102 protein-coding genes and 1 pseudogene are annotated in these 114,196 nt (G+C 69.6%); 46 read left to right on the forward strand and 57 right to left on the reverse strand.

What is annotated here, in order from left to right; all coding sequences use genetic code 11:
- A partial coding sequence (locus tag MKK54_RS12600) for a BamA/TamA family outer membrane protein (RefSeq protein WP_244011309.1) occupies positions 1–1,333 on the forward strand: 1,333 nt, incomplete at its 5' end.
- Between the two features lie 46 nt (positions 1,334–1,379).
- Positions 1,380–2,438: a UDP-3-O-(3-hydroxymyristoyl)glucosamine N-acyltransferase gene (gene lpxD, locus MKK54_RS12605; protein ID WP_244011310.1), complete on the forward strand. Its 1,059-nt coding sequence runs from the start codon at positions 1,380–1,382 to the stop codon at positions 2,436–2,438.
- A gap of 114 nt (positions 2,439–2,552) precedes the next feature.
- Here the strand turns inward: lpxD and MKK54_RS12610 are convergent, their stop codons facing one another.
- Positions 2,553–3,971, reverse strand: coding sequence for a Crp/Fnr family transcriptional regulator (locus MKK54_RS12610; RefSeq protein ID WP_244011311.1), 1,419 nt, complete (start codon positions 3,969–3,971; stop codon positions 2,553–2,555).
- Between the two features lie 330 nt (positions 3,972–4,301).
- Here MKK54_RS12610 and fabZ point away from each other — a divergent pair, with 330 nt between their 5' ends.
- From fabZ to lpxB, 4 genes are read left to right on the forward strand one after another with little or no spacing between them, the layout of a single operon-like run.
- A complete protein-coding gene (gene fabZ, locus MKK54_RS12615) occupies positions 4,302–4,757 on the forward strand; it encodes a 3-hydroxyacyl-ACP dehydratase FabZ (RefSeq protein ID WP_409564180.1) in 456 nt (151 codons plus the stop codon).
- Positions 4,754–5,566, forward strand: coding sequence for an acyl-ACP--UDP-N-acetylglucosamine O-acyltransferase (gene lpxA / locus MKK54_RS12620; RefSeq protein ID WP_244011313.1), 813 nt, complete (start codon positions 4,754–4,756; stop codon positions 5,564–5,566). The genes fabZ and lpxA overlap by 4 nt, the downstream gene beginning before the upstream one ends.
- Positions 5,563–6,462 carry an LpxI family protein gene (locus MKK54_RS12625; RefSeq protein WP_244011314.1) on the forward strand — a complete coding sequence of 300 codons (900 nt, stop codon included), beginning with the start codon at positions 5,563–5,565 and terminating at the stop codon, positions 6,460–6,462. The genes lpxA and MKK54_RS12625 overlap by 4 nt, the downstream gene beginning before the upstream one ends.
- A complete protein-coding gene (gene lpxB, locus MKK54_RS12630; protein WP_244011315.1) occupies positions 6,459–7,631 on the forward strand; it encodes a lipid-A-disaccharide synthase in 1,173 nt (390 codons plus the stop codon). The genes MKK54_RS12625 and lpxB overlap by 4 nt, the downstream gene beginning before the upstream one ends.
- 10 nt (positions 7,632–7,641) lie before the next feature.
- Here the strand turns inward: lpxB and MKK54_RS12635 are convergent, their stop codons facing one another.
- The 3 genes from MKK54_RS12635 to MKK54_RS12645 form a co-directional block, all read right to left on the reverse strand.
- Positions 7,642–8,115: a DUF805 domain-containing protein gene (locus tag MKK54_RS12635; RefSeq protein ID WP_244011316.1), complete on the reverse strand. Its 474-nt coding sequence runs from the start codon at positions 8,113–8,115 to the stop codon at positions 7,642–7,644.
- Positions 8,112–10,604: an ATP-dependent helicase HrpB gene (hrpB, locus tag MKK54_RS12640; protein ID WP_244011317.1), complete on the reverse strand. Its 2,493-nt coding sequence runs from the start codon at positions 10,602–10,604 to the stop codon at positions 8,112–8,114. The genes MKK54_RS12635 and hrpB overlap by 4 nt, the downstream gene beginning before the upstream one ends.
- Before the next feature lie 256 nt (positions 10,605–10,860).
- A complete protein-coding gene (locus MKK54_RS12645; protein WP_279597337.1) occupies positions 10,861–12,531 on the reverse strand; it encodes a methyl-accepting chemotaxis protein in 1,671 nt (556 codons plus the stop codon).
- A 446-nt stretch (positions 12,532–12,977) separates the two neighbouring features.
- On the opposite strand from MKK54_RS12645, the gene MKK54_RS12650 reads away from it, so the two are divergent.
- Positions 12,978–13,271 (forward strand): hypothetical protein, encoded by a 294-nt coding sequence (locus tag MKK54_RS12650; RefSeq protein ID WP_244011319.1) that lies wholly within the window; start codon positions 12,978–12,980, stop codon positions 13,269–13,271.
- A gap of 150 nt (positions 13,272–13,421) precedes the next feature.
- Entirely contained in the window at positions 13,422–16,169 is a 2,748-nt protein-coding gene (gene mutS, locus MKK54_RS12655) for a DNA mismatch repair protein MutS (protein WP_409564173.1), read from the forward strand.
- Positions 16,170–16,243: 74 nt separating this feature from the next.
- Here the strand turns inward: mutS and MKK54_RS12660 are convergent, their stop codons facing one another.
- Together MKK54_RS12660 and MKK54_RS12665 are read right to left on the reverse strand one after the other, a co-directional pair.
- Positions 16,244–17,746: a phosphomannomutase/phosphoglucomutase gene (locus tag MKK54_RS12660; RefSeq protein ID WP_244011320.1), complete on the reverse strand. Its 1,503-nt coding sequence runs from the start codon at positions 17,744–17,746 to the stop codon at positions 16,244–16,246.
- Positions 17,747–17,819: 73 nt separating this feature from the next.
- Entirely contained in the window at positions 17,820–18,344 is a 525-nt protein-coding gene (locus tag MKK54_RS12665) for a TIGR02281 family clan AA aspartic protease (RefSeq protein WP_244011321.1), read from the reverse strand.
- A 327-nt stretch (positions 18,345–18,671) separates the two neighbouring features.
- Between MKK54_RS12665 and MKK54_RS12670 the strand changes: the two genes are divergently transcribed.
- From MKK54_RS12670 to MKK54_RS12690, 5 genes are all read left to right on the forward strand, one after another.
- The gene (locus MKK54_RS12670; protein ID WP_244011322.1) at positions 18,672–19,361 is read left to right on the forward strand and encodes a 50S ribosomal protein L25/general stress protein Ctc; all 690 of its coding nucleotides are present in this window, start codon (positions 18,672–18,674) and stop codon (positions 19,359–19,361) included.
- A gap of 126 nt (positions 19,362–19,487) precedes the next feature.
- On the forward strand, positions 19,488–20,096 hold the full coding sequence (gene pth, locus MKK54_RS12675; protein ID WP_244011323.1) for an aminoacyl-tRNA hydrolase: 609 nt from the start codon (positions 19,488–19,490) through the stop codon (positions 20,094–20,096).
- Between the two features lie 67 nt (positions 20,097–20,163).
- Entirely contained in the window at positions 20,164–21,261 is a 1,098-nt protein-coding gene (gene ychF, locus MKK54_RS12680; protein WP_244011324.1) for a redox-regulated ATPase YchF, read from the forward strand.
- A 92-nt stretch (positions 21,262–21,353) separates the two neighbouring features.
- On the forward strand, positions 21,354–22,343 hold the full coding sequence (locus MKK54_RS12685) for a MaoC family dehydratase (RefSeq protein WP_244011325.1): 990 nt from the start codon (positions 21,354–21,356) through the stop codon (positions 22,341–22,343).
- Positions 22,344–22,373: 30 nt separating this feature from the next.
- Positions 22,374–23,432, forward strand: coding sequence for a CBS domain-containing protein (locus MKK54_RS12690; protein ID WP_244011326.1), 1,059 nt, complete (start codon positions 22,374–22,376; stop codon positions 23,430–23,432).
- On the opposite strand, the gene mtnA is transcribed toward MKK54_RS12690, so the two are convergent.
- From mtnA to trmD, 4 genes are all read right to left on the reverse strand, one after another.
- A complete protein-coding gene (mtnA, locus tag MKK54_RS12695) occupies positions 23,419–24,531 on the reverse strand; it encodes an S-methyl-5-thioribose-1-phosphate isomerase (RefSeq protein ID WP_244011327.1) in 1,113 nt (370 codons plus the stop codon). The two genes, MKK54_RS12690 and mtnA, sit on opposite strands and share 14 nt — an antisense overlap.
- 61 nt (positions 24,532–24,592) lie before the next feature.
- The gene (locus tag MKK54_RS12700; RefSeq protein WP_244011328.1) at positions 24,593–24,790 is read right to left on the reverse strand and encodes a DUF1902 domain-containing protein; all 198 of its coding nucleotides are present in this window, start codon (positions 24,788–24,790) and stop codon (positions 24,593–24,595) included.
- Positions 24,791–24,881: 91 nt separating this feature from the next.
- Positions 24,882–26,060, reverse strand: coding sequence for a phosphoserine transaminase (locus MKK54_RS12705; RefSeq protein ID WP_409564174.1), 1,179 nt, complete (start codon positions 26,058–26,060; stop codon positions 24,882–24,884).
- A 122-nt stretch (positions 26,061–26,182) separates the two neighbouring features.
- Positions 26,183–26,893 (reverse strand): tRNA (guanosine(37)-N1)-methyltransferase TrmD, encoded by a 711-nt coding sequence (gene trmD, locus MKK54_RS12710; protein ID WP_244011330.1) that lies wholly within the window; start codon positions 26,891–26,893, stop codon positions 26,183–26,185.
- A 120-nt stretch (positions 26,894–27,013) separates the two neighbouring features.
- On the opposite strand from trmD, the gene MKK54_RS12715 reads away from it, so the two are divergent.
- Together MKK54_RS12715 and MKK54_RS12720 are read left to right on the forward strand one after the other, a co-directional pair.
- Entirely contained in the window at positions 27,014–27,760 is a 747-nt protein-coding gene (locus tag MKK54_RS12715) for a class I SAM-dependent methyltransferase (RefSeq protein WP_244011331.1), read from the forward strand.
- Between the two features lie 102 nt (positions 27,761–27,862).
- Positions 27,863–29,404 carry a sensor domain-containing diguanylate cyclase gene (locus MKK54_RS12720; RefSeq protein ID WP_244011332.1) on the forward strand — a complete coding sequence of 514 codons (1,542 nt, stop codon included), beginning with the start codon at positions 27,863–27,865 and terminating at the stop codon, positions 29,402–29,404.
- A gap of 40 nt (positions 29,405–29,444) precedes the next feature.
- Here the strand turns inward: MKK54_RS12720 and rimM are convergent, their stop codons facing one another.
- The 11 genes and pseudogenes from rimM to MKK54_RS12775 all read right to left on the reverse strand — a co-directional run bounded on the left by rimM (position 29,445) and on the right by MKK54_RS12775 (position 41,207).
- Complete coding sequence (rimM, locus tag MKK54_RS12725) at positions 29,445–30,131, reverse strand: ribosome maturation factor RimM (RefSeq protein WP_244011333.1); 687 nt, start codon at positions 30,129–30,131, stop codon at positions 29,445–29,447.
- Positions 30,132–30,141: 10 nt separating this feature from the next.
- On the reverse strand, positions 30,142–30,504 hold the full coding sequence (rpsP, locus tag MKK54_RS12730) for a 30S ribosomal protein S16 (RefSeq protein WP_056475437.1): 363 nt from the start codon (positions 30,502–30,504) through the stop codon (positions 30,142–30,144).
- A 110-nt stretch (positions 30,505–30,614) separates the two neighbouring features.
- Complete coding sequence (ffh, locus tag MKK54_RS12735; protein ID WP_244011334.1) at positions 30,615–32,168, reverse strand: signal recognition particle protein; 1,554 nt, start codon at positions 32,166–32,168, stop codon at positions 30,615–30,617.
- A gap of 38 nt (positions 32,169–32,206) precedes the next feature.
- On the reverse strand, positions 32,207–32,431 hold the full coding sequence (locus MKK54_RS12740; protein ID WP_244011335.1) for a glutathione S-transferase: 225 nt from the start codon (positions 32,429–32,431) through the stop codon (positions 32,207–32,209).
- 255 nt (positions 32,432–32,686) lie between these two features.
- Positions 32,687–33,769, reverse strand: coding sequence for a class I SAM-dependent methyltransferase (locus tag MKK54_RS12745; protein WP_244011336.1), 1,083 nt, complete (start codon positions 33,767–33,769; stop codon positions 32,687–32,689).
- Positions 33,766–34,659: a prolipoprotein diacylglyceryl transferase gene (gene lgt, locus MKK54_RS12750; RefSeq protein ID WP_244011337.1), complete on the reverse strand. Its 894-nt coding sequence runs from the start codon at positions 34,657–34,659 to the stop codon at positions 33,766–33,768. The genes MKK54_RS12745 and lgt overlap by 4 nt, the downstream gene beginning before the upstream one ends.
- Positions 34,660–34,764: 105 nt before the next feature.
- Complete coding sequence (locus MKK54_RS12755; RefSeq protein ID WP_244011338.1) at positions 34,765–36,915, reverse strand: methyl-accepting chemotaxis protein; 2,151 nt, start codon at positions 36,913–36,915, stop codon at positions 34,765–34,767.
- A gap of 193 nt (positions 36,916–37,108) precedes the next feature.
- Positions 37,109–38,725: pseudogene (ilvA, locus tag MKK54_RS12760) on the reverse strand (threonine ammonia-lyase, biosynthetic); the annotation flags it as partial.
- A gap of 61 nt (positions 38,726–38,786) precedes the next feature.
- The gene (locus MKK54_RS12765) at positions 38,787–39,134 is read right to left on the reverse strand and encodes a diacylglycerol kinase (protein WP_244011340.1); all 348 of its coding nucleotides are present in this window, start codon (positions 39,132–39,134) and stop codon (positions 38,787–38,789) included.
- A 1-nt stretch (position 39,135) separates the two neighbouring features.
- A complete protein-coding gene (locus MKK54_RS12770; protein WP_244011341.1) occupies positions 39,136–40,194 on the reverse strand; it encodes an AbrB family transcriptional regulator in 1,059 nt (352 codons plus the stop codon).
- A gap of 71 nt (positions 40,195–40,265) precedes the next feature.
- Complete coding sequence (locus MKK54_RS12775) at positions 40,266–41,207, reverse strand: LysR substrate-binding domain-containing protein (RefSeq protein ID WP_244011342.1); 942 nt, start codon at positions 41,205–41,207, stop codon at positions 40,266–40,268.
- A gap of 158 nt (positions 41,208–41,365) precedes the next feature.
- On the opposite strand from MKK54_RS12775, the gene MKK54_RS12780 reads away from it, so the two are divergent.
- Positions 41,366–42,955 (forward strand): catalase, encoded by a 1,590-nt coding sequence (locus tag MKK54_RS12780; protein WP_244011343.1) that lies wholly within the window; start codon positions 41,366–41,368, stop codon positions 42,953–42,955.
- A gap of 454 nt (positions 42,956–43,409) precedes the next feature.
- On the opposite strand, the gene rplS is transcribed toward MKK54_RS12780, so the two are convergent.
- Complete coding sequence (gene rplS / locus MKK54_RS12785) at positions 43,410–43,865, reverse strand: 50S ribosomal protein L19 (RefSeq protein ID WP_244011344.1); 456 nt, start codon at positions 43,863–43,865, stop codon at positions 43,410–43,412.
- 269 nt (positions 43,866–44,134) lie between these two features.
- On the opposite strand from rplS, the gene MKK54_RS12790 reads away from it, so the two are divergent.
- From MKK54_RS12790 to MKK54_RS12835, 10 genes are all read left to right on the forward strand, one after another.
- Positions 44,135–44,701, forward strand: a complete 567-nt coding sequence (locus MKK54_RS12790) for a NifU family protein (protein ID WP_244011345.1) — start codon at positions 44,135–44,137, stop codon at positions 44,699–44,701.
- A 210-nt stretch (positions 44,702–44,911) separates the two neighbouring features.
- Complete coding sequence (tsaB, locus tag MKK54_RS12795) at positions 44,912–45,589, forward strand: tRNA (adenosine(37)-N6)-threonylcarbamoyltransferase complex dimerization subunit type 1 TsaB (RefSeq protein ID WP_244011536.1); 678 nt, start codon at positions 44,912–44,914, stop codon at positions 45,587–45,589.
- Positions 45,586–46,107 carry a GNAT family N-acetyltransferase gene (locus tag MKK54_RS12800; RefSeq protein ID WP_244011346.1) on the forward strand — a complete coding sequence of 174 codons (522 nt, stop codon included), beginning with the start codon at positions 45,586–45,588 and terminating at the stop codon, positions 46,105–46,107. The genes tsaB and MKK54_RS12800 overlap by 4 nt, the downstream gene beginning before the upstream one ends.
- Positions 46,108–46,134: 27 nt before the next feature.
- Positions 46,135–47,019 carry a lysophospholipid acyltransferase family protein gene (locus MKK54_RS12805; RefSeq protein ID WP_244011347.1) on the forward strand — a complete coding sequence of 295 codons (885 nt, stop codon included), beginning with the start codon at positions 46,135–46,137 and terminating at the stop codon, positions 47,017–47,019.
- 69 nt (positions 47,020–47,088) lie between these two features.
- Positions 47,089–48,429: a tRNA (N6-isopentenyl adenosine(37)-C2)-methylthiotransferase MiaB gene (miaB, locus tag MKK54_RS12810; protein WP_244011348.1), complete on the forward strand. Its 1,341-nt coding sequence runs from the start codon at positions 47,089–47,091 to the stop codon at positions 48,427–48,429.
- 126 nt (positions 48,430–48,555) lie between these two features.
- A complete protein-coding gene (locus tag MKK54_RS12815; protein WP_409564175.1) occupies positions 48,556–49,680 on the forward strand; it encodes a PhoH family protein in 1,125 nt (374 codons plus the stop codon).
- The gene (gene ybeY, locus MKK54_RS12820) at positions 49,677–50,177 is read left to right on the forward strand and encodes an rRNA maturation RNase YbeY (protein WP_244011349.1); all 501 of its coding nucleotides are present in this window, start codon (positions 49,677–49,679) and stop codon (positions 50,175–50,177) included. Before MKK54_RS12815 ends, ybeY begins: the two co-directional genes overlap by 4 nt.
- Positions 50,178–50,222: 45 nt before the next feature.
- The gene (locus MKK54_RS12825; RefSeq protein WP_244011350.1) at positions 50,223–51,347 is read left to right on the forward strand and encodes a CBS domain-containing protein; all 1,125 of its coding nucleotides are present in this window, start codon (positions 50,223–50,225) and stop codon (positions 51,345–51,347) included.
- A 40-nt stretch (positions 51,348–51,387) separates the two neighbouring features.
- On the forward strand, positions 51,388–53,064 hold the full coding sequence (lnt, locus tag MKK54_RS12830) for an apolipoprotein N-acyltransferase (RefSeq protein ID WP_244011351.1): 1,677 nt from the start codon (positions 51,388–51,390) through the stop codon (positions 53,062–53,064).
- A complete protein-coding gene (locus MKK54_RS12835) occupies positions 53,061–54,236 on the forward strand; it encodes an MFS transporter (RefSeq protein WP_244011352.1) in 1,176 nt (391 codons plus the stop codon). The genes lnt and MKK54_RS12835 overlap by 4 nt, the downstream gene beginning before the upstream one ends.
- A gap of 46 nt (positions 54,237–54,282) precedes the next feature.
- On the opposite strand, the gene MKK54_RS12840 is transcribed toward MKK54_RS12835, so the two are convergent.
- Positions 54,283–56,349, reverse strand: a complete 2,067-nt coding sequence (locus MKK54_RS12840; RefSeq protein ID WP_244011353.1) for a protein meaA — start codon at positions 56,347–56,349, stop codon at positions 54,283–54,285.
- Between the two features lie 291 nt (positions 56,350–56,640).
- On the opposite strand from MKK54_RS12840, the gene MKK54_RS12845 reads away from it, so the two are divergent.
- Both MKK54_RS12845 and ccrA read left to right on the forward strand, forming a co-directional pair.
- A complete protein-coding gene (locus MKK54_RS12845; protein WP_244011354.1) occupies positions 56,641–58,113 on the forward strand; it encodes a catalase in 1,473 nt (490 codons plus the stop codon).
- 203 nt (positions 58,114–58,316) lie between these two features.
- Complete coding sequence (gene ccrA / locus MKK54_RS12850) at positions 58,317–59,594, forward strand: crotonyl-CoA carboxylase/reductase (protein ID WP_244011355.1); 1,278 nt, start codon at positions 58,317–58,319, stop codon at positions 59,592–59,594.
- A gap of 46 nt (positions 59,595–59,640) precedes the next feature.
- On the opposite strand, the gene MKK54_RS12855 is transcribed toward ccrA, so the two are convergent.
- Entirely contained in the window at positions 59,641–59,808 is a 168-nt protein-coding gene (locus MKK54_RS12855) for a hypothetical protein (protein ID WP_244011356.1), read from the reverse strand.
- Positions 59,809–60,005: 197 nt separating this feature from the next.
- Between MKK54_RS12855 and leuD the strand changes: the two genes are divergently transcribed.
- The 4 genes from leuD to MKK54_RS12875 all read left to right on the forward strand — a co-directional run bounded on the left by leuD (position 60,006) and on the right by MKK54_RS12875 (position 63,275).
- Complete coding sequence (leuD, locus tag MKK54_RS12860; protein WP_244011357.1) at positions 60,006–60,608, forward strand: 3-isopropylmalate dehydratase small subunit; 603 nt, start codon at positions 60,006–60,008, stop codon at positions 60,606–60,608.
- 139 nt (positions 60,609–60,747) lie between these two features.
- Complete coding sequence (locus MKK54_RS12865; RefSeq protein ID WP_244011358.1) at positions 60,748–61,953, forward strand: lytic murein transglycosylase; 1,206 nt, start codon at positions 60,748–60,750, stop codon at positions 61,951–61,953.
- Between the two features lie 2 nt (positions 61,954–61,955).
- A complete protein-coding gene (locus MKK54_RS12870) occupies positions 61,956–62,336 on the forward strand; it encodes a RidA family protein (protein WP_409564176.1) in 381 nt (126 codons plus the stop codon).
- Positions 62,337–62,351: 15 nt separating this feature from the next.
- Positions 62,352–63,275 (forward strand): NAD-dependent epimerase/dehydratase family protein, encoded by a 924-nt coding sequence (locus MKK54_RS12875; protein WP_244011360.1) that lies wholly within the window; start codon positions 62,352–62,354, stop codon positions 63,273–63,275.
- 64 nt (positions 63,276–63,339) lie between these two features.
- Here the strand turns inward: MKK54_RS12875 and MKK54_RS12880 are convergent, their stop codons facing one another.
- From MKK54_RS12880 to MKK54_RS12895, 4 genes are all read right to left on the reverse strand, one after another.
- The gene (locus MKK54_RS12880; protein WP_244011361.1) at positions 63,340–63,675 is read right to left on the reverse strand and encodes a PepSY domain-containing protein; all 336 of its coding nucleotides are present in this window, start codon (positions 63,673–63,675) and stop codon (positions 63,340–63,342) included.
- A gap of 112 nt (positions 63,676–63,787) precedes the next feature.
- Positions 63,788–64,630, reverse strand: a complete 843-nt coding sequence (locus MKK54_RS12885) for a DUF1206 domain-containing protein (RefSeq protein WP_244011362.1) — start codon at positions 64,628–64,630, stop codon at positions 63,788–63,790.
- Positions 64,631–64,654: 24 nt separating this feature from the next.
- Positions 64,655–64,999, reverse strand: a complete 345-nt coding sequence (locus MKK54_RS12890; protein WP_244011363.1) for a hypothetical protein — start codon at positions 64,997–64,999, stop codon at positions 64,655–64,657.
- A gap of 183 nt (positions 65,000–65,182) precedes the next feature.
- Positions 65,183–66,628, reverse strand: coding sequence for a homospermidine synthase (locus MKK54_RS12895; protein WP_244011364.1), 1,446 nt, complete (start codon positions 66,626–66,628; stop codon positions 65,183–65,185).
- A 314-nt stretch (positions 66,629–66,942) separates the two neighbouring features.
- Between MKK54_RS12895 and MKK54_RS12900 the strand changes: the two genes are divergently transcribed.
- Entirely contained in the window at positions 66,943–67,119 is a 177-nt protein-coding gene (locus tag MKK54_RS12900) for a hypothetical protein (protein ID WP_244011365.1), read from the forward strand.
- A gap of 24 nt (positions 67,120–67,143) precedes the next feature.
- Here the strand turns inward: MKK54_RS12900 and MKK54_RS12905 are convergent, their stop codons facing one another.
- The gene (locus MKK54_RS12905) at positions 67,144–67,716 is read right to left on the reverse strand and encodes a GNAT family N-acetyltransferase (RefSeq protein ID WP_244011366.1); all 573 of its coding nucleotides are present in this window, start codon (positions 67,714–67,716) and stop codon (positions 67,144–67,146) included.
- Between the two features lie 180 nt (positions 67,717–67,896).
- Positions 67,897–69,063, reverse strand: a complete 1,167-nt coding sequence (locus MKK54_RS12910) for a type III PLP-dependent enzyme (RefSeq protein ID WP_244011367.1) — start codon at positions 69,061–69,063, stop codon at positions 67,897–67,899.
- A 678-nt stretch (positions 69,064–69,741) separates the two neighbouring features.
- Between MKK54_RS12910 and MKK54_RS12915 the strand changes: the two genes are divergently transcribed.
- Positions 69,742–71,316, forward strand: coding sequence for a glucan biosynthesis protein (locus MKK54_RS12915; protein WP_244011368.1), 1,575 nt, complete (start codon positions 69,742–69,744; stop codon positions 71,314–71,316).
- Positions 71,313–71,807, forward strand: a complete 495-nt coding sequence (locus MKK54_RS12920; RefSeq protein WP_244011369.1) for a GNAT family N-acetyltransferase — start codon at positions 71,313–71,315, stop codon at positions 71,805–71,807. The genes MKK54_RS12915 and MKK54_RS12920 overlap by 4 nt, the downstream gene beginning before the upstream one ends.
- A 64-nt stretch (positions 71,808–71,871) precedes the next feature.
- Here MKK54_RS12920 and MKK54_RS12925 read toward each other — a convergent pair whose 3' ends face one another.
- The 3 genes from MKK54_RS12925 to MKK54_RS12935 all read right to left on the reverse strand — a co-directional run bounded on the left by MKK54_RS12925 (position 71,872) and on the right by MKK54_RS12935 (position 75,371).
- Positions 71,872–72,111 (reverse strand): hypothetical protein, encoded by a 240-nt coding sequence (locus tag MKK54_RS12925; RefSeq protein WP_244011370.1) that lies wholly within the window; start codon positions 72,109–72,111, stop codon positions 71,872–71,874.
- Positions 72,112–72,223: 112 nt separating this feature from the next.
- Positions 72,224–74,362, reverse strand: a complete 2,139-nt coding sequence (gene glyS, locus MKK54_RS12930) for a glycine--tRNA ligase subunit beta (RefSeq protein WP_244011371.1) — start codon at positions 74,360–74,362, stop codon at positions 72,224–72,226.
- A gap of 61 nt (positions 74,363–74,423) precedes the next feature.
- Complete coding sequence (locus MKK54_RS12935) at positions 74,424–75,371, reverse strand: glycine--tRNA ligase subunit alpha (RefSeq protein ID WP_244011372.1); 948 nt, start codon at positions 75,369–75,371, stop codon at positions 74,424–74,426.
- Between the two features lie 212 nt (positions 75,372–75,583).
- Between MKK54_RS12935 and MKK54_RS12940 the strand changes: the two genes are divergently transcribed.
- Positions 75,584–75,823: a hypothetical protein gene (locus MKK54_RS12940; protein ID WP_244011373.1), complete on the forward strand. Its 240-nt coding sequence runs from the start codon at positions 75,584–75,586 to the stop codon at positions 75,821–75,823.
- 4 nt (positions 75,824–75,827) lie between these two features.
- On the opposite strand, the gene MKK54_RS12945 is transcribed toward MKK54_RS12940, so the two are convergent.
- Positions 75,828–76,691, reverse strand: coding sequence for a S49 family peptidase (locus MKK54_RS12945; protein WP_244011374.1), 864 nt, complete (start codon positions 76,689–76,691; stop codon positions 75,828–75,830).
- Between the two features lie 193 nt (positions 76,692–76,884).
- Here MKK54_RS12945 and MKK54_RS12950 point away from each other — a divergent pair, with 193 nt between their 5' ends.
- The gene (locus MKK54_RS12950; RefSeq protein WP_244011375.1) at positions 76,885–77,226 is read left to right on the forward strand and encodes a hypothetical protein; all 342 of its coding nucleotides are present in this window, start codon (positions 76,885–76,887) and stop codon (positions 77,224–77,226) included.
- Between the two features lie 79 nt (positions 77,227–77,305).
- Here MKK54_RS12950 and MKK54_RS12955 read toward each other — a convergent pair whose 3' ends face one another.
- Together MKK54_RS12955 and MKK54_RS12960 are read right to left on the reverse strand one after the other, a co-directional pair.
- On the reverse strand, positions 77,306–78,067 hold the full coding sequence (locus MKK54_RS12955; RefSeq protein ID WP_244011540.1) for a tRNA1(Val) (adenine(37)-N6)-methyltransferase: 762 nt from the start codon (positions 78,065–78,067) through the stop codon (positions 77,306–77,308).
- A gap of 1 nt (position 78,068) precedes the next feature.
- Positions 78,069–78,293, reverse strand: coding sequence for a DUF2007 domain-containing protein (locus tag MKK54_RS12960; RefSeq protein WP_244011376.1), 225 nt, complete (start codon positions 78,291–78,293; stop codon positions 78,069–78,071).
- A 180-nt stretch (positions 78,294–78,473) separates the two neighbouring features.
- Between MKK54_RS12960 and MKK54_RS12965 the strand changes: the two genes are divergently transcribed.
- Entirely contained in the window at positions 78,474–79,493 is a 1,020-nt protein-coding gene (locus tag MKK54_RS12965) for a polyprenyl synthetase family protein (protein ID WP_244011377.1), read from the forward strand.
- Between the two features lie 22 nt (positions 79,494–79,515).
- Here the strand turns inward: MKK54_RS12965 and MKK54_RS12970 are convergent, their stop codons facing one another.
- From MKK54_RS12970 to MKK54_RS12985, 4 genes are all read right to left on the reverse strand, one after another.
- Positions 79,516–81,168: a putative bifunctional diguanylate cyclase/phosphodiesterase gene (locus tag MKK54_RS12970; RefSeq protein ID WP_244011378.1), complete on the reverse strand. Its 1,653-nt coding sequence runs from the start codon at positions 81,166–81,168 to the stop codon at positions 79,516–79,518.
- A 235-nt stretch (positions 81,169–81,403) separates the two neighbouring features.
- Positions 81,404–82,279 (reverse strand): 4-(cytidine 5'-diphospho)-2-C-methyl-D-erythritol kinase, encoded by an 876-nt coding sequence (locus MKK54_RS12975; protein WP_244011379.1) that lies wholly within the window; start codon positions 82,277–82,279, stop codon positions 81,404–81,406.
- 77 nt (positions 82,280–82,356) lie between these two features.
- Entirely contained in the window at positions 82,357–84,201 is a 1,845-nt protein-coding gene (locus tag MKK54_RS12980) for a tetratricopeptide repeat protein (protein ID WP_244011380.1), read from the reverse strand.
- Positions 84,202–84,420: 219 nt separating this feature from the next.
- Positions 84,421–86,082, reverse strand: coding sequence for an electron transfer flavoprotein-ubiquinone oxidoreductase (locus MKK54_RS12985; protein ID WP_244011381.1), 1,662 nt, complete (start codon positions 86,080–86,082; stop codon positions 84,421–84,423).
- A 203-nt stretch (positions 86,083–86,285) separates the two neighbouring features.
- Between MKK54_RS12985 and MKK54_RS12990 the strand changes: the two genes are divergently transcribed.
- From MKK54_RS12990 to moaB, 3 genes are all read left to right on the forward strand, one after another.
- Positions 86,286–87,152 carry a uracil-DNA glycosylase family protein gene (locus tag MKK54_RS12990; protein ID WP_244011542.1) on the forward strand — a complete coding sequence of 289 codons (867 nt, stop codon included), beginning with the start codon at positions 86,286–86,288 and terminating at the stop codon, positions 87,150–87,152.
- Positions 87,153–87,256: 104 nt separating this feature from the next.
- A complete protein-coding gene (locus MKK54_RS12995) occupies positions 87,257–88,168 on the forward strand; it encodes a neutral zinc metallopeptidase (protein ID WP_244011382.1) in 912 nt (303 codons plus the stop codon).
- A gap of 33 nt (positions 88,169–88,201) precedes the next feature.
- Positions 88,202–88,759, forward strand: coding sequence for a molybdenum cofactor biosynthesis protein B (gene moaB, locus MKK54_RS13000; RefSeq protein ID WP_244011383.1), 558 nt, complete (start codon positions 88,202–88,204; stop codon positions 88,757–88,759).
- A gap of 472 nt (positions 88,760–89,231) precedes the next feature.
- Here moaB and MKK54_RS13005 read toward each other — a convergent pair whose 3' ends face one another.
- Positions 89,232–90,224 carry a catalase family peroxidase gene (locus tag MKK54_RS13005; RefSeq protein ID WP_244011384.1) on the reverse strand — a complete coding sequence of 331 codons (993 nt, stop codon included), beginning with the start codon at positions 90,222–90,224 and terminating at the stop codon, positions 89,232–89,234.
- Positions 90,225–90,569: 345 nt separating this feature from the next.
- On the opposite strand from MKK54_RS13005, the gene MKK54_RS13010 reads away from it, so the two are divergent.
- On the forward strand, positions 90,570–90,803 hold the full coding sequence (locus MKK54_RS13010; protein ID WP_244011385.1) for a hypothetical protein: 234 nt from the start codon (positions 90,570–90,572) through the stop codon (positions 90,801–90,803).
- Positions 90,804–90,819: 16 nt separating this feature from the next.
- Here the strand turns inward: MKK54_RS13010 and MKK54_RS13015 are convergent, their stop codons facing one another.
- The 5 genes from MKK54_RS13015 to MKK54_RS13035 all read right to left on the reverse strand — a co-directional run bounded on the left by MKK54_RS13015 (position 90,820) and on the right by MKK54_RS13035 (position 95,805).
- The gene (locus MKK54_RS13015; protein ID WP_244011386.1) at positions 90,820–91,215 is read right to left on the reverse strand and encodes an MAPEG family protein; all 396 of its coding nucleotides are present in this window, start codon (positions 91,213–91,215) and stop codon (positions 90,820–90,822) included.
- Positions 91,216–91,267: 52 nt separating this feature from the next.
- Positions 91,268–91,774: a cupin domain-containing protein gene (locus tag MKK54_RS13020; protein ID WP_244011387.1), complete on the reverse strand. Its 507-nt coding sequence runs from the start codon at positions 91,772–91,774 to the stop codon at positions 91,268–91,270.
- A gap of 129 nt (positions 91,775–91,903) precedes the next feature.
- Positions 91,904–92,980, reverse strand: coding sequence for a catalase family protein (locus tag MKK54_RS13025; protein WP_244011388.1), 1,077 nt, complete (start codon positions 92,978–92,980; stop codon positions 91,904–91,906).
- A 260-nt stretch (positions 92,981–93,240) separates the two neighbouring features.
- Positions 93,241–94,575 carry an LLM class flavin-dependent oxidoreductase gene (locus tag MKK54_RS13030; RefSeq protein ID WP_244011389.1) on the reverse strand — a complete coding sequence of 445 codons (1,335 nt, stop codon included), beginning with the start codon at positions 94,573–94,575 and terminating at the stop codon, positions 93,241–93,243.
- A 12-nt stretch (positions 94,576–94,587) separates the two neighbouring features.
- On the reverse strand, positions 94,588–95,805 hold the full coding sequence (locus tag MKK54_RS13035; RefSeq protein ID WP_244011390.1) for an acyl-CoA dehydrogenase family protein: 1,218 nt from the start codon (positions 95,803–95,805) through the stop codon (positions 94,588–94,590).
- 328 nt (positions 95,806–96,133) lie between these two features.
- Here MKK54_RS13035 and MKK54_RS13040 point away from each other — a divergent pair, with 328 nt between their 5' ends.
- A complete protein-coding gene (locus MKK54_RS13040; protein ID WP_244011391.1) occupies positions 96,134–97,531 on the forward strand; it encodes an LLM class flavin-dependent oxidoreductase in 1,398 nt (465 codons plus the stop codon).
- A gap of 59 nt (positions 97,532–97,590) precedes the next feature.
- Here the strand turns inward: MKK54_RS13040 and MKK54_RS13045 are convergent, their stop codons facing one another.
- From MKK54_RS13045 to MKK54_RS13055, 3 genes are read right to left on the reverse strand one after another with little or no spacing between them, the layout of a single operon-like run.
- On the reverse strand, positions 97,591–98,385 hold the full coding sequence (locus MKK54_RS13045; RefSeq protein WP_244011392.1) for a MetQ/NlpA family ABC transporter substrate-binding protein: 795 nt from the start codon (positions 98,383–98,385) through the stop codon (positions 97,591–97,593).
- Between the two features lie 47 nt (positions 98,386–98,432).
- Positions 98,433–99,098: a methionine ABC transporter permease gene (locus MKK54_RS13050; RefSeq protein ID WP_244011393.1), complete on the reverse strand. Its 666-nt coding sequence runs from the start codon at positions 99,096–99,098 to the stop codon at positions 98,433–98,435.
- Complete coding sequence (locus MKK54_RS13055) at positions 99,088–100,203, reverse strand: methionine ABC transporter ATP-binding protein (RefSeq protein ID WP_244011394.1); 1,116 nt, start codon at positions 100,201–100,203, stop codon at positions 99,088–99,090. Before MKK54_RS13055 ends, MKK54_RS13050 begins: the two co-directional genes overlap by 11 nt.
- A gap of 501 nt (positions 100,204–100,704) precedes the next feature.
- Between MKK54_RS13055 and MKK54_RS13060 the strand changes: the two genes are divergently transcribed.
- Positions 100,705–101,706, forward strand: a complete 1,002-nt coding sequence (locus MKK54_RS13060; RefSeq protein ID WP_244011395.1) for an ABC transporter substrate-binding protein — start codon at positions 100,705–100,707, stop codon at positions 101,704–101,706.
- Between the two features lie 3 nt (positions 101,707–101,709).
- The gene (locus MKK54_RS13065; RefSeq protein WP_244011396.1) at positions 101,710–102,753 is read left to right on the forward strand and encodes an LLM class flavin-dependent oxidoreductase; all 1,044 of its coding nucleotides are present in this window, start codon (positions 101,710–101,712) and stop codon (positions 102,751–102,753) included.
- A gap of 3 nt (positions 102,754–102,756) precedes the next feature.
- On the opposite strand, the gene MKK54_RS13070 is transcribed toward MKK54_RS13065, so the two are convergent.
- From MKK54_RS13070 to MKK54_RS13100, 7 genes are all read right to left on the reverse strand, one after another.
- A complete protein-coding gene (locus MKK54_RS13070; RefSeq protein WP_244011397.1) occupies positions 102,757–103,200 on the reverse strand; it encodes a YeeE/YedE family protein in 444 nt (147 codons plus the stop codon).
- Complete coding sequence (locus MKK54_RS13075; RefSeq protein ID WP_244011398.1) at positions 103,197–103,610, reverse strand: YeeE/YedE family protein; 414 nt, start codon at positions 103,608–103,610, stop codon at positions 103,197–103,199. The genes MKK54_RS13070 and MKK54_RS13075 overlap by 4 nt, the downstream gene beginning before the upstream one ends.
- Positions 103,611–103,629: 19 nt before the next feature.
- Complete coding sequence (locus MKK54_RS13080) at positions 103,630–104,517, reverse strand: ABC transporter permease (protein WP_244011399.1); 888 nt, start codon at positions 104,515–104,517, stop codon at positions 103,630–103,632.
- Positions 104,514–105,299, reverse strand: coding sequence for an ABC transporter ATP-binding protein (locus tag MKK54_RS13085; protein WP_244011544.1), 786 nt, complete (start codon positions 105,297–105,299; stop codon positions 104,514–104,516). Before MKK54_RS13085 ends, MKK54_RS13080 begins: the two co-directional genes overlap by 4 nt.
- 133 nt (positions 105,300–105,432) lie before the next feature.
- Complete coding sequence (locus tag MKK54_RS13090) at positions 105,433–106,464, reverse strand: ABC transporter substrate-binding protein (protein WP_244011400.1); 1,032 nt, start codon at positions 106,462–106,464, stop codon at positions 105,433–105,435.
- Between the two features lie 280 nt (positions 106,465–106,744).
- Positions 106,745–107,026, reverse strand: coding sequence for a hypothetical protein (locus MKK54_RS13095; protein ID WP_244011401.1), 282 nt, complete (start codon positions 107,024–107,026; stop codon positions 106,745–106,747).
- 60 nt (positions 107,027–107,086) lie between these two features.
- On the reverse strand, positions 107,087–108,904 hold the full coding sequence (locus MKK54_RS13100) for a chloride channel protein (protein WP_244011546.1): 1,818 nt from the start codon (positions 108,902–108,904) through the stop codon (positions 107,087–107,089).
- Positions 108,905–108,981: 77 nt separating this feature from the next.
- Between MKK54_RS13100 and MKK54_RS13105 the strand changes: the two genes are divergently transcribed.
- Positions 108,982–109,425: a MarR family winged helix-turn-helix transcriptional regulator gene (locus tag MKK54_RS13105; protein WP_244011402.1), complete on the forward strand. Its 444-nt coding sequence runs from the start codon at positions 108,982–108,984 to the stop codon at positions 109,423–109,425.
- Positions 109,426–109,994: 569 nt separating this feature from the next.
- Here the strand turns inward: MKK54_RS13105 and MKK54_RS13110 are convergent.
- Positions 109,995–113,726, reverse strand: coding sequence for a vitamin B12-dependent ribonucleotide reductase (locus MKK54_RS13110; protein WP_244011403.1), 3,732 nt, complete (start codon positions 113,724–113,726; stop codon positions 109,995–109,997).
- Positions 113,727–114,196 lie beyond the last annotated feature (470 nt).

Genomic DNA, 114,196 nt, shown 5'->3' on the forward strand with positions numbered 1-114,196 from the left:
CTCGGCCGACCGGGTGATCATCAACATCGACGTCGAGGATCAGCCCACGGGCTCGTTCTCGGTGGCGGGCGGCTACTCCACCCAGGACGGCATCATCGGCGAGGTCTCGGTCTCGGAATCGAACTTCCTGGGACGCGGCCAGTACGTCCGCGTCGCCGGCACCGGCGGCCAGTACTCGCGCGGCCTCGACTTCTCCTTCACCGAGCCGTACTTCCTCGGATACCGCCTCGCAGCCGGCTTCGATGCCTTCTACAAGTACAGCGACCAGACCCGCTACTCGCGCTACGAGACCACCGTCTATGGCGGTCAGCTGCGCGTCGGCCTGCCGATCACCGAAGAGTTCGGCGTGACCTTGCGCTACTCGCTCTACAACACCGAGCTGCGCGTCCCGAACACCGTCAAGCGGCCGTACAACGACTGCTCGAACCCGATCACGGGCTACACCACGCTGACCACCGGCGGTCTCGCCACCGGCGCGCCGGGCGAGCAGGCGCTGTATCCGAACTGTGCCCTCGACGGCGAAGCCTCGATCGCGCTCAAGGGTTCGCAGGGCAGCACCCTGACCTCGCTCGCGGGCCTGACGCTCGCCTACTCGACCCTCGACAACTTCGCCTCGCCGCGCAACGGCCTCTACGCCGAGCTGAAGCCCGACATCGCCGGCCTCGGCGGTGACTCCAAGTTCTTCCGCGTGACGGGCGACGCCCGCTACTACAAGGAGTTCTACGAGGACATCGTCGGCTTCGTGCGCTTCCAGGGCGGCCACATCACTGCGCTGAACGACCAGCCGCTGCGCATCACCGACCAGTTCTTCCTCGGCCCGTCGCTCGTTCGCGGCTTCGCGCCGAACGGCATCGGCCCGCGCGACGTCGGCATCAGCGACAGCCGCTCGAACGCCCTCGGCGGCTCCACCTACTTCGGTGGCACCCTGGAAGTGCAGTTCCCGCTCCCGGGCATCCCGCGCGACCTGGGTCTGAAGGGTGCCGTGTTTGCCGATGCCGGTACGCTGTTCGGCTACAACGGCCGCACCACCTTCGACGTGAACGGCGACAAGCTCATCAACGGCACCGCCCCGGGTGGTTCCTGCAGCTTCAACACCAACACCATCCGGGTCGAACCCGAATGCGTGAACGTCCGCGACAAGCTGATCATCCGCTCCTCGGTGGGCGCCTCGATCCTCTGGAACTCGCCGCTCGGCCCGATCCGCTTCGACTACGCCTACGCGCTGTCGAAGGACGAGGGCACCAAGGCCTACGACGCCACCGGCAACTATCTCGGCCGTGTCGGCAAGGATCAGATCCAGGCCTTCCGGTTCTCCGGCGGCTCGCGCTTCTGACGCACAGGCGCCGCGTCCCTTTCGGGAGGCGGCGCGTTGTGACTGCATGCCAGATCCGATCTTCTTCTCCGCCACCACCACCCTCAGCCTCGGCGCCATCGCCGAGGCTGCCGGCGTTTCGCTGCCCGACGGCGTCGATCCCGGCCGCGTGATCGCGGGGGCTGCGCCCCTGGAAGCGGCGACCCTGAGCGACGTCGCCTACATGGACAATGCCCGCTACGGCGATGCCCTGGCGGCGACCCGCGCGGGTCTCTGCCTCGTCTCGCCGCGCTTCGCTCCCCGCGTCCCGGCCGGCACCGTGGCCCTCGTCCTGCGCGATCCCTACCGGGTTTATGCGGGCTTGCTCGCCCGGCTGCATCCCGACGCGATGCGGCCCGGCTCGCTCTTCGCCGCCACCGGCGCGGCGCCGGGCGCCCATATCCATCCCGAAGCCCGGCTGGAGCCGGGGGTGCATGTCGATCCCGGAGCCGTCATCGGGCCCGGCGCGGAGATCGGTTCGGGCACGGTCATCGGCCCCAATGCCAGCATCGGCCCCCGAGTGCGGATCGGCCGGGACTGCGCCATCGGCGCGGGCGCGACCCTGACCCACGCACTGCTCGGCAACCGCGTCATCATCCATCCGGGCGCGCGCCTGGGCCAAGACGGGTTCGGCTTCGCCATGGGGCCGGGCGGTCACCTCAAGGTGCCGCAGATCGGTCGGGTGATCGTCCAGGACGACGTCGAGATCGGCGCCAACACGACGATCGATCGCGGTGCCAGCCGGGACACGATCATCGGCGAGGGCACCAAGATCGACAACCTCGTGCAGATCGCCCACAACGTGGTGATCGGGCGGCATTGCGTCATCGTTTCGGGCGTCGGCATCTCGGGCTCGACCACCTTGGAGGATTACGTGGTCCTCGGCGGTCAGGTCGGCGTCGTCGGCCACCTGCGCATCGGCATGGGCTCGCAGATCGCCGGCTCCTCCAACGTGAACCGCGACGTGCCGCCGGGAAGCCGCTGGGGCGGCACGCCGGCCAAGCCCGTCCGCGCCTGGTTCCGGGAGCTGACCACGCTGGCGCGCCTCGCCGAGCGCTCGACCGGCGGCGACGAACCGAAGGGCTGATAGCGGTTCCGGTTGATTCCTTCGGGGCGATCAGACGCGACGGGCTCCTTCTCCTTCCAGGAGAGGGGACCCGCGAGTCACTTGTATCACCGAACAGATCAAGCGGAGACGGTCTCAGGCGCGCGGACGGCGATCCTCCAGGTGGAGATATTCGCCGGTAAAGCCGGTGAGATCCCGCAGGCCTTGGAGGTCGGTCACGCCGAACCTGCCGTCCAGCGGGGCGATGAGCTTCAGGCGACGCAGCTCCCACAAGGTCCGGTTCACGTGGACGCTCGAGAGCCCGGTCGCGTGCGCGAGGTCTTCCAGCGTGATCGGCAGAGCATCGCTGTCCGCGCTCGACAGGCCGACCACATCGCACCGGGCCTGCAACTCGCAGAACAGGGACGCCACGCGTTCGAGCGCCGAGCGCGAGCCGAGATTCACCAGCCATTCGCGCAAGGTCGCCTCGTCGACGAGGGTCGTCTTGCGCAGGGCCGCGGCGATGTTCGGGTGGTTCTGCGTCAGGTCGAGCACGGTGGCGCGGTCGAGGCGCGCGACCCGACTCGCCGTGGAGGTCATGATGGTGTGGTCCATCCGGCTCAGCAGGGCGACGTCGAGATCGCAGAAATCTCCCGGCAGGAGGAACGCCGTGATCTGCCGCCGTCCGCCGCCGATCGCGCGGTAGCGGCAGGCCGTCCCCTCCATCATCAGGAAGACGCCGCCGGGCGCGTCGCCCTCGCGGATCAGATCGGTCCGCGCCGGCACCGCGATCGCGTCGAGCGTCAGGCGGTGCAGCCGCGCGCGGTCCGCGCCAGAGAGCGGGACGAAGCCGTGGAGCTTGCGCACGAACGGATTCTCGTCGACCTCCGCGACGGGACGCGTCGCCCGAACCTGCGTCGTCGCCGGCACCTGCAACGCCTCCGGTCTCGCCTTGAGGGCGAGGACCAGCAGGGGGGCCATCTGCTCCAGCACGCGCGCGTCCTCCGCGTCGAAGCGCCGGGTCGGATCGTGATGCACGGCCCAGAGCGTGCCGAGATGGGCACCGCCCGTATCGCGCAGAGGCGCGAAAAGGCCTTCGAGAAGCGGCGCGTCGACCTGCCCGGCCTGCGCCAGGATCGAGAACGGCCGGCTCACCAGAATCGTCGCGTTCGCGTCGAGGCAGAGGCCACAGGGGCCGGCATCGCGCGGGAGGACGGTCCCGACCTGACGCGCGAGCGGGCCGACGACCCGGCTCCAGCGCAGGCTCGTCCCACGGCCCGGGCCGGTCTCGGCAAGGCTGAACCCCACGGAACCGCAGGCGCAGAGCCGAAGGAGTGCGGCCAGCAGCGCCTCGGCCGCCCCGGCGGGGTCCCGCGCGAGGCCACCGCTGATCGCGTGCAGGGCGTCCGCCTCGGCCGCGATCGCCGCCGGCTTGGCGGGACGGCTCGCGAGACCGTGCGTGATCACGATATCGCCGGGACGCAGAGCGCGAATGTTGTTCGCGATCGGCCCCTGGTCGTTTCCGGTTTCCTCGGCGTCATGAACCGCGAGAAAGTCCTCGTCGCCTGAAACCATCGGACTTTTTTCTCGGAAGTGACTGCGATCGACGATGGCCTGCCACGGCTCAGTCTGATGAGAGACTTGGCGCCAACGCCGACAGGATCAAGATGTCGATACGGAAACTTGTCCCACGACTCGCCTGATCGTGCGGTCGCGCGTCGAACGGTCGCCCGGCGATGGGTTGGGAAAAGGGTCGGTGGATCCGCAATCCGGCGTGAGGGCTTGCATCCGCCCGGCTTCTGCCGAAAGAAGACGCATCCACCGAGTGGGCGGTTTTTTCAAGAACGAAGCGGGGCGGCGGGAGCGTCGGCGCGCTCAGTTGAGGTGATCTGATCGATGAACGACATGCCGCGTGAACTCGGCTCGGCGGATATCCAGAAGGTTCTGGAGCTGCTGCCGCACCGCTACCCTTTCCTGATGATCGACCGGATCGTCGAGATCGACGGCGACCGGAGCTGCGTCGGCGTGAAGAACGTCACGATCAACGAGCCGCAATTCACGGGCCATTTCCCGGGCCTGCCCGTGTTTCCGGGCGTGCTTCTGATCGAGGGCATGGCCCAGACGGCGGGCGCCATCTGTTGCCGGCACATCATGAGCGACAACCTGCAGACCAAGCAGGTGTTCTTCATGACGATCGACAAGTGCAAGTTCCGCAAGCCCGTCGTGCCGGGCGATACGGTGCGCTACCACATGACCAAGATGAACCACCGCCGCACCATGTGGTGGTTCCGGGGCGAGGCCCGGGTCGACGGTGTGCTGGTGGCCGAGGCCGAGATCGGCGCCATGCTGGTGACCGAGTGAGCGCGGCGGTGGAGATCCATCCCAGCGCGGTGGTCGAGGACGGCGCGACCTTGCGCGACGGCGTCCGCGTCGGTCCGTTCTGCCATGTCGGCCCGGACGTGACGCTCGGCGAGGGCTGCGAACTCGTCGGCCACGTCGTCGTCGCCGGGCGGACCGCGATCGGGCCGCGCACGCGGCTCTATCCCTTCGCGTCGATCGGGCACCCGCCCCAGGACCTGAAGTTCAAGGGCGAGGCCTCCACCCTGACGATCGGCGCCGATTGCCTGATCCGCGAGGGCGTCACCATGAATCCGGGCACCGCCGGCGGCGGGCTCGAGACCGTGGTGGGCGACAACTGCACCTTCCTGGCCAATTCGCATGTGGGCCACGATTGCCACGTCGGCGACGGCGTCGTCTTCTCCAACAACGTCATGCTCGCGGGCCATTGCAGCGTCGGCGACTACGCCATCCTGGGCGGCGGCGCGGCCGTGATCCAGTTCGCCCGCGTGGGCGCCCACGCCTTCGTGGGCGGCCTGTCGGGCCTCGAGAACGACTGCATCCCCTACGGCATGGCGCTCGGCAACCGGGCCTACCTGTCGGGCCTCAACATCATCGGCCTTCAGCGGCGCGGCTTCGCCCGGGAGGACATCCACGCCCTGCGGCGGGCCTACCGCCTGCTCTTCGCCAACGAGGGCACGCTGATGGAGCGGGTGGAGGACGTGGCCTCGGAATTCGAGAACCATCGCGCCGTGGCCGAGATCATCGCCTTCATCCGCGCGGGCGGCAAGCGCTCGATCTGTACGCCGCGCGAGACGCCGGGCGCCTCTTGAGCGCGAACCCGGCGCCCGCCGCCCGCATCGCCCCGGCGCCGACGGCCCTGGTGCTGGTCGCGGGCGCCGGGCGGCTGCCGGAACTCGTGGCCGCCTCCCTCGACCGGGCCGGGCGCCCCTTCCGGGTCCTGGCGATCCGGGGCTTCGCCGAGCGCGCCATGCGGGCCCGTGCGGAGGCGACCCTCGACCTCCTCGACATCGCCGGCATCCTGGCGACGCTCAAGGCCTGGGGACCGGTGAGCGTGGTGCCGGCCGGGGGCGTCTCGCGGCCCAACCCGGCCGCCATCCTCAACGCCGCCGCGGCCCTGCGCAACCGCGAGGCCCTGCGGGCGATCTCGGGCGGCGGCGACGATCGCCTCCTGCGCGGCGCCCTCGCGTTGCTGGAGGAGAACGGCCACGGCGTCGTCGGCGTTCACGAGGTGGCCCCCGACCTTCTCAGCCCCGAGGGCGTGATGGGCCGCCACGCGCCCGACGCGGCCGCGCGCGCCTCGATCGCGGCGGGGCGGGCGCTCCTCGGCGCGCTCTCACCCCACGATGTCGGCCAGGCCGCCGTGCTGGTGGGCCAACGGGCGCTCGCCGTCGAGGGACCGGAGGGCACCGACCGGATGCTGGCCCGCGCCCGCGCGCTCGCCCGGCGCCCCCTCGGCCTGGGCCGCGCGCAGGCCGGCATCGTGCTGGTCAAACTCGCCAAGGAAGGCCAGGACCTGCGGGTCGACCTTCCGGCGATCGGCCCCCGCACCGTGGCGAACGCGGCGGCCGCGGGCTGCGCCGGCCTCGCGGTCCAGGCGGGCTTCACCCTGATCATCGACCGCCCCGCCACCATCGCGGCCGCCGACCGGGCCGGCCTCTTCCTCATCGGACTTCCAACGGACGCGGGACGAGGAGTGGACGCATGAGCGAACCGCGGACCGAGCGGACGATCTGGCTCGTGGCGGGCGAGGATTCCGGCGACCAGCTCGGGGCCAAGCTCATGCGGGGCTTAGGCGAACTCTCGGATCGGCCGATCCGCTTCGGCGGAGTCGGCGGGGAGGCGATGGCCGAGCAGGGCTTCCGCTCGCTGTTCCCGATCGATGACGTGGCGGTGATGGGCTACCTGCCGGTGGCGGCGCGACTGCGCACGCTCCTGCGCCGCATTCGCCAGACCGTGCGCGACGTGGTCGAGGCCCGGCCCGACGTCCTCGTCATCATCGACAGCCCCGGCTTCACCCACGCGGTGGCGAGCCGGGTCCGCAAGCGCATGCCGCATCTGCCCATCGTCGACTACGTCTCGCCGAGCGTCTGGGCCTGGCGGCCGTGGCGGGCCGCGAAGATGCGCCCGTTCATCGACCATGTGCTCGCCCTGCTGCCCTTCGAGCCGGACGCGCATCGCCGCCTGAACGGACCGGCCTGCACCTATGTCGGCCATCCCCTGATCGAACGTCTCGCCGAACTGCGCCCCGGCCCGGCCGAGGCACGGGCCCGCATGGACGGCGTACCGGTGCTGGCGATCCTGCCGGGCTCGCGCCGCTCCGAGATCGAGCGGCTGATGCCGGTCTTCGGCGCGGCCCTCGCGCGGCTCGGCGAGCGCTTCGGGCCGATCGAGGCGGTCCTGCCGGCCGTCACCCGGCACCGGGCCCTGATCGAGCGGCTGGCCCTGACCTGGGCGACGCCGGTCACCCTCGTCCACGGCGAGGCGGCCAAGCACGCCACCTTCCGCCGCGCGCGGGCGGCCCTGGCGGCCTCCGGCACCGTCACCCTCGAACTGGCCCTCGCCGGCGTGCCGATGGTCGTCGCCTACAAGGTCTCGCGCATCGAGGAGGCGGTGGCCCGCCGCCTGATCCAGGTCCCCACCATCGTGCTGCCGAACCTCATCCTGGGGCAGAACGCGATGCCGGAATTCATCCAGGCCGAGTGCACGGCGCCGCGCCTCGCCGAGGCCGTCGCGCCGCTCCTCGCCGGCGGGCCGGCGCGCGAGGCGCAAGTCGAGGCCCTGGCGCGCATCGACAGCCTAATGCGCCTGCCCGGCGACGACCAGCCGAGCCGCAGCGCGGCGCGGATCGTGCTCTCGGCGAGGCGGCCCGATTGAACCGCCCGGGTCAAGGCGGCGCGATCGGCGCGGGGCCGTGGCGGTTCGGTCCGGGCGTCCCGGGCCGCAGGACGGTCTCGATGAAGAACCAGGCGAAGTAACCGAGCATCGCCGCGACCGAGGCGAAGACCGGCACCGGATCGCTGTCGGCGAATTGCTCCAGGGGCAGCGTGCTCACCGCCTCCAGGAGGATATAGAGGCCGAGCCACCACGCGGTGCGGTCGCGGTCGTGCAGCCGCCGGATCGTCTGCGCGCAGGCCGCCAGCGCCACGAAGAGGGTGCCGCCGGCGGCGAGAATGGCGAGCCCGCGCAGGCCGTGGCCGCCGAGCCAGACCGAGAGGCAGACCAGACCGGCAAAGGCCAGCACCAGACGGATGACGATCAGCCGGTAAGCGGGGGCGCAGAGCCGCCCACGCGGATCGAACGGGGCGAGGGCGCGGCGCAGGCGGCCCGCCCCTCCGCCGCCGATGTCTCCCGTGCTCACGTGCCCCTCGGCTTGACCCGCCGGGTGGGCGGCTCCGCCACCGGGTCCTCGGGCCAGGGATGGCGGGGATAGCGCCCGCGCATCTCCGAGCGCACGGCGCTCCACGACCCGCGCCAGAAGCCCGGCAGGTCGCGGGTGATCTGGATCGGCCGCGAGGCCGGCGAGAGCAGGTGGAGCACGAGGGGGATGCGCCCGCCCGCGATGCTCGGGTGACGTTCGAGGCCGAACAACTCCTGCACCCGCACGGCGAGAACGGGGCCGCCCTCGGCCTCGTAGTCGAGGGGAATGCGCGAGCCGGTGGGCACCTCCACATGGGTCGGCGCCTCGGCCTCGAGGCGGGCCCGCAGCTCCCAGGGCAGCAAGGCCTGCAGCGCGCGCGCAAGATCGTCGGCGCCGATCGCCTCCAGGCTGGTCCGGCCGACGATCTCGGGCGCGAGCCAGGTCTCGATCGTCTCGCCGAGGCGCGCGTCGGACAGGTCCGGCCACGTCGCCGGATCGGCCGCGCGCAGGAAGGCGAGGCGCGCCCGCCATTGCGCGAGGGCTGGCGTCCAGGGCAGGCCCGCGAGCCCGATCTCCGCGATGCCGCGCGCCAGGGTCTCGGCGGAGGCCAGATCCTGCGGCACCGGCAGGGTGCGCTCGCCCAGCGTCAGCGCGCCGAGGCGCCGCAGCGAGCGGGCGCGAAGCGCGCGGGCGCCCCTGTCGAACGTCACCTTCGTCACCGCCGCGATCCGATCCGGGAACAGCGCCTCGATCGCCTCCAGGGCGATGGGGGCGGCCGCCAGGATGCGGGCATTCGCGGCCGTCCCGGTGATGTCGGCGACGACGAGGAACGGCATGCGCGCCAGGGCCGAAGCCGGATCGACGCGCCCGGCCCGGCCATTGGCCATGACGAACTCGCCGTCGCGGCCCCGCGCCCGCGCGACGCGGTCCGGATAGGCCAGGGCGAGGAGCGGACCGGCCTCCGACAGGTCCACGGACGGGTCGCCCCGCGCCGTGCGGGCGAAGGCCTCGGCCTGCCGCGCCCAGCCCTGGGCCAGGCGCCGCATGTCGGCGGCGCGCGGTGCCCGGTCGCGAACGAAGCGTTCGACCCTGTGCGTGACGTCGGCATCGTCGCCGCCGAGCCCGCGCTCCACCAGCACGGCGGCGAGGTCCGCCGCCGCGCGCGCCTGACCGTGACCCGCCGCCCCCACCACCATGCGGGCGAGGCGCGGGGGCAGGGGAAGGGCGCGCAAGGCGCTCCCCGTCCCGGTGAGCCGGCCATCCGCCGCGATCGCATCGAGGTCCCGCAGCATCGCGCGTGCCTCGGTCAGCGCGGGGGCGGGCGGGGCATCCAGGAAGGCGAGGGTGGTGGGGTCGGCCACACCCCAGGCCGCGCAGTCGAGGAGGAGCCCCGATAAATCGGCGGCCAGGATCTCGGGCCGGGTGAACGGCTCCAGCGCGGCTGTGGCGGCCTCCGACCAGAGGCGGTGGCAGATGCCGGGCTCCGTGCGGCCGGCCCGGCCCCGGCGCTGGTCGACGGAGGCGCGCGACGCCCGCGCGGTGACGAGGCGGGTCAGACCGAGGCCCGGCTCGTAGACCGGCACCCGCGACAGCCCCGAATCGACCACGATGCGCACGCCCTGGATGGTGAGCGAAGTCTCCGCGATGCTGGTGGCGAGCACCACCTTGCGCCGGCCGGGAGGCGCGGGCGCCACCGCCCGGTCCTGCTCGGCCGGCGTCAGCGCGCCGTAGAGCGGCGCGATCTCGGTCGCGTCGTCGATCTTTTCCGCCAGCAGCGTCGCCACGCGGCGGATCTCGCCCTGTCCGGGCAGGAAGGCGAGGACGGAGCCGGGATCGGCGCGCAGGGCCCGCAGGATGGCCTCGGCCATCACCTCCTCGATGCGCCGGTTCGGGTCGCGCTCCCAGTGCCGCGTCTCCACCGGATAGGCGCGGCCCTCCGAGGCGATGACCGGCGCGTCGCCGAGGAGCCGCGCGACGCGGGCGCCGTCGAGGGTCGCGGACATCACGAGGATGCGCAGGTCCTCGCGCAGGGCACCCTGCGCGTCGAGCGCCAGGGCGAGCCCGAGATCCGCGTCGAGGGAACGCTCGTGGAACTCGTCGAACAGCACGGCGCCGACGCCCGTCAGTTCCGGGTCGTCGAGGATCATCCGGGTGAACACGCCCTCGGTGACCACCTCGATCCGGGTCCGCGCCGAAATCTTGGACCCGAGCCGGACCCGCAGGCCGACGGTGTCGCCGACGCGCTCGCCGAGGGTGGCCGCCATGCGCTCCGCTGCGCCGCGCGCCGCCAGGCGCCGTGGTTCGAGGAGGATGATCTTGCGGCCCGCGAGCCAAGGGGTCTCGAGGAGTGCCAGGGGAACGCGGGTGGTCTTACCCGCGCCCGGCGGCGCCACCAGCACGGCCGACGACCGATCTTCGAGCGCCTCGCGAAGCGCGGGCAGGGCGACCTCGATAGGGAGATCGCGGTTGTTTGCGGATTCGGGCGCCATCGCCCGTGCTCGTGCCGCGAACCGCCCGTCACCGCAAGACGGGACCACCGGATGGCAAACGGCTTATCAGACCGGTTGATCTTTTCGGGATGGTGGATCTGGGCTTCGCTCAGGCGCCGCTCGACTCTCAACGTGTCGTGCCGTGTCGTGAGCGACGGAAAAGAAGGACCGCGCGAGGGCCGGCCCTTCTTTCCGTCGTCGGACTGTCTCCAACCCGCGCCCGATCCATCGAGGGGGGAACGGATATCGGCTTCGCTCAGGCCGCGCGCACGGTCTGGAGGAAACGGACGACCTCGCTCGAGAGATGCTCGGACTGCCGCGAAAGCTCGGAGGCCGCCGACAGCACCTGGCTGGCCGCAGCGCCTGTCTCCTCCGAGGCCTGCGCCACGCCGCCGATGTTGTTCGTCACCTCGCTCGTGCCCACCGATGCCTGGGCGACGTTGCGCACGATCTCCTGGGTCGCAGCCCCTTGCTCATCGACGGCAGCCGCGATGAAGGAGGCCACGCCGCTGATCTCACGGATGCGCGCGGTGATGGAGCCGATGGCGGAAACGGTCTGTCCCGTCACGCCCTGGATCTGGCCGATCTGTGTGCCGATCTCGTCGGTGGCCCGCGCCGTCTGGTTGGCGAGTTCCTTGACCTCGGTGGCGACCACGGCGAACCCCCGACCGGCCTCTCCGGCCCGCGCCGCCTCGATGGTCGCGTTCAGGGCCAGCAGGTTGGTCTGGCTCGCAATATTCGAGATCAGCCCGACCATGTCGCCGATCCGGGCCGATGCCTCGCTGAGAGCCCGCACCAGACGCAAGGTTTCGTCGGCCTCGCCGACCGCCGTCAGAGCGAGATCGGAGGAGCCGGAGACCTGACGCCCGATCTCCTTCACGGAACTCCCGAGCTCCTCGGCGGCGGCCGCCACGGTCTGGACATTCGCGGCGGCTTCGTTGGCGGCTCCCGCGACCGCGATGGACTGGCTCGCGGTCTGCGACGCCGTGACCGTCATGGTCTGGGCCGTGGCCTGCAATTCCGTGGCGGACGACGAAACCATTCCGACGATGCCGCCGACCGCCTGCTCGAAGGCGTCCGCCATCTGCTGCATCCCGGCCTTGCGTTGCGTCTCGGCATCGAGGCGCGCCTGGGCGGTCTCCGCCTCCAGCTGCCGCGTCTGGACCATGTTGTCCTTGAACACCCGCACGGCACCCGCCATCGCGCCGATCTCGTCCTTGCGCTCCGCGTCGGCGATCTCGGTCGTCAGGTCGCCGCCGGCCAGACGCTCCATGGTGGCGGTCATGCGGCGCAGCGGGCGGCACACTTGGATCAGCACCGTATAGATACCATAGCCGATGGCGGCGATCGCGAAGGCCATGGAGGTCAACAACGCGATGCGGGACCATTCGGAGATCCGATCCGAACGATCGAACTCGACTTGGGCTTCATTGACCTGGAGAAGATTGAGTTTGGCGAGGCTGGCGTTCGACGCATCCACGGCCGCCAGCAAGTTCGTATGCGTGGCGTCGAAATCCTGGTCTCCGCCGGCGGTCAGACGACGAACGATCTCGGCCAAGGCCGCGTCGGTCTCGATCTGACGCTCCTTATAGGCCGCGATGAGAGCCTTCTCCTCAGGGGTCAGGTAAGTCATCAGGTAGGCGGACCACTGCGCGTCGAACTTCTTGCGGCTCGCCGCAATGCTCTCCCTGGCGGTCTCGTTGGCGATCTGCTTGCTCCTGAGCCGTCGCGAGATGGCGACGATCTCGTCGTTGGCATCCCGCATCAGACTGAACTGCCGGAGTGGAACGACCCGATCGCTGAATACGGATTTAAAGCTGTCGTAGTTCCAGGAAAGCGCCATGTTCCCGATGGCCGTCGCTCCGACCAGAAGCAATCCCATGATCGATATGACCAGAATGAGGCGACCCTGAACCGTGGAGATCATCACATAACCCCAGAATAGAATAGTAGGCGGCGAACCACCGCGACGCTCGGCGTGAAGGGAAAGGGTAGGCAGCCCGCTATTTTTTTAGGACAAAAAGGTTAAATGCGAATTAATCCGTAAATCATCGAATTTGTAATTCAATAAAGTATCGGAAAGATAGTTTTCTTTTGAAACAAAATTAAATCTTTTGCTGTAACATTTACATCTATAGATGACTATACTTGTCTAGTTGACGGGATCAAAATTTGAGTAATCGAAAGCCGGTCCGATTTGATATCGACTTCAAATCTTTGCGAGGATGCGGTGGACACCGCTCGATCGATCCCGACGCGACCGGATCGACCCGATGGGCGATGCATCGGCCGAAGGATGATCGCGGAACGGAAACCCACATGGCGACTTGTCGCATCGACGCCCGCTCGGGGCATCCACGAAAGACGAACCGAATGACCAAGATCGCGATCGCTCTGGCTGCCAGCACGTTGCTCGGCGCCTTTGGACTGACCTCCGCGTCGGCCGCCCCCGTCATGCCGGCCCCGGCCGTGACGCTCGCCGGTGATCAGGCCGTCGATCAGGTGGCCTACCGCCGCCATCACCACGGCATGCGCCATCACCGTCATCACCGCCGCATGCACCGCATGCCGCGCTCGCGCATGATGAGCGATCCGAATTCCCGCAACCCCTCGCAGCCGGGCTACCAGCAGCAGAAGGGCAACACCTCGGGCGGCCCGCGCTACTGAGTTCCACACGATCCACGTGACGGGAGGGTCGGCGCGCGGAGCGCGCCGGCCCTTTCTCATGTCTGCGGCCTCGCGCTTCTCCACGCTTCTCCCCAGGCGAAGCGGAGGCCGGCGCTGATTCTCGGGCGCCCGCTCTGCTATGCTGGGGCCATGTCTCAGCGCCTCGCCCGATCGGTCCCGAAGACCGGTGCCGCCCCGTCGGACTACACGACGAGCGCGGCGGTCCTCGACACGGCCGGCGCCACGCCGATGATGGCGCAGTACATCGAGATCAAGGCCGCCAACACCGATTGCCTCCTGTTCTACCGGATGGGCGACTTCTACGAGCTGTTCTTCGAGGACGCGGAGATCGCCTCGCGGGCCCTCGGCATCGTGCTGACGAAGCGCGGCAAGCATGGCGGCGCCGACATTCCGATGTGCGGCGTGCCCGTGGAGCGCTCGGACGATTACCTCAGCCGCTTGATCGCGCTCGGCCACCGGGTCGCGGTCTGTGCCCAGACCGAGGACCCGGCCGAAGCCAAGAAGCGCGGGCCGAAATCCGTGGTGCGGCGCGAGGTCGTGCGCCTCGTCACGCCCGGCACCATCACGGAGGACCGGCTCCTCGATCCCGCCCGCGCCAACGTCCTGCTGGCTCTGGGCCGCCGCAAGGCGAGCGACGCCTCCCTCGTCTACGGGCTGGCGGCCCTCGACATCTCGACGGGGCGCTTCTCCCTGAGCGAGGTTCCGGCCACCGAACTCGCCTCGGCCATCGCCCGGCACGAACCGCGCGAGATCGTGATGTCGGAGACGATCCACGCCGATCCGGCGCTCGCGCGCCTCTGGCGGGAGATCCCCGCGCCCGTGACGCCGCTGCCGCAGGCGGAGCTCGAACCGGCCTCGGCCGAGCGCCGCATCAAGGCGCAGTTCGGCGTCTCGACCCTGGACGGCTTCGGGCAGTTCGGGCGCGCCGAACTCGCCGCCGCCGGGGCGGCCCTGCTCTACGTCGAGCGCACCCAGATCGGCGCCCGCCCGACCCTCTCGCCGCCGACGCGGGAATCGACCGGCGCGACCCTGTCCATCGACGCCTCGACGCGCGCCAACCTCGAACTCACCCGCACGCTCTCCGGCGAGCGGCGGGGCAGCCTGCTCGACGCGATCGACCGCACGGTCTCGGCGAGCGGGGCGCGGCTGCTGGCCGAGCACCTCGCGGGTCCGCTGACCGACCTCGCGGGCATCCGCCGGCGCCACGCGGCGGTGGAGTTCCTGGCCGAGAACGGCCCGGTGCGGGCGGATTTTCGCGACAACCTCGCCCGCGCGCCGGACCTCGCCCGCGCCCTCGCGCGTCTCGGACTCGGACGCGGCGGCCCGCGCGACCTCGCGGCCCTGCGCGACGGCCTGGACGCGGCACGAGCCCTGGCTCAGCGCTGCGCCGGCCTCGACGCGCTGCCCGAGAACCTCGCGACCCTGGCCGCCTGCCTCGCGGCGGTGGATGCCGAACTCGTGGCGGAACTCCACGCGGCGCTCGCCGACGACCTGCCCCTGAAGCGCCAGGACGGCGGCTTCGTGCGGGCCGGCTACGACGCCGAGATCGACGAGAACCGCCTGCTCGGCCACGATTCGCGAAAAGTCATCGCCGCCCTGCAGGCGCGCTACGCCGAGGAGACCGGCTGCCGCACCCTGCGGATCAAGCACAACAACATGCTCGGCTACTACATCGAGGTGCCGCAGGGGGTGGGCGAGGCCTGCCTGAAGGGCGTGATGCGGGAGACCTTCATCCATCGCCAGACCATGGTCGACGCGATGCGCTTCACCAGCGTCGAGCTCGGGCAGCTGGAGAGCCGCATCTCCGGCGCCTCCGAGCGCGCGCTGGCCCTGGAGGGCGCGGTGTTCGAGCGTCTCGCCGCCCGCATCCTGGCGCAGGCGCCGGCCATCGCCGAGGTCGCCGAGGCGCTGGCCGGCCTCGATGTGACCGCCTCGCACGCCGAACTCGCGGTCGAGCGCGACTGGCGCCGTCCCGTCGTCGACGAGGGCTACGGCTTCGTGGTGGAGGGCGGGCGCCATCCCGTGGTCGAGGCGGCGCTCCGCCAATCCGGCGCGCCCTTCATCGCCAACGATTGCGACCTCTCCGGCGAGGCGCGCGGCCGCATCCGCCTCATCACCGGCCCGAACATGGGCGGCAAGTCGACCTTCCTGCGCCAGAACGCCCTGATCGCCGTGCTGGCGCAGATCGGCGCCTTCGTGCCGGCGGCCCGCGTGCGGCTCGGCCTCGTCGACCGCCTGTTCTCCCGCGTGGGCGCGGCCGACGACCTCGCGCGCGGCCAGTCGACCTTCATGGTCGAGATGGTCGAGACCGCCGCGATCCTGAACCAGGCGACCCGGCGCTCCCTCGTCATCCTCGACGAGATCGGGCGTGGCACCGCGACCTTCGACGGCCTCTCCATCGCCTGGGCCTGCCTGGAGCACCTGCACGAGCAGAACGGCTGCCGCGCGCTGTTCGCCACGCATTTCCACGAACTGACGGCTTTGGGCCAGCGCCTCTCGCATCTCGACAACGCGACCCTGCGGGTGGCCGAGCACAAGGGCCAGGTCGTGTTCCTGCACGAGGTGGTGCCGGGCGTGGCCGAGCGCTCCTACGGCCTCCAGGTGGCCCGTCTGGCGGGGCTGCCCGCCGGGGTCATCGCCCGCGCCGGCTCCATCCTGAAGCACCTGGAGAAGGCGGAGCGCGACCGGCCCTCGCGGCCCCGGATCGACGACCTGCCGCTGTTTGCCAATCTCAGCCCGCCACCGATGCCGGAGCCGGAGGCGGACGCGCCGGAGGACGGGCTGCGTCTCGCCCTCGACGCGATCGACCCGGATGCGCTGACACCGCGCGAGGCGCTGGAGGCGCTCTACCGGCTGAAGGCCTTGGGCGCGGGCTGAGCGAAGCCCAAACCCGCCATCCCGAAGGGAGCAACCGGATACGGCATGAGGCGCCGGCGCCGCACATTCACGCCTCAGATCGTCTGGTTGTAGGCCCCGACCTCCGGGTTCTCGCGCAGGATCGCGTCGACGGCCTTGAACATCGCGTGCAGGCGCGCTTCCGATGCCGGGCTCTCGATCACCACGACGAGTTCCGGCTTGTTCGAGGAGGCGCGCACCAGGCCCCAGGTGCCGTCCTCCGTGGTGACGCGGATGCCGTTCACCGTGACCACATCGGTGATCCGCGATCCCGCGATGGGCTCGCCGGCCGCGTGTATCGCCTTCAGGCGCGCCGTGACGGTGTCGACCACCCCGTACTTCACCTCGTCCGCGCAGTGCGGCGACATGGTGGGCGAGCCCCAGGTCTTGGGGAGCGCGCGGTAGAGGTCCGCCATGGAGGCCTCCGGGTTGCGGTCCAGCATCTCGATCACCGCGATGGCGGTGAGGAGGCCGTCGTCGTAGCCGCGCCCGATCGGCTCGTTGAAGAAGAAGTGGCCCGACTTCTCGAATCCGGCCAGCGCCCCGAGTTCGTTGACCCGGCGCTTGATGTAGGAATGCCCGGTCTTCCAGTAATCGGTCTTCACGCCCTGCGCCTGAAGCGCCGGGTCGCTGTGGTAGAGTCCGGTGGACTTCACGTCGACCACGAAGGTCGCGCCGGGATGCAGCTTCGAGAGGTCGCGCGCGAGCATCACCCCGATCTTGTCGGCGAAGATCTCCGCGCCCTCGTCGTCGACCACGCCGCAGCGGTCGCCGTCGCCGTCGAAGCCGAGGCCCACATCGGCGCCGTGTTCCTTCACCGCGTGCGCGATGGCATGGAGCATCTCCATGTCCTCGGGGTTCGGGTTGTAGCGCGGGAAGGTGTAGTCGGGCGCGACGTCGAGGGGGATGACCTCGACGCCGAGCGCTTCGAGGAGCCGGGGCGCGAAGGCGCCCGCCGTGCCGTTGCCGCAGGCCGCCACCACCTTGAGCTTGCGGGTGATCGGCTTGGCCCGGCCCTTCAGGTCCGCGAGGTAGGTCTCGGCGAAACCTTCCACGAATTCATAGGAGCCGCCGTCGCGGTACCGGTAGGTGCCGCCCAGGACGATCTCCTTGAGGCGGGTCATCTCGTCGGGACCGAAGGTCATCGGGCGGTTCGCGCCCATCTTCACGCCGGTCCAGCCGTTGTCGTTGTGCGAGGCGGTGACCATCGCCACGCAGGGGCAGTCGAGGGCGAACTGGCCGAAATAAGCCATCGGCGACAGGGCGAGGCCGACATCCTTCACCCGCAGGCCGGCGGCCTGCATGCCGGCGATCAGCGCCAGCTTGATCGAGGACGAGTAGGCCCGGAAATCGTGCCCGGTGACGATGTCCGGGCGCACGCCCATCTCGTGCACCAGCGTGCCGATGCCGAGCCCGAGCGCCTGAACGCCCATCAGGTTGATCTCGTCGGGGAAGAGCCAGCGCGCGTCGTACTCGCGAAACCCGGTGGGCTTCACCAGCGGCGATTGCTCGAAGGCGAAGGTGTTGGGCTTCAGGGAAGCGTGCGGCTTGGGAAACATCGCGGGCCCTCGTGCGGCGTGCGTGGCGTCGCCGGGGCTTAGCGGAACCCGGCGCGGCGCGGAAGCGCGGCGCTCATCCGCGTAAGGTGAGGCGGCCGCCATTCATGCTGAATTCGTTGAGCCGCTTCAGGAACGACATGCCGAGCAGGCTGGTCGACAGGCGCCCGCGCGGCATCACCATGCCGTCGACCCCCTGGACCACGATGTTGCCGACCCGCATCGCGGAAATCCGCACCCGCGCGGCGTAGACGGTGCCGTTGGCCGTCTGCACCGGCAGACGGAAGTCGCGCTCGCTGACGCTCAGGCCGGCGCGCTCCGCATCCTCGTAGGTGAAGGCGCAGGTGGTGGCCCCGGTATCGACCAGCATCCGCAGGCGCCGGCCGTCGATCACCGCCTCGGTGGCGAAGTGGCCCTGCGAATCGGCGAACAGGGTCTCGGTGTTGGGCCGGAAGGGCGCGCCCGCGGAACGCGCATCGGCCGGCGGCACGCCGACCGCGGCGCTCGTGAGCGCCGAGCGGTCGAAGCGCTCCGCGAGGCCGACGGCCCAGATCGCCGCCACGGCCGTGATGCCGAACGCCCATACGATCGGTCGCGTCATCCATCCCATCTCCGCCACGGGAGATCAGTTTTGCGGGGTGACAGTGAACGAAACGTCGGGGCGCCGCCGAAAAACGACGCCCGGGAACGATCGATCGCGGAGCATGGTTTCGGATTCGGCACCGGAACATGCCGGATTGCGCGAGCCCTTGGCGGCCCCGATGGAAACGCCATCGGTTGCACCGCGCGCCGCGAGGCGGTATAGGCCGCGCCAGCGCCCGCCAGACACCCTTGGAGGCACGGGCGCTTCGGGGATCGGGGTATGGCCGTCCGTTTCGGGCGGCCTTTCGCGTTGGCCCGGAATGTTCATCATCAAAAGGATCACGCCATGAGCGCAGTCAAGACGCTTGAGGCCGTGGCACGCGACCGGGTCGGCAAGGGGGCCGCCCGGGCCGTTCGTCGCCAGGGTCAAGTTCCCGCCGTCGTCTACGGAGGCGGCCAGGCCCCGCAATCCATCGCCGTGGATCTCATCCGCATCCGCACGCTGATCTACGCCGGTGGCTTCAAGACCACCCTGTTCGAGATCAATGCCGGCGGCAAGAAGACCCGCGCGATCCCGCGCGACTTCCACCTCGATCCGGTCACGGGCGTTCCGATCCACGTCGACTTCCTGCGCGTCGTCGCCGGCCAGTCGATCACGGTCGAGGTTCCGGTGCACTTCCTCCACGAGGACGCAGCCCCCGGCATCAAGCAGAAGGGCGGCACGCTCAACGTCGTGCTCCACACGCTGGCCCTCGACGTCGCCCCCGACGCCATCCCCGAGGCGATCGAGGTCGACCTCACCGGCCGCGAGATCGGCGATGCGATCCACATCACCGACGTGACCCTGCCCGCCGGCGCCACCTTCACGGGTGAGCCCGACGCCACCGTCGCCAACATCGTGCCGCCGACCGTGCTCGGCGCCGAGGTCGAGGCCGAGGAGGCCGCGATCGCCGAGGCGCAGTCCGCCGAGGCCGCCGCCGAGGAGGCCGAGGAGGCCGCAGAGGCGTCCGGCGAGGACGAGAAGAAGGAGGACTGAGACCTGGGCCCGCGCCCGGTTTCACGCCGTCCGTGAGGATGCCCCGGCCATCAGGCCGGGGCATCTCCGTTTCGGGGGATGAGCGTCCATCCCCTTCGAGAATTTCCGTCAGGATCGATTCGCGCCATGCGCCTGATCGTCGGCCTCGGCAATCCCGGCCCCCGCTACGCGAAGAACCGCCACAACATCGGCTTCCTGGCCGTGGACGAGATCGCGCGCCTGCACCGCGCCGGGCCGTGGCGGCGCAAGTTCCAGGGCGAGATCGCCGAGGTGGCGCTCGGCGCCGAGCGGGCCATCCTCCTGAAGCCCCAGACCTTCATGAACGAATCGGGGCGCGCGGTGCATGAGGCGCAGCGCTTCTACAAGATCGCGCTCGCCGACGTGATCGTGCTGCACGACGAACTCGACCTCGCGCCCGCCAAGCTCCGGGTGAAGACGGGGGGCGGCAATGCGGGCCATAACGGCCTGCGCTCGATCACCGCGCAATGCGGCAACGATTACCGCCGGGTCCGCCTCGGCATCGGTCATCCGGGCGACAAGGCCCTGGTCCACGCCTACGTGCTCAATGATTTCGGCAAGGGCGAGGAGGCCTGGGTCGACGACCTCTGCCGGGCGATGGCCGACCACGCGGCCCTGCTGGCGGCGGGCGAGGATGCGAGCTTCCAGAACAAGGTCCACCTCGCCATGGCAGGGCGGGGCTGGGACGACGTCAAGCAGGTCAACGCCCGCGATTGACCGCGGCGGCGACATCGGATTTCACGCGGGCAGACTTTGCGCGGACCCGCGAACGGACAGGTGACCCATGGGCTTCAAATGCGGCATCGTCGGCCTGCCGAACGTCGGCAAGTCGACCCTCTTCAACGCCCTGACGCAGACGGCGGCGGCGCAGGCGGCGAACTACCCGTTCTGCACCATCGAGCCGAATGTCGGCGAGGTGGCGGTGCCGGACCCGCGCCTCGATGATCTGGCCAGGATCGCCGCCTCGAAGGAGATCATCCCGACGCGGCTCACCTTCGTGGACATCGCCGGCCTCGTGCGCGGCGCCTCGAAGGGCGAGGGCCTCGGCAATCAGTTCCTCGCCAATATCCGCGAGGTCGATGCCATCGCCCACGTGGTGCGCTGCTTCACCGATGGCGACGTGACCCATGTGGAGGGCAAGGTCGACCCGGCCGCCGACATCGAGACCATCGAGACCGAGTTGATGCTCGCCGACCTCGACAGCCTGGAGAAGCGCGTCATCGCCCTGGAGAAGAAGGCCAAGGGTGCCGACAAGGAGGCCAAGGAGGCCCTCGACCTCGTGAGCCGCGCCCTGCCGCTGCTGCGCGAGGGCAAGCCGGCCCGCCTCGTCCAGCGTAAGCCCGAGGAGGAGCGCCTGTTCCAGAGCCTCGGCCTGATGACGGCCAAGCCCGTGCTCTACGTCTGCAACGTCGACGAGGGCGATGCCGACAAGGGCAACGCCTATTCGGACGCCGTGATGGCGCGGGCCAAGGCGGAGGGCGCCAAGGCCGTGGTGGTCTCGGCCAAGATCGAGAGCGAGATCGCCGTGATGCCGCTCGCCGATCAGGGCGATTTCCTGGAGGCGGTCGGCCTCTCCGAGCCCGGCCTGAATCGCGTGATCCGCGCCGGCTACGAGCTCCTCGGCCTGATCACCTACTTCACGGTCGGCCCGAAGGAGGCTCGCGCCTGGACCATCGAGAAGGGCACCCGGGCGCCCGCCGCCGCCGGCGTGATCCACACGGATTTCGAGAAGGGCTTCATCCGCGCCGAGACCATCGCGTTCACCGATTACACCACGCTGAAGGGGGAGAGCGGCGCCAAGGAAGCGGGCAAGTTCCGGCTCGAAGGCAAGGAGTACGTGGTGCAGGACGGCGACGTGCTGCACTTCCGCTTCGCCAACTGATCCGACGCATCGGATCGGACCGGCCGGTGCCCCGCGCGGGCCCGGCCTCGCGCCGCCGCGTCGGCGGCCGCCACCTGCCATCGAGGACGTTCATGACCGGCATCGCGTTCGAGGATTTCGTCCCGGGTTCCGTGATCGAGGGCGGTCCGCTGACCGTGACCGAGGCCGAGATCGTCGCCTTCGCGGCCGAGTTCGACCCGCAGCCGTTCCACCTCGACGCCGAGGCCGCCAAGGCGACCTTCGTCGGACACCTGATCGGCTCGGGCTGGCAGACCGCCGGGTTCGGGATGCGCCTGCTCCAGGAGCACGTGTTCCGGGGCGCGACCTCGATGGGCTCTCCGGGCATTACCGAATTGCGCTGGCTGCGGCCCGTCCTGCCCGGCGACCGCCTGAGCATCTCCGTCCGGGTCGAGACCTGCCGCGTCTCCAACTCCAAGCCGGACCGCGGCTTCGTCGTGTTCGCCATGACCGTCCTGAACGGCGACGGCAAGGCGGTCATGACTCAGGATTTCAGCGTGATGTTCGCCCGGCGCGGCGCGGCCCCGCTGCCGCCCCGCGCCGTCGTTCCGGCCGACGACGCGCCTCTGGCCGAGGCGACGGACGTCGAGCGGCTTCCCTTCCTCGAAGCCGCGCCGATCGGCACCACGCGCGATCTCGGCCGCCATCGCTTCACGCCGGAGGCGATCACGGCCTTCGCGCGGGCCTACGATCCGCAGGCCTTCCACCTCGACCCGGACGCGGCCCGGCACACCCATTTCGGCGGCCTCTGCGCCTCCGGCTGGCACACCGCCGCCGCCTGGATGAAGCGGCTCCACATCACGCGCGAACGCGACATCGTGCACACGGCCCGGTCCGGCCCGGTGCCGCAGCTCGGGCCCTCGCCGGGGTTTCGCGACATGCGCTGGCGCGCCCCGGTCTATGCCGGCGACACCATCCGCTACACCTGCACCCTGGTCGACAAGCGCGCCACCGCCTCGCGCCCCGGCTGGGGCCTCGCCACCCACGAGAACACCGGCGTGAACCAGCGCGGCGAGACCGTATTCGCCTTCACCGGCACGGTGTTCTGGCAGTGGTCCCCTTGATAAAAGTTCGACTCTCGATAAAGTTGTTTTATGGCATATGCAAAATCAAAAATTGAAGAGCTCAACGAAGTTTTAGCTGACTTGCATTCAGGCAAGACTGCTACTCCAGTTACTATAAGAACTTTCCTATGGTGGTTCAGAGTACAACGAAGAACTCCATCGCATGTGCAGCACATAAACGACGAGCTTCAGCGATTAAATATACGAACAATTCCCGACTACCGTGATATATGGGTTGATACTCCCATAACATTCGAAATAACAAATTTAGTAAATTCGGATGATATAGAAAAACATGTTGTTGCAAATAATGAGGAAATTTTACTTGAAGGATTAACTAACAAATCTGCAGAAGACCCATCCTTCAGAATCGGAAAGATTCCTTCTGCAAATATACCTCCGACTTTCGTTAGTCCAAACTCAAGTTTGGCTGAAGCTATTACAATTATGCTTGCAAGAAATTTCTCGCAGTTGCCTGTAATGACTAGCGAGAGAGAGGTAAAAGGTATAATAAGCTGGTCATCTATCGGCGCAAGAAGCATTGGCACCAATTCCGACTCTACAGTCCGGTCTTTCATGGACGACCACCAAGAAATATCAGTGTCTGCATCATTGTTTTCGGGGATCAAAATTATCCTTGAGCATAATTATGTTCTTATCCGAGCAGCAGACAGGAAAATATGTGGCATAGTGACGTCAAATGATATGGCCTTTCAATTCGAGGAAATCAGTACGCCATTTTTGCTTATATCAGAAATTGAAAATAGCCTAAGAAATATTATAGGTAGTAAAATCACGATTGATGATATTCGAAATACATGCGACGAGAATCATCTACCTTCTGAATTATCAGATGTTTCCGATTTAACATTTGGTAATTATGTGAAAATACTTGAACATACAGATAACTGGGCGAAAATTGGCTTAAATTTGGATCGAAAAACGTTTTGCTCTGAATTAATGGAAATTAACGCAATCAGAAATGATGTTATGCATTTTGATCCTGATCCTCTTAAATTAGAAGACTTAAACAAACTTCGGAATATATCGAAGCTTCTAATTAGATTGAAGGAAATCAGCGCTTACTAAGATTTGATAAAGATCTCCGCTCCGGGTAGAGCGACAGCAGCCCCTCGGCATCGGCCGTAGCGATGCCCCGCTCGGTGATGATGCCGGTGACGAGCCGGGCCGGCGTCACGTCGAAGGCCGGGTTCGCCACCGGGCTTCCCGGCGAGACGACCTCGATCGTGGCAAAGCCCCCATCGGCGAGGCGTCCGGTCAGGTGCGTGACCTCGCGGCCGTCGCGCTCCTCGATCGGGATCTCGCGCACGCCGTCGTCCAGCGTCCAGTCGATCGTCGAGAAGGGCAGGGCGGCGTAGAACGGCACCCGGTTGTCGCTGGCCGCCAGCGCCTTGAGGTAGGTGCCGATCTTGTTGCAGACGTCGCCCGATGCCGTGGTGCGGTCCGAGCCGACGATGCAGACATCGATGGCGCCGTGCTGCATCAGGTGCCCGCCGGCATTGTCGGCGATCACCGTGTGGGGCACCCCGTGCGCGTTGAGCTCGAAGGCTGTCAGGGCCGCGCCCTGGTTGCGGGGTCGCGTCTCGTCCACGAAGACGTGCACCGGGATGCCGGCATCGTGCGCCACGTAGATCGGCGCGAGCGCGGTGCCCCAATCCACCGTGGCGAGCCAGCCGGCGTTGCAGTGGGTCAGCACGTTGATCGTCCGCCCCTTGGCACGGTGCAGATCGCCCAGGATGCGCGCGCCGTGCACGCCGATGGCGTGGCAGCTCTCGACGTCTTCCTCGGCGATGCGGCCGGCCTCCGCGTAGGCGAAGCCGGCGCGCTCAGGCGTCGGCACCGTGCGGAGCTTGGCCGCGACCCGGTCGAGGGCCCAGCGCAGGTTGATCGCGGTGGGGCGCGTGGCGGCGAGGGTGTCGACCGCCCGGTCGAGGCCGGATACGGAGGCGTCGGCCCGCAGCCCGAGGGCGAGGCCGTAGGCCGCCGTGACGCCGATCAGCGGCGCGCCGCGCACCACCATGGTGCGGATCGCCACCGCCGCGTCGTCCAGGGTCGCGAGCGTCTTCAGTTCGAAGGCGAAGGGCAGGCGCGTCTGGTCGATCACCGCCACGGAGGCACCGTCCGCGGCGGGAAAGATGGTGCGGTAGGGCTTGCCGTCGATCTTCATGCCGCGCGTCCGGATGCTCGTGGGCCTTCAGGGCCGGTGCCTCGTCGGACCCGCGTTTACGTCAGAACGCCTCGGAGTGGCTAGCGCGATCGGATCCGTCCACGTCCTCAACGAGATCGCGGATCATGCCGGGCAGCTTGGCGCACAAAGCTCTCAGCGTCGCCGCTTCGGTGACAAGGCCCGGAACGTCGGTCTCCTGCACGAACCAGACGCCCGCCTCCGGGTCCCAGGCGCAGCGGATGACGGCGCTTTGAACCATTCGGATACCTGCTCTCTGTACCGAACTCGATCAAACACGGCGGGCGCCACCTCTCGCGGATGGCCCCCCCCTCAGAATCAGACCGCCGGCATCACGCGGCCCGGGTGAGCTTCGCCTTCTCGGCCGCGAAGGCCCAGTCGAGCCATGGCGTCAGCGCTTCAAGGTCGGAGCGCTCCACCGTGCCGCCGCACCAGATGCGCAGGCCCGCCGGGGCGTCGCGATAGGCGCCGATATCGTAGGCGACGCCTTCACGGTCGAGGGTGTCGGCGATGCCCTTGGCCACGGCGGCGACGACGGAATCGCCCAACGCCAGCACGTCCGGATCGGTGATGACGAGGCAGATTCCGGTGTTGCTGTAGGTGCCGTCATCGGCCGCGAGGTGGCCGATCCAGGGCGTGCGTGCGACCCAGTCGTGGATCACCCGCGCGTTCGCATCGGCCCGGGCGTGCAGGGCGCTCAGGCCGCCGAGGCTCTCGGCCCATTTCAGCGTGTCGAGGTAATCCTCCACCGCGAGCATCGAGGGCGTGTTGATGGTGTCGCCCTTGAAGATGCCCTCGATGAGCTTGCCGTCCTTGGCGAGACGGAAGACCTTCGGCACCGGCCAGGCCGGGACGTTGCTCTCGATCCGGGCCACGGCGCGGGGCGAGAGCACGATCATGCCGTGCGCGGCCTCGCCGCCCATCACCTTCTGCCAGGAGAAGGTCACGACATCGAGCTTGGCCCAGTCGAGCGGCATCGCGAAGGCGGCCGAAGTGGCGTCGCAGATGGTGATGCCCTCGCGGTCGTCCGCGATCCAGTCGCCGTTCGGCACGCGCACGCCGGCGGCGGTGCCGTTCCAGGTGAAGATGACGTCGTTGTGCTGCGTATCGACGGCCGACAGGTCCGGCAGGACGCCGTAGGCGCCCACATGCACGCGCGGCGCGATCTTGAGTTCCTTCAGGGCGTCGGTGACCCATTCCAGGCCGAACGCCTCCCAGGCCACGACCTCGACGGTCTTCGGACCGAGCATCGACCACATCGCCATCTCGACGGCGCCGGTGTCGGAGGCCGGCACGATGCCGATCCGGTAATCGGCCGGCACCTGCAGCACGCTGCGGGTGAGGTCGATGGCCTGTCCGAGCTTGGTCTTGCCGATGGCCGAGCGGTGCGAGCGGCCGAGCGCCGCCCCCTCCAGGGCCTGAAGGCTCCAGCCGGGGCGCTTGGCACAGGGGCCGGACGAGAAATACGGCCTGCGGGGCCGCGTGTCGGGTCGGTTGGTCACGGTCGTCATCCTTGAGACGAAAGGTCCTCGTGGGGGAGGAGGAACTCGACGACGCCAATGAACCCGCCGAAGCGAAGACGCAAGCGCCCGGCCGCCGCACAGGCCTCGATCCGCACCTCCGGCCGTACGAATCAATCCTCGCCGGGGCGCAACAGGTCCGGCCGGCGCGCGCGCGTCAGGCGCAGGGCCTCCGCCCGGCGCCACCGGGCGATGGCGCCGTGGTTGCCGCCGGTGAGCACGTCGGGAATCGCCCGGCCTTCCCAGTCGCGCGGGCGGGTGTAGTGCGGATATTCGAGATGCCCCGTCTCGAAGCTTTCCTCCTCGCCCGAGGCGACCTTGCCCATCACGCCCGGCAGGAGGCGGATGCAGGCGTCAAGGAGGACCAGGGCGGCGATCTCGCCGCCGGACAGGATGTAATCGCCGATCGAGACTTCCTCCAGGCCGCGGCCCGCGATGACCCGCTCGTCGACGCCCTCGAAACGTCCGCAGACCAGCACGACGCCGGGCCCCTCGCTGAGGGCGCGCACGCGATTCTGGGCGAGGGGTTTCCCGCGCGGACTCATCAGCAGGCGGGGACGGGAATCGTCCGGCGGCGCGGCCGCGTCGATGGCGGCCCCGAGGACGTCGCAGCGCAGCACCATGCCGGCGCCCCCGCCGGCCGGCGTGTCGTCCACCGCCCGATGACGGCCGAGGCCGTGCTCGCGGATGTCGCGCGCCTCCAGCGCCCAGGTGCCGCGCATGAGGGCGTCGCCGGAGAGGGAGATCCCGAGCGGACCCGGAAACATCTCCGGATAGAGCGTGAGGACGGTGGCGTTCCAGGTCGGGGCGGTGGAAACGTTCATGCGGTCTGCGGTCATGGGGCTTGATGGCGCGGCGACCCGCGCGCGGTCAACGTGGCGCCCGAACGCCGGACCTCGAATGCCGGACATGGCACCGAAGAACGGCCGAGCGGTTGTTCCGGCATGATCCGTCCCTGGCTCCCGCTCCTCGTCACCCTGACGCTCACGCCCGCGAAGGCCGCCGAGCCGCTGGCGCCGCCCGGCGCGCCCGCGAAGGCCTTTCCGAAACCGGACCGCCCGGTCGCCGAGATCGTCGCGCCGCTCTGGGCTTCGGAGAAGCAGCGCGATTCGGTCGACGAGGTCGGGCAGGTGGCGCGCCTGATGGGAATCGTGCCCGGCCAGAGCGTTGCCGATATCGGCGCGGGCAGCGGCTACTACACGATCCGCCTCGCGGAGCGGGTGGGGCCGGGGGGCCGGATCTACGCGGAGGACGTGACGCCGCGATACCTCGCGGACCTGGAGGCGCGCATGGCGAAGGCGAATCTCGCCAACGTCACCGTGGTCAGGGGCGAGCCGCACGACCCGCGCCTGCCGCCGGCCTCCCTCGATGCCGCTTTGCTGGTCCACATGTATCACGAGATCGCCCAGCCCTTCGGCCTGCTCCACAACCTCGCCGCCGCGATGAAGCCCGGCGGATCGGTCGGCATCGTCGATGCCGACGACGTGCCCGCGCGCCACGGTACGCCGCCGGCGCTGCTGGCCTGCGAACTCGCCGCGGCCGGGTATCGTCAGACCGGGTTCACCACCCTGAGCGGGGGCGTCGGCTATCTCGCGGTTTTCACGGCGCCGTCGCCCGAATCGCGCCCCGAGCCCGGAGCCATCCGGCCGTGCCGGGACGAGGCGACCCGGCGGAGCCCGGTCTCGCGCTGATCGGCGTGACGAATCTCACACGTCGTCTCGATCGTGCAAGTATGGTTTAGGATCTAGTGTGAGATGATGTCTGGGAGATCTTGCAACGGGCCCGGACCACCGATGCGTTTGCCGTTCCGCACCACGCGCTGGTTACGATCTTCGCGCACCTGGAGCATCCTCGGCACCCTGGCGCCGATCGGGATGCTGATCGTCTCCGGTCTGATGCTGCTGGATCTGCGCCAGGATGCCTGGGACAAGGCGCAAGAGACGTCGCGCAACCTGCTGCAGGTGATCGAGCGCGATATCGCCCGCAACATCGAGATCGTCGATCTCTCGCTGCGTGCCGTGGTGGACAATCTCTCCGCGCCGGGGGTGTCGGGCATCAGTCCGGAGCTGCGCCAGCTCGTCCTGTTCGATCGGTCGGTCACCGCCACCGATATCGGCGTGATGCTCGTGCTCGACGAGAACGGCGACAGCATCATCGACGCGAATGCCGTCCCGGCGCGCCACGTCAACAATGCCGATCGCGATTACTTCCGCACGCATCGCGCGCAGCCGGGTCTCGGGCTCGTCATCAGCCGTCCCGTCCTCTCGCGGCTGCTGGGCGTTCCGATCGTCGTCCTGAGCCGGCGCATCGACAAGGCCGACGGACGCTTCGGCGGTGTCGTCCTGATCTCGTTGAAACTGTCCTATTTCAGCCAGTTGTTCGCGAATATCGGGCTGGGCTCGGAGGGTGCGATCAACCTCTACCTGCGCGATGGCACGCGCATCATGCGGCATCCCTATGTCGAGGCCGATATCGGCGCCAACGTCGCGGGTGCTCCGACCTTCCAGCGCTTCGTCAGCGATCGCGGCGGACATTTCGTCGGCACCTCCGTGCGGGACGGCATCGAGCGGCTCTACACCTACACGCAGGTCGGCAACCTGCCGCTGATCCTCAACGTGGCCCTGGCCACCGAGGACATCGAGGCGGAATGGCGCGCGAAGGCCCTGGTCATCGGCCTGATCGTGCTGACTTTGTGCGGGCTGACGATCGGGTTGTCGCTGCTGTTCGGACGCGAACTGCGGCACAGGGCGACCATGCAGGCCGAACTCGCCCGCCTGTCGGTCACCGATGCACTGACGGGCCTCCCGAACCGGCGCCGGTTCGAGGACGAGTTCGCCGGCTGGGCGGCGCGTGCGGCGGGGACGGCGACGCCGAGAGCCCTTCTCGTCGTCGATGCCGACCACTTCAAGAGCGTGAACGATCGCTACGGCCATGCCGTCGGCGACGCGGTGCTGAGGGGGTTGGCGGAGTGCCTGTCCGCGAGCGTGCATCGGCCGGGCGATCTGGTCTGCCGTGTGGGGGGCGAGGAATTCGTGATGCTCCTCGCCGATACGGACGAGACGGGCGCGCAACGCATCGCCGAGAAGGTCCATGCCGAGGTGGCCAAGCTCGGCGTCGCGTCTGCCGGCATCGCCCCGGGTTCGATCACCGTCAGCGTGGGGCTCGCCAGTTGCCCGGGCCAGGCGGGCACGGTGCTCCCCGATCTCTACAGGCTCGCGGATGCCGCCCTGTACGAGGCGAAGGCCGCCGGGCGGAACCGGACACGCTCCGCTCGGCTGCGCGAGATCACGCCGGCCGGCCCGCCCTTCGTGACGAGCGCCCTCGGGACGGCCTGATGCGCGCCGTCTTCCGGGAAGGCCGATCGCGCCCGGACCCTCAGGCCGGTTCGTCGGGCGGACGCGGCCCGGCCGGCGCGAACAGGTCCTCCGGCGGATCGATCACCACCCGTCCCCCGGCGATGTCGAGGGTCGGCACGAAGGTCTTGGTGAAGGGCAGGAGCGCGGTGGCGCCGCCGAGCGCGGGCTTGATCTCGAGGAGGTCGCCGCCGCCGTAATTCGGCACGTCCGCGACGGTGCCGAGCACGGTGCCGTCCGGATCGACCACCGTGAGGCCGACGAGGTCGGCCGTGAAGAATTCGTCCTCGTCCGCGACCGCGCCGAGGCGTTCGCGGGGCAGGTAGAGCGCGAGCCGGTTCAGGCTCTCCGCGCCGGTTCGGTCCGCGACGCCCTTCACGCGCGCGACCAGGAGGTCGGGCGCGGCGCCGCCGGCCTGACGCACCTCGGTGAGTTCGACGCGCCGGCCGTCGCCGCCGATCAGCGGCCCGTAGGTCGCGATGGCCTGCGGATCGCCGGTGTAGGATTTCAGCCGGACCTCGCCGTTGAGGCCGTGAGCGCGTCCGAACTCGCCCATGCGGAGAAGGCTCGGATCGGTTTCCGGCAGGGCGACGTCGCCCTCCGGCTTCGGGCGATGGGCCGAGGTGGCCGCATCGTTGCCGATGCGGCCGGGCCGCGCACGGCGGCCGCCGTCACCGTGGGGGGTGTTGCCACCGGGACGGCGCGCCATGCCGGGGACCTCAGGCCGCGGCGTCTTCGGCCGGGGCAGCGGCCTTCTCGGCGCGCTTGGCGGCGCGCTCCTTGGCCTTCTCGCCCGGCTCGGCCTTCTGCGGGTTGTTACGGGCCGGACGCTTGGCGAGGCCGGCGGCGTCGAGGAAGCGCAGGACGCGGTCGGTGGGCTGAGCGCCCTTGGCGAGCCAGGACTGGATCTTGTCGGCCTCGAGCACGATGCGGGCCGGATCGTCCTTGGCCTTCATCGGGTCGTACACGCCGACCTTGTCGATGAAGCGGCCGTCGCGGGGGGCGCGGGCATCGGCGACGACGATGCGGTAATACGGGCGCTTCTTGGCGCCGCCACGGGTGAGACGGATCTTGAGGGACATGCTTGACTCCTGAAAGTGATGTGCTGGTCGTCGTGAGCGAAGAGCGCGTAGTGAGTAGCGAACAAGGCCGATCGGACACCCATTCGCTATTCGCTACGCCCTATCCGCCCCTACTTCTTCTTGCCCGGCAGGAAACCGCCGAGGCCCGGAAGGCCCTTCGGTCCGCCGAGGCCGGGCAGGCCCGGCATCTTGCCCCCGAGGCCCGGGGGCATCGGGGGGAGCTTGCCGCCGAACTGCTTCTGCATGTCGGCGATCATCTCCGGCGTCGGCTCCGGCATGCCGGGGGGCAGGCCGGGCATGCCGCCCATGCCTCCGCCGCCGCCCATGCCGAACATCGAGCCCAGCGCCTGGCCGATGCCGCGCTTGCCCGAACCCATGGCCTTCATCATGTCGGCCATGGTCCGGTGCATCTTGAGGAGCTTGTTCAGCTCCTCCACCTTCGTCCCCGAGCCCGCCGCGATGCGCTTTTTGCGGGAATTCTTGAGGAGGTCGGGATTCTTCCGCTCCTGCGCGGTCATCGACGAGATGATGGCGCGCTGGCGCTTGAACATCTTCTCGTCGAGGTTGGCGTTCTCGACCTGCTTCTTGATCTGGCCCATGCCCGGAAGCATGCCCATCAGGCCGCCGATGCCGCCCATCTTCTCCATCTGGGCGAGCTGCATCGACAGGTCGTCGAGGTCGAACTTGCCCTTGCGCATCTTCTCCGCGGTGCGGAGCGCCTGCTCGTGGTCGATCGTCTCGGCCGCTTTCTCGACGAGGGAGACGATGTCGCCCATGCCGAGGATGCGGTTGGCGACGCGGGAGGGGTGGAACTCCTCCAGGGCGTCGACCTTCTCGCCGGTGCCGACGAGCTTGATCGGCTTGCCGGTGACGGCGCGCATGGAGAGGGCGGCACCACCGCGCGAATCGCCGTCCATCCGGGTCAGCACGATGCCGGTGACGCCGAGACGCTCGTCGAAGGCGCGGGCGGTGTTCACCGCGTCCTGGCCGGTGAGCGCGTCGGCGACGAGGAGCACCTCGTGCGGGTTGGTAGCGGCCTTGACCTCGGCCGCCTCCGCCATCAGCGCCTCGTCCAGCGTGATGCGGCCGGCGGTGTCGAGCATGACCACGTCGAAGCCGCCGAGCCGCGCCGCATCCATGGCGCGCCGGGCGATCTGCACCGCGGACTGGCCGGCCACGATCGGCAGGCTTTCGACCTCCACCTGCTTGGCCAGGATGGCCAGCTGCTCCATCGCCGCCGGGCGGCGGGTGTCGAGGGAGGCCAGCAGCACCCGGCGCTTGTCGCGGGCGACGAGCCGGCGCGCGATCTTGGCGGTGGTGGTGGTCTTGCCCGAGCCCTGGAGGCCGACCATCAGGATGGCGACGGGGGCGGGGGCGTTGAGGTCGATGATGCCGGCTTCCGAGCCCAGCATGGCCACGAGTTCGTCGTTGACGATCTTCACGACCATCTGGCCGGGGGTGACCGACTTCAGGACGACGGCGCCGACCGCCTTCTCGCGCACCTTCTCGGTGAAGCCGCGCACCACTTCGAGGGCGACGTCGGCTTCGAGCAGCGCGCGCCGGACCTCACGCAGGGCGGCGGTGACGTCGGCCTCGGTGAGGGCGCCGCGCCGGGTCAGGCCGGAGAGGATACCGGAGAGGCGATCGGACAGGCCTTCGAACATGCGTCAGGCTCCCTGAACCGACATCGACGCGGATCGGATCACTGGTTGATGCCCGCGCTCTCGGCCCGGCGCGCCTGGAGCGCGTCCTCGAAGCCGCGAATCGCCTTGGCGAACTTGTCCCGGCACTCGGGGTTGCAGAACCCCACCACCGCGCCGTTGTAGAGGGTGAGCGAGTCGGCCGCGATCGGCTTGCCCGACCAGGGGCAGGTGTCGTTCACCGCATCCTCGATGCGCAGGGTCGTGTTCGCGGGAGCGTTGGGCATCGGGACTCGGCGACGACGGTTGAACCGGAGCGACGCCCTGTCCCCAACGCGAAACCCGCCCGAGGGCGCATCGCGCTGTCGGGCGTTGACCTCCGGCCTCGAAGGACCGGTCGGCGTTCGTGATGACGATCAAACCGTCGTATGAATGGGAAGGCGGTTAGTCCGATGACGCGGGCAAGTCAAGTTTTGGGATCGCCCGCCATGTCGAGGTGTCGTCCTGCTCGCAGGCACGCCGTCCCGCGCGCGGGCGCGAGCCTAGGGCCGGGACGCCGGCAGGGCCGGCAGGGCGTGCAAGGCCGGGTCGGCGAAAGCCATCGCCTTGAACAGGCTGCCCATGCCGCGCCGCGACGTGTCGGTGAGCCGGGTCGCCGCCGCCGTGATCGCGTCCCGCTGCGCGGGGGTCGCGTCCCGTCCCAGCCGCTCGGCGCGCTCGCGCAGGCCCAGGGCGAGGAGGAAGTCGCGCTGATCGACCGGGCCGTGAAGCCTCGCCCCTTCGGCCGTGGCGGCACGGCCCAGGGCGGAGAAATCCACGTGGGTGGTGAGGTCGGCCGCCCCCGGCTCGGCCAGCGGGGGGACGAAGCGGTGCTCGCGCACGGCCTGGAGCGAATCGCCGAAGCCCGGCCGGGCGTGACCGTAATCGATCGCCAGCACCGCGCCGCCGCCCGCCACGACCCGGCGGGCGAGGGCGCGTGCGAGATCGAGCGCCGCGCCCGGCAGGGTCATCAGCACGCCGTTCGGACCCGTCGCCGTGATCCGCGTGTCGGGCTCGGCCGCGAGGCCGAAGGCCAGCGCCGATCCGTCCGGCCCGAGGCCGACGAGACGCTCGAACCAGCCGCGCTCGGCGCGCTGGAACTGTCGGACGGGCAGGGCGTCGAAGAACTCGTTGGCGACCGCGATCATCGGGGCCTGCGGCAGCGTCTCGATGCGCTCGTGCCAGGTCGGCGCGGCGGCGGACAGGCGCGCGGCCTGCTCGGCCCGCAAGGTCGGGCTCGTCTCGACGAGGTGGAGCGCGGGGCGCAGGTCCGGTGCCGCGCGGGCGAGCGCGCGCAGCGCGTCCTGCATCAGGGTGCCGCGCCCTGGCCCGAGTTCCACGATCGCCAGATCGGCGGGCGCGCCCATGGCGGCCCAGGTCGCGGCGATCCAGATCCCGATCAGCTCGCCGAACATCTGGCTGATCTCGGGGGCGGTGACGAAGTCGCCGCGCGCGCCCAGCGGATCGCGGGTGCGGTAATAACCGTGGACCGGATGGCCGAGGCAGAGCCCCATGTAGCGGTCGAGCCCGATCGGACCCGAGGCCAGGATCTCGTCGCGAATCTCGGCGAAGAGCGGCGTCGTCACGCGGCGTCCGCTTCAGCGGGGGGCGCCTCGGCCTCGATCGCCACGCGCGGCCGCGTCGTGCCGCGCAGGGCGAGCACGATGGCGGTGATCCCCACGAGCGCCATCGGCACGCAGAGCACCATGCCCATGGTGATCCCGCCGGTCGCCCAATCCTCGGTGCCGAACAGGTAGCCGAGCTGGCGGTCGGGCTCGCGGAAGAACTCGCAGAACGTTCGTGCGACGGCATAACCGAGGACGAAGATGCCCCCCATGAGGCCGGGCTTGCGGAAGCCGCGGGCCCGAACCGCCAGCGCCATCACGACGAAGAGCAGCGCGCCCTCCGTCGCCGCCTCGTAGAGTTGGCTCGGATGGCGGGGCAGGGGGCCGCCCGTGGGAAACACGATGGCGTAGGGAAAGTCGGGGGCGATGCGGCCCCAGAGTTCGCCGTTCACGAAATTGGCGATGCGCCCGAAGAACAGCCCGATCGGCACCACCACGGCGGCGAGGTCGAGGAGGGTGAGGGCCTGGAGCTTGCGGGCCCGCGCGAACAGCACCATCGCCAGGACGGCGCCGAGGAAGCCGCCGTGGAAGGACATGCCGCCGTTGCGGATGGCCAGGATCTCGATCGGGTCGGCGAGATAGAGCGGCAGGTTGTAGAACAGCACGTAGCCGATGCGGCCGCCGAGCACGACGCCGAGCGCCACCCAGACGATGAGATCGTCGATGTCGTTCAGGCTCGGGCGGCGCACCACGCCCCAGTACCGGTCCGCCGCCACCAGCCGGCGGGCGTAGTACCAGCCGCCGAGCAGGCCGACGATGTAGGCGAGCGCGTACCACTTGATGGTGATCGGCCCGATCGCGACCGCCACCGGATCGATGGCGGGAAAGGGCAGGGCGAGGAGCGGCGGCATCGGCGGTGCGTCCCGGTTGAGGCGGCGCATTGGAGCCAAGACCACCGGAGGGTCAAGGCCGGCGGACGCCGCCGGCCCATGCCGTCGCCTCCGGGCCGGGTCCGCTCAGGCGGCCCGGACGGTGGCGAGGAAGCTGCCGACTTCCGCCCGCAGGTGCTCCGACTGGCGTGAAAGATCCGAGGAGGCCCGCTGCACCCGGGCCGCCGTGGCGCCGGCCTCGTCCGCCGAACGGGCCACGGCCTCGATGTCGTGGCTCATGGCGCCGGTGCCCGACGAGGCCTGGCCCATGTTGCGCACGATCTCCTGAGTCGTCACGCCCTGCTCCTCGACGGCGGCCGCGATGCTGCTGGTCACGACGCTCATGCCCTCGATCCGCGTCACGATACTGCGAATCGCCCCCGTGGCACCGGAGGTCGCCGTCCGGATGGCGTCGACCTGCTCGGCGATCTCCGTGGTGGCCCGGCCGGTCTGCTCGGCCAGGCTCTTCACCTCGGCGGCCACGACCGCGAAACCGCGTCCCGCCTCGCCGGCGCGCGCCGCCTCGATGGTCGCGTTCAGCGCCAGCAGGTTGGTCTGGCTGGCGATCTGCGAGACGAGGCCGACCACGTCGCCGATGCGGGTGGCGGCCTCGGAGAGCGCCTGCATGGTCGCGGCGGTGCGGCCCGCCTCCGCCACGGCATCGCTCGACATGGTCGAGGCCTGTTCCACCTGCCGGCCGATCTCGCCCACCGTGGCGCCCAGTTCCTCGGCCGCCACCGCCACGGCATTGACGTTGCTGGCGGTCTCAAGGGCCGTCGCGGCGGCGGAACTCGAGCGGCGCGCGGTGCCGGCGACCGCCTCGGTCATGCCGGTCGCGGCGCCCTGGAGGTCGGACGAGGCCTGGGTCACGGTGGCGACGATGCCGCCGACGGAGCGCTCGAAGCGGTCGGCGAGATCGCGCAGCAGGGCGCGCCGCTCGGTCTCCTGGCGCAGGCGCGCCGCCTCGGTGCTCTGGAGTTGCTGCGCCGCCTCCTCGAGCGAGATGTCGCGGATGGTGACGACGGCGCGGGCGATGTCGCCGATCTCGTCGACCCGGCGGCTGCCCGGCACTTCGGCCAGCGTCTCGCGGCGGGCGAGGGCTTGCAGCGCCCGCGTCAGGGCGCCGAGCGGGCCGACGATCGTCCGGGCGAAGAGCAGGCCCAGGATCGCCGTGGCCGCCAGGACGGCCAATGCGGATACGGCGAGGGCCCGGGTCAGCGTACCGACCGCCGCCAGCGTCTCGTCTTCCGCCTGCTCCGCCAGGATGGTCCAGGGGGCGCCGAGCACGAAGACCTTGTCGGTGGCGGCCATGTTCCGCCCCTGCCCGTGCGCGTAGGTGAAGGGACGGTCGCTCGCCAGGAAGGTCCGGTCGAGGCCGAGGTCCGTGGCGGGCTTGCCGGCGGTGACGGCGCGGGACAGCGGCGGATTGCTGCGCAGGAGGCCATCGGCGCCGACGGCCATGACCTGGCCGGTCTCGCCGAGCCCGCCGCGATCGGACAGGGTCCGGTCGAACAGGTCGGGCGTCAGGCGCATCACCACGAAGCCGATCCGGGCCGCGTCCTGGGCCGTTCCCATTGCGACGTTGGCCCGGCGGGCGATGGCACGGCCGATGAAGGCGGCCGGGGCGGCCGCGGCCGGGTAGGCGGCGTAATCCTCGTAGAGCGTGGCGTCGGAATTCGCCGCCTTCAGCCGTTCGACCAGACGGGCGAGGCCCGTGCGGCCGAGATCCGGCTCCGCGAGGGCATAGCCGAAATCGGCTCCCTTGGTGGTGGTGTAGACGATCCGGCCGTCCTCGGACACGAAGACGAGGTCGGCGTAGCCCGGGCGGTCGAGAAGCTTGCGGGCCACCTCCTGAACCTTGGCGTGGCGGCGTCCGTACATCGTCCCGGGGGCCTCGGCCCCCAGGCGCGCCTCGAGGGTGGCGCCGGCCGTATAGGTGCCGACGAGCTGCGCGAAATCCGCCCTGGCAGGGTCGAGGGCTTCGACGAGGTCGCCGAAATTGCCGCTGATCTGTGGATTGCCCGCCAGGGTCGCGAGATCGCCGGCCACCCGCTCCGCGACGAGTTCAATCCCGGTCTTTCGAGCGGAGGCGGCGAATTGCAGGCGCTCCTGCGCGGATTCGGTGAGGGCGGTCCGCGCGCTATACCAGCTCAAGCCGCCCATCACGGTCGCGCTGACGAGGGCGAGCCCCACCGTGATCGCCGGTAGGCGAAGGTTGAGACTTGTAAGGCGCGCCATTGCAGTCGACCGATCCGTTCGTGGGATCTCAGTCTCACACATACGTGCTAAAAATTTTTGAACCTTCCGGGCGGATGCAACTTACTCGCGCGGCCCCGTGCCGACGCGCGGGGGCGCTGCGGCCCGGGCTCCATCGCCTCATTCTGACCGGCATGGCGAACGGCGCGAACGGGGGACGTGGCCCGTCCGATCGTCAGGCGGCGGACCGATCCGACGCGCGGCCATCGTCGAGGAACATCCGGTAGGCCGGATTGTCGGTCTCGTCGAAGCACGGATAGTGCAGCGCCTCGATCGCCGCGTCGAAGCGGGCGCGCTCGGCCGGCGGGACGTCGATGCCCGCGAGCACGCGGCCGTAATCCGCCCCGTGGTTGCGGTAATGGAACAGAGTGATGTCGAACCCCTCGCCCAGCGCGTCGAGGAACTTCATCAGCGCGCCGGGACGCTCCGGGAACTGGAAGCGGTAGAGCCGCTCGTTGGCGAGCCCCGTGGCGCGGCCGCCCACCATGTAGCGGATATGCACCTTGGCCATCTCGTTGTCGCTCATGTCGACGGCCCGGTAGCCGGCGGCGTTGAGCGATTCGATGAGCGCGTGCTTCTCTCGCAGGCCGCCCGCGAGGTTGATGCCGACGAAGATCTGCGCGTCGGCGGATTCGGCGTGGCGGTAGTTGAACTCGGTGATCGCGCGGGGGCCCAGCGTCTGGATGAAGGACCGGTAGGCGCCCGGACGCTCGGGGATGGTGACGCCGAGCAGGACCTCGCGCTGCTCGCCGATCTCGGAGCGCTCGGCGATGTGGCGCAGGCGGTCGAAATTGAGATTGGCGCCGCTCGAGATCGCCACCAGCGTGCCGCTGCCCGCGCCCTCGCGGGCCGCGTAGGCCTTGGCCCCGGCCAGCGCGAGCGCGCCCGAGGGCTCGGAGATCGCCCGCGTGTCGTCGAAGATGTCCTTGACCGCCGCGCACATCGCGTCGGTGTCGACGGTGATGACCTCGTCGAGGAACTCGCGGCAGAGCCGGAAGGTCTCGGCGCCGGCCTCGCGCACGGCGACGCCGTCGGCGAAGAGCCCGACGCTGGGCAGCACCACCCGCTTCCCCGCCGCCAGCGCCGCCGCCATGCAGGCGGCATCGTCCGGCTCCACGCCGATCACCTTGGTCTCGGGCCGCAGGTACTTCACGAACGTGGCGATCCCGGCCGCGAGTCCGCCGCCGCCGATGGGCACGAAGATGGCCTCGATCGGCCCGGAATGCTGGGTCAGGATCTCCATCCCGATCGTGCCCTGGCCGGCGATCACGTCCGGATCGTCGAAGGGATGGAGGAAGGTCAGCCCCTCCGCGGCCTCCAGTTCGCGGGCACGGCCCAGGGCCTCGTCGAAGGTATCGCCGAACAGCACCACCTCGGCGCCCCGCGCCCGGCAGGCATCGACCTTGATCGCCGGGGTGGTGCGCGGCATCACGATCACGGCGCGTACGTTCAGCCGGGCGGCGGCCAGCGCCACGCCCTGCGCATGGTTGCCGGCCGAGGCGCAGACGACGCCCTGGGCCAGCAGCACGGGATCGAGACCCGACATTTTGTTGTAGGCACCCCGCAGCTTGAACGAGAACACCGGCTGCAGGTCCTCGCGCTTCAGCAGCACCGGACGGCCGAGGCGCGCCGACATGCGCGGCATCGGATCGAGCGGGCTCTCGATGGCCACATCGTAGACGCGGGCGGTGAGGATCTTGCGGATGTAATCGGTCAAGGAGACACGGGCTCCGGTGATGCGGTTGTGCGGTTGGCTGTCGCCCGCACATAGGCGCTCGGCGCGCGAGAAGCGAGCGCGGGCGGATCGGCCGCCTCGTGCTTACGCGCGACGAGCGCCGTCTCGGGATATCCGTTCAGACCAGCCGCTCGATCAGCGCCGCGATCCAGACCAGGGCCGCGATGCCCTGCGCCGAGAACGTGCCGGCCGAGGCCAAGTCCTTGACGATGCCGATCCGCGGGTGGTGGTCCGGATGGAGATGGTCGCACAGCTTCTCGATCGCGGTGTTCAGGAACTCGGCGCACAGCATCAGGAGCAGGCTCGCCAGCAGCGCCACCCGCACCCAGAGGGTGGCGCCCAGCAGCAGCGCCAGCGGCGCGCCGAGGAGGAGGAGCACGAGTTCGAGCCGGATCGCGCGCTCGGTGCGGGCCCCGTGCGCGAGGCCGCGCCAGGAATTCAGGAAGGCGAGGTAGAGGGCGTGCATCTCAGGGGCCGGCCGGCGCGCCGCGCGCGATCCATTTCGCCAGGACGGGGCCGGTCACCAGCACCACGAAGAGCCGCAGCGTCTGCACGGCGAGGACGAAGGAGACGTCGACCTTCGAGCCGACCGCGATGATCGCCACCGAATCGAGGCCGCCGGGGCTGGTGGCGAGGTAGGCGGTGAGGAAGTCGATGGGGAGCAGGAAGGTCAGCCCGTAGGCCCAGCCGCCGCAGAGCGCGATGACGCCGAGCGTGGCCACGAGGATGCCGGGCAGCGCGCTGAAGGTCTCGCGCAGGGTCTCGCGCCGGAAGCGCAGGCCGACATACCAGCCGATGGTGGCGTAGGCGAGGTCGAGGATCGGCATCGGCAGCGCCATCGAGACGAGGCCGGAGGCGTGGAGCGCCGCGCCGAGCAGCATCGGACCGGTCAGCGCGAAGGCGGGCAGGCGCAGCAGTTTCGCCAGCGATGCGCCGCTGGCGGCCACCGCGAGGGTCGCCAGCACGGCGAGGGGCGCGCCCGTCACGGCGGTGGGCGCCGAGGGGGCCGGGCCGGGACCGGAGACGTCCGTCAGCAGGCGGGCCATCACCGAGGCCGAGAGCACCACCGCGACGACCCGCACGTATTGCATGAAGGCGACGAGGCGCGGATCGGCACCGTATTCCTCCGACATCGCCACCATGGCGGCGGCCCCGCCGGGGGACGAGCCCCAGGCGGCGGTGGTGCCGGGCAGGATGCGCAGCCGGGTCAGGATCCAGCCGACCGCGCCGCCCACCATGACGGTGACGAGGACGACGGCCAGGATCAGGACGCCGTCATCCACCACCGTGGCGACGATCTCGCCCGTGACCGTGTGGGCGACGAGGCAGCCGATCATCGCCTGCGCCGCCTGGAAGCCGAGCTTCGGCACCGACAGGTTCGCCCCGCCGACGCCGAAGGCGATCGCCGCCACCATCGGTCCCAGCAGGAGGGCAGCCGGAAAATGCCCCCGGTGGAGGCCGTAGGCGAGGAGTCCGGAGGCCGCGAGGAGCGCCGCCCAACGGCCGAGGAATCGCAGGTCGAGCACGGGAATGCCGAAGGATTGGGTCCGGGCAGGAACGCCCGCCGGCCGGGCGCTACACCGGATCTGCCACGCTGTCACGGCGCGCGCGGCATGCCGTCGTCGCGGCAGGCCGTGGTGCTGGCGGGCGCATGCGCGCGGAAGAAGGCGGCCAGATGCGCGAGGCCGTCGGCGCGCGGGTCGCTGGTGCGCCAGGCCAGCGCGACGGTGCGGCCCGGCCCGTCGACGTCGAAGCTGCGCGTCACCGTCAGGCCGCTCGGGTCGGGGCCGGAGGGAACCGCCAGCGCCGGCAGCAGGGTGTAGCCGGCGCCCGCCGCCACCATCGAGCGCAGGGTCTCCAGGCTGGTGGCGTGGCGCCCGGCCGCCGAGCCGGCGCCGCAGGCCGCCACCGTCTGGTCGCGCAGGCAATTGCCCTCGTCGAGGAGGAGCAGGTCCGGCCCGGCGATGTCGGTGGCGCGCAGCGCGCCGCCACGCGCCAGGGGGTGCTCGGCCGGGCAGGCGAGCTGGAACGGCTCGACGAAGAGGGGCGAGACCGTAAGCCCCGAGGCCGGCACCGGCAGGGAGACGAGGGCGGCATCGATGCGGCCGTTGCGCAGGCCCTCCAGGATCTCCGCCGTCCGCGCCTCGCTGAGTGCCAGGGCGAGGAGCGGAAATTCCTGCCGCAGCGTGCGCAGGATTAGCGGGAACAGGTAGGGCCCCAGCGTCTGGATCGCGGCCAGCACGAGGCGCCCGGTGAGCGGCGCGCCGCGCCCTTCGCTCGCCAGGACCAGGAGGCGCTGCGCCTCGGCCATCACGATGCGGGCCTGCCGCACGATGGTCTGCCCGGCCGGCGTCAGCATCACCCGGCGGTTGCCGCGCTCGAACAGCGTGATGCCGAGCAACTCTTCGAGCTTGCGGACCTGCACGCTCAGGGTCGGCTGGCTCACGTTGCAGCGCTCGGCGGCCCGCCCGAAATGCATCTCCTCGGCGACCGCGACCACGTATTCGAGGTCACGCAGGGACAGGCCCGACATGTTCATAGGCTGTGCCTATCATTCCGTTCGCCACGATGCATTAGCCAAATGGCCGGGCGCGGTTCATAAGGGCGTCTCAGAACCATTCCAAGGTCTGGACCACTTCCGAAGCCTGGATGCGGCCAAAGCCGCGTCGGGCTTCATTACGAGCGAGAGAGCACCGCATGAGCGATCAGCGCCCGATTCTGACGACCCGCCAGGGCCACCCGGTTCGCGACAACCAGAGCACCCGCACGGTCGGCGAGCGCGGCCCCGCGACCCTCGAGAACTACCAGTTCATCGAGAAGATCACCCATTTCGACCGCGAGCGAATCCCCGAGCGCGTGGTCCATGCCCGCGGCGCCGGCGCCCACGGCTACTTCGAGGCCTACGGCAAGATCGGCAACGAGCCGGCCTCCAAGTACACCCGTGCCCGCGTCCTCAACGAAACCGGCGTGAAGACGCCGATGTTCGTGCGCTTCTCCACCGTGGCGGGCGCCAAGGAGTCGCCTGAGACCGAGCGCGACCCGCGCGGCTTCGCGGTGAAGTTCAAGACCGTGGACGGCAACTGGGATCTGGTTGGCAACAACCTCAAGGTCTTCTTCATCCGCGACGCGATCAAGTTCCCCGACATGATCCATGCGTTCAAGCCGGACCCGGTGACGAACCGCCAGGAGGCGTGGCGCTTCTTCGACTTCGTGGCCCAGCACCCCGAAGCGATCCACATGGTGACGCATCTGAAGTCCCCGTGGGGCATCCCGGCCAACTATCGCGAGATGGAAGGCTCGGGCGTCAACACCTACAAGCTCGTCAACGACCAGGGCGAGGCCGTGCTCTGCAAGTTCCACTGGGAGCCCAAGCAGGGCATCCGCAACCTGACCTCCGCGCAGGCCGCCGAGATCCAGGGCAGGGATGTCGGCCACGCCACGCGCGACCTCTATGACAACATCTCCAAGGGCAACTTCCCCGAGTGGGAGTTCTGCGTGCAGATCATGCCGGACGGCCCGAACGATCACCTGTCGTTCGATCCCCTCGACGACACCAAGCTGTGGCCGGTGGAGGACTTCCCGCTCCTGCCCGTGGGCCGCATGGTGCTCGACCGCGTGCCGGACAACTTCTTCGCGGAAGTCGAGCAGTCGGCCTTCGGCACGGGCGTGCTCGTGGACGGCATCGACTTCTCGGACGACAAGATGCTCCAGGGCCGGACGCTGTCCTACTCGGACACGCAGCGCTACCGCGTCGGCGCCAATTACCTGCAGCTGCCGATCAACGCGCCGCAGCCCGGCGTGAAGGTCTATTCGAACCAGCGCGACGGCCAGATGACCTACGGCGTCGACGGCACGGGGCCGAACCGGCACATCAACTACGAGCCCTCGACCCTGGCCGAGGGCCTGCGCGAGGCGCCCAAGCCCGCCAAGGACTACCACCAGCCCGTGAGCGGCAATCTCGGCCGCTACCAGACCTCGCGCACCGAGGACGACTACACCCAGGCCGGCGTGCGCTACCGCTCGTTCCAGGATTGGGAGCGCGACGACCTGATCGCCAACCTCGTCGGCGACATGAAGCAGTGCCCGGAAGCCATCCAGCTGCGCATGGTCTGGCACTTCCTGCACGCGGACGAGGATTACGGCCGCCGCGTCGCCGAGGGTGCGGGCATCGACCTGGAGAAGGCGCGCGCCCTGCCGCCGCTCCCGGGCCGGGCGGCTCCGGGCAAGCGCCTCGTGGCCGAGACCTACACCGACGGCAGTCAGGCGCACAGCATCGCCGCCGAGTAAGGCTCCGCCGGCTCCCTGAGCTTTGAAACCGAGCCCCGCAGGATCGATGATCCTGCGGGGCTTTTTTTTCGTTCGGTATCTTTTCCAGATGGATCGCTCGGGACATGGTCCGGGTCCGCTCGCTCGGACAGCAGAGCGTATGCCTATGCCGCGGCGCTGCTCGAAAGAGCGATGTCGGCACCCCGTCATCCTGATTCCGCATGGCGGAACCCAGGATCCAGAAACGCAGGGGGTGCGGAATTTTACGCTGTTGGCGATTCTGGTTTCCGGTCTCGCCTGTGGCGAACCGAAATGACCGGGTAAAACCACCGCAGATCGCCTTGCCGTTCAGAGGATCGCGCCTGCGGTATCCGAGGTGGCCCATCGGTAAACAAAAAGCCCACCCGGTTTCCCGGATGGGCTCGATCGACCGGACGTCTCGGGCGCGGCGGACCGCGCCCGAACCTCCAAAAAATTACTCGGCGGCGGTCTTCGCGGCGCTCTTGGCGGCCTTCTCGGCCTTGCGGGCGTCCTTGTTCGCCTTCGAGGCATCGGCCTTGGCGGCCTTCTCGGCAGGGCGGTCGGCGCGCTCGACGATGCGGGCGGACTTACCGCGACGGTCGCGCAGGTAGTACAGCTTGGCGCGGCGCACCTTGCCGCGGCGGACCACGGCGATCGAATCGATCAGCGGCGAGTAGAGCGGGAACACGCGCTCGACGCCCTCGCCGTAGGAGATCTTGCGGACGGTGAAGCTCTCGTTGAGGCCGCCGCCGGAGCGGCCGATGCAGACGCCCTCGTAGGCCTGCACGCGGGTGCGCTCGCCTTCCTTCACCTTCACGTTCACCGTCACGGTGTCGCCGGGCTGGAAATCGGGGATGGTCTTGCCGAGCGCAGCGATCTGCTCCTGCTCGAGCTGCTGGATGATGTTCATGGTTCATATCCTGCCGGTGCGCGCCCGTGATCCCCGGATGGGATCGCGTGCGTCAGGATTTCGGCATCCTGTTTTGAGTTGAGGCGGGCCTTACACGAGGTGTGCCCGCTTGTCCAACAGCGTCGGACGAACGGTCCGCGCAGGCGGCGCACAGGCGGCGCAGTTGAGAAAATCACCGGCGCGGTCCACATGAAGAGCGGCGACGGGGCGTTCCGGCGCCATTCCCGGCCGGCCTTGAACCGGCGCAGCGGACGAGGATTCATCCCACCATGTTCATCCAGACCGAAGCCACCCCAAACCCCGCCACCCTGAAGTTCCTGCCCGGCCGCGTGGTGCTGACCGAAGGCACCTTCGAGGCGCGCGACGCCGAGGCCGCCGCCCGCTCGCCGCTCGCGAGCCGCCTGTTCGACGTCGCGGGCGTCTCCGGCGTCTATCTCGGGCACGACTTCATCTCCGTCACCAAGGCGGAGGACGACAACCTCTGGCCGCAGGTGAAGCCGGCGGTCCTCGGCGCGATCATGGAGCATTTCCAGTCCGGCGCCCCCGTGCTGGCCGAGGGCCACGTCGCGGGCAGCGAGGATGCGGAGGAGTTCTTCGACCCGGCCGACATCGAGACGGTCGAGACGATCAAGGATCTGCTGGAGACCCGCGTGCGCCCCGCCGTGGCGGGCGATGGCGGCGACATCACCTTCCGGGGTTACAAGGAGGGCGTGGTCTACCTGGAGATGAAGGGCGCCTGTTCCGGCTGCCCGTCCTCCACCGCCACCCTGCGCCACGGCGTGCAGAACCTGTTCCGCCACTTCCTGCCCGAGATCCGCGAAGTCCAAGCCATCTGAACATCGCCATCTGAGCATCGCCCTCTGAGCATCGCGATCCGAGCCTTCGGCACCGAAGGCCTGGCTCTTGACGCAATCTCGCAACAGGGGCGCCCGAATTTCTCCACGATGGCCGCTCCGCCCTGACGGAGCGGCCGTTTTTGTCCTAGGCTGGCACTTTCCCCCGGGGAGCCTCGCGCCTCGGGGCGTGTGGCACGATCGGGAGTGACGTTGCGTATTCTCGCCATCGACACGGCGCTCGACGCCTGTTCCGTCTGCATCGCCTCAGACACCACCGACGATCTCCTCGCCCATGAGTCGATGATCCTCGGGCGCGGCCATGCCGAGGCGCTTCTGCCGATGATCGAGCGGGTGGTGTCGCGCTTCACCGGCGGTTTCGAGGCGCTGGACCGCGTCGCCGTCACCGTCGGCCCCGGAAGCTATACGGGCCTGCGCGTCGGCCTCTCGGCGGCCCGCGCCATCGGGCTGGCCACCGGCATTCCGGTGGTGGGCGTCACCACCCTCTCGGCCCTGCTCGCGCCGCTGCTGGCGCTGAACGGCGAGGGTCTGATCGTCGCCGCCATCGATGCGCGCCACGGCTCGGTCTATCTCCAGGCCATGAGCATGACGGACGGCATCGTGGTGCCACCGAGCCACGTGCCGGCGGAGGAGGCCGCCGCGATGCTCGACGGCACGGTGACCCTGGTCGGCTCCGGCGCGCCGATGATCGCCGCCGCCGCCAAGGCGCGCGGGCTGCACACCGAGATCGCCGGAACCGGAGCCGCCGAAATCGCCTGGATCGCGTCGCTGGGCATGCTCGCGGACCCGGCCCAGGCCCTCGCCCGTCCCCTCTACCTGCGCGGCCCCGACGCCCGGCCGCAGGATCATGCGAGGCTCGCCCGCCGATGACCCGTCCGCTGACGCCGTTCTGGCCGCTCGAGGTCTGGTCCGCCTGGTGGGAGGCGTGGGGCACCGCGCCCTACGTCACGCCGCTGCGTGATTCGGGGCAGGCGCGGGCGCTCGCCCGCATCCACGCCACCGCCTTCGCCCGCTCCTGGGACGCGCACGAATTCGAGCGCATGCTGTGCGAGCGCTCCACCGAGGCGCATGCCCTGTGGAAGAACGGCGCGATCCAGGGCTTCGTGCTCTCCCGCAAGGCCGCGGACGAGGCCGAGATTCTCACCGTGGTGCTGGCGCCCGGCGTGCGCGGGGGCGGCCTCTCGCACAAGCTCGTGGGCGCCCATCTCGAACACCTGGCCCAGGCGGGCATCCGCAATGTCCACCTCGAGGTCGACGAGGGCAACGCGCCCGCGCAGAAGCTCTATGCCCGCCACGGCTTCCGGCGGGTGGGCGAGCGCACGGGCTACTACACCCGCGCGGATGGGAGCCGCGCGACGGCGCTGACAATGACGGCGGTGCTGGCGTGATCCGAAGCGGCGGCGCCTGATCCGGCGATGACGCGCCTCGGGACGATCGCTCGCCTCATCCTCTGCGCCCTCGTGTTCCTCGCCGTGGTCGGGCCGCATCTGCTCAGCCTGCATTTCGGGCGCGGGCGGATCGCGGCGCGGATGCCGGTGGTCTTCCACCGCGCGTTCCTGTGGCTGTTCGGGCTCCGGGTCACGCAGAGCGGCACGCCGCCCGGACCGGGCGAGCCCGCCCTGGTGCTGTCGAACCACGTCTCCTGGCTCGACATCCTCGTGCTCGGCTCGCTGCGGCCGCTCTCCTTCGTGGCGAAATCCGAGATCGCCGGCTGGCCGCTGGTCGGCACCCTGGCCCGCCTCCAGCGCACCGTCTTCATCGACCGGGCGCGCCGGGCCGACACCGCCAACGTCAACGCGGCGGTGGCCCGGCGCCTCGCGGGCGGCGACCTCATCGTGCTGTTCGCGGAAGGGACCACGGGCGACGGAACCCGTCTCCTGCCGTTCCGATCCTCGCTGGTGGGCGCCGCGCGCGCGGCCCTGGCGGGCGAGGGCGGGGGGCCGGACCGTATCCGCCTGCAACCGCTGGCCATCACCTATCCGCGCCGCAACGGCATGCCGCTCACCCGCGCCGATCGGCCGGAGGTCGCCTGGTACGGCGACATGGACCTCGCGCCGCACCTCGCCGCCTTCCTCGCCGGCGGCCCCCTCGACATTCACGTGGCGTGGGGCGCGCCGATCGCCTTCGAGGCCGGCACGGACCGCAAGCGCGCCACGGCCCTGGCCGAGGCGTCCGTGCGCGAGGCCGTCCAGCGCGGGACGACGGGACGTTCGCCGGCCGGGCCGGTCTGGTCGGGTCGTCCCCATGACACGGCGGGGCAGGGCGTATCGATGCCGGGTGCGGGGCTGACGGCCGGTTAGGACCGCGCGACGGCGGCGGCGATCCGTGCTATGCGCGAGCCAGATCCCCCATCCTTCGGAACCGGACTGTTGAAGAAAGCCTTCGTCAAATCCTACGGTTGCCAGATGAACGCCTACGATGCCGCCCGCATGGCGGACGTGCTGGGCGCCGAGGGCTACGCGGCCACCGACGCGGTGGAGGAGGCGGACGTCGTCATCCTCAACACCTGCCACATCCGCGAGAAGGCCGCCGACAAGGTCTACTCGGAACTCGGGCGCTTGCGCGTCCTCAAGGGCGAGCGCGCGGAGGCCGGACACGACACCAAGATCGTGGTCGCGGGCTGCGTGGCGCAGGCCGAGGGCGCCGAGATCCTGGCCCGCTCGTCCACCGTCGACGTCGTCGTCGGCCCGCAGAACTACCATCGGCTGCCCGACCTGCTGGCGCGGTCCCGCACCAAGCGCGTCGTCGACACCGAATTCCCCGTCGAGGACAAGTTCGACCATCTCCCCGCGCGCCGGACCCACGGCGTCACGGCCTTCCTCACGGTGCAGGAGGGCTGCGACAAGTTCTGCGCCTTCTGCGTCGTGCCCTACACGCGCGGCGCCGAGGTCTCGCGCTCCGTCGAGGCGATCCTGGCCGAGGCCGGGAAGCTGGTCGCGGGCGGGGTCCGCGAAATCACCCTGATCGGCCAGAACGTGAATGCGTATCACGGCCTCAGCCGCGACGGCGCCAACGCGACCCTGCCGGCCCTGATGCGCGAGCTGGAGCGCCTGCCGGGCCTCCTACGACTGCGCTACACCACCAGCCACCCCAACGACATGGGCGACGACCTCATCGCCGCGCACGGCGCGATCCCGGCCCTGATGCCCTACCTCCACCTGCCGGTGCAGTCCGGTTCCGACCGGGTGCTGAAGGCGATGAACCGCAAGCACACGGGAGACGCCTATCGGCGGCTGATCGAGCGGGTGCGGCTGGTCCGTCCCGACATCGCCCTGTCGTCGGATTTCATCGTCGGCTTTCCGGGCGAGACCGACGCCGAGTTCGAGGACACGATGCGGCTGGTGCGCGACATCGGCTTCGCCAGCGCCTTCTCGTTCAAGTACAGCTCGCGCCCCGGCACGCCGGCGGCCGAGAGCGCCGACGCGGTGCCGGAGGCCGTGAAGTCGGAGCGACTGGCCGCCCTGCAGGGCCTGCTCGACGACCAGCGCCACGCCTTCAACGCCGCGGCGGTCGGCACGGTGGTGGAGGTCCTGGTGGAGAAGGCCGGCCGCCATCCCGGGCAGGTCGCGGGCAAGACGCCGCACCTCCTGCCGGTGCAGTTCGATGCGCCGGCCGCGACCATCGGCACGCTCGTGCCGGTGCGGATCGTGCGCGCGGGCTCCAACAGCCTGTTCGGCGAAGCCGCCACCGATGCGGCGGCGGCCGCTTGATCCACCATTCGGCACGGATCGGGCGATACGCCGCGCCCGGCGCACGCTGGACGCCTGGCGACGAATCCCGATCTCACGGTCTTCTCCGGACGCAGGGTGCGGGCCGGCTTCCGGCCAACGGACTTCATGAGGGACAACTGCGTGCCAGGATCTGACGGGGCGGGTGGACGTGGCGGTGCCCTGCGCGGGCGCGGCCCGGCGGCGCGCATGGGCGGACTTGAGGAGACCGAGGAGGTCTCGCTCACCTTCGACGACAACCGGCTCGCGAGCCTCGTCTTCGGTCAGTACGACCAGAACGTCGCGCATATCGAGCGGCGCCTCGGCATCACCGCGACGGCGCTCGGCAACCACCTCGTGGTGAAGGGCAGCGTCGAGGCGGCCGAGAAGGCGCGCAAGGTCTTCGAGCGGCTCTATGCCCGCGTGAGGGCGAGCGGGGCGCCGCTCACCCTGGGCGACGTCGACGGGGCGATCCACGAGACCACGCAGCAGGGCAACCTCTTCCCGGCCGCCGAGGTGAGCGCCGAGCCCGACCGCGCCGTGTTCGACCAGATCGCCACGCGCAAGCGCGGCGCCGTGCGCGCCCGGAACGCGGCGCAGGACGCCTACATCAAGGCTTTGCGCAGCCACGAACTCGTCTTCGCCGAGGGGCCGGCCGGCACCGGCAAGACTTGGCTCGCCGTGGGCCACGCGGTGTCCCTGCTGGAACAGGGCCACGTGGAGCGGCTGATCCTGTCGCGCCCCGCCGTCGAGGCCGGCGAGCGCCTCGGCTTCCTGCCGGGCGACATGCGCGACAAGGTCGATCCGTATCTCCGCCCGATCTACGATGCGCTCTACGACTTCATGGAATCGCGCCACGTCGACCGCAGCCTGCAGACCGGCATCATCGAGATCGCGCCTCTGGCCTTCATGCGCGGGCGCACGCTGACCAACGCGGTGGTGCTCCTCGACGAGGCCCAGAACACCACCTCGATGCAGATGAAGATGTTCCTCACCCGGCTGGGCGAGAACTCCCGCATGATCATCACCGGCGACCCGAGCCAGATCGATCTGCCGCCCGGCCAGAAATCCGGGCTCGTCGAGGCCGTGCGCGTCCTCGACGGCGTCGAGGGCATCGGCCGCATCACCTTCCGCGACGTCGACGTGGTTCGCCACGACCTCGTTCGCCGGATCGTGACCGCCTACGAGGCGGCCTCGCACGGGGAGGGGGAGGCGGACCGCGCGCCGCCCGCCCGCCGCAGGCCGCTCGCATGACCGGGACGCCCGAGGCCGAGATCGACGTCGCGATCGAGGACCCGCGCTGGGAAGCCGTGGCGCCGGACCTCGAAGCCTTCGTGATTCGCGCCGTCGAGGCCGGTCTCGCCATCACGCCCGAGCCGCCCCGCGGCGCGGTGGAAATCAGCGTCCTGCTGACCACCGACGCCGTGGTGCAGGACCTCAACAGGACGTGGCGCGGCAAGGACAAGCCCACCAACGTGCTGTCGTTTCCGGCGCCCGCGCAGCCCGCCCATGCGGGAATGCCGGTGCCGCTCGGCGACGTCGTTCTTGCGTATGACACAATGCTGCGCGAGAGTGCGGAGCAGTCGAAGCCGCTCGGCGACCACCTCGCGCATCTCCTTGTCCATGGCACCCTTCACCTGCTCGGTCAGGACCACGAGACCGGCGATGCCGATGCCGAGGCGATGGAAGCCCTCGAAGTGGCGGCGCTTCGCACGCTCGGCGTGCCCGACCCCTATGCCGCGGAACCCTGAACCGAGCGCCCGGTCGTTCCGCTCCACCTCCCAGATCAGAGAGACATGACAAACGATCGAAGTCGCGGCGCGGCGCAGGCCGCGCCCAGTGCCGGTGCAGGTTCCGGTGATGGCGAGGTCCAGGCCCGCGAGCCCTGGTACGACCGCCTCCTGCACGTCTTCCACCTGCGGCCGCGCGATTCCCTGCGCGACGACATCGAGGACGCGCTGGCGGAGCCCGACACCGGTGAGAACGCCTTCTCGCCCCTCGAACGCGCCATGCTCAAGAACGTCCTCGGCCTGCACAAGGTGCGCGTCGACGACGTGATGATTCCCCGCGCGGACATCGTGGCGGTCTCGATGGAGACGAGCCTCGGCGACCTCCTCAAGCTGTTCCGCACCGCCGGCCATTCGCGCCTGCCGGTCTACGGCGAGACCCTCGACGACCCGCGCGGCATGGTCCACATCCGCGACTTCGTCGATCACATCGCCGTCCGCGCGGAAGCGGGAACGCGCCGCGCCGGCGCGACGGCGCAGCCGGAGGCCGAGAGCGCGGCCCCGGTACTGCCGCCGCGCGCGCGGCGGGGCACGCGCGCCCTGCGCACGCTCAACCTCGCCCATGTCGACCTCTCCGCGACCCTGGCAGCGACCCGGATCCAGCGGCCGGTTCTGTTCGTGCCGCCCTCGATGCCCGCCATCGATCTCCTGGTCCGGATGCAGGCGACGCGGACCCACATGGCCCTCGTCATCGACGAGTACGGCGGCACCGACGGGCTGATCTCGATCGAAGATCTCGTCGAGATGGTGGTGGGCGACATCGAGGACGAGCACGACGTCGCGGAAGGGCACCTGATCCAGCGCGTCGAGGGCGAGGGCGAGGTCTTCGTCGCCGATGCGCGCGCGGGCCTCGCCGAAGTCTCGCAGGTCAGCGGAGTCGATCTCGTGGCGGCGGTCGGGGAGATGGCCGAGGAGATCGATACGATCGGCGGCCTCATCGTGACGCTGGCCGGGCGCGTGCCCTCGCGCGGCGAACTGATCAGCGGGCCGGGCGACCTCGAATTCGAGGTGCTCGACGCCGATCCCCGCCGGGTCAAGCGCCTGCGCCTGCAGCGCGGCGATGCGCGCATCACCGCCGTGGTTCCCCTCGCCCTGCCGCCGCCGACGCCGCCCGCCGAAGCCTCCGCGCCGTGACGGACCCTGCGCGAACCGCCCCTGTACGAACGGATTTGGAATGACCTCCACGCTCGCGGACCGCCCCGCGCGCGGTCCGGCGACGGGTCCGCTCGCGTCCCTGGCGCATCGGGTGATGCTCACCTCCGGCTGGCGCCGTATCGCCGTCGCTGTCCTGGCCGGTGCGCTCGGCGCCTTGGCGATGCCGCCTTTCGGGCTGTTCCCGGCCCTCGTCGTCTCGCTCTGCCTCGCGGTCTGGCTGATCGACGGGTCCGCCACCGGCCGCAAGGCGCGGCGCGGCGCGGTTCTCGCCTCGGCCCTGATCGGCTGGGCCTGGGGCTTCGGCTACCTCACGGCCGGCCTGTGGTGGCTCGGTTCGGCCTTCCTGGTGGAGGCCGACGAATTCCTCTGGGCCCTGCCGCTCGGGGTCATCGGCTTGCCGGCCGTGCTGGCGCTGTTCTACGCCGCCGGCTTTGCGCTGGCGCGCCTGCTCTGGTCGCGGGGTGCCGTGCGCATCGTGTCGCTGGCGGTGGGGCTCGCCGCCTGCGAATGGCTGCGCGGCCACCTCTTCACGGGCTTTCCCTGGAATACGCTCGGCATGGCGCTCGGGCAGAACCTCTGGCCGATGCAGGCCGCGTCCGTGTTCGGGCTCTACGGCCTCACGCTGCTGACGATCCTCATCGCCGCCGCGCCCGCCACCCTGCCGGTCGCCGACACGGCGCGGGGGCGCTACGCGCCGCTCGGACTGGCGGGCCTGGCCCTCGCCGGCCTGATGGCCTTCGGCGCTGCGCGGGTGCCCGCGACCGCCTCGCCACCCGTGGCGGGCGTGCGCCTGCGCCTCGTGCAGCCGAACCTGAACCAGGACGCCAAGTTCCGGCCGGAGAACCGGCAGGACATCCTCGACCGCTACCTCGAACTGAGCGACCGCGCCGCCGCGCCCGACCGCACCGGCATCGCCGACGTGACCCACGTGATCTGGCCGGAATCCGCGTTTCCGTTCCTGATCCAACGTGATCCGGAAGCGCTTGCGCGAATCGCCGCCGCCTTCCCGGCCGGCAAGCAATTGATCACCGGCGCGGCGCGCGTCGAGGCGCCGGTCGCGGGCGAGCGCCCGCGCTTCTTCAACAGCATCCTGACCATCGCGGCCGGGCCGAAATTCGGTGACATCTACGACAAGGTCCACCTCGTCCCCTTCGGCGAGTACCTGCCGGGGCCCCTCGACGCGATCCTGCGCGGCCTGCACATCCGGCAATTCGTCTCGATCCCCGGCGGCTTCACGGCCGGAAACCGCGAGACCCAGCGCATCATGAGCATTCCGGGGCTGCCGCCCGTGGCGGCCACGATCTGCTACGAGGCGATCTTTCCGGGCGCGATCGTGCCGGGCGCGACGCCGAGCGGCCCGCCGCCGGTGCCCGGCCTGATCCTCAACCTGACCAACGATGCCTGGTTCGGCGACACGCCGGGTCCGCGCCAGCACCTCGCACAGGCCCGCCTGCGCGCCGTCGAGGAGGGCCTGCCCCTGGTGCGCGACGCCAATACGGGAATCTCGGCGGTCGTCGACGCCTATGGCCGCGTCACCGCGAGCCTGCCCCTCGGCGTCGAGGGCGTCCTCGATGCGAACCTTCCGGCCCGTATCTCCGGACGTACGTTCTACGCACGCCTCGGCGACTTCCCCTTCGGACTGGCCTGGGCCGGGGCGCTGCTCCTAAGTCTGTCCGCGAGGCGGAAAAACGCGTGACCCGACCCCTCGCGCGGGCACGCCGGCCGATCCTTCTCGGCCTCGGCATCATGCTGGTCGCCTTCAACATGCGCCCGGCCCTGACCACGATCGGGCCGCTGCTGGAACGCATCCGGGCCGAGACCGGGCTGACGGCCGCCGGGGCGGCCTTGCTGACGACGCTGCCCGTGCTCTGCATCGGCCTCGCCTGCACCCTCGGCCCCCCGGTGATCCGCCGCCTCGGTGCCGATCGCGGCGTGCTGCTGGCCGTGGCGGTCGTCGCCCTCGGGTCGGGCCTGCGCGGCCTCGGCGGCACCCTGCCGCTCTTCGTCGGGGCCTGCCTCGCGGCCGCCGGCATCGGGCTCTCGGGCGTGCTCCTGCCCGGTCTCGTCAAGCGCGACTTCCCGGGCCAGACCGGCTTGCTCACCGGCCTCTACACGATGGTGCTGTGCCTCGGCGCCGCGGCCGGCGCGGGGCTGTCCGTGCCGCTCGCCGACGATCTCGGCTCGTGGTCGACCGCCCTGGCTCTCTGGGCCGTGCCGGCCTTGCTGGCGACGCTGGCCTGGGCGCCCTTCGCCCGGACTTCCCGGGTGCAGGCCGGCCCCGCGCGTCGCGGCTCCCTGTGGCGTGATCCGCTGGCCTGGCAGGTCACGGGCTTCATGGGCCTGCAATCGTCGCTGGCCTACATCATGTTCGGCTGGCTTCCCCTGGTCCTGCACGATCGGGGTCTGAGCGCCCTGGATGCCGGGTTCGCCGCATCGCTGATGAGCATCGGGCAGGCTCCGGCCGCCCTGCTCGTCCCGGCCCTGGCCGCGCGCTGCCGCGACCAGCGCCCGTTCGCGGTCGGCCTCCTGACGCTCTGCGTCGTGTCCCTGGTGGCGCTGGTCGCTGGCCCGCTCGCCTTCGCCCTCCCGGTCGGCATGCTGCTCGGGGCCGGGCTCGGCGGCCTGTTCGGCCTCGGCCTCACCATCATCGTCCTGCGCGCGCCCGACCCGGCGGCGGCCGGCGATCTGGCGGCCATGTCGCAGAGCGTCGGCTACACCCTGGCGTCGCTGGGCCCCCTGAGCTTCGGGCTGGTCCACGACCTCACGGGCGGCTGGGTCGCCTCGACGGCCCTGTTCTGCCTCATCGCGTTCTGCGCCTTCCTGTGCAGCCTCGGCGCCGGGCGGGACCGCTACGTCGGCACGCCCTGAGGGAGAGGGGACGGCGCGGAACGCCGCCCCCTTCGTGACCCGCGCCTCAGAACACCGTCTCGGCATTGTCCCCGCGCGGCAGCGCTCCGGCGATGCCGGCCTCGGCATCGGCCCGCTCGGCGGCGCGCTTGTCGAGGGAGCGCTCCACCACACGGGCGATGCCCACCATGATGGTGTCGAGGATGTAGTCCTTCGGGGTGTAGACCGCCGTCACGCCCATGTTCTTGAGCACGAGTTCGTCGTCGGGCGAGATGATGCCGCCGACCACCACGGGGATGTGGTCGAGGCCGGCCTCGCGCATCTTCGCTTTGACGTCGCGCACCAGCGGCACGTGGCTCCCCGAGAGGATCGACAGGCCCACCACGTGGGCGCCCGTCGCCTTGGCCTTGGCGACGATCTCGGCCGGCGTCTGGCGGATGCCGTCATAGGTCACGTCGAAGCCGACGTCGCGGGCGCGCAAGGCGATCTGCTCGGCCCCGTTCGAGTGGCCGTCGAGGCCGGGCTTGCCCACCACGAGCTTCGGCGTCTCGCCCAGGCGCTCGCCGAGATCGGCGATGAGGAGCTTGGCATCCTGCGCCGCGCCCGACGACACCGTCTCCAGGGTCACGCCGGTGGGCGCCCGGTACTCGCCGAAGACCTGGCGCAGGCGGCCGCCCCACTCGCCGGTGGTGACGCCGGCCTTCGCGGCCGCGATCGAGACCGGCATGATGTTGGCGCCCGAGCGCGCGGCGGCCTCGAGGTCCTCGAGGGCCTTCTCCACCGCCCGGTCGTCGCGCTTCGCGCGCCACTCGCGGATGCGCTGCTCGGCCTCCATCTCCACGGTCTCCGACACCGTGAAGATCGCGCCGTCGCCGGCGGTGAGGGGGGAGGGCTCGCCGGCCTGGAACTTGTTGACGCCGACCACGACCTGGTCGCCGGCCTCGATCGCCGAGATGCGCTTGGCGTTGGATTCGACCAGCGCACGCTTGAGCGCACCGGTCTCGACCGCCGCCACGGCGCCACCGATGCCGCCGATCTCCTCCAGGGCCTTTCGGGTCTCGGCCTTCAGCGCCTCGACCTTGGCGTCGATGACCTTCGAGCCGTCGAAGATGTCGTCGTATTCGAGAAGATCCGTCTCGAAGGCGAGGATCTGCTGCATGCGCATGGACCATTGCTGGTCCCAGGGACGCGGCAGGCCGAGGGCCTCGTTCCAGGCCGGAAGCTGCACGGCGCGGGCGCGGGCCCGCTTCGACAGGGTGACGGCCAGCATCTCGATCAGGATGCGGTGGACGTTGTTCTCGGGTTGCTGCTCCGTCAGCCCGAGCGAGTTCACCTGCACGCCATAGCGAAAGATGCGCTTCTTGGGATCGGTGATGCCGTAGCGCTCCTGGGCGATCTCGTCCCAGAGTTCCGCGAACGCCCGCATCTTGCAGATCTCGGTGACGAACCGCATGCCCGCGTTCACGAAGAACGAGATGCGGCTGAACACGTCGGCGAAGCTCGCCTCGTCGAAATCAGGGTCGTCGCGCACGGTGTCGAGGACCGCGATGGCGATGGCCAGCGCGTAGGAGAGCTCCTGAACCGGCGTCGCGCCCGCTTCCTGCAAATGGTAGGAGCAGACGTTCATCGGGTTCCACTTCGGCACCTCCTTGGTCGTGAACAGGATCACGTCCTTGGTCAGGCGAAGGGAGGGCGCGGGCGGGAACACGTAGGTGCCGCGCGACAGGTACTCCTTGATGATGTCGTTCTGCGTCGTGCCCTGGAGGCCGCTCAGCGGCGCGCCCTGCTCCTCGGCCACCGCGAGATAGAGCGACAGCAGCCACGGCGCCGTGGCGTTGATCGTCATCGAGGTGTTCATCTGCTGGAGCGGAATCTGGTCGAACAGGGTCCGCATGTCGCCCAGATGCGCGATCGAGACGCCGACCTTGCCGACTTCGCCGCGCGCCAGCTCGTGGTCGGGGTCGTAGCCGGTCTGCGTCGGCAGATCGAAGGCGACCGAGAGGCCGGTCTGCCCCTTCGCGAGATTGCCCCGGTAGAGCGCGTTCGATTCCGCCGCGTTGGAATGGCCCGCATAGGTGCGGATGATCCACGGCTTGTCGCGCTTGATCTCCGCGACGCTTGCCTGTCCGCTCATCTCCGTTCCCCCAAGACTGAATTTGATGTGATCTCAAATTGCATTTGACTGCGTCCGATCACTTGCCGCGCACCCTAGCGAAGCGCGTCCGCCACGTCATCAGCACCAAAGGGCATGGCGGAACCCCGGAGCGTCGCCGGCGCCATCCGGACACGGCTCACGGGAAAGTGGCCGCCACCCTGGAACGGCTACAATGTCCAGCCGTTCGGCCAGGGAACGCCGGCGATCGCGAGGGTGACCCAAGAGCCATCCGGCGAAGCCCGCCGACGCTCGTCATGGAGACAAAGCGCAATGGCCGACCACGATCCCCGCCTGACGACGGCCTTCGGGAATCCGATTTCCGACAACCAGAATTCGCTGACCGCCGGGACGCGCGGTCCGGTCCTGATGCAGGATTATCACCTCATCGAGAAGATGGCCCACTTCAACCGGGAGCGCATTCCCGAGCGGGTGGTGCACGCCAAGGGCTACGGCGCGCATGGCAGCTTCCGCCTGACGAAGTCGCTGGCCGCGTTCACCCGCGCCAAGGTGCTCACCGAGGTCGGCGCGCAGGTGCCGATGCTGGCACGCTTCTCCACGGTCGGCGGCGAGTCCGGCTCGGCCGACACCGCCCGCGACCCGCGCGGTTTCGCCCTCAAGTTCTACACCGAGGAGGGCAACTGGGACGTGGTCGGCAACAACACGCCGATCTTCTTCGTGCGCGACGCGATCAAGTTCTCGGACTTCATCCGCACCCAGAAGCGCGATCCCCGCACGCACCTGAAGCCGCATTGGCGCCGCTGGGATTTCTGGGGCCTGTCGCCCGAGGCGATCCATCAGGTGATGATCCTGTACTCGGATCGCGGCACCCCCGTCTCCGCCCGCTTCATGCACGGCTACGGCTCGCACACTTTCTCGCTCTGGAACGACAAGGGTGAGCGCCACTGGGTGAAGTTCCACTTCCTTACGAAGCAGGGCGTGAAGAACCTCTCGGCCCACGAGGCCGACAAGCTCGCGGGCGAAGACCCGGACTACTCGGCCGCCGACCTGTCGAACGCCATCGCGCAAGGCGATTTCCCGAAATGGAGCGTTCAGGTGCAGCTCATGCCGGAACGCGACGCCGACACCTATCGGATCAACCCGTTCGACCTCACCAAGGTCTGGCCCCATGCCGACTACCCGCTGATCGAGATCGGCGAGTTCGAGCTGAACCGGAATCCGCAGAACTACTTCGTCGAGATCGAGCAATCGGCCTTCGAGCCTTCGAACGTGGTTCCGGGCATCGGCTTCTCGCCGGACAAGATGCTGCAGAACCGCATCCTGTCCTACTCGGACGCGCACCGGTACCGGCTCGGGGTGAACTACCACCAGATCCCCGTGAACCGCGCCCACAGGGCCGATGTCCAGACCTACCATCGCGACGGCGCCATGCGCACCGACGGCAACCACGGCGCGCAGATCGACTACGAGCCGAATTCCTTCGGCGGCCCGGTGCAGGACCCCTCCGTGATGGAGCCGCCCCTGCGTCTCACGGGCGATGCCGGCCGCTACGGCTGGCCCGGCGACGACGAGGACCTCTACGGCCAGCCGCGCGAACTCTGGTCGAAGGTGCTCGACGCGGGCGGTCGTCAGCGCCTCGTGGAGAACATCGTGGCCTCGATGGGCGATTCCTCCCGCGCCATTCAGGACCGGATGATTGGACATTGGTACAAGGTGCACCCGGATTTCGGGCGCGGCGTCGCCGAGGGGCTCGGCATCGACACCAGCCGAACGGCGGCGGAATAACGCCGACCGCGAGCGGAGTTAAGTGCCCGTCCGAACGATATAATACTGAATACAGAAAGGCGCCGGCGTGACCGGCGCCTTTCTCTTTCCCGCCTTCATCTTTCTTGTCGTGGCCGACAAAGATTCTTGCCCGTTCCGGCTCTTGGAGGGCTCCCGGTTCGCCGATATAGGGTGCAGCACAAGAAGTGATGGGGAGAGCCAAGATGGCCGCGAGTGCTGCGTCGAGCCCGGTGGAGACCAAGGACCTTTACGAGATGGGCGAGGTTCCGCCCCTCGGTCACGTGCCGGCGAAGATGTACGCCTGGGCGATCCGTCGCGACCGTCACGGCCCGCCGGAGCAGTCGCACCAGCTCGAGGTGCTGCCCGTCTGGGAGATCGGCGACGACGAGGTGCTCGTCTACGTCATGGCCGCCGGCGTGAACTACAACGGCGTCTGGGCCGGGCTCGGCGAGCCGATCTCGCCCTTCGACGTCCACAAGGGCGAGTACCACATCGCGGGCTCGGACGCCTCGGGCATCGTCTGGAAGGTCGGCGCCAAGGTGAAGCGCTGGAAGGTCGGCGACGAGGTCATCGTCCACTGCAACCAGGATGACGGCGACGACGAGGAGTGCAACGGCGGCGACCCGATGTTCTCACCGACCCAGCGCATCTGGGGCTACGAGACGGGCGACGGCTCCTTCGCGCAGTTCTGCCGGGTGCAGTCGCGCCAGCTCATGCTGCGCCCCAAGCACCTGACCTGGGAGGAGGCGGCCTGCTACACCCTCACCCTCGCCACCGCCTACCGCATGCTGTTCGGCCACGCGCCGCACACCGTGCGCCCGGGCCAGAACGTGCTGATCTGGGGCGCCTCGGGCGGCCTCGGCGTGTTCGGCGTGCAGCTCTGCGCGGCCTCCGGCGCCAACGCCATCGCGGTGATCTCCGACGAGTCGAAGCGCGACTACGTCATGAGCCTCGGCGCCAAGGGCGTGATCAACCGCAAGGAGTTCGATTGCTGGGGCCAGCTGCCGAAGGTGAACAGCCCCGAGTACAACACCTGGCTCAAGGAAGCCCGGAAGTTCGGCAAGGCGATCTGGGACATCACGGGCAAGGGCAACGACGTCGACATCGTGTTCGAGCATCCGGGCGAATCGACCTTCCCGGTCTCGACCCTGGTGGCCAAGCGCGGCGGCATGATCGTGTTCTGCGCCGGCACCACCGGCTTCAACATCACCTTCGACGCCCGATACGTCTGGATGCGCCAGAAGCGCATCCAGGGCTCGCACTTCGCGCACCTGAAGCAGGCCTCGGCCGCCAACCAGTTCGTGCTCGACCAGCGCGTCGACCCCTGCATGAGCGAGGTCTTCCCCTGGGACAAGATCCCCCAGGCGCACACCAAGATGTGGAAGAACCAGCACCCGCCGGGCAACATGGCCTGCCTCGTCAACGCGCCCCGCGCCGGCCTGCGCACGGTCGAGGACGTGATCGAGGCGGGCAAGCGCTAGGCCCGCCGGCCAGCGTCTCCCGAAACGATCACCTCTATCGAAATGATCACCTGCCCTTCTCGGAGGGCAGGTGCTTGGCGTATTCCTCGCGCTCCTCCTTCTGTTTGATCAGGTCGGCATAGGCTTGGCGCATCTCGGGCGAGACCGTCACCGAGCGGGCCTTCTCCTTCTTGCGCTTGGGCGCTTTCTTGAATTGGTTCGCGTTCTCGGTCATCGCCATCCCCGTCGTCCGTTCCGCCGAGCATAGGCGGGATACGCAACGATCGCGAGACGCCACACCCCGTCTTTCCGCAGCCCGTCTTTCGGCGGGTTCCGCCTGCTGATAGACCGTCGCGCAAGCGCTCGGCCTCCTTACGGGTTTCGGAGGAGGACCGGCTCGCGGAGCGGACACGGACCACGGCGGCCATCATCATGGAAAAATTCACCACCCTGGAGGGCGTCGCGGCGCCCATGCGGATCATCAACGTCGACACCGACCGGATCATCCCGAAGCAGTACCTCAAGACGATCAAGCGCACCGGCCTCGGCAAGGGCCTGTTCTCCGAGATGCGCTACCACGACGACGGGTCCGAGAACCCGGACTTCGTCCTCAACAAGCCGGCCTACCGCAACGCCCGGATCCTCGTCGTCGGCGACAATTTCGGCTGCGGCTCCTCGCGCGAGCACGCGCCCTGGGCGCTGACCGATTTCGGCATCCGCTGCGTGATCTCCACGAGCTTCGCCGACATCTTCTTCAACAACTGCGCCAAGAACGGCATCCTGGCGATCACGGTCTCTCCGGAAGACCTCGAGAAGCTGTTCGAGGATGCCGAGCGCGGCTCCAACGCCACCCTGTCGGTGGATCTCGAGGCCCAGACCATCAAGGGCCCGGACGGCGGCACGCTGCATTTCGACATCGATCCCGGCCGCAAGGAGAGCCTGCTCAACGGTCTCGACGAGATCGGCCTGACCCTGATGCGCGCACCCAAGATCGACGCCTACGAGGACAAGCTCGCGGCGCGCGGCTTCGCCTGAGACCCGGACGAGGCATCACGGGCGCACCGCGCGGACGGTGCGCCCGGCCGGGAATCACCCCGTTCTCAATCGTTCGTTAACCCTGGTGTCGCCTGAATCGGCGATCACATTCTGTGCGAACGCATTGGCGGAGATCACCATGGCATTCGGCCGCTCGGACAAGACGGCGAGGCTCACCCTCGGGCTCGCCGCGGCGCTCCTCTCCACCACCGCGAGCGCCCGCGCCGATTTCCAGGATTGCCTGGCAAACCTCCAATCCCAAGCGGCCGCGCAGGGCATCTCGGCCCAGACCTTCCGCGCGGCGACGGCCGGCATCGCCCACGACGACAAGGTGATCGAGCTCTCCCAGGCCCAGCCCGAGTTCAAGACGCCGATCTGGGACTATATGGCCGCCCTCGTGGACGAGGAGCGCGTCGACGACGGCAAGGCCGCGATGCGCCAGCACGCCCAGGCGCTCGCCAATGCCGAGGCGCGCTTCGGCGTCGACCGCTACACCGTCGCGGCGGTCTGGGGCGTCGAGTCGAATTTCGGCAAGAACCTCGGCAAGATGCCGCTGGTGCAGTCCTTCGCGACCCTGATCTGCGCCAACCACCGCCGCAAGGACTTCTTCAAGGGCGAGCTGATGGCGACCCTGAAGATCATCGAGCGCGGCGACATCGATCCCTCCCGCCTCAACGGTTCCTGGGCCGGCGCCTTCGGCCAGACCCAATTCATGCCCACCACCTACCAGCGCCTGGCCGTGGACGGCGACGGCGACGGGCGCCGCGACCTCGTGGATTCCGTGCCCGACGCGGTCGCCTCGACGGCGAACTTCCTGCGCGTGGCCAAGTGGAACAACGGACAGCCCTGGGGCTACGAGGTCCGCGTGCCACGCGGCTTCAACGCGGGCGCCGCCGGACGCAAGAACAAGAAGCCGGTGGCGCACTGGGCGTCGCTGGGCGTCACCCGCATCGACGGGAAGCCGCTCTCGGGCGAAGGCTCCGCCGGGATCATGCTGCCGGCCGGAATCGACGGGCCGGCCTTCCTGGTGACCCGGAACTTCGACGCGCTCTATTCATATAACGCCGCCGAATCCTACGGGCTCGCCATCGCGGTCCTGTCCGACCGCCTGCGCGGGCGGGCCGGCATCCAGGCGGAATGGCCGACCGACGATCCGCCCCTGTCCCGCGCCGAGCGCCGCGACCTCCAGGCTCGCCTGACGAAGCGCGGCTTCGATGTCGGCGAGCCGGACGGCAAGGTCGGCGCCAAGACCCGCGACGCGATCAAGGAAGTCGAGCGCAGCCTCGGCATGCCGCCCACGGGTCGTCCGGGCGCGAAGGTGCTCGAAGCGCTTCGGCGCGGATGAGCGTGCGGCGCCTCATCGCCTCCGGGTCGCCGTTCGAGGCGGCCTACGGTTATTCCCGCGCCGTGGTGCAGGACGGCTTCGTGTTCGTCGCCGGAACCACGGGCTACGATTACGCCACGATGACGATGCCGGATTCTGCCGCCGAGCAGGCGGAGGCCTGCTGGCGCACGATCGCGGCCGTTCTGACCGACGCGGGGGCCGCCCTCGCCGATATCGTGCGGGCGACCTACTACGTCACCGATCGCGCGGAGGCCGAGGCGGTGCTCGCCGTCTGTGGCCGGGTGCTCGCCCAAATCCGGCCGGCCGCCACCGTCGTCATCGTCGCCGGGCTGCTGCGGCCCGAGATGAAGGTCGAGATCGAGGTCACCGCCAGACGGCCATAGGAGAGGGTTCGGCATTTGGGCGCACGCCTCATCGCACTGACCGGGGCCACCGGCTTCATCGGCCGCCACCTCCTGCACAGCCTGTCCCGGCGGGGATACCGCGTGCGGGTCTTGCTGCGGCGGCCGGTGGAGGTTCCGGAAGGCGCCAGCAGCGCGGTCGTGGGCGACCTGACGCGCCCGATGAACATGGCAGCGGCCCTGGCCGGCGTCGATGCCGTGGTGCATTCCGCCGGCCTCGCCCAGACGATGTCGGGCACGCCGGGAGACGATTTCCGCGCGTCGAACACCGAGGCGACCCTGCGCCTCGCCGAAGCGGCGGCGCGGGCGCGCGTGCAGCGCTTCGTCTTCCTGTCCTCGATCCGGGCTCAGACCGGAATCTCGGCGCCCGGCATCGTCACCGAGGCCGATTCGCCGAAGCCGACCGATGCCTATGGCCACTCCAAGCTGGCCGCCGAGCGGGCCCTGGCGGGGACGGGGCTCGATTGGGTCGCGCTGCGCCCGGCACTGGTCTACGGCACGGGTGCCAGGGGCAACGTCGCGACCCTGATGCAGTGGGCGCGCTCGGGCGCGCCGCTGCCGTTCGGCGCCCTCACGGCGCGGCGCTCGCTGGTCTCGGTGGAGAGCCTCGGTGAGGCCGTCGCCATTGCGCTCGACGCGCCCGGTCCCCTGCGGCGTCCGCTCGTGGTCGCGGAGCCCGACGCCCTGACCATCCCGGACATGATCGCGGCGCTGCGTGCGGGTCTCGGACGCGGACCCGGCCTGCTTCCGGTCCCGCGTTCGCTGCTCGGTCTCGCCTGCCGCCTGACGGGTCGCGCGGATGCCTTCGAGCGCCTTTCCACCAGCCTCGTCGTCCGCGCGGACGGGCTCATCGCGCTCGGCTGGGTGCCGGCTTCCGACGCGCGCGCGGGCCTGACACGGTTCGCCGCGCACGGCCCATAGACACGGCGCATGAAAAAGGCCCGGCTGCATGCCGGGCCCCGTCGCTCAGCCGTTGCGGGCGCGATCAGCGGCGGACGTCGAGGACGTCGCCCGAGCGGCTGTCGAGAACCACGGTGATGTCGTCGCCGCGCCGATCCGAGCCACGGACGATCATGCGAGGGCCGCGACGATCGACGCCGTCCACATCCACGAGACCTTCGCGACGGGCGATGCGGGCCGCTTCACCACGCGACAGCTCGCTGCGCGGCGGACCACGGTCGTCGTAGCCACGGCGATAGCCGGGATCGACCTGAACGCCGCCCGGACCGATGGAGATGCCCTGCGCGAGGGCCGGCGCGGCGGCGAGACCGAGGCTCAGCCCCACGAGGCCGCCGGCGAGGATAGTCGAACGAAACTGCACTGGGTCTTTCCCCTCCTTATGGGTGCCCCGATCACAAAAAGACGATCCGGTGACCAGAGCCCGCAATCAGCGCCTCAATCGACAAATGTGGGGATTGGTTCCCAAGGACGCGTCAGCGGACCGCGCGCAGGGCCGCCACGACCGCGTCATCGGTCTGGTCGAGATCCGGCGCATCGATGTGCCGGAACCGGGCCTGAATGAGCCCGAAGGCGCCGAAGGCGAAGTGACCGGCCGCCACGATGGCGAGCAGGAGCCAGCCGTAGGGCTGCGCCCGCAGGGCCGCGAAGGCTCCGGCCAGCCCCTTCACTTCGGCTGAGGCCTGATACCAGGCCGCCGCGATGAAGAACCCGCCGATGATCAGGAAGGCGATCCCGCGCGCGGCATAGCCGAACTGGCCGATCGGCTTGGCCCAGCGGCAATGCCCGGCGTCGAGTTTCAGGCGGTCCGTGACGTCGCCCCTGAAGGCCTTCACCAGGAAGGCGCCGCCGCCGCCGATGACGCAGAGGCCGATGAACCCGACGAGCCAGAGGCCGAACGGCTTGGCCAGGAGCCACGCCGTCCAGTCCTGGGCCGCGTCGCCGCCGTTTCGTCCCAGTCCGAGCGCGAGGCTGCCGGCCGTGATCGCGAGGCCGGTATAGATCGCCGCGCTGAGAAGGTGGGCGATCCGCACGACGGCGCCCTTCAGGGACGTTCCACGCCGGTCCGCGTCGGTCACGCCCTCGATCAGGCGCCAGGCCGCGAAACCCAGCAGGCCGAGCGCGATCAGTCCGACGAGGACCGCGCCGAACGGTCCCGCCAGGACCCAGCGGATCGCGCTCTCGCTGTCGCCGGCGCGACCGCCCCGACCGATGGCGGCCAGGAGCGCCAGACCACCGACGAGACAATAGACGACGCCGCGGGCGCCGTAGCCGAACCGGGCGAGGCGCTCGATCGTGTTGTGTCCGAGCTTGAGCAAGGCGTTTCCCGGGAGGCCGCGACGTTATCCGTCGGAGGAACGCGCGGCCTTGCCGGAAAGTGCCACGTAGAAGCCGAGCCCGTCACCGGCGGGCAGGGTCTGGAGGCGATCGACGAGTCCCTTGCGCTTGGCATCGAGCAGCAGCCGGCCGGCCGGCTGGAACAGGGTCTCGCCGCCGCCCTCGGGCGGCGGGTCGAGGCGGATCGCCACCGTCTTGCCCTTCCCGAAGCGGCTGCGCTCCAGCATGTCGGCGAGGGAGGCCTCCGCCGTCGGTCGGTTGACGCCCCGGAGGTCGAGCACGGATTCGGCGTCGGTGAGGCCGAGGGAGCCGCGCAGCTTGGCGGCGTAGAAATCTTCGAAATGGGGCACCGGGCGGCTCAGTCCTGGCTGGAGACGAAGATGGCGCGCATCGAAACGCGGAGGCATCGTAGACGTCGTCCAGGGCCGCCGACAACGGTGCCCGATGCATGGAGATCACGCATCGCCGGAGCGAAAGAGTCACGGAGCGCGCGACGCGCGCGCCCCGTGACAGGATCGCCGGGGGAAAACCCCTCAGCCGTGGACGAGCACGTTCCGGAACTGCCACGGATCGCTGGTGTCGATGTCCTCCGGGAACAGGCCGGGGCGGCCGGTCAGCGGAGTCCAGTCGGTGTAGACGCCGATGACGGGGCCGAGATAGGGCGTCTGCACTTCGAGGCAGCGGCGGAAATCCATCTCGTCGGCCTCGACGATGCCGGCCTCCGGGTTCTCCAGGGCCCAAACCATGCCGGCGAGGACCGCCGAGGTCACCTGAAGGCCGGTGGCGTTCTGGTAGGGGGCGATGCGGCGGGTCTCCTCGATGGAGAGCTGCGAGCCGTACCAGTAGGCGTTCTTGGCGTGGCCGTAGAGGAGCACGCCGAGTTCGTCGATACCGTCCACGATCTCGGTCTCGTCGAGGATGTGGATCGTCTCCTGCACCTTGCCGCCGTTGCCGAACATCTCGTGCAGGGACAGCACCGCGTCGTTGGCGGGGTGATAGGCGTAGTGGCAGGTCGGCCGATAGGCGGCGCGCGCGCCCTCCAGCACGGTGTAGTAGTCGGAGATCGACACGGCCTCGTTGTGGGTCACCAGGAAGGCGTATTGCGACTGGGCGGTCGGCGTCCAGGAGCGCACGCGGGTGTCGGCGCCGGGCTGGAGCAGGTAGATCGCGCAGCGCGACCCCTTCTCCTGCTGGCGGCCGTTCTCGGGCATCCAGGTCTCGTGCGTGCCCCAGCCGAGTTCGGCCGGCTGGTTGCCCTCGGAAACGAAGCCCTCCACCGACCAGGTGTTGACGAACACGCCCATGGGCTTGGCGGACTTGGCGCGCTGGGTGTCGCGCTCGGCGATGTGGACGCCCTTGACGCCGACTTCGCGCATCAGCGCGGCCCAGCCGGCGCGGTCCTTCGGCTCCGGGGTCGTCAGGCCGATGTCACCGGCGATGTCGAGGAGCGCCTGCTTGACGAACCACGAGACCATGCCGGGATTCGCGCCGCAGCACGACACGGCGGTCGTGCCGCCCGGGCTCGCCGTGCGCGCATCGAGGATCTCTTGGCGCAGCGCGTAGTTGGTGCGGTCGCCCTGGCTCTTGTGCTTGTCGAAGTAGAAGCCCGGCCAGGGCTCGGCCACCGTGTCGATGTAGAAGGCGCCGAGTTCGCGGCAGAGTTCCATGATCGCGCGGGAGGACGTGTCGACCGAGAGGTTCACGCAGAAGCCCTGTCCGCCCCCCTCCGTGAGGAGCGGCGTGAGCACGTCGCGATAGTTTTCCTTCGTCAGGGCGACCTGCTCGAAGCGCAGGCCGTGCTTGTCGGCGAGGGCCTTGTGCGCGTCCGAGGGCTCGATGACGGTGAAGCGGGCCTTGTCGTATTCGAAGTGACGCTCGATCAGCGGAAGGGTGCCGCGTCCGATGGAGCCGAAGCCGATCATCACGATGGGGCCGGTGATGCGGCCGTGGACGGGCCAGGAGATAGCGGCTTCGGTCATGCGTCGGATTCCTTCTCACATTCGCGTCGTGATCGTCGCGAGGCGACCGCACGCCTTAGGCGGCGGACGTGACGAACAGGCGACGGGCTCAGTGACGTTTGGCGCCGTCCCGGTCAACCGGAGTGACGCCGATGGGGCATGCGCCGCGAGGCGATCATTACGGAATATTGAAGGCGCGTATGACGTGCGCGCAGGGCGCAGTCCCACGGACACGCATTGCGACCGCCCGGTACCGCGCCGCTATTGCACTGCAACAGAACAATAGCGATCCCCTTCGAGGAAGCGTCCGTCCCTCCACGCCACGGACTTCTGCCATGCTCGCTCTCATCACGTCACGACTCGCCGCTCCCGTCGACGAGCCGATCGATCGCGATCCCGGAATCATCACCCTGGCCGCCTCGATGCTGCGCGCCGTGAGCCGCCGTCACGGAGCCGCGTTTCAGCGCCGCTGCGATCTGGCCGCCAAGTCGAACCCGCACGCGAACGGCTGAGCCGCCGCGGCGGCGGCTCGTCAATCAGGCGACGCGTCGTCGTGAATCCGCACCCGCCTCGACCACCGACGCGGGCAGGATGTGGGTCGGAATCGACTCGTCCCAGGCTCCGGACGCCCGCAGGGTGCCGCGCGCGCCCGCCAGCGCATCCGGGCGAAGCTCGAGGCCGAGGAAGCGCTCGCGCTCGAACGGGCCGGGCATGAACAGCGTTTCGGTGAGCGCGGACGAGAAGCCGAACCGGGCATAGTAGGGCGCGTCCCCCATCAGCACGACCGCGCCGTGGCCCAGGATCGCGGCCCGGCGCAGCGCGGACCGCATCAGCGTGGCGCCGAGACCGAGCCCCTGGATCGCCGGATCGACGGCCAGCGGTCCGAGCAACAAAGCGGGCCGGCGCGCGCCGGCCTCGACATGCCACAGGCGGACGGTGCCGACCACGCGGTCCTCGCGCTCGGCAACGAGAGCCAGACCCTCGGCCGGAAGCCGTCCCTCGCGCAGGCGCTCGGACGTCTTCAGGCGGCGCGCCTCGCCGAGGCAGGCGTCGAGGAGGTGTTCGCGGGCGACGACGTCCCCCGGCTTCTCGTCACGAATCTGGACCAAGGCGGCACCCTTCCCGGCAAGTGGTCCGGCACGAGGGCCGGCAGGTGGGCAGGCGACGAGACGATCCGGGCGACGCCGGCCGAGGGCCGGCGATGCGCGCGGGGCGAGGGTAGGGCGTTGCGAGCACCGGGCCGTCTCCGTGGAGGACGTCCGGTGCTCGCGTCAGCATCGTGCGCGGATTCAGATGACGTATTGCTGAAGGGGCGGGAAGCCGTTGAACGCCACCGCCGCGTAGGTGGTGGTGTAGGCGCCGGTCCCCTCGATCAGCACCTTGTCGCCGATGGAGAGCGACACGGGCAGCGGGTAGGGCACACGCTCGTAGAGCACGTCGGCCGAATCGCAGGTCGGGCCGGCGAGCACACAGGGGGCCATGCGGTCCTCGTCGTGGTCGGTGCGGATCGCGTAGCGGATCGACTCGTCCATGGTCTCGGCGAGACCGCCGAACTTGCCGATGTCGAGATAGACCCAGCGCACCTCGTCCTCGGCATCGGATTTGCGCGACACCAGCACAACCTCGGCCTCGATCATGCCGGCGTTGCCGACCATGCCGCGCCCCGGCTCGATGATGGTCTCGGGCAGGTGGTTGCCGAAATGCTTGGTGAGCGCGCGGAAGATCGCGTCGCCGTAGGATTCCACGCCCGGCACCGCCTTCAGGTACTTGGTGGGAAAGCCGCCGCCGAGATTGACCATCTGCAGGCTGATGCCGCGCTGGGCGCATTCCGCGAAGATCATGGCGGCGGAGGCGAGCGCCCCGTCCCAGGCGCCGGTGTTGCCCTGCTGCGAGCCGACATGGAACGAGACGCCATAGGCGGTCAGGCCCTGGCGATAGGCGTGCTCCAGCACGTCCACCGCCATCTCCGGCACGCAGCCGAACTTGCGCGAGAGCGGCCACTCGGCGCCGGCCCCGTCGCAGAGGATGCGGCAGAACACCTGCACGTCCGACGCCGCGACACCGGCCGCCTCCGAAGCGCGGGCGATCTTCTCGACCTCGGCCTGGCAATCGACGGCGAAGAGACGCACGCCGAGCTTGAGCGCGCGGGTGATGCAGCGCTCCTTCTTGATCGTGTTGCCGAAGGAGACGCGGTCGGCGCTGGCGCCGGCCGCGAGGGCCATCTCGACCTCGACCACGGAGGCCGTGTCGAAGCAGGAGCCCATCTCGGCGAGGAGACGCAGCACCTCCGGCGCCGGGTTCGCCTTCACGGCGTAGAATACGCGGGTGTCGGGCAGCGCGCGACTGAACGCCGTGTAGTTGTCGCGCACGACCTCGAGGTCGAGCACCATCACGGGGCCCTCGTCCTGGCCCATGTCGCGGCGCGCGCGCAGGAAATCGCGGATACGATCGGTCATGGTCGTTCCAACCCACAGGTTCGCGAGCGCCCTCACGCGGGGCGCGCTGTCGAATGTCTGGACGACGTGAGCCGTCCGGCGTCTGGGGGCGCTGCGACGCGTCGCGCGGCGTGCTTTGGAGACACGACGTCGAACGCGGGCGCGAGAGCACCCGGAAGCTGCCTTGGATTGGAAGGGATGACCCCACCGCACGCCGGGCAAAGAGAAACAAGCCTCTTCGGTGCCGGCCTTTGGAGGGCCGACGAGACCAAAAAAGCCCGTTCGTCGTTGCTTTAAGCTGCGTCCCCCGTGGAGAGCGGGGTTCGCCGGTTTCGCCTCCGGCTGCCGGTTGTTGTCGGGGTCCGGTGTCGCCACCTGGATGCCGGCCGGGGGGAATCCACCCCTTCGACCATCGATCCTTTAAGACCCCTGGCGGCTGTCCGGCAGTTGGCCGGATGCCCACCAACCGACACGCGGCCACAGGCACGTGCGAAATTGGGCAAGGCGCATATACGGTCAGGGTGTTCCGGCTACAAGGGAAAATGGCATCTTTCGGGTCTGCTTTCCCCACAGCCCACCGGGATGTTGCAGAAACGCCGCGCCGGCCCGGCGCCGGCCACCGATCTCCCCTTCCCAAGGCGCGGCGGACGCGCCATCAAGCGCACGGTTTCTCTCGTGGTCGGACCGGGTCGCAGCCTCATGACAGAACTCAACCGGCGCGCCGTGGTGCAGGGACTGGCGAGCGCCGCGCTCGTGGCGGGCTCGGCGGAGGCGCCCGCGCGGGCGCAGGAGGGGCGGCCGACCACGCCGTTCGGCTTTCCGGACGTGGAGCGCCGGGCGCAGGACCTCGCGAAGCTGCCCTACGACGCCCGGGTGCCGGCGCTGCCCGCCCCGATCGCCAAGCTCGATTACGACGCCTGGCGGGACATCCGCTTCAAGCCCGACAAGGCGTTCCTGGGCGAGGGAAGCCCGTTCCGGCTCCAGCTCTTCCATCTCGGCTTCCTCTACACGCGGCCCGTGACGGTGAACCTCGTGCGGGGCGGGGTGGCGACACCGATCCCGTACCAGTCGAGCCTCTACGACATGGGGCGGACGAAGCTCGACCGGGCGCTGCCCGTCGATCTCGGCTTCGCGGGCCTGCGCATCCACGCGCCGCTCAACAAGCCGAACCTCCTCGACGAACTCATCGTCTTCCTCGGCGCCAGCTACTACCGCTTCCTCGGGCGCGACCAGCTCTACGGACTCTCGGCCCGCGGCCTCGCGGTGAACGTCGAGGGCACGGCCGGCCCGGAGGAATTTCCGGTGTTCCGCGAGTTCTGGGTCGTCGCGCCGGAGACGCATGCCGATGCCCTGGTGATCCACGCGCTCCTCGACGGTCCCTCGCTCACCGGCGCTTTCCGTTTCACCGTGGCACCGGGCGACGAGACCAGCGTCGCGGTGACGGCGACCCTGGTTCCTCGCGTTGACCTCGCCACCGTGGGACTCGCGCCCCTGACCTCGATGTTCTTCATCGGCGAGAACGACCGCCGGCACACGGACGATTACCGCCCGGAGCTCCATGATTCCGACGGCCTCCAGATCGCGGCCGGCAGCGGCGAGTGGCTCTGGCGCCCCCTCGACAATCCGCGCGACCGCCGCATCTCGACCTTCGGCGACCGCGATCCGAAGGGGTTCGGGCTGATGCAGCGCGACCGCCGCTTCGAGAGCTATCAGGACCTGGAGGCGTCCTACGACCGGCGCCCCGGCTACTTCGTCGAGCCCGAGGGCGCCTGGGGCGAGGGCGCGGTGATGCTGATGGAACTGCCCACCGATACGGAGGTGAACGACAACATCGTCGCCTGCTGGCGCCCGGCGCAGGCCTATCCGGCGGGCATTCCGGTCCGTCTCGCCTACCGTGTCCGGGCGATCGGCGACGCGCCGCTCCATCCCGGCGCGCGGGTCGTCAACACCTTCGGCGTGGCGCCCGTGGCGAGCGGGACCGCCAAGGGCGCGGAGGCGAAGGCCGGTCTCACGCGACGCTTCCTCGTGGATTTCGCCGGGGGCGACCTCGCCTATTACCTGCCCGCCCCCGACACGGTGGAGGTGGTGGCCGGAACCTCCGCCGGCCGGATCACCGCTACCTCGATCGCGCCGAACCCGCACGACAAGGGGTTTCGCGCGGCCATCGACGTGACCCTGGACGCGACCGGTCAATCCGCCGACCTGCGGGTGTTCCTGCGGGCGGGGGGCCGCGCCCTCTCGGAGACCTGGGTCTATTCCTGGACCGCCCCGTGAGCGCGGCCTCGCAGAAGGACGAAACCGCGCCGGCCGTGACCCTGCGCCCGGCGACCCCGGCCGATCTCGACGCCCTCGTGGCCCTCGAACACGCCGCCTTCGTCGGCGACCGGGCCGAGCGGCGCGCGATCCGGCACGCCATCCGCTCGCCCAGCATGACGGTCCTCGTCGCCGTCACCGACGATGCGGCGGGGCGGGACACCCTGGTCGGGGCCGCGACCCTGGAGCGGCGGCGCGGCAGCCGCAACGCGCGCCTCTCCTCCATCGCGGTCTCGCCCGTTCGGTCGGGCCTGGGGCTCGGAAGCCTGATCCTCGACGGGGCCGAGGCCGACGCACGGACGCATGGCTGCACCCACCTGCGCCTCGAGGTACGGGCCGATAACGGCGCCGGCATCCGCCTCTACGAGCGGCGCGGCTACAATCGCTTCGCGGTCATCCCGGACTATTACGAGGACGGGATGGAGGCCTGGCGCTACGCCAAGGCGCTCTGAACGCGAACGACCCGCCCCGGTGGAACCGGAACGGGTCGCCGCAAGCCTGAAAGCCGGCGTCGGATCAATCGCAGGTTTCTTTGGTGACCGTCTTGCGGTCGCCGACGTCGTTCTCCTTCGTCACGGTCTTCGACGAACAGCCATCATTGGTTTCGCGACGCTCGACCGTGCGGGTCTCGGTGGAGGGCCGGTCGACAACGACGGTGTCGGGCGCATCGCGGCGGATGACCGTGGTTTCGGCCTGAACGGCGGTGGCGCCGAACAGAGTCGCCAAGGTGAATGCGGCGATGATGGAACTGCGCATGAAGATCTCCCGCGTTGGAAAGCTGCGGTTCCAACGGGGAGAATCGAGAAAGCGTTCCACCTCGATCCGGCGGCCCGAGCGAGACCTGCCCGGGACTTGGTTGCAGGCGCTGTCAGCCCTCGATGCGCGAGAAATCCGCGACTTCGCGCGTCGCCGCCCGCAGGGCGTTGAGGAGGGCGAGGCGGTTTGTCCGAAGCGCCGGCTCGTCGGCATTCACCGTCACCCGCTCGAAGAAGGCGTCCACCGGCGCCCGCAGGGTCGAGAGCGCCTGCATGGCCCCGGCGAAATCCTCCGCCGCGACGGCCGCCGAGGCCTTGTCGCGCGCGGCTTCCAAGGCCTCGGCCAAGGCCCGCTCCTCCGGTTCGCCCCGCGCGGCGAGCGCCGCATCCGGCGCGGCCTCGTACACACGGCCGTCCTTCTTCTCCTCGATCCGGAGGATGTTGGCGGCGCGCTTGTAACCGGCGAGGAGGTTCTTCCCGTCGTCGGTCTCCAGGAACCGGCCCAGCGCCTCGACGCGGCGCACCACCATCAGAAGGTCGTCCTGGCCGGGCAGCGCGAAGACGGCGTCGATGAGATCGTGCCGGGCGCCCTTGTCGCGGAGATAGACTTTCAGGCGGTCGGCGAAGAAGGCAAGGAGGCTCGAAGCTTCCGGATCGACCTCGTTCGCAGACGTGTCGTTCTTCGTCGCGTCGCCGTAGTTCCGCAGGCCGTCCGCCGCCGCCTGGTATCCGTCGCGCAGCAGGGACATCTTGACGGTGTTTTCGATGAGCAGGCGGATCACGCCCAGGGCCGCACGCCGAAGCGCGTAAGGGTCCTTGCTGCCGGTCGGCTTCTCGTCGATGGACCAGAATCCGACCAGGGTGTCGAACTTGTCGGCCAGCGCGACGGCCACGGCCACCGGATCGGTGGGAACCCGATCGGAGGGACCGACCGGTTTGTAGTGGTCTTCCACCGCCGCCGCGACGCTGTCGGGTTCCCGTTGGAGCGCCGCATACTTGCGCCCCATCAGCCCCTGGAGCTCGGGAAACTCGCCGACCATCTCGGTGACGAGATCGGCCTTGGCGAGCGTCGCCGCGCGCTCGGCGAGGTCCGGGTCGGCCCCGACGAGCGGCGCGAGTTCGCGGGCCAGCGCCGCGATGCGCTCGACCCGCGCGCCCTGCGTCCCCAGCTTCTCGTGGAACACGATCGCATCGAGTTTCGGCAGCCGGTCTTCCAGTCGGATCGCCTTGTCGGTCTCCCAGAAGAACTTCGCGTCCGACAACCGCGCCCGCACCACGCGCTCGTTGCCGGCCGTGATGGCGAGGCCGCCGTCGCTGGCGACGAGGTTCGAGGTCAGGATGAAGGCCGGCGCGAGGGTGTCGGTGCCGGGTGCGCGCAGCACGAAGCACTTCTGGTTGGCCCGGATGGTGGCGCGGATCGCCTCCGCCGGGATGTCGAGGAAGGCCGCGTCGAAGGAGCCGAGCAGCACCACGGGCCATTCCACCAGACCGGCGACCTCCTCCAACAGACCCTCGTCCTCCACGAGTTCGAGGCCGCGCGCGAAGGCGAGGTCGCGGGCATCGTGCAGGATGATGTCTTTCCGCCGCTCCACGTCGAGCACGACCTTCGCGCGCTCCAGGGCCTGCACGTAATCGTCGAAGCGCCGGACCTCGATGGCCTCGGGCGCCAGGAAGCGGTGGCCGTAGGTGGTGGTCCCGGCCACGATCCCGTCGATCTCGAACGGGACCACGTCCGGCGTCTCCGTCTCGGGGCCGAAGGTCGCCACGATGGATTGCAGCGGGCGCACCCAGCGCAGGGCGCCCGGCTGCGCCGAGGCCTTGCCCCAGCGCATGGATTTCGGCCACGGGAAAGCGCGGATGATCTGGGGCAGGATCTCGGCCAGAACGTCGAGGGTCTCGCGGCCCGGCCGCTCGATCACCGCGACGTAGAATTCGCCCTTCTTGGGGTCCGTGACGATGGTCGCCTGATCGAGGCTCGCGAGTCCGGCACTCTTCAGGAAGCCCTGGACCGCGCCCTCCGGCGCCCCGACGCGGGGCCCTTTTCGCTCCTCGCGCACGTCCTGTCCGCGCGGCGGCAGCCCGGCCACGTGCAGCGCCAGCCGGCGCGGCGTCGCGAAAGCCTTGGCGCCCTCGTAGAGGAAGCCCCGCTCCACCAGGGCGTCGGTGACGAGCTTCCTGAGATCGTCCGCCGCGCGCCGCTGCATGCGGGCGGGAATCTCTTCGGAGCGCAGTTCGAGGAGGAGGTCGGGCATGGGGCGGCGTCCGGAATAGAGTGCGTTCGGGTCAGCAGGGCGCGGTCGGCGGCGGGGGCGATCAGGCTGCCCCGCCACCCGCCGTGCGCAGGTACGCCGCCCCGCACGCCTTCGCGAGTTCGCGCACCCGCAGGATGTAGCTCTGGCGCTCGGTCACCGAGATGACGCCGCGCGCATCGAGCAGGTTGAAGACGTGGCTCGCCTTGATGCACTGGTCATAGGCGGGCTGGGCCATCCGGTGGCGCTCCGTCTCGGAGGCGGGCGCCCCGGCGTCGAGATAGGTCCGGCAGGCCTTCTCGGCATCGGTGAATTGGCGAAACAGCATCGCCGTGTCGGCGGCCTCGAAATTATGGCGCGAGTATTCCTGCTCGGACTGGAGGAAGACGTCGCCGTAGGAGACGCGGTCCGCGCCCTCGCCGCCGTTGAAGTTGAGGTCGTAGACGTTCTCGACGCCCTGGACGTACATCGCCAGCCGCTCGAGCCCGTAGGTGAGTTCGCCCGCCACGGGCGCGCACTCGAAGCCCGCCACCTGCTGGAAGTAGGTGAACTGGCTCACCTCCATGCCGTCGCACCAGCATTCCCAGCCGAGGCCCCAGGCGCCGAGAGTCGGGCTCTCCCAATCGTCCTCAACGAAGCGGATGTCGTGCAGCTTGAGGTCGACGCCGATGGCATCGAGGGAAGCGAGGTAGAGTTCCTGCAGGTTCGGCGGGTTCGGCTTCAGGATGACCTGGAACTGGTAATAGTGCTGGAGCCGGTTCGGGTTCTCGCCGTAACGCCCGTCCTTGGGGCGGCGCGAGGGCTGCACGTAGGCGGCCTTCCAGGGCTTCGGCCCGAGCGCCCGCAGGGTCGTGGCCGGGTGGAAGGTGCCGGCGCCGACTTCCATGTCGTAGGGCTGAAGGATGACGCAGCCCTGCGCGGCCCAGAACCGCTGCAGCGTCAGGATCAGCCCCTGGAATGAGGTCTTGGGCGCAAGATCGGCGGCGCTCGACAGGGGGCTGGCGCTCGACATGGGGCTTCCGGTCCGTGAAGGGGCGGCCAGCGTTTAAGAGGCCCGCCGGGGGTGTCAAGCGAGCGGGGTGCGCCGCGCGCGTGCGGTGCGACACACAATTTCGCCACGATTGCGCTTAGCCGTGGAACGGTCTCGCTTGCCGCCAAGTTTACTGGACAATCAAGGGGTTTTCGCCGTCACCCGCGACGGTCGATCATTTGGAACCACGGGCCATGCGCTCTTCCTTCACAGTCTTCGCCGCCCTCGTTGCTGCATCCCTCGTCGCGACGCCGCTCGTCATCAGTGCCTCGAACGCCCTCGCCACGCCCGATCACTCGGAGGTGGTGGCGATGCCGGAAGCCGTGACGCCGATCGAGGTCGGGGCCGTGCCCGCGCCCGCCCAGGCCGAGCCCTGCATCCGCAAGGTTCGGGTGGTCTATGCGGGCTATGCCGGGGATACCTGCCGCCGCTGAGTCCTCACAAGCCGTAGCGGGCGAAGGCGGCGCGGTCCTCGATCGCCGCCAGGACTTCGCCCGCGACGCCGGACGCGGTGCCACCCGGCCCGGCCCGCCGCAGCAGGCGCGCCACGAGCGAGCCCTTCTTCTCGGCGACCAGCACGAGTTCGACCTTGTCGCCGAAGCGGCTCCGGAGGGTGGAGCGTGCGTCGCCCAGCGCGTCCACGAGGCCGAGCGGCACCGCCTGCCGGCCGGTCCAGACCGCGCCCGTGAACAGGTTCTCGCCGTTCGGCGCCAGTTTCGGGCGCCGGCCGCTGACGAGGGACGTGAACAGGGCCTGCACGTCCGCCTGAATCACCTTGAGCCGCGCCACGTCCGCCGGATCCTCGGGGCGGAACGGGTCGAGCATCCCCTTGGCCTCGCCCTGCGTATGCACCCGCCGCTCGACGCCGATGCGCTCGATCAGGCGATCGAAGCCGAAGCCCGCCGACACCACGCCGATCGATCCGACCAGGGACATCGGGTCGGCGATGATCTCGTCGGCCGCGCAGGCGATCATGTAGCCGCCGGACGCCGCCACATCCTCCACGAAGGCCAGGACAGGCAGGTTCTTCTCCGCCGCGAGCGCCCGGATGCGCGTGTGGATGAGGTGGGACTGCGCCGGCGACCCACCCGGCGAGTTGATGATTAGCGCGACCGCCGCGATGTCCGGCATGGTGAAGGCCCGCTCCAGGCTCCCCGCCAAACCCGAGATCGAGAGCCCGGCACGGAACGGCGAGACCGCGCCGATGACGCCGTCGAGACGGAGCACCGCCACGCGCGGGGTCTTGGCACGCCAGCGTCGCGGCAGCAGCGCACGGAGCGGCGCGGGGAGGGAGAGGGGCATGGGATCTCGTTCGGGAAGGCGATCGCGGCAAGCGGATCGCGGGGAAGGGGGTCGACCGGTCGTGAGTGCGGAGGTGAAGTGGGGTGGAGCGAACCATTTCGCCAGCTTCGCCGTTGCTGAGCAGGCCGCCGCGCCGAGGCGGCCCCCGGCGCCCGGCCGGGCGTTCACACATCGATAGGGGAGGCGGACCGACATGCGCGTCTTACGTTGGATGATCATCGCTCTGGGCATCGTGGGCGGTGCGGTGGGGCTCGGGACGGCGGGCCAGGCCGCGCCGCTCCCGGTCGCGGCCCTCGAGGCCGTCGGACAGACCCCGCTCGTCGCCCAGGCTCGCTGGCATCATCGTCGTCACTGGCACCGGCGCCACTGGCACCATCACCGGCACTGGCATCACCGTCGCCACTGGCATCGACGGCACCATTGGCACCATCGCCATCACTGGCGCCGCCACTACGGCTGGGGCCACCGGCACCATCACTGGGGGCACCGCCACCACGGCTGGCACCGGCCCTATCGCGTCCGCACGTTCTACTGAGCGAACTACTGAGCGAACCGGCGCCACGACTCCACGCTGCGAGGAACGGCCCGTGGGCCGTTCCTCCGGCACCCACGCGTCATGATTCTCCGATCCAGGCCCGCCCCGCGTTCAGCGCCTGGACATGAGGCGTGAACCGACCGGTCGCGTCGTGCAGGACCAGGGCCGGCAGGAGATTGAGGGGCGCGCGGCTGCCCTTCACCGCCGTGATCAGGACGCGAATCGCCGCCGCATCCGCCTTCGCATGGACCGGCCGAACAGAAATCCCGCCGAACCGTCCGGCCAGGGCGTCGAGACAGGCGGGGAGGGCGTCCGCGCGATGGATCAGCCCGATTCGGCCGCCGGGACGCAGGATGTCGACGCAGGTGCGCAGCCAAGCCTCGAGGCCCCCCTCCACGAAGCCGTGAGCCCGCGCCTTCCCGGCGATGGGAGAGGCCCGGTAGCGCCGCTCCTCGAAGAAGGGCGGATTGGTCAGAACGATGTCGGCGAGGTTCGGAACGAGTCCGGCATCCCGGCGCGCGGCACCGGGCGCGAGGACGTCCGCCGTCAGGACGAGGGTCCGGGACCCCAGCCCGTTCAGGTCGGCGTTGCGGCGAGCGCAGGCGGCGAGGTCGGGATCGCGCTCCACCAGGATCACCCGGGCCCCGGGCGCGCGCCGTGCCACCGCCAGACCCACCGCCCCCGTACTGGCGCCGATATCGCAGATCACCGCATCGTCCGGCGGCGCCAGGAGGCTTCCCAGCAGGACCGCGTCCGTTCCGGCGCGATGGGCACCGCGCCCCGGTTGAAACAGCCGGAGGGCGCCCCCGAGCCAGAGTTTCGGCTCCGCGTCCGGGGCCATGTCAGGCATCCCGCAATTCCGCCGCGAGCCCGGCATCCTTCAACAGGCGGCGCGCCTGGGAGGCGTGGTCGCGGGGGACCAGGATGCGCCGGGCGAAGGCGCCGATCGAGCCTTCGAGCAGGCTCATGTGCTGGTCCGCCACCAGGACGGGAATGTCCGCCCCGTCCAGGAGCGACTGCGCGAAGCCGATGAGGACGAGGTCGTTGCTGCGGATCAACTCGGTCATGGATCGCCTGTCTCGCCTCCCGCGCTCGCCCCCCCGGTCGGCAGGGCCGAACCGGCGCTCCGCGTATACCTTGCGGCATGCTGCGTGTTGCAGCGCCAACGGGCGCATGCGATGGGGTGCCGCAGAGTATAGGGTCGTGTGAGGCGCCGCGAGGCGTTCGGATTTGGAGGCCGCGCGGTTTTGGGCGTCGTAGTTCCGATCGATGAGAGCAGCCCCGATCCGGAGGCGAGCCTGGCCGACCTGGTCGCCTTGGTCTCCGGCGGCATGGAGCGTGTCAACGCCACGATCCTGTCCCGCACCGGGTCCGAGGTCCAGATGATCCCGGAGGTGGCCAACCACCTCATCTCCTCGGGCGGCAAGCGCCTGCGGCCGATCCTGACGCTCGCCACCGCGGACCTCTGCGACTACACCGGCGACGGCGCCGTGAAGCTCGCCGCCAGCGTCGAGTTCATGCACACCGCGACCCTCCTGCACGACGACGTCGTGGACGAGAGCGACATGCGGCGCGGCAAGGTCGCGGCCCGCATCAAGTGGGGCAACGAGGCGAGCGTGCTGGTGGGCGATTTCCTGCTCGGCCAAGCCTTCCGCATGATGGTCGAGGTCGGCTCCCTGAAGGCCCTCGACATCCTCTCGGCCGCCGCCACCATCATCGCCGAGGGCGAGGTGATGCAGCTCACCGCCGCGAAGAACACCGAGACCAGCGAGGACGAGTACCTCGCGGTCATCAGCGCCAAGACGGCGGAGCTGTTCGCCGCCGCCTGCGAGGTCGGCCCGGTGCTCGCGGCGCGGGCGGACGCCGAGCGGGCCGCCTGTCGCGCCTACGGCATGAATCTCGGCATCGCGTTCCAGCTCATCGACGACGTGCTCGATTACGGCGGCACCAGCGACAGCCTGGGCAAGAATGTCGGCGACGATTTCCGCGAGGGCAAGATCACCCTGCCGATCGTGCTCGCGGTCCGGCGCGCCAGCGAGACCGAGCGCGGCTTCTGGAAGCGGACCCTGGAACAGGGCGACGTGACCGGGGACGACCTCGAGACCGCCCGCGCCATCCTGCGGCGCCACGGTGCCCTGGAGGAGACGATGGCGCGCGCGCGCCTCTATGGCGACCGGGCCCGCGCGGCCCTGGCGCCGTTTCCGCCGAGCCCGATGAAGCAGGCGCTTCTGCAGGTCGTCGACTTCTGCATCGCGCGGGCGCACTGAGCGCCCGGCGTTTCCCGCAGGCTCAGGCCGCGATCTGCCGATGTTTCGGAGCGTCGGGTGGCGTCGCCGCGTCCGCCATGGCGCCGCCGTCTGGAGCGGCATCCGGCGGAGCGATCACGAGATTGCCCGCGCCATCCGTCCAATCCTCGAGAAGCCCGTCGGTGGTGATCTTGTCCATCGGCTTCCCGAACAGGTAGCCCTGACCGTAGGTGCAGCCCTGATCCGCGAGCCAGTCGACGCTGGACGCGGATTCGATGCCCTCGGCGGTGGTGACGAGGCCGAGGCTCGAGCCGAGGGCGATGATCGCATCCACCAGCTTGGCGCGATCCGAACTCAGCGGAATCGACGTGATGTAGCTGCGATCGATCTTCAGCTTGTCGAATTGCAACTCACGCAGGTGATAGAGGCTCGAATAGCCCGTCCCGAAATCGTCCAGCGCGATGCGGATTCCGAAATTCTGCAACGACTTGAGCGCCACGCGGGCCGCCTCCAGGTCGTTCACGAGAGCCGTCTCGGTGATCTCGATCTCCAAGCGGCCCGGCTTGAACCCGGTCTCGGTAAGAATCGCCAGGATGCGCTCGGGCAGGTGGCGATCCTGGAGCTGCAGCGGCGAGATGTTGATCGCCAGTTGCAGGTGGGGCGGCCAGGAGCGCGCATCGGTGCAGGCCTGCCGCATCAGCGACCAGGTGAGGTCGGCGATCTGGCCCGTATCCTCCGCCAGCGTGATGAAGGCATCGGGGCCGAGCAGGCCTTTGCGTGGATGATGCCAGCGGGCAAGCACCTCGAAGCCGATCAGTCCGCGGTCCGGCAACGCGACCACCGGCTGATAGAAGGGCCTGATTTCTCCGCGCTCGATCCCGACCCGCAACTCGCCTTCGAGTTGGGCCCGCACCTTCAGGGCATGCCCCATATCCAGGTGGAAGAACCGGAACGTGCCGCGTCCGTCGCGCTTGCCTTGATACATGGCGACGTCGGCCGCGTGCAGGAGCGCGTCCGCGGTCCGGCTCTCTTGCGTGGCCACGGCGATTCCCACGGTCGCGCCGATTTCGAGGCGGCTCTCGGCCCAGGTGATGGGCTGGGCGAGCGATTTGACGATTTCCCGCGCGAGGCGCGCGAGGCTGTCCGCACCCTCACCCGCCTCCGTCAGAATCGCGAATTCGTCGCCGCCCAGGCGCGCCACGAGGCTGTCGGCCGACACGAGTCGGCGCAGCCGGTCGGCCACGACGCACAGGACCGCATCTCCCGCCGCGTGGCCGTGAACGTCGTTGATCGGCTTGAAGCGGTCGAGATCCACCTGGAGCACCGCCAGGGCAGGCACGCCCGACGCCGCGTCCAGGCGCGCCGCCAGCGTCTCGCGGAACAGACGCCGATTGGCGAGCCCGGTCATCGCGTCGTGGCGCGCGATGCTCTCGGCTTGCGCCTCCGCGCCGTCCCGCTCCTGCATCGCCCTGCGCAACTTGAACGACTTGCGCACCGCCGCGGCGATCAGGCCGAGGCACATGCAGAGCCCCAGCATCAGCATGTCCTGCAGATTGTGGCTCCGCGTGGCGTCGAGCAGGACCGCGAACACCCCGAGTTGCGTGCCCACGATCCAGACGCAGGTGCCGATCATCATGAGGCAGAGGATTTCGCGTAGCTCACCCTCTCCCCAGGACGGGTGCTTCTGGTCGGGCATCAGGCGCTCCTCTACCGGGCGACAATGCTCGGATAGACCTTGCGCGACCGTAAACGTCCGAGGACGATTCCGGAGCTGGACCTGATCCATCATCGAATCCGAAGACAAAGCCCGGTCTCGACTCGTGCCCTATGCTGTCGGATCGAGGACCGTCTTCCGAAACCGGCCCGGTGCCCCTCGGCGGCGATACAGTATCGATCTCGCGGGACGAGGGGGGCTTGCCGACGCCCGGCCCTCAGCGCAGCAGCGCCGACCGAACCCACCATCCCGGATGCGCGGCCCCGAGGTGGCGCGCCGCCCGCGCGGCCTGCGAGCGGGTGCCGAACAGGCCGAACACGGTCGCGCCCGAGCCCGACATGCGCGCGATCCGGCACCCCGGTTCGTGGCGCAGGGCAGCGAGCGCATCCGCGATGATCGGAGCGACCTGAAGCGCCGGCGCTTCGAGGTCGTTGCGCGTCGGCAGAAGCACGCGCATCAGCGCCTCCGCATCCGACGCGGCGGCGACGATCGGGTGCGGCGCGACGGTGTGGCGCTGGCCGATGGCGAGGCCGAGCGCACGGAAGACCGGCGCCGTCTCGACCGGGACACCGGGATTGATCAGCACGGCGGCCAGCGGCGCGAGTCCGAGCGTCGGACCGATGCTTTCGCCCGCGCCCAGCATCATCCGCGCGCGCGGGTCGAGGCAGACGGGAACGTCGGCTCCGGTGGCGCGGGCCGCCGCCAACAGAGCCGGGTCTTCGGGCGCGATGGCGTTGAGACGGGCGAGGAGCCGCAGGGCGGCGGCCGCGTCGGACGAGCCACCACCGATCCCGGCGGCCACGGGCAGGCGCTTCACGAGGTGGAAGGCGCCCTGCGCGAGGCCGGGCCGGAGGCGGGCGAGATGGCGCGCGGCGCGGATGACGAGGTTGTCGTCGAGGGGACCGGCCGGACCGGCGGTCGGCCCGGAGACCGTCAGGCCGAGAGTAGGGCCGGGCTCCAGGGTCAGGGTGTCACCGGACCCCGTGAAGACCACGAGACTTTCGAGTTCGTGATAGCCGTCCCCGGCGCGGCGGCCGAGAACGTGGAGGGTCAGGTTGATCTTCGCCGGAGCGCGGGTGACGAGGAGGGACACGGAGTCTCGGGGCTGTCGGTGGGGCGGTTGCGCGGCCGGTCTGGCCTCGCAACGCGCACCGCGTCAAGGTTCTGCGATCAGCCGCCGCTCTTCTTGTCGGCCGCGCCCGGGGGCTCACTCGGGGCGGGCGCCCCTTTCGGGAGTTCCGGGTTTGCCTTGCCCTCGGGTGGGTTCTCGGCGGTGGCCGCCGGCTTGTCGAGTTCGGGCAGGCCGTCCTTCAGCTTGACGTTGATCTTTTCCAGATCGTCCGGCTCGGGGTTCAGGTCCTTGGCGTGCTGCCACTGGAACTTGCCCTCGAGGCGACGGCCGGCGCGCCAATAGGCATCGCCGAGGTGGTCGTTGATCGTCGGATCGCCGGGCTTCAGCTCGATCGCCTTTTCCAGTTCGCGCACGGCATCGTCCCAGCGGCCGAGGCGGAAATAGGCCCAGCCGAGGCTGTCGATGATCATGCCGTCGCGCGGCGCGGCATCGACGGCCTGCTTCAGCATCGTGAAGGCCTCGTCGATGTTCATGTTCTGGTCGACCCAGGAATAGGCGAGGTAGTTCAGCACCTGTGCGCGGGCGCCGGGCTGGCTCGCGGGCACGAGTTCCAGCGCCTTCTTCAGGTCGGCCTCGGCCTTGGGCCATTGCTTGGCCCGCTCGTAGGCGGTGCCGCGGAAGTAGAACGTCGTCCAGTAATTCGAGGCCGGGCGGTCACCGATCAGCGCGATGGCGCGGCTGTAGGTCTCGGCCGCCTCCTCGTATTTCTTGCGCGAGCGCTGGACGTTGCCGAGCGCCGAGATGACGTCGATGTCGTCGGGATGCGCCTTCATGGCGGCGTCGAGATGGGCGATGGCCTCGTCGCCCTTGCCCATCTGCTCCAGGTTCAGCCCGATCTGGACGTCGGCATTGAGGCGCAACGGAGAGCTGGTCGGGATCTGCGCGTAGGCCTCGTTGGCGCGGTCCGTCTGCTTCATCCGGTCGAGGATGTCGGCGAGCGTCAGGCGCGCGAGCGCATGCTCGGGCGCGAGGTAGAGGGCGAGCCGCAGGTAGACCACCGCCGGCAGCTCGTCCCCTTGCGTCGAACCGGCCGCGCCGAGCCCGTACAGCACCTCGCCGGCCCCCTCCTGCGCCGAGTTGACGAGGCGGGCGAGGGGCTTGCCTTCCTTCAGCTTGGTCAGGGCGTCGCGCACGATGGGGTGGCGCGGCAGCAGCTTGTCGAACTCGGTATAGGCCTGGATCGCGAGGTCGGTCCGGCCGGCCTGGGCCTCGAAGCGCGCGTAGGCGTCGACGATGCGCAGGGTGTTGCGGTCGGAATCGTAGGCCGCCTTGAGGCGGCGCTCGGCCTCGGCCTGATCGCCCACCAGGCTGGCGATCAGCCCGGCATGGAAATCGCGGAAGGTGTTGTAGTAGCGTTCGCCCTTGAGCTTGTTGATCGTGTCCAGCGCCCGCTTGCCGTCATTGGCTCCGGCGAAGGCCCAGGCGGTCAGCAGCGTGCCCGTGAGGTCGGCGGCCGCGCCCCGGCCGCTGCGGGCGAAGTTCTGGCGCGCCTGCGCGAACTGGCCGGCCTTGATCTGGCGCACGCCGAGGGCGAGCTGGGCGAGGCCGTTCGAGCCGTCGCGACTGGTCAGGCGCTCGGCGGCCCGGAAGGCGTCGGGCAGGGCACCGTCGGCGAGCAGCGAGACGAAGGCGCGCTCCAGCAGTTCGGCGTTGCGCGGGTCGGCCTTCACGGCCTCGCGGTAGAAGCTCGCCGCCGCCGCCGTGTCCTTCGAGGCACCGGCGATGTAGGCGGAGAGGAAGTTGCCTTCGAGGGATTCGGCGGGCTCGTATTCCGAGACCGGCGCCGATTCGCGAGGCTGCGCCGCGCGGGCGGACTGAGCGGACAGGGAGGCCGCGAGGCAGAGAGTGAGGGCCGAGACGGTCCGGCGGCCGATCCGAGACATCTTGACGTTTCCGTTCATGGGCACCGATCACGGCTCCTGCGCACCGGCCGACGACGCGGCCGGACTCGTTCGGGGCGGGACACTGGACTCTTCGCACCATCCTCGCAAGGCATAAGGATGGCGGCGCGCGGAGGCGCCGTCCCGTCACGGTCCGGGGCTCCCGAGACCGTGACGGGGAGGGGGCGGACCGGCGCGTGGACCCCGGCCGCCCCGGTCGCGTCACATGTTCGGGTAGTTCGGCCCGCCCGGTCCCTCGGGGGTCTCCCAGTTGATGTTCTGGTTCGGGTCCTTGATGTCGCACGTCTTGCAGTGGACGCAGTTCTGGGCGTTGATCTGGTAGCGGACGCCGTCGCTGGCGCCGGTATCCGCGACCCATTCGTAGACGCCCGCCGGGCAGTAGCGCGCCGAGGGACCACCGAAGACGTCGTGCTCGGAGGCCTTCTGCAGGTCGAGGTTGCGCACTTTGAGGTGGGCCGGCTGGTCCTCCTCGTGGTTGGTGTTCGAGAGATACACCGAGGAGAGCCGGTCGAAGGTCAGCTTGCCGTCCGGCTTCGGGTAGACGATCGGCTTGACCTCGGAGAGAGGTTTGAGCGTGGCGTGGTCCGGCTTGCCGTGCTTGAGCGTGCCGAAGGGAGAGGCCTCCAGGATCGTGTTCGACCACATGTCGAGGCCGCCGAGACCGACGCCGACCAGCGTGCCGTAGCGCGACCAGAGCGGCTTCACGTTGCGCACGCGCTTGAGGTCCTGCCCGATGGCGCTGGCGCGCCAGCCGTTCTCGTAGCTGCTCAATTCGTCGCCCTGGCGGCCCGATTCGAGGGCCTGCGCGATGGCCTCGGCCGCCTGCATGCCGGAGAGCACCGCGTTGTGCGAGCCCTTGATGCGGGGCACGTTCACGAAGCCGGCGGAATCGCCGACGAGGCAGCCCCCGGGGAAGACGAGCTTCGGCACCGATTGCCAGCCGCCCTCCATGATCGCGCGGGCGCCGTAGCCGATGCGCTTGGCCCCCTCGAAGGTCTCGGCGATCATCGGGTGGGTCTTGAAGCGCTGGAACTCCTCGAACGGCGACAGGGTCGGGTTCTCGTAGTTCAGGTGCGTGACGAAGCCGACCGAGAGCAGGCCGTCGTCGAAATGGTAGAGCCAGGAGCCGCCGCCGGCCTTGTTCGGCAGGGGCCAGCCCATCGTGTGCTGCACGAGGCCCGCCTGGAACCGGTCGGGCGCCAGCTGCCAGAGTTCCTTGACGCCGAGGCCGTATTTCTGGTGGTCGCTGTGGGCGTTGAGCTTGAAGCGGTCGATCAGCGTCTTGGTCAGCGAGCCGCGCGCGCCCTCGCCGAAGATCGTGTACTTGCCGCGCAGCTCCATGCCGCGCGTGTAGTCGTCGCGCGGCTCGCCGGACTTGCCGATGCCGAGGTCGCCGGTCGCGATGCCGACCACGGTGCCGGCCCCGTCGTAGAGGACTTCCGCCGCCGGGAAGCCCGGATAGATTTCCACGCCGAGTTCCTCGGCCTTCGCACCGAGATATTTGGCGACGTTCGAGAGCGATCCGACGAAGTTGCCGTGGTTCGACATCAGCTTGGGGAAGAACAGGTTCGGCATGGTGACGCCGCTGTTCTTCGTCAGGAACATGAACTCGTCGCGCTCGACGGCCGTCTTCAGGGGACGAGCGTCGTCGTCCCGCCAGCCCGGCAGCAGCCCGTCGAGGCCCGACGGATCGACGACCGCGCCGGACAGGATGTGGGCGCCGACCTCGGAGCCCTTCTCCACCACCACGACGCTGACCTCCGGCGCCAGCTGCTTGAGGCGGATGGCGGCCGCGAGCCCAGCCGGACCGGCGCCCACGATCACCACGTCGAAATCCATCGCCTCGCGTTCGGGCAGCGCCATCCGTCATCCTCCTGTCGCGCGGTCGCACGTTCGGGCGTGCGATCCCATGTCCGGCGATCACTCTCAACCCATTCCAACCTGGGAACGCAAGCGCCGCACCCGCACGGCCCTGCGTAGGGCGACGCTATCGCGCGGGGGAAAAGCCGGTGCGTGGTGCCGCGGGCCGGGTTGTCCACAGCCGCGCGAGGCGCCACATCCCCTCCATGGGCCAGAGCGACGAAAGACAGCGGGATCTGATCGCCAACCTCGACTTCCAGGTCGAGGCCGGTCTCGACCTGTTCCTCGACGAGACCCCGCATGACCGCTTTTCCGAGACCGACGCGCCCGAGCCCGCGCGCGTGGCCTTGGTGCGGGAAAGCGCGGCACCGGGCCGCGACGCCTCGTTCCGGGCCGAACTGCCCCAGCGCGATACGGCCCCGCCGCCCCCGACGCGGACCTTCGGGCAATCGGCTGCGGCCAAGCCCGGCGAGGCCGCCGGCGACGCGCGGGCGCGGGCGCGCGACGTCGGCACCCTGGAGGAACTCGAGGCGCTGCTCGCCGGCTTCGACGGCTGCCCGCTGAAGTTCACCGCCAAGAACCTTGTCTTCGCCGACGGCAATCCGGCCGCGAAGCTGATGTTCATCGGCGAGGCGCCGGGCGCCGACGAGGACCGCATCGGCAAGCCCTTCATGGGCCGCTCGGGCAAGCTCCTCGACCGGATGATGGCGGCGATCGGACTCGACCGCACGAACGCCTACGTCACCAACATCGTCCCCTGGCGCCCGCCCGGCAACCGCAATCCCACCCCGCAGGAGGTCGCGATCTGCAAGCCGTTCATCGAGCGGCAGATCGAGCTCGCCGCGCCCGATCTCATCGTCTGCCTCGGCAGCCCGGCGACGCAGGCCATCACGGGGACCAAGGACGGCATCCTGAAGGCGCGCGGCCGTTTCTTTCCCTATCAGGTTGGGAGCCGCGAGATCCGCGCCCTGGCGACGCTGCACCCGGCCTATCTCCTGCGCCAGCCGCTGCAGAAGCGCCTCGCCTGGCGGGACTTCCGGACCCTGCGCGCCGCCCTCGACGGGAAGGCCTGAGCCCGCTAGGGGCTTGAGCCCAAGCGGAACCGTATTCCGCGCTCCCGAATTACTTCACGCGTCCGTGTGTGACGGCGCGCGTCCGAACAGGGTGTCACGAGATCATGCGCTGGGAAGATTTCCGTTCTTCGGACAACGTCGAGGACCGGCGCGGCGAGGGCGGCGGCGGCGGCGGGTTCGGCTTCCCGGGCGGCGGCGCCGGCGGCCTCGGCATCGGCACCATCGTGATCCTGTGCATCATCGGCTGGGTCACGGGCATCAACCCCGCGATCCTGATCGGCGGGGCCGAGCAGATGTCGGGCGGCGGGCGTCCGCGCCAGGAACAGGCCGATCCGCAGACGCAGGCCCAGCGCAAGACCAAGCCCACCGACGACAGCGGGCGCTTCGCCGCCGCGATCCTCGGCAACACCGAGGACGTCTGGAAGGAGGTCCTGCCGAACCAGACCGGGCGCCAGTACCGTCCGACCACGATGGTGCTCTACAAGGGCGGCACTCGCAGCGGCTGCGGTTCGGCCCAGGCGGCCATGGGGCCGTTCTACTGCCCGCTCGACAAGAAGGTCTATCTCGACACGTCCTTCTTCAAGGAGATGGAGCAGAAGTTCGGCGTGAAGGGTGATTTCGCCTACGCCTACGTCATCGCCCATGAGGTCGGCCACCACGTTCAGGACGAGCTCGGCATCCTCGGCAAGGTCCAGGGTCGCCAGCAGGCCGCGTCGAGCAAGACCGAGGCGAACCAGCTCTCGGTGCGCATCGAGCTGATGGCCGATTGCCTCGCGGGCGTCTGGGCCAAGAACTCGAACGACAAGTACAACGCCCTGGAGCCAGGCGACATCGAGGAGGCCATGCAGGCGGCGAGCGCCATCGGCGACGACAAGCTCCAGAAGCAGTCGCAGGGCTACGCGGTGCCGGATTCCTTCACCCACGGCTCGTCCGAGCAGCGGATGCGCTGGTTCATGACCGGCTATCGCAGCGGGCAGACCAAATCCTGCGACACCTTCCGCGCCGCGCGGAACTGAGGCCACACCCGCCCCGCCCGAAGGTTCATCAGCATGGTCGCGTCCGACAAGACCCGCAGCTTCATCCCGCTGGCGATCGCGGTCCTCACCGTCTCGGATACCCGCACGGCGGAGGACGACCGCTCCGGCGACACCCTGGTCGAGCGCCTCCAGGCCGCCGGACACACACTCGCCGCCCGCGCCATCGTGCCCGACGAGGTCGACGCAGTCCGGGGACGGGTCGAGGCCTGGAGCCGCGACTTGGCCGTCGACGTGGTCATCACCACGGGCGGCACCGGCTTCACCGGTCGCGACGTGACGCCGGAGGCCGTCGAGCCCCTGTTCGAGAAGCGGATGGACGGTTTCTCGGCCGTGTTCCACCGCATCTCCTACGACAAGATCGGCACCTCGACCCTGCAATCCCGCGCCACGGCCGGCGTCGTCAACGCCACCTACGTGTTCGTCCTGCCCGGCTCCCCCGGTGCCTGCCGCGACGCCTGGGACGGCATCCTCGCCGCCCAGCTCGATTACCGGCATCGCCCCTGCAACTTCGTCGAGATCATGCCGCGCCTGGACGAACACCTGCGGCGCGGCGCATCGATATCGGTTTGAGCGCAGGACCCGACCGGGCTCCACGCATACCGGTTGTTCCCTTCGGGATGGCGGGGTCGATATCGGTCAGTCTCATCGAGGTTCGCCGGACGCCGGCCGCCGCGTGGTGACGCGGTTCGGGCTGGGCGGCTGAGCAGGCTCGTTGGCACCGGCCAACTTCTCGGCGAGGGGAGGGAGCCCGATGGCATCGGATCACGCCTGGACAGTGTCGCCCGGCGTGGTCTCACCGTGAGCGGCCAGCTTCTCGCTCGCTTGAATCATCGCGGCGATGTTTCCGTCGATCGTCTCGTTCGCGTCGGGGGGCCCGACATCGATGGTGTCGCTGTCGCGCAGGGGCGGGCGGGCTCACCGGGCCCGGCGCGACCGAGGACGGCAGCCGTCGCACGGGTTCGGGACCGGACAAGGAACCGGCGCAGCAGGTGCGCCGGCCGCCGGGACCACCCGCCGAGCGGGTCCCCGGCGGCGCATGGCCCTACTGGCTACGGCGTCCGAAGGAGACGGCGTAGGCCTGGACGCGTGCATCGATCAGGGGGTCATCGGAGACCTCGATGCCATCGGTCAGCGCGTTCGGCATGAACAGGAGCGCCTTCTCGGCCTCGGCGCTGTCGGGCACGACCTTCGACACCGTGAGGACGCCGAGGTCGACCGTCCTACGGTCATCGGGCCAGGGCTTCGTGGCGTCGTTGGTCGGATCGCCCGGAGCGGCGAGCTGTGCCTGAACGGTGAACCGGGCCGGCTCCTTCGCGATCCGGGGGCCGATCTCCGCCATCAGGTAGTCGGGTCCGCGCTTGGCGGCTTCCTCCGGCGCGAGGAGATCCTCGCCCTGGACCGGCACGAAGCGGAAACGGAACGGCTGGCGCTTGCCGTCCTTGTCGACGAAGACGAAGGCGTTCACGCCGTTGTAGGTTTGCCGCGCCAGGCTCGACGGGGTCTTGGCGGTGCCGCCGGCCGTGGCCGCCGCCGGGTGGGTCGCCGTGAACCGCTCCAGCGCGGTCGGGTGCGCCGCATCCGGACCGCTGGCGGCGACCGCCTGGAGCAGGTCGCGGAACTCCTCGCCGGTGGCGACGGGGAAGTACTTGAGCGCGTTCAGGACGACGTCCATCTCCGAGCCGTCGACGAGCTTGAACTTGAGCGACATCCCGTGTGGATTGGCATTGGCCGCGCCGTCGGGGATCGTCGGCACGCCGGTCGCATCCGAGAACCGGATCGTCACCGGGACGGCCGGACCCTGGAACAGGGAGGCCTTGCTGATCCGTCCGGCCTCGGCCGACGGGGTGAAGCTGCCTTCCGCCACGACGCCCTTGGCGTGGTTGGCGCGCTTGCCGGGATGGGTTCCGAACAGCTTGTTCATGACGTCGATGGTCTGTTCGGCCGTCGTCGCCTCCTCGGCCAGGACCGGCGCGGTGTGCGCGACAGCAAAAGCGACACTGAGGGCGAGGACGTACGGGATGCTCGATGAACGCATGACGATCCTCAAGGCAGCGTCGATGCTGGATGCACCGACCGGCTGAATTCAGAATCGTTCTTACATCACGAAGGGTGACGGCGGACAACGCATAGGTTGCTCGGGCCGACGATCGCGGACCTGCCCGCTTTCCGAAGCGGCGAGACTCCGGGTGAGCCCGCCCAGGCTCGACATGCGCCGTCTCGACTGCCACCTTCGAAGCGTCGCCCGGTGTCGGTTTCCCGACCCTTCCACAATGCCGGCGCCTCATCGGCGGACGAGGACTCGACCGCGTCCTCGATGTCGGTGGTCCGGCGACGCTGGAGCGGTCGATTGCCCGCCGCACGGGCTGGCGGACATATCTCGGTGATCGGCATCCTCACGGGCGTGGCCGGGCCGCTGTCGCTGGTCCCGGCGCTGATCCGCCTCCGGGGCGTGCTGGTCGGCAGCCGCCGGCACCAGATCGACACGGTCCGCGGCATCGAGGCCTGCGGGCTCCGGCCGATCGTCGACAGCCGCTCCCCCCTGGCGGACCTCGTCTCGACATTCCGGCACCAGGAGAGCCGCCGCCACTTCGGCAGGATCTGCATCGAGATCTGATTCTTCGACGCTTTTCTCAGACCGCCCGCAGCAGGGCGAGGGCCGCCACGGTGATCACCACGAAGGTCGCCAGGATTCCGCCCCCGCGACAGGCGAACTGGCGCGGGGAGTTCTTGGGCGCGAACATCCCGAACGGATGCAGCACGCGCGCGACGAGCAGCACGATCAGGAGGCCGCGCACCAGGGTCGGGCCGCCGCCCGCCGCTTCCAGCAGGGCGATGAGGAGGACCGCCAGCGGAACGTACTCGCCGAAATTGCCCTGCGCGCGAATCCGCTTCTCCAGGTTCGCGTTCCCGCCATCCCCATGCAGAACATCCCCGGACAGGCGGCCGGCGACGACCCAACCGGACAGGCCGACATAGAGGAGCGCGAACAGGGCCGCGTAGAAGGCCGTCAGGGCGGGGTAGATCACGGGGTCACTCCGGCAAATGGTTACACGCGCACGAGGGTGGCGCGATGCGAGGTCAGCGGGCGCCTTGCGCCGTCCGGCTCGGGTCATCGGCCGGATCGATGTAGTTCAATCCGAAGGGACCGGTTCCGTTGACCTGGAGTTCCACCGGCTCGCTCGTGGTCCACAAAGCGTGCGGCATGTCCCGCGGCAGATAGACGAAGCCTCCGGCACGCAACGGCTTGCCGGCGGCCTTGTCGAGCGTCGCGCCATGCTGGTGGTGGATGGATCCGGCCAGGATGGTCAGCGTCTCGTCCTGCGCATGCGTGTGCGGCGCGATGAGGGTGTCGGCGGGAAACCTGATGCGCAGCACGAACGGACCCGGTTTGGCCGGATCGCCCGCCACGAGGCTGATCTGCGTGCCCTTCGGCAGGTTCGCCGGTCCGGGTCCGTAGACGACGCTGGCGCCATCCGGAACGGTGACGCCGCCATGTGCCGCGTGATCGCTTCCCTGGGCAGAGGCGACGGTGGCGATGGGCACCGTCATCAGGGCGAGGATCAGGGTTCTGGCGAGCGCGTTCATGATGCCTCCTGAAATCCGGGATCGTCAGGGATGAGGATGGTCGCGCCAGCGACCGATACCGTTCGAGCCGGACGCCGCTGCCCTCGAAAGAGGGTTGCGACGGCACCCGGTCCCGTCGCCCGCCGGATCTCAGCGCCCGGCGCCGGGCTCATGGATCGGGCATCCGTTGAAATGCTGGCGGAACGCGGCCGAATGCTTGTAGGGGGCATTGCGCGCGCGGTTGATGTTGCCGAGGGGCCGATGGGCGGCGAGCCCCGTCCAGACGCTGAAGCGCATCTCCTCGTCGACCGCTTGCACGCGCGCCTCGTCCCAACTGTCCTGCGGCCGGACTGCGATGAGGCCGACGCGCTGGAACGGTGCCTCGTCCTCGCTCCATTCCACCGTCGGGTCCTCCACGGGCTGCCGTTCGGGGTCGCGGCAAAGCTGGACGCGGAACTCCCAGACGCCCTCGATCCCGCGCATCTCGGATTGCACCGTCTCGCGGATCGCGTTGGGATGGCCGGAGGCGTCGATCTCGGTTCCAGTCAGCGCGGTGAGGGCGGGCGCGACGGGGGCGACGGAAAACTTGGCGATGTAGTCGCCGTACCGGAACGGCGTGACGCTGTAATAGGTCTCGCCCAGCGGGTCGACATTGGGCGCGCCGCCGAGGGCCCCGATGGTCGTGCTCTCGATGCCCACCGCGTGCAGCGACTTGTTGATCCCGCGCAGCACCGTCGAGGCCGCGACCTTCAAGCCCTCGGCCCGGTCGGTGGTGCCGGCCAGCAGCTTCAGGCTGCCGAGGAACTTCTCGGCGTTCGGCGCCTGGAAGACCTTGCCGTTGACCAGGATGAAGTTCTGGGTCGTGCCCTCGGCGCCCGGCAGGCGTTCGCCCTCCACGTCGAGCACCTTCAGGGCGAGGCCGCGCGGCAGGGAGACCGCGTCGGGCAGGATGTCGCCGGCATTGGTCGACATCCGCATGTAGACCCGGTGCTCACCGGGCTTGGCGAACAAGCCCTGCGCGAGCTCCGGGGGCAGATTCGCGTCGATCGTCAGCACCCCTTCGAGAATGCCGTGCGACTTGGCGTGCACGGACCGGACCGCATGGCCGGAATCATCGGCCACGGTTCGGAGGATCTTGTCGAAGGTTTGGTTCAACTGTTCGATGGTCTCGCCCTCGTCGGACCTGACGACCTCGACATCGGGGCTATAGCGGACGGGCGCTTGCAAGGTGAGAGGCTCCGGATCGGTGTAATCAGGGTGAGAACATCCTTTGCTTCGGTCCGTTCCACTTTTGCGGGCGTTCAAGAATCCGTGAGTGCCGTGGCGTGTGAAGCGAAGCCGGCCGCCGCCCCGCGCCGCGCCCCGGATGTCATGGCGGCGATGTCCGGAAACGCGGCCCGCTGCGCGGGGAGTGGGGTGGCAGCATCTCGGCCCGGATCGAGGAAGGGGATCGCCCTCGACGAGATCTGCGCGCGCGGGATGAGCCGTCAGGGACGTCGATGGGCCGGCCTCGGCAATCCGAGGTTCTCGCGCAGCGTGCGGCCCTCGTACTCCGTGCGGAACAGGCCGCGGCGCTGGAGTTCGGGGATCACCAGGGCGGCGAAATCGTCGAGGCCGCCGGGCAGCGTCGGCGGCATGATGTTGAAGCCGTCCGCGCCGTGGGCCTCGAAGCGCTCCTGCAACGCGTCGGCGATCTGGCTCGCGGTGCCCACCAGCGTCCAGTGCCCGCGCGCGCCGGCGATGCGCAGGTAGAGTTCGCGGATGGTCAGCCCGTCGCGCCGGGCGAGGGTCAGCATCAGAGCCTGCCGGCTCTTGCCGCCCTCCGTCTCGGGCAGGTCGGGCACCAGGGCGTCTTCCGGATAGGCGGACAGGTCGGCGCCGGCGAGCTGTTCGAGCAGCGAGCGGCCGACCACGGGGTGGATCAGGTCCTGCAATTCCCCGTAGCGGTCCTGGGCCTCGCCCGCCGAGCGCCCGACGACCGGAAAGGCGCCGGGCATGATCTTGAGGTGATCCGGGTCGCGCCCGAAGCCTTCCATGCGGCCCTTCACGTCGGCGTAGAAGGCGGTCGCGTCCTCCAGGGTCTCCTGCGCGGTGAAGACGATCTCGGCGGTGCGCGCGGCCAGCGCCTTGCCGGCCTCGGAGGAGCCGGCCTGGACCACGACCGGGTGGCCCTGCGGCGGGCGCGGCACGTTGAGGGGCCCGCGCACGGAGAAATGCGCGCCCTCGTGGGCCAGGAGATGCAGCCGGTCCGGATCGAAGAACCGGCCGGCCTCCCGGTCGCGCACGAAGGCGTCGTCCGCGTAGGAATCCCACAGGCCCCGGACCACGTCGACGAACTCCTCGGCCCGGGCATAGCGGTGGGCATGGGCGAGGTGGCTCTCACGGCTGAAGTTCCAGGCCTCGCGCGGATCGGCGGAGGTCACGAGGTTCCAGCCGGCCCGGCCCTCGCTGAGATGGTCGAGGGAGGCGAACTTGCGGGCGACGTGGAACGGCTCGTTGTAGGTGGTGGAGGCGGTGGCCACGAGGCCGACCCGCTCGGTCACCGCCGAGAGGTGGGAGAGCAGGGTGAAGGGCTCGAACTGCCCGACATAGCGGATCGCCGTGCGGCTGAGGGCGTCGATGTCCTCGCCCCGAACCGCGACGCCGTCGGCGAGGAAGATCAGGTCGAACTTCGCCGCCTCCGCCACCGCCGCGATCCGGCGGTAATGCGCGGCGTTGACGCCGGCATCGGCCTGCGCGGACGGGTGGCGCCACGCCGCGACGTGATGGCCGCCGGGATAGAGGAAGGCGCCGAGGCGCATGCGGTCGCGGCGGGCCGGCATCGCGTCCCTCCCTCAGGCCGAGCCGACGCGGTACTCGCGCGGCGGCGCGGTGCCGTTGACCGCGAAGGCGCCGACGATGCGGTCGCGGTAGATCCGCGGATTGTGCGAGGCGATGGTCCGGGCGTTGCGCCAGTAGCGGTCGAGGCCGAGCCCCTCCTTGACCGCCGAGGCGCCGAGCGCGTCGAACAGGCCGGTGGTGGCTTCCAGCACGAGGTTCGTGACCACCGTGACCGCCTGATTGACCTCCACATCCGCGAGGGCGGCCGGCGCCGTCGTGTCCGCCCCGGCGCAGCGGGCCTCGAACACCCGCTGCACCGCCTCGGCCGCCTTCAGCACGATGGCGCCCGCCGCGTAGGCGTTGCCCCGGACGCGGCCGACCACCGCCTGAATCTGGGGATCGTCACTGGTGCGGCCCGCATTGCCGTGGCTGTAGACGCGGCGGCGCTCGGACACCAACCGGGCCACGTCCTCGGCCGCCGCGCGGCCGATGCCGGCCAGCGTCGCCAGATGCACGAGTTGGAAGAACGCCATGGCGTAGGGGAAGCGCGCCGGGTCCGGTTTGATCCAGTCCGGCTCGACCACGACCCCGGCGAAATGCGCGGTGCCGCTCGCCGTCAAGGCCTGACCGAACCCGTCCCAATCATCCGCGATGGCGACGCCGGGCGCCCGGGTCGAGACCGCCGCGACCACGGGCGCGCCGTCCTCGTCCTGGGCCGAAAGGTGGATCCAATCCGCGAACAGCGAGCCGGTGGTGTAGAATTTCCGGCCATCGACGACCCGCTCGGCCCCGCGCCGGCGGATGATGGTATCGAACTGCCCGACCTTGGCCTCCCCGGTCTCGGAGACTCCGCTGCCGATGGTCTGGCCGGCCCCGATCCGCTCGGTCCAACGTGCCCGCCATTCGGGCGAGCCCGAGCACAGCACGTCCTCGGTGAAGCCGAAATGCGCGCGCAGCGCATTGGTGACGTTGGAATCGGCCTGCGACAGCTCGATCAGGAGGTTGAACAGTTCGGGCAGGCTCGCCCCGTGCCCGCCCGCCGCCTCGGGCAGGCGCAGGGTGGTGAAGCCCGCCTCCTTGAGCCAGCCGATCTCGGCATGCGGCAGGCGGCGCTCCGCGTCCCGCGCCACGGCGGTGGCCCGGATCTCCGCGAAGGCCGGGCGAAAACGCGCGGCGAGATCCTCGTAGCGGGCGCTCGGGCCGGCACCCCAGCCCGCATCCGTTTGCGACATGGTCTTCCAATCCCGTCCTGCGATCTGGTTCCGAAGCCGCGCCGGTGCCCGTCGAGAGCGAGCGGAACCGGCGCGTCGGGAAGCGTTGAGATCCGGGATTAATACACGAAACTCAAGTCATCGATCCGTTATCGACGCATAATTAAGTGAGTTTGGGACGCAAATCTCTTGGTTTGTCTATGTAAGAACGATCAGTCTCCCGTGGGAGCACAAGACAAAAGAAGCTTCTTGTTGACCGGGCAACCAGGACCAATACCCTGGTCTTCCTGGCCTCTTCCCGCTCGGACGAGCTCGGGCGAGGCCATGCCCCCTCCGGACGGATCTTTCGATGACGACGCGCCGCGAACTCCGGCTGAACGCCTTCCAGATGGGCTCGCCCAACCACACCTGGGCCGGGCTGTGGCGGCACCCGCGCGACACGGGCAGCGCCTACAACACCCTCGATTACTGGGTGGATCTGGCGCACACCGCCGAGCGCGGCCTGTTCGACGGGGTCTTCCTCGCCGATGTCCTCGGGCAGTACGACGTCTATGGCGGTAACGCGGACGCGGCCCTGGCGCGTGCGGCGCAGGCGCCCAACATCGATCCGTTCCTGGTGGTGCCCGCCATGGCGCAGGCGACGCGCCATCTCGGCTTCGGCGTCACCGCCAACCTGACCTACGAGCATCCCTATCCGTTCGCGCGGCGGATCACGACGCTCGACCACCTCACCGGCGGCCGGATCGGCTGGAACATCGTCACCGGCTACCTCGAGAGCGGCGCGCGCGGCATGGGGCAGGACAAGGCCCGCGCCCATGACGAGCGCTACGAGGCGGGGGAGGATTTCTTGGAAGCGTCCTACAAGCTCTGGGAGGGGAGCTGGGAGGAGGGCGCGGCGCGGCGCGATCGGGAGAGCGGCGTCTTCACGGAACCCGCGCGGGTTCACCGCATCCGGCATGACGGCCCCTACTATCGCGTGGATGGCCGACACCTCGCCGAGCCCTCGCCCCAGCGCACGCCGGTGCTCTATCAGGCCGGGACCTCGAGCCGGGGCAAGCTGTTCGCCGGCCGGCACGCGGAGGCCGTCTTCCTCAACGGCCAGACCAAGCCGATCGCCGCCAAGGCCGTGCGCGGCATCCGGGAGGCGGCGCGGGCCGCCGGTCGCGACCCGTACGACGTCCGCATGTTCCTCGGCGCCACGGTGATCGTCGCGCCGACCCGCGCCGAGGCCCTGAGCTTACGCGACGAGTATGCGCACTTCATCGACGTCGAGGGCCAGCTCGCCCTGGTCTCCGGCTGGACCGGCATCGACCTGTCGACCCTGGAGCCCGACGAGGCCCTGGCCTACGTCAAGACCAACGCCATGCAGTCGCTGGTGGAGAACCTGACGCAACCGGGCGAGCGACCCTTCTCCCGCGCGGATTTCGCCGAGTTCGGCCCGCGCGGCGCCCGCGCGCCCTTCATCGTCGGCTCGCCCTCGGAGGTCGCCGACGAACTCGTCGCCTGGGCCGAAGCGACGGATGCCGACGGCTTCAATCTGACCCGCGCGGTCGCGCCCGAGACCCTGGAGGCCTTCGTCGATCTCGTGGTGCCGGAACTGCAGGCGCGGGGCGCATTCAAGACGCGCTACCAGGAGGGAACACTGCGCGAGAAGCTGTTCCCGGGCAGCGGCCCGCTCATGAAGGCGAGCCATCCGGGCGCGGGCTTCCGCCGGGATGCGCCGGAGGGCCTGCGAGCCGCCTCGTGAGGGGCAGCCCGCCCATTCGGCTAAGCCCGCGCGGGACCTACCAACTCATCAGTGGGGACCTACCAGCTCGTAAGCACCGCCCCGTCGAAGGTCTTCTCGACGAAGGCCCTGGTCTCGGGCGTGCGGTAGCTCTCCACCAGGGCCTTGACCCAGGGCTTGTCCTTGTCGGCCTCGCGCACCGCCAGCATGTTCACGTAAGGCCCCTTCGGCTCCTCTTTCAGGAGCGCGTCGGAGGGCTTGAGGCCGGCGGGCGTCGCGTAGTTGGTGTTGACCGCCGCCGCGTCCACGTCGTCGAGGGCACGCGGCGTCTGGGCCGCATCCACCTCGATGAAGCGGAGCCGGCGCGGGTTCTCGACGATGTCGGCGACCGTCGGCTTGAAGCCGGTGCCGGTTGCCAGCCTGATCACACCCTTGTCCTGCAGGAGGAGCAGCGAGCGCCCTCCGTTGGTCGGGTCGTTCTGGATCGCGACGGTGCCGCCGTTCGGCACCGCGTCGAAGCTCTTGTGGCGCTTGGAGTAGATGCCGAGGGGAAAGTTCACCGTGAGGCCGACGCCGACGATCCGGTAGCCCCGGTCGGCCCTCTGGTTGTCGAGGAAGGGCTGGTTCTGGAACGAGTTCGCCTCGATCTCGCCGGCCGAGAGCGCCTCGTTCGGCACGACGTAGTCGGAGAACTCGATGATCTGGAGGTCGAGCCCATGCTTCGCCGCGACCGGCTTCACCGCTTCGAGGATCTGCGCGTGCGGCCCCGGCGTCGCTCCGATGCGGATGCGCGTCAGGGGCTCGGCCCTCGCCGGCCCGGGCAGGATCGGGCCGGACACGACGAGGAGAGCGGCGAGAGTCAGGGCGCGCAGCATGGCGGATCGTCCGGGTTCGATGCGGGGGGTTGAAGGTCAGGAAGGCGTCAGGCCTGCCGGATGCGCCGGTTCAGGCGCCGCGCCAGGCCCTCGCCGACGGTCTGCACCGCCTGGACGAGGACCACGAGGACCACGACCACGGCCAGCATCATCTCGGGCCGGAAGCGCTGGTAGCCGTAGCGGATGCCGAGGTCGCCGAGGCCCCCGCCGCCGACCGCGCCGACCATGGCGGAGAATCCGAGCAGCGAGACCACCGCCAGGGTCAGGCCCGACACGATGCCGGGCAGCGCCTCGGGAATCAGGACCTTGGCGATGATCTGCCCCGGACGGGCGCCGAAGGCGCGGGCCGCCTCCACCAGGCCGGGGTCGACCTCGCGGATCGCCGCCTCGATCAGGCGCGCCAGGAAGGGTGTCGCCGCCACCGTGAGGGGCACCGTGGCGGCCAGGGTGCCGATGGAGGTGCCGGCGACGAACCGGGTGAAGGGGATGATCGCCACCACCAGGATGATGAAGGGCGTCGAGCGCGTCGCGTTGACGACGAAGCCCAGCACCGCGTTCGCGTAGGGCGCGGCGAGGAGTTCGCCCCGCCGGCTCGTCGCCAGGAAGACGCCCAGCGGCAGGCCGAACAGGGTGCCGAGGGAGGCGGCCAGGGCCACCATCGTGAGGGTGTCGAGGGTGGCCTGCACGAGCAGGCGGATCAGCTCAGGCGACACGGGACGCCTCCTGGGCCGGCGGCAGGTAGCCCAGGACCTGGCTCTCGAAGCCGTGGTTCGCGAGGTAGGCGCGCGCCCGCGCCGCGACGTCCGGCCCCGGCGGCAGCCCGATCGCCAGGGAGCCGAAGGGGCGTCCGCCGATCTCGTCCACGGTGCCGGCGAGGATCGCGGCCTCGATGCCGGTCTCGCGGGCGAGCCGGGCCAGGATCGCGGTGCCGTCCGGCGCGTCCGCGAAAGCGATGCGCAGCGCGACGGTCGCGCCCGGCCGGGCCTCGGCCCCGATCCGCGCGTCGAGCGCCGGCGGCAATCCGTGCCCCATCTCCCCGGCGAGGAGCGAGCGGGTGATCCCTGCCTGCGGCCGGGTGAAGATCGTGAAGGCCGAGCCCTGCTCCACGATCGCGCCGTGCTCGATCACCGCGACCCGGTCCGCCACGGCGCGCACCACCGACATCTCGTGGGTGATCAGCACGATGGTGAGGCCGAGGTCCCGGTTGATGCGCCGCAGGAGCGCCAGGATCGACCGGGTCGTCTCGGGGTCCAGGGCCGAGGTCGCCTCGTCGGAGAGCAGCACCTGCGGCCGGGTCGCCAGGGCGCGGGCGATGCCGACGCGCTGCTTCTGCCCGCCCGATAGTTCGGCGGGATAGCGCCCGGCCTGATCGCCGAGCCCGACGAGGGCGAGCAGTTCCCCGACCCGCGCGCGGATCGCCGCCGGTGCCCAGCCGGCGAGTTCCAGGGGCAGCGCGACGTTGCCGGCGGCATCCCGGGAGGAGAGCAGGTTGAAGTGCTGGAAGATCATCCCGACCCGGGCACGCAGGGCGCGCAATTCGCGCTCGCGCAGGGCCGACACCTCCGCGTCCCCGACCCAGATGCGGCCCGAACTCGGACGCTCCAGGCCGTTGATCAACCGGATGAGGGTCGACTTGCCCGCGCCGGACCGCCCGATGATGCCGAGGATCGACCCGGTCGGAACCGAGAGGTCGATACCCTCGAGAGCCGCGACGGCCGGGCCGTTGTGCCGGGGCGGATAGGTCTTCGAGACGGCCTCGAAGCGGATCAGGGCCTCCGGCGCGGCATCGGGGCGATCACAGATCGATGAGACGGACACCGGCGTTCCTCGGTCTGGCCACGCGATCGCAACCTGTCACGGCCTGAAGACCGAAGGACTATTGCGGGGCTGAAATGGTCTTCATTTATCTCCAGCGGACATATCCCAAGTCAATGAAACGATGGACCATAATCGAGAGGTCGGGGGAACGATGATCATCGTGTTCGTGCGAGCGCCGAGAATATCCATCTTCGACGGCTGGGATCGTATTTCGACCAACGGCGGAGAATGATGGAATGACGCGTCCGATCTCCGATTGAACAAAACCATGGATCGGATGCCATTGGAAATCATCGATCCGTGCCGAGGAGTATCGTAAACACAATCGCCTGCGGAATGACGGAATTTCGAAAAACCATTCCCTTGCCGAGCCGCGATCCGTCTTCAAAAATGCCGACACGAGATCGTGAATGGCCTGCGACGCGACCGATGATCGGCGGCCGGAATCGATCTTGTCAGGCGGGCCACCCCCGGCGCGATGTCACCAATCCGGAGACCATGATGACCGACGATACGCCGCGCGGGGCCGCCCCCTCGCGCCGGACGATCCTGCGCGCCGGCCTGGGTGCCGGATTCGGTGCCGCCGCGATCCTGCCCCTTGGGATGCCGGCTGTCCGGGCCGCCGAGCGCACCGTCCGCCTGAGCTACCAGCGCTCCTCCACCCTGCTCACGATCCTGAAGGCGAAGGGCACCCTGGACGCGCGCCTGAAGCCCCTGGGCTTCGCGCCCTCCTGGCACCTGTTCACGAGCGTGATCGAGCCGATGAATGCCGGGGCCGTCGATCTCCACGCGGACGTCGCCGACGCGGTGCCGATCTTCACGCAGGCTGCCGACGCACCGCTGACCTTCTATGCCCGCGAAGTCGGTGCCCCGTCGGCCGAGGCGATCATCGTGCCCGAGGACTCGCGGATCCGCACCGTCGCCGACCTCAGGGGCCGCACGGTCGGCGTCTCGCGCGGGTCGGGCTGCCACTTCATCCTGGCGGCGGCCCTCAAGAAGGCGGGGCTCGGCTTCGCCGACATCAAGCCGGCCTATCTCCAGGCGCCGGAGGGCCTCGCGGCCTTCGGCCAGGGCAGCCTCGATGCCTGGGTGATCTGGGACCCGTTCCTCGCCATCGCGCAGGCCAAGCGGCCGGTGCGGGTGCTGGCCGACGCCACCGACCTGTCGAGCTACCACCGTTACTACCTCGCCAACGACCGCTTCGTGGCCGAGAACCCGCGGGTGGTCGCCACCGTCTACGCGGCGCTCCGGGAGGCGGGCCGCTGGGTCAAGGCCGAGCCGGACGCAGCGGTGGCGCTCCTGGCGCCGATCTGGGGCGACCTCTCCCCGGACGTCGTCGCGACCGTGAACCGGCGCCGGACCTACGACGTCACGCCCGTGGCACGCGCCGAACTCGGCGAGCAGCAGGCCATCGCCGACACCTTCCGCGAGGCGAAGCTGATTCCGCGCGACCTCGACGCGACGGCGGTGAAGATCTGGCAACCGCCGGCCGAGCGGGGCTGAGGCATGAGCCACGCACCCCGCTTTGGGATCTGGGCGGCCGTCCACGGCTCGCGCGCCTCTCACCACGATCCGGACGAGCCGGACGACGCCAGCTGGGACCGCAACCGGGCCCTCGTGCTGGAGGCCGAGGCCCTCGGCTTCGATGCCGTGCTCGTCGCCCAGCACACGGCCAATCCCTACGACGATGCGCGCGACCAGCTTGAGGCCTGGACGGCTTGCGCTGCGCTCGCCGCCCTGACCCGGCGCATCGAGATCATCGCGGCGATCAAGCCCGGCCTCTACCACCCCGTGGTCCTGGCCAAGATGGCCCTGCAGATCGAGCACATCGCGGGCGGACGCTTCGCCCTCAACCTCGTGAATGCCTGGAACCGGGCCGAGTTCGAGCGGGCCGGTTTGCCTTTCCCCGCACATGACGACCGCTACGCCTACGGGGCCGAGTGGATCAGCCTCGTCGACCGCCTGATGCGGGGCGAGCGCGTCACCCATGCGGGGCCGCATTTCCAGGTGACGGATTACCAGCTGCGCCCCGCCGGCAGCTTCCAGCCGCGCCCGACGATCTATCTCGGCGGAGAGTCCGAGCCGGCCCGCGCCCTGGCGGCAAGCCAAGCCGACGTCTGGTTCATCAACGGCCAGCCCCTCGACGATGTCGCGGCGCTGATCGCCGACGTCGCCCGCCGGCCCGCCGCCAACGCGCCCCTGCGCTACGGCCTCTCGGCCTTCGTCATCGCCCGCGACACGGATGCGGAGGCGGAAGACGAGCACGCGCGCCTGCTGGCCCTGGCCGACCGCGACGCGGCCTTGCGGGCCGACACCCGGGCGCGCACCGACGCGGCGAGCGTGATGTTCGCCAAGACCGACGCGGCGGCCTCCCGGCATGTCGGGACCAACGGCGGTACGGCCGCCGGCCTCGTCGGTAGCTACGACACCGTGGCGGCCCGTATCCGTGCCTTCCATGCGGCCGGCATCGAGTTGTTCATGCTGCAATTCCAGCCGTTCGAGGCCGAGATGCGGCGCTTCGCCGAGCGGGTCCTGCCCCTGATCCGCTGAGGCTCAGGCGCGGGCGACGAACCGATGGTGGGCCACCATCCCCACCAGCATCGCGGCTACGAAGACCGCCACAGGCAGCGCACCCGTCGACAGGGCCGCCACGGCGGGTCCGGGGCAGAGGCCCGACAGCCCCCAGCCGATGCCGAACAGGGCCGCCCCCCCGATCAGGGGCCGGTCGATCCGGCGGTTCGTCGGCAGGTCGAAGGTGGCCGCGAGGGCCGGGCGCGGCAGGCGCCGGGCCAGGGCGTAGCCGAGTCCGGCGACGCTCACAGCCCCGCCGAGGACGAAGGCGAGGGTCGGGTCCCAGGTCTGACGCCCGTCGAAGGCGCCGGTCACGTCGAGGAAGCTCTGAACCCGCGCCGGATCGAGCATGCCGGAGAGCGACAGGCCGAGCCCGAAGAGCAGCCCGGCCGCCAGGGCCGCGAGCAGGCGCGGCACCGCGCTCATGCGAGCCCCCGCAGCAACGCGACGGTGAGCATGCCGCTCGCCAGGAAGGTCAGGACCGCCGCCAGGGAGCGGGGCGAGAGCCGGGCGAGCCCGGTCACACCGTGGCCGCTGGTGCAGCCCGAGCCGAGGCGGGTGCCGAACCCGACGAGGAGACCGGCGACGGCGAGAACCGGCAGCGAGGCCACGAACCGCATCGCGGGCCAGGCGCCGGTGATGAGGGCGAAGAGCGGCGGCCCGGCGATCAGGCCGGCGACGAAGGCCGCATCGATCCACCGGCGCACGCCGCGATCCCGCCCGAGGCCGGCCACGAGGCCGCTGATCCCGGCGATGCGCCCGTTGAGCAGCATCAGGAGCGCGACCGACAGCCCGATCAGCGCGCCGCCCGCGAAGCCGGAAGCATGGGTGGTCATGAGGTTCGGCCGAAATCCATCACCGCGCCATACCCCAGCGCCGGACCGTGAGCCGCTCGAAGGCGGAAAAGATCAGGTTCTCGACGACGAGCCCGATCACGATGACGAGGACGAGGCCGGCGAAGACGCGGTCGGTGTAGAGTTCGTTGCGGTTCTGGAAGATGTACCAGCCGAGGCCGCCGCGCCCGGAGGCGGCGCCGAACACCAGTTCGGCCGCGATCAGGGTGCGCCAGGCGAAGGCCCAGCCGATCTTCAGCCCAGATAGGATGGCCGGCAGGGCGGCCGGGATCAGGATCCGAAGGACGTAGGACGGCCCGCGCAGGCCGTAATTGCGCCCCGTCATCCGCAGGGTCTCGGGCACGCCCTGGAACCCCGCATAGGTGTTGAGCGCCATGGGCCACAGCACCGAGTGGATCAGCACGAAGATCAGGCTGCCGGAGCCGAGGCCGAACCAAAGGAGGGCCAGCGGCAGCAGGGCGATGGCCGGCAGCGGGTTGAACATCGCCGTCAGGGTCGAGAGCAGGTCGCGGCCGAACTGCGTCGAGACGGCCAGCGTCGTCAGCCCGAAGGCGAGCACGATCCCGGCGAGATAACCTTGAATCAGCACGGCGAGCGAGATCCGCACCCGGTCCAGCAACTCGCCGTCGACCAGGCCGTCGGCGAGCGCCGACATCGTGGCGAGAAATCCGGGCAGCAGCAGATCGTTGTCCTGCCAGCGCGCCAGCCCCTCCCAGATCAGGGCCAGGGCGGCGATGATCAGGCCCTTGCGCAGCCAGTCCTGCTGCCACAGGCGCGCGGCGCGCGGCAGCGCCCGCTCGACCGGCGCCTCCACGAAGGGGGCGAGCACCCGGTCGTATTCCGGGCGGATCGGCGGCACGGGGCCCCGCTGAACGGCACCGGGGTTCATGACGCGGTGGTTCGTGTCGGGGCCCGGGTCTCGGGATCGGTCTCGAACAGGCGGGTGTGCAGGCGCTGCACCGCCGCCTGGAAGGCCCGGCTGCCGATGCTGCCGAGATCGAATTCGTGGCTGTTGATCTCCGCCCGCACCCGGCCCGGATGGGGCGAGAGCAGGGCCACCCGGTTGCCCACCACGAGGGCTTCCTCGATGGAATGGGTGACGAAGAGCAGGGTGAAGCGGGCCTCGTCCCAGAGGGCCAGCAACTCCTCCTGCATCCGTCGTCGGGTCAGGGCGTCGAGGGCCGCGAAGGGTTCGTCCATCAGCAGAACCTTCGGCTGCATCGCCAGGGCGCGCGCGATCGCGACGCGCTGCTTCATGCCCCCCGAGAGCTGATGCGGGTAGCTGTCGGCGAAGGGGGTCAGGCCCACCTTGTCGATGTAGTGCCGGGCCCGCTCCTGAGCCTCGCGCCGGCCGAGGGAGCGGGCCGCCCGCAGCGGGAAGGCGACGTTCTGCGCCACCGTCTTCCAGGGCGGCAGCTGATCGAATTCCTGGAACACCACGATGCGGTCTGGACCGGGCCCGCGCACCGGCACGCCCGCGAGGGTGATCTCGCCCTCCACGGGGGCGATGAAGCCGGCGGCCGCCTTCAGCAGGGTGGACTTGCCGCATCCGGAGGGCCCGAGCAGGACGAAGCGGTCGGCCTCGTGGATGTCGAGGTCGATCCTGTGCGTCGCCCGCACCACGCGCGCGGGGGTGCGGTACTCCAGCGTCACGCCCCGTATGCGCAGCAGGGGCGACTCGCCGGACTCCGATGCCGGCCGGGCGGAGGCGGCCTCGCGCCGGACCGGCGCGCGCGGACGGGGCTCCGCCAGTTCGAGGACGGACAGGTCGGACAGGGTAGCGGCGGAAATCACGGCAGGCCGCTCAGCTGCCGGTTGCGATACGGGGATCGGCGAAGAAGTAATCGTCGATCGCCTTCGGCTCGGCCTTGATCGCGCCGACACGATGCATGAACCGGCCGAGGCCGAGGGTGTTCTCGGGTGCGACCTTGAAGGTCACGGCCGGGTTGGTGATGATCTTCGTCAGCAGGGCCGGGTCGAGCTTGCTGTTGGTGGTCCGAAGGTAGATCTCCGCCGCCTTGTCGGGATTCCGGGCGATGAATTTCGCCGCGTCGTCGAGCGCGTTCAGGAAGGCGTTGTAGGTCTTCGGGCTCGACTTGTAGAAATTCTCCGTCGCGTAGAGCACGGTCGAGGAGGCCGGGCCGCCCTGCACGTCGTACGAATTCAGGACGATGTGGGCCTGCGGGTTCTCGGCCAGCTCCTGGTCCTGGAAGGGCGGATTGCCGAAATGCCCGGTGATCTCGGTGCCGCCCTTGATGATCGCGGCGGCCGCCTCCGGATGCGGGACCGCGACGCTGATCCGGTCGAGCTTGGCGAAGTCCTTTTCGCCCCAGAGCTTGGCCGAGGCCCATTGCAGGATGCGCGACTGCACCGACACGCCCACCGCCGGAACCGCGATGCGGTCCTTCTCGCCGAAATCGGCGATCGTCTTCACGGCGGGATTGTTGGTGACGAGGTAGTAGGGAAAGTTGCCGAGCGAGGCGACGCCCTTGACGTTCTGCCGGCCCCGGGTGCGATCCCAGAGCGTGAAGAGCGGCCCGACGCCGGCCCCGGCGACCTCGATGTTGCCCGAGAGCAGCGCGTCGTTGACCGCCGAGCCGCCCGAGAGCTGGACATAGTCGACCTTGATGTCGAGACCGGCCGCCTTGCCGTGCTTCTCGATGAGCTTCTGGTCCTCGACCACGTTGAGGAGCAGGTAGACGATGCCGAACTGCTTGGCGATCCGCAGCTGGCCCTCCGCCGCCGTCGCCTGCGCCACGAAGGATGCCGTGAGCGCGAGGCCACCGAGCAGGGCCGCGGCCAGCCGGCGCGAAGGACCCGTGCATTGCTTCGTCATCGTCTTACTCACTCTGGCGTCGGTCAACCGGAGGCGTTGCCGCCGAACAGTAGATCCGCCGCAAATGTGATGCTTCTATTCGGGGCGGTCAATAAAAGCGGCATCTTTAGTTTATCATTGTCAGAGAACGTTCATGCCATGAAGCACCGCTTCGGCAGATCATTCGTGTTTTGACGCAGATCGGCACCGGACATTCACGGATCGAGAGGATTGTCCGCGTCGCGGCGATCACGCCTGTTTCGGGTGACGGACCGAAGCGGCCCGGCGCCGTCCGCCCCCGTCACCCGCCGCACTGGAACATCGCCTGGAAGACGTCCTGGTGCCCGACCAGGAGCGTCGGAGCGGACGGCAGGTGAACCCGGAGCACCGGCGCGAAACCGTAATAGGCCGCGAGGAGCTCGGGGTCCGGCAGGCCGATGCACAGGCGGTGCCGTCCATCCTCCAGGGAAACCGCGATCAGCATCATGTCGCGCGGACGGCCGAACGCCTCGAACTGATCCTCGAACGTGGCGCGGATGTCGACCCAGCCGCCGTCACCGAAGTCGCGCGTCATCCACAGCACGAGGACCTCCCATCGTTTCCGGCCGACGCCCTTCGGATCCGCGAAGGCGTCCGGCGCATCTCAAGGCTTCGCATGCCGGATCGTGCGCTGGCCGAGGAAGGCCCGGCGCTCCCGCTCGGATTGCACGACGGTCGCCCGAACCTGCAGGAGATCCTTGCGCGTGAGCAGGCCGACGAGGGCTCCGCTCGCCGCATCCGTCACGGGCACACGGCCCTGCCCGGTGGCCATCATGATGTCGAGGGCGCGGGCGACGACGTCGTCCGGATGGACGACCGCGAGCGATGCGTCGGAGACCCGTTCCTCGAGGCGTTCTCCGGCATGCCCGCCCTCGGTCTTCCAGCGCAACGCGTCGCCACGGGTGACCACGCCCACCGGCCGCGCCCGCGCATCGACGACCGGATAGGCGTGATGCCGCCCCGCTTCGATGGCGGTGATGGCGTCCGTGACCGATTGCTCCGCATCGAGCACATCGACCGTGCGGGCCATGACCGCTCCGACCCGCGTCAGTTCGTAGGGATCGAGGCCGTACTCGCGCGTGACGTGCTGCCCGCGCCGCGCGATCTTCTCCGTCAGGATCGAGCGCTTCAGGAGGAGCACGGTCACCGCATAGGCGGCGACGGTCGCGGCCAGCAGCGGCGCCAGGATGTGGACGTCGCCGGTGAGTTCCACCGCGAAGAGGGTTCCGGTCAGGGGGGCCCGCATGGTGCCGCCCAGCATCGCGGCCATGCCGAGGAGGGCCCAGAAGCCCGGTGCTCCGGGCAGGGCGAGACCGGCGAGCCATCCCATGGCTCCGCCGAGAATGAGGAGCGGCGCCAGAACGCCCCCCGACGTGCCGGATGCCAGCGCCACCAGCCAGATCCCCGCCTTGACCAGGAGGATCGTCAGGACGACCTGAACCGCCAGGTTGCCCGTCAGGAGATCGCCGATCACGTCGTAGCCGACGCCGAGCGCGCGCGGTTCGATCAAGCCGCCCAGGCCGACGAAGAGGCCCCCGATGGCGGGCCACCACATCCAGTGGATGGGCAGGCGCTCGAAGGCATCCTCCAGGAGGTAGAGGAGCTTCGTCAGGAGGCCCGATTGCAGTCCGGCGAGGATTCCGAGCCCCGCGCAGGCGAGCAGGCCCCACCAGGGCAAGGCCGGATCACCGGAGAAGGGAAAGAGTGGGCCGGTTCCGAAGAGCAGCGGGCGCCAGCAGATCGCCGTGATGGCGGCCCCCGCCACGGGGATGAAACTGCGCGGGCGCCACTCGAACAGGAGCAGCTCGACGGCCAGCAGCACGGCCGCGATCGGTGTTCCGAAGATCGCGGTCATTCCGGCCGCGGCGCCGGCCACGAGCAGCGTCTTTCGCTCCGCCGCGCTGAGGTGGAAGAACTGCGCGAACAGGGAGCCGATGGCTCCGCCGGTCATGATGATCGGCCCCTCGGCGCCGAACGGTCCGCCGGTGCCGATCGAGATGGCGGAAGAAATCGGTTTGAGCACGGCGACCTTGGCCGACATGCGGCTGCCCCCGATGAGGATGGCCTCGATGGCCTCGGGAATGCCGTGTCCCCGGATCTTCTCCGAGCCGAAGCGCGCCATCGCGCCGATGGCGAGCCCGCCCAGGACGGGCACGAGGACCATCCAGGGCGTGCGGGCCGCGTCCGCCATCGAGGACGGCACCGTGTCGAGGCGGCCGAACCAGGCGAGGTTCGTGCACAGGGTGATCAACTGGACGAGCACCCAGGCCGCGAGGGCGCCACCCGTGCCCACGACGAGTGCCATCGCCATCAGGATCAGCACGCGCCGATCGGTCGTGAAATCGCCCAAGGAGCGCCTCGGCCTCTGCCCGACGACTCCGAGGCGTCCTTCGTCGATTGCGTTCGGCCTGTCCTGCTGCATGATCATCTCGCTCGGCGTCACGCGCCATATATATCGTAACCCGATATAATACAGCCCGCGAAGCGGAGGATCTCGAGATGTCTGCGAACCGGCCGACACGGGAGGCCCTGTCACGCGAACAATACGCGGCCATCGCGACCTTCCGCTATCAGCTCCGCCGTTTCCTGGCGTTCAGCGAGGCGGCCGCGCAGCAGGCGGGCCTTCCGCACCAGCAACATCAGGCGCTGCTCGCCATCGCGGGCCATGCGGGGTCGGACGCGCCCACTGTCGGGATGCTGGCCGAGCGGCTGCTGATCGCCCCGCACACTGCCGCCGAACTCGTCTCGCGCATGGTCGAGGCATCGCTCCTGACAAAGACGAGGGGCGCGCTGGACGGGAGGCGGATGGAGCTCTCGCTCACGCCGCGCGCGGAAACCATCCTCGCCGAATTGACGGCGGCGCATCTCGAGGAACTCCGGACGATGGAGCCGGCCCTCGTCCGTGCGCTCGGAAAGCTCGACCATGAGCCAAGCGACCGCTGAACCCATGGCCGACATCGGCGGCGACCTCCCGAGGAAGCCGCCGCGATCGTCTCGGGACGGCTCCGCGCAGCGACCATCCGCCATCGACCGAGGTGCCGGTGACGAATGCAGAAGGGCCCGATCGCATCCACGAGACCGCATCCGGGATCTCTTCGGGTCTGCCGGGATGCCCCATCGGCGCGCGGTCGATCGCCGTCCGCTATGGCCGCCGTCTGCTATGGCCGCCGTCGAAGAGGTCCATCGTCGGCGTCTCGATTTGGCATCGACCCTGAGCTGGTCGATTTCCGTGTGCCCGTTTTGTTCCGCCAGCGATCCGGGCGACCGAATGGTTTCGGTCGCCCGGGGTCGTTCGCACCGACCATCTCCCGCCCTTCGGAGGGGGATGGACGGCACCTTCGATGCTCTCCTCAGCGACCCGCCGTAGAAGCGGCCGGTGCGTTTCTCGCCAAGGGCCCGCGCGGCGCGTCCGATCCTCTCGGACGCACATCACCGTCCTCCAGGGACAGACCTCCTGTCGGCACGCACGCACATCAGGCGTTCCGACAGGTGTGATCCGATGACGGAGAGACCTACGAGCAGCCGGTCGTCCCGCCGCACGTGTCGCACTTCAGGCAGGTTCCGTTGCGCACGAGCGTGAAGTTCGCGCATTCCGGGCAGGCCTCGCCGACATAGCCCTTCATCTTCGCCTCGGCGCGGCGGTCGGAGACCGAGCGTTCCGGCTTCGCGAAGGGGAGGGCGTCGACGAGGGCCTCGGCGTGGCCCGCCGGGATCGGTTCGGCCTTGAGGGCCGTCGCGCCCCGAAGCGCATGCACCACGCCGCCGGCCGGGCTGGTCTGGCCGGCGGACCCGGCGCCGATTCCGACGGTGCCACCGGCGGGACCGCCCTGGATCAGGGTGAGCCGGTCGGCCGAACCGCGGAGCAGCCCACGGGAGACGACGCTCGACGCGGTCGCTTCCGTCCGGCCGGGCTCCCGGGTCGTGTCGGTCTCACCGCCGCCGATCACCGTGCCGCCGATCTCGGACGGGTTGACGTGGGCGAGGTCGGCGCGGCCGAGATAGGACACGGCGAGCTCGCGGAACACGTAGTCGAGGAGCGAGGTCGCGTTCTTGATCGCGTCGTTGCCCTGCACGAAGCCCGCCGGCTCGAAGCGGGTGAAGGTGAAGGCCTCGACGTATTCCTCCAGCGGCACCCCGTATTGCAGGCCCAGCGAGATCGCGATGGCGAAGTTGTTCATCAGGCTGCGGAAGGTGGCGCCCTCCTTGTGCATGTCGATGAAGATCTCGCCGAGGCGCCCGTCATCGTACTCGCCGGTGCGCAGATAGACCTTGTGTCCGCCGACCACCGCCTTCTGGGTGTAGCCCTTGCGACGATGGGGCATCTTCTCGCGCGAGCGGATGCGCTCGACCCGCTCGATCACCCGCTCGACGATCTTCTCGGCGACCTGGGCGGCCTTGGCGGCGGCCGGGGCCGCGATCAGGGCCTCGATGATCTCGTCGGCATCGTCCTCCTCGTCGGCGATCAGCGCCGAGTTCAGGGGCTGGGACAGCTTCGAGCCGTCGCGGTAGAGGGCATTGGCCTTCAGCGCCAGGGTCCAGGACAGCCGGTAGGCGTTCTTGCAATCCTCGACCGTGGCGTCGTTGGGCATGTTGATGGTCTTGGAGATGGCGCCCGAGATGAAGGGCTGGGCCGCCGCCATCATGCGGATGTGGCTCTCCACCGAGAGGTAGCGCTTGCCGATGCGCCCGCACGGGTTGGCGCAGTCGAACACCGCGTAGTGCTCGAGCTTGAGGATGGGGGCACCCTCCAGGGTCATCGCACCGCAGATATGCGTGTTGGCCGCCTCGATGTCCTTCCGCGAATAGCCGAGGAAGGGCAGGATCTCGAAGGTCGGGTCTGACAGCTTCTCGGCCGGGACCTTGAGCACGTCCTTGAGGAAGTCGTCGCCCAGCGTCCAGCGGTTGAAGACGAACTTGATGTCGAAGGCCGACTTCAGGCCCGCCTCGATCGCCGCGAGCTTGTCGTCGGTGAACCCCTTGGCGCGGAGCGACCCGGGGTTGATCGCCGGGGCTTGGCCCATCGAGCCGTGGCCGACGGCGTAGGCCTCGATCTCGGCGATCTCGGATTCGCGGTAGCCGAGGGTGCGCAGGGCGTCCGGCACGGCGCGGTTGATGATCTTGAAGTAGCCGCCGCCGGCGAGTTTCTTGAATTTCACGAGCGCGAAGTCGGGCTCGATGCCTGTCGTGTCGCAATCCATCACGAGGCCGATCGTGCCGGTGGGCGCGATCACGGTGGCCTGCGCGTTGCGGTAGCCGTGCTCCTCGCCGAGCGCCAGGGCGCGGTCCCAGGCGTGCTTGGCCCGCTCGGCGATGTCGGCCTGGGGCACGTTGGCGAGGTCGAGGGGCACGGGGGCGATCGAGAGGAACTCGTAGCCCTTCGCCTCGCCATGCGCGGCGCGGCGGTGGTTGCGGATCACCTTGAGCATGGCGTCCGCGTTCTCCTCGTAGGCCGGGAAGGCCCCGAGTTCACCCGCCATCTCGGCGGAGGTGGCATAGGCCACGCCCGTCATGATCGCGGTGAGCGCACCGGCGAGCGCACGCCCCTTGTCCGAGTCGTAGGGCAGGCCCATGCTCATCAGCAGGCCGCCGATATTGGCGTAGCCGAGGCCCAGCGTCCGGTAGCGGAACGAGAGTTCGGCGATCTCCTTCGAGGGGAATTGCGCCATCATCACCGAGATCTCGAGCACCACCGTCCAGAGGCGGTTGAGGTGCTCGAAGGCGGCGACGTCGAAATGGTTCGTGGCGCGGTCGTACATCGTCAGCAGGTTGGCCGACGCCAGATTGCAGGCGGTGTCGTCGAGGAACATGTACTCGGAGCACGGATTCGAGGCGCGGATGCGCCCGCCCGCCGGGCAGGTGTGCCAGTCGTTCATGGTGGTGTTGAAGTGCAGGCCCGGATCGGCCGAGGCCCAGGCGGCCTCGCCGATCTTCTCCCAGAGTTCTCGGGCCGGCAGGGTCTTGGTGGTCTTGCCGGTGGTGCGGGCCTTCAGCTCCCAGGGCGAGTCGTTCTCGACTGCGCGCAGGAAGTCGTCGGTGAGGGAGACGGAGTTGTTGGAGTTCTGGCCCGCCACCGTGAGGTAGGCCTCGGAATCCCAGTCGGTGTCGTAGACGGGGAAGTCGATCTTGGTGAATCCCTGGCGGGCGAACTGGATGACTCGCTTGGTATAGGAATCCGGCACCATGTCCTTGCGGGCGGCCTTCACGGCCTTCTTCAGGGCCGGGTTGCGCTCGGGGTCGAAGCAGGCGTCGCCCTCGGCCTCGCACTGCGTGCAGGCCTTCATCACGGCGGTGAGATGCTTGGAGACGATCTTGGAGCCTGTCACCAGGGCGGCGACCTTCTGCTCCTCCTTCACCTTCCAGTCGATGTACTGCTCGATGTCGGGGTGGTCGATGTCGACGATGACCATCTTGGCCGCGCGCCGGGTGGTGCCGCCCGACTTGATCGCGCCGGCCGCCCGGTCGCCGATCTTGAGGAAGGACATCAGGCCGGAGGATTTGCCGCCGCCGCCGAGCTTCTCGTTCTCGCCGCGCAGCATCGAGAAGTTCGAGCCGGTGCCGGAGCCGTACTTGAACAGGCGCGCCTCGCGGACCCACAGGTCCATGATGCCGCCCTCGTTCACGAGATCGTCCTGCACGCCCTGGATGAAGCAGGCGTGCGGCTGCGGATGCTCGTAGGAGGAGGCCGACTTCGTCAGCTCACCGCTGCGGTAATCGACGTAATAGTGGCCCTGCGCCGGGCCGTCGATGCCGTAGGCCCAGTGTAGGCCGGTGTTGAACCATTGCGGCGAGTTCGGCGCCACCATCTGCCGGGCGAGCATGAAGCGCAGCTCGTCGAGGAACGCGGAGGCGTCCTCCTCGGAGGTGAAGTAGCCGCCCTTCCAGCCCCAATAGGTCCAGCAGCCCGCCAGCCGGTCGAAGACCTGCGTCGAGGAGATCTCGGAGACGTAGCGCTCGACCTCGGGAAGCTCGGCGAGGGCGGCGAGGTCGGGCTCCGAACGCCACAGGAACGACGGCACGTCGTTCTCCTCGATCCGCCGCAGGGCCGCGGGCACGCCGGCCTTGCGGAAATACTTCTGCGCGAGCACGTCGCTGGCCACCTGCGACCAGCTCTCCGGCACCTCGATACCGTCGAGGCGGAAGACCGTGGAGCCGTCCGGGTTGCGGATCTCGCTCAGGGTCTTGCGAAAGGGAATCGTCGCGTAGGGCGATTGCCCGGCCGTGGTGTGGCGTCGCTCGAACCGCATGGAACCTGTCTCCCGTACCGGCGGCTCGCGCGCGGCACCGTGTCCAAGAATGATGAAGGCAAGCGCCCGCGAACGCCGCGCGGCGCTGAAATTCGTGTCGAGAATTTGGTGAACCGCCGGTGACGCGACAGCCTCGGCGACCATCCAAAGGTATGCCGTCCTGGGGTCTCACGTCAATAACTAGTGTGCCGGCTGCATGTTCCTGGCTAGATGTAGTGGGTCTCGCGTTAAAGCTGTGGATATCGCGGGCGTCTCGATAAGTGCCCTTTCGGGTTCGCGGATTCGAACGCGAAAAATTTTCCGCCCACAGGCCGTGCCGCGATCGCGGCGGGTCGCGGAATGGTTAACGGCCGCAGGTGTGGGATTTGCGCCGCAACGCGCCTCTCCCCGCAGCGGCGTCGCGGCCCGACTCGACGGCTGGACTTCGCGGGACCGCGTCACCATAGTCCGCGCGAACAACGAAGGCGGGG

This window comes from Methylobacterium sp. J-068 (genome assembly GCF_022829445.1).
Lineage (GTDB): Bacteria > Pseudomonadota > Alphaproteobacteria > Rhizobiales > Beijerinckiaceae > Methylobacterium.

Coding starts and splice junctions, on each gene's coding strand:
- MKK54_RS12685 (WP_244011325.1), top strand. CDS start 21,354: ATGACCGGCATCGCGTTCGAGGATTTCGTCCCGGGTTCCGTGATCGAG.
- ybeY (WP_244011349.1), top strand. CDS start 49,677: ATGACCGGGACGCCCGAGGCCGAGATCGACGTCGCGATCGAGGACCCG.
- MKK54_RS12645 (WP_279597337.1), bottom strand. CDS start 12,531: ATGATCTCCACGGTTCAGGGTCGCCTCATTCTGGTCATATCGATCATG.
- lpxB (WP_244011315.1), top strand. CDS start 6,459: ATGAGCGAACCGCGGACCGAGCGGACGATCTGGCTCGTGGCGGGCGAG.
- ccrA (WP_244011355.1), top strand. CDS start 58,317: ATGGCCGCGAGTGCTGCGTCGAGCCCGGTGGAGACCAAGGACCTTTAC.
- MKK54_RS13035 (WP_244011390.1), bottom strand. CDS start 95,805: ATGTCGCAAACGGATGCGGGCTGGGGTGCCGGCCCGAGCGCCCGCTAC.
- rpsP (WP_056475437.1), bottom strand. CDS start 30,504: ATGTCCCTCAAGATCCGTCTCACCCGTGGCGGCGCCAAGAAGCGCCCG.
- MKK54_RS12740 (WP_244011335.1), bottom strand. CDS start 32,431: ATGCCCAACGCTCCCGCGAACACGACCCTGCGCATCGAGGATGCGGTG.
- MKK54_RS12690 (WP_244011326.1), top strand. CDS start 22,374: ATGGCATATGCAAAATCAAAAATTGAAGAGCTCAACGAAGTTTTAGCT.
- MKK54_RS13045 (WP_244011392.1), bottom strand. CDS start 98,385: ATGCTGCGCGCCCTGACTCTCGCCGCTCTCCTCGTCGTGTCCGGCCCG.
- MKK54_RS12855 (WP_244011356.1), bottom strand. CDS start 59,808: ATGACCGAGAACGCGAACCAATTCAAGAAAGCGCCCAAGCGCAAGAAG.
- fabZ (WP_409564180.1), top strand. CDS start 4,302: ATGCCGCGTGAACTCGGCTCGGCGGATATCCAGAAGGTTCTGGAGCTG.
- MKK54_RS12700 (WP_244011328.1), bottom strand. CDS start 24,790: ATGGTTCAAAGCGCCGTCATCCGCTGCGCCTGGGACCCGGAGGCGGGC.
- MKK54_RS12915 (WP_244011368.1), top strand. CDS start 69,742: ATGACAGAACTCAACCGGCGCGCCGTGGTGCAGGGACTGGCGAGCGCC.
- MKK54_RS13040 (WP_244011391.1), top strand. CDS start 96,134: ATGACGACGCGCCGCGAACTCCGGCTGAACGCCTTCCAGATGGGCTCG.
- MKK54_RS12790 (WP_244011345.1), top strand. CDS start 44,135: ATGTTCATCCAGACCGAAGCCACCCCAAACCCCGCCACCCTGAAGTTC.
- pth (WP_244011323.1), top strand. CDS start 19,488: ATGCGCCTGATCGTCGGCCTCGGCAATCCCGGCCCCCGCTACGCGAAG.
- MKK54_RS12940 (WP_244011373.1), top strand. CDS start 75,584: ATGCGCTCTTCCTTCACAGTCTTCGCCGCCCTCGTTGCTGCATCCCTC.
- MKK54_RS12805 (WP_244011347.1), top strand. CDS start 46,135: ATGACGCGCCTCGGGACGATCGCTCGCCTCATCCTCTGCGCCCTCGTG.
- MKK54_RS12865 (WP_244011358.1), top strand. CDS start 60,748: ATGGCATTCGGCCGCTCGGACAAGACGGCGAGGCTCACCCTCGGGCTC.
- MKK54_RS13110 (WP_244011403.1), bottom strand. CDS start 113,726: ATGCGGTTCGAGCGACGCCACACCACGGCCGGGCAATCGCCCTACGCG.
- MKK54_RS12660 (WP_244011320.1), bottom strand. CDS start 17,746: ATGTTTCCCAAGCCGCACGCTTCCCTGAAGCCCAACACCTTCGCCTTC.
- MKK54_RS12800 (WP_244011346.1), top strand. CDS start 45,586: ATGACCCGTCCGCTGACGCCGTTCTGGCCGCTCGAGGTCTGGTCCGCC.
- MKK54_RS12825 (WP_244011350.1), top strand. CDS start 50,223: ATGACAAACGATCGAAGTCGCGGCGCGGCGCAGGCCGCGCCCAGTGCC.
- MKK54_RS12945 (WP_244011374.1), bottom strand. CDS start 76,691: ATGCCCCTCTCCCTCCCCGCGCCGCTCCGTGCGCTGCTGCCGCGACGC.
- MKK54_RS12990 (WP_244011542.1), top strand. CDS start 86,286: ATGGGCCAGAGCGACGAAAGACAGCGGGATCTGATCGCCAACCTCGAC.
- MKK54_RS12815 (WP_409564175.1), top strand. CDS start 48,556: ATGAGGGACAACTGCGTGCCAGGATCTGACGGGGCGGGTGGACGTGGC.
- MKK54_RS13060 (WP_244011395.1), top strand. CDS start 100,705: ATGACCGACGATACGCCGCGCGGGGCCGCCCCCTCGCGCCGGACGATC.
- MKK54_RS12955 (WP_244011540.1), bottom strand. CDS start 78,067: ATGGCCCCGGACGCGGAGCCGAAACTCTGGCTCGGGGGCGCCCTCCGG.
- MKK54_RS12610 (WP_244011311.1), bottom strand. CDS start 3,971: ATGGTTTCAGGCGACGAGGACTTTCTCGCGGTTCATGACGCCGAGGAA.
- MKK54_RS12900 (WP_244011365.1), top strand. CDS start 66,943: ATGCTCGCTCTCATCACGTCACGACTCGCCGCTCCCGTCGACGAGCCG.
- MKK54_RS12845 (WP_244011354.1), top strand. CDS start 56,641: ATGGCCGACCACGATCCCCGCCTGACGACGGCCTTCGGGAATCCGATT.
- MKK54_RS12840 (WP_244011353.1), bottom strand. CDS start 56,349: ATGAGCGGACAGGCAAGCGTCGCGGAGATCAAGCGCGACAAGCCGTGG.
- MKK54_RS12705 (WP_409564174.1), bottom strand. CDS start 26,060: ATGACGACCGTGACCAACCGACCCGACACGCGGCCCCGCAGGCCGTAT.
- MKK54_RS12715 (WP_244011331.1), top strand. CDS start 27,014: ATGATCCGTCCCTGGCTCCCGCTCCTCGTCACCCTGACGCTCACGCCC.
- MKK54_RS12970 (WP_244011378.1), bottom strand. CDS start 81,168: ATGCCCGACCAGAAGCACCCGTCCTGGGGAGAGGGTGAGCTACGCGAA.
- MKK54_RS13020 (WP_244011387.1), bottom strand. CDS start 91,774: ATGAACGCGCTCGCCAGAACCCTGATCCTCGCCCTGATGACGGTGCCC.
- MKK54_RS13100 (WP_244011546.1), bottom strand. CDS start 108,904: ATGCAGCAGGACAGGCCGAACGCAATCGACGAAGGACGCCTCGGAGTC.
- MKK54_RS12995 (WP_244011382.1), top strand. CDS start 87,257: ATGCGCTGGGAAGATTTCCGTTCTTCGGACAACGTCGAGGACCGGCGC.
- moaB (WP_244011383.1), top strand. CDS start 88,202: ATGGTCGCGTCCGACAAGACCCGCAGCTTCATCCCGCTGGCGATCGCG.
- mutS (WP_409564173.1), top strand. CDS start 13,422: ATGTCTCAGCGCCTCGCCCGATCGGTCCCGAAGACCGGTGCCGCCCCG.
- lnt (WP_244011351.1), top strand. CDS start 51,388: ATGACCTCCACGCTCGCGGACCGCCCCGCGCGCGGTCCGGCGACGGGT.
- MKK54_RS13075 (WP_244011398.1), bottom strand. CDS start 103,610: ATGACCACCCATGCTTCCGGCTTCGCGGGCGGCGCGCTGATCGGGCTG.
- rimM (WP_244011333.1), bottom strand. CDS start 30,131: ATGGCGCGCCGTCCCGGTGGCAACACCCCCCACGGTGACGGCGGCCGC.
- ychF (WP_244011324.1), top strand. CDS start 20,164: ATGGGCTTCAAATGCGGCATCGTCGGCCTGCCGAACGTCGGCAAGTCG.
- hrpB (WP_244011317.1), bottom strand. CDS start 10,604: ATGGCGCCCGAATCCGCAAACAACCGCGATCTCCCTATCGAGGTCGCC.
- MKK54_RS12720 (WP_244011332.1), top strand. CDS start 27,863: ATGCGTTTGCCGTTCCGCACCACGCGCTGGTTACGATCTTCGCGCACC.
- MKK54_RS12950 (WP_244011375.1), top strand. CDS start 76,885: ATGCGCGTCTTACGTTGGATGATCATCGCTCTGGGCATCGTGGGCGGT.
- MKK54_RS13105 (WP_244011402.1), top strand. CDS start 108,982: ATGTCTGCGAACCGGCCGACACGGGAGGCCCTGTCACGCGAACAATAC.
- MKK54_RS12780 (WP_244011343.1), top strand. CDS start 41,366: ATGAGCGATCAGCGCCCGATTCTGACGACCCGCCAGGGCCACCCGGTT.
- MKK54_RS12910 (WP_244011367.1), bottom strand. CDS start 69,063: ATGACCGATCGTATCCGCGATTTCCTGCGCGCGCGCCGCGACATGGGC.
- ffh (WP_244011334.1), bottom strand. CDS start 32,168: ATGTTCGAAGGCCTGTCCGATCGCCTCTCCGGTATCCTCTCCGGCCTG.
- MKK54_RS12670 (WP_244011322.1), top strand. CDS start 18,672: ATGAGCGCAGTCAAGACGCTTGAGGCCGTGGCACGCGACCGGGTCGGC.
- MKK54_RS12775 (WP_244011342.1), bottom strand. CDS start 41,207: ATGAACATGTCGGGCCTGTCCCTGCGTGACCTCGAATACGTGGTCGCG.
- MKK54_RS12935 (WP_244011372.1), bottom strand. CDS start 75,371: ATGTCGAGCGCCAGCCCCCTGTCGAGCGCCGCCGATCTTGCGCCCAAG.
- leuD (WP_244011357.1), top strand. CDS start 60,006: ATGGAAAAATTCACCACCCTGGAGGGCGTCGCGGCGCCCATGCGGATC.
- glyS (WP_244011371.1), bottom strand. CDS start 74,362: ATGCCCGACCTCCTCCTCGAACTGCGCTCCGAAGAGATTCCCGCCCGC.
- MKK54_RS12650 (WP_244011319.1), top strand. CDS start 12,978: ATGACCAAGATCGCGATCGCTCTGGCTGCCAGCACGTTGCTCGGCGCC.
- MKK54_RS13005 (WP_244011384.1), bottom strand. CDS start 90,224: ATGCGTTCATCGAGCATCCCGTACGTCCTCGCCCTCAGTGTCGCTTTT.
- MKK54_RS13090 (WP_244011400.1), bottom strand. CDS start 106,464: ATGACGAAGCAATGCACGGGTCCTTCGCGCCGGCTGGCCGCGGCCCTG.
- MKK54_RS12895 (WP_244011364.1), bottom strand. CDS start 66,628: ATGACCGAAGCCGCTATCTCCTGGCCCGTCCACGGCCGCATCACCGGC.
- rplS (WP_244011344.1), bottom strand. CDS start 43,865: ATGAACATCATCCAGCAGCTCGAGCAGGAGCAGATCGCTGCGCTCGGC.
- MKK54_RS12980 (WP_244011380.1), bottom strand. CDS start 84,201: ATGTCTCGGATCGGCCGCCGGACCGTCTCGGCCCTCACTCTCTGCCTC.
- MKK54_RS13070 (WP_244011397.1), bottom strand. CDS start 103,200: ATGAGCGCGGTGCCGCGCCTGCTCGCGGCCCTGGCGGCCGGGCTGCTC.
- MKK54_RS13065 (WP_244011396.1), top strand. CDS start 101,710: ATGAGCCACGCACCCCGCTTTGGGATCTGGGCGGCCGTCCACGGCTCG.
- MKK54_RS12665 (WP_244011321.1), bottom strand. CDS start 18,344: ATGACGCGACCGATCGTATGGGCGTTCGGCATCACGGCCGTGGCGGCG.
- MKK54_RS12755 (WP_244011338.1), bottom strand. CDS start 36,915: ATGGCGCGCCTTACAAGTCTCAACCTTCGCCTACCGGCGATCACGGTG.
- MKK54_RS12765 (WP_244011340.1), bottom strand. CDS start 39,134: ATGCACGCCCTCTACCTCGCCTTCCTGAATTCCTGGCGCGGCCTCGCG.
- MKK54_RS12985 (WP_244011381.1), bottom strand. CDS start 86,082: ATGGCGCTGCCCGAACGCGAGGCGATGGATTTCGACGTGGTGATCGTG.
- MKK54_RS13030 (WP_244011389.1), bottom strand. CDS start 94,575: ATGCCGGCCCGCCGCGACCGCATGCGCCTCGGCGCCTTCCTCTATCCC.
- MKK54_RS12925 (WP_244011370.1), bottom strand. CDS start 72,111: ATGCGCAGTTCCATCATCGCCGCATTCACCTTGGCGACTCTGTTCGGC.
- mtnA (WP_244011327.1), bottom strand. CDS start 24,531: ATGAAGATCGACGGCAAGCCCTACCGCACCATCTTTCCCGCCGCGGAC.
- MKK54_RS12960 (WP_244011376.1), bottom strand. CDS start 78,293: ATGACCGAGTTGATCCGCAGCAACGACCTCGTCCTCATCGGCTTCGCG.
- lgt (WP_244011337.1), bottom strand. CDS start 34,659: ATGCCGCCGCTCCTCGCCCTGCCCTTTCCCGCCATCGATCCGGTGGCG.
- trmD (WP_244011330.1), bottom strand. CDS start 26,893: ATGAACGTTTCCACCGCCCCGACCTGGAACGCCACCGTCCTCACGCTC.
- MKK54_RS13080 (WP_244011399.1), bottom strand. CDS start 104,517: ATGAACCCCGGTGCCGTTCAGCGGGGCCCCGTGCCGCCGATCCGCCCG.
- lpxD (WP_244011310.1), top strand. CDS start 1,380: ATGCCAGATCCGATCTTCTTCTCCGCCACCACCACCCTCAGCCTCGGC.